Source organism: Pseudomonas nitroreducens NBRC 12694 (genome assembly GCF_002091755.1).
GTDB classification, from domain to species: domain Bacteria; phylum Pseudomonadota; class Gammaproteobacteria; order Pseudomonadales; family Pseudomonadaceae; genus Pseudomonas; species Pseudomonas nitroreducens.
This window is the reverse complement of sequence record NZ_BDAI01000005.1, coordinates 167,470-278,069: the sequence shown is the minus strand read 5'-3', so window position 1 is coordinate 278,069 and position 110,600 is coordinate 167,470. Positions and strand designations below refer to the sequence as shown.

The following is a 110,600-nucleotide window of genomic DNA, read 5'->3' as shown; positions in this document are numbered from 1 at the left end:
AGGCCGAGTTGGTCCATGTCGGTGAAGTGCCGGTAGAAGCCCGCCGGGACGATGCCCGCCGTCTTCGCCACTTCGCGCAGGCTCAGGGTGCCGAAGCCGCGGCCGCTGTCCATCAGGCTCCGCGCGGCATCCATCAGGGCCAGGCGGGTCTGTTGTTTCTGTTCGGCGCGGGGAGTGGACATACGGCGATCCATGACAAAGGCGCAGGCACTCTAGCAAAAGCCGCTCGGCGTTTGGGAAGTTCCTGATGGCAATAGTGAACAGGTGTTGACTGAAAACTCCTACCCATGAGATTTTAAGTGAACACCTGTTTACTGTTCGGTCACGCCCAATGTCGCTGCTGCCCTTTTCCACTCTGAGCCTGATCCAGCCGCTGCTCGCTCCGCTGTGTTCGCTGGTGCGCAACCAGTGGCTGCGCGAGGCGGATGTCGATGCGTGGCTGCGGGTGCTCAATCGCGGCTGGTCATTGCAACGCGTGTATGCACGGGTCGAGGCGCGGCAATGGGTGGCGGATGATATGCTGGAGCTGCGCCTGCGCCCCAACGCCCATTGGCGCGGTGCGCGCCCCGGGCAGCACCTGCAGTTGTTCGTCGAGCACGACGGCGTGCGCCACAGCCGCAGCTATAGCCTGACGCGCATCGCCGATGACGGCTGCCTGGAGATTGCCGTGAAGCGGCAGCCGGGCGGGCGGGTGTCTTCCCTGCTGGTGCAGCAGCTGTGCGTGGGCGATGTGCTGGAGCTGGGCCGACCGGACGGCGACCTGAGCTGGCCGCTCGATGACCAGGGCGTGCTGCTGCTGGCTGCCGGGAGCGGGCTGACGCCGCTGCTCGGTTTGCTGCGCGAGGCCTTGGCGCGCGGCTACAACGGGCCGGTGACGCTGCTGCATTACGTCCGCGAGCGCGGGCAGAAAGCCTTCGTGGCTGGCCTGGACGCCTTGGCGCGGCAGTATCCGAACCTGGAGTTGCGCTGGTCGCTGAGCGGCGATACGGCGCTGGCAGGCGAATTGTCCGGGCGCTTTCAGCCGGAGCACGTCTGCGGCCTGGACGGGCGCCACGTGCTGGCCTGCGGCCCCGGTGGTTTCGTCGAGAGCGTGCGCCTGGCGTTAGGTGCCAGCAGCCGCAGCCTGCAGGTGGAAAGCTTCAGCCCGCCGAGCTGGGATGAGCGCGCGCCGGCGCAGTCCGTAAGCCTGCGCTTTGCCCGTAGCGCGCTGGAGGTGGCGGGTGACAGCCGCCGCAGCCTGCTGGAACAGGCCGAAGCCAACGGTCTGCGCCCGGTACACGGTTGCCGCCAGGGCGTTTGCACGAGTTGCACCTGCACCCTGGTCAGCGGCTGCGTGCGCGATCTGCGTAGCGGCGAGCTGTTCAGCGAACCGGGTCAGCCCATCCGCATCTGTGTCAGCGCGCCCCAGGGCGACCTGACTGTCGATCTCTGAATATTCCGGAAGCCATCGCCATGCGTGAAGACCGCGATCTGACCGCCGCCGAGCTGGCGGCCTTCGGTGCCGAACTGGACGCCCTGCGCCAGCGCACCCTGCACGACCTGGGGGCAAAAGACGCCCGCTACATCCGCCGCATTCGCGCGGCGGTGCGCTTCTGCTGCTGGAGCGGCCGCGCGCTGCTGATGGCCGGCTGGTTCCCGCCGACCTGGCTGCTGGGCACTTTGCTGCTCGGGCTGGGCAAGATCCTGGAGAACATGGAGCTGGGCCATAACGTCATGCATGGCCAGTACGACTGGATGAACGACCCGGAGCTTTCCGGGCAGCGCTACGAGTGGGACATCGTCGGTCCTTCGGACTTCTGGCGGCACACGCACAACCATGTGCACCACACCTACACCAACGTGCTGGGCATGGATGACGACGTGGGCTACGGCGTGGTGCGGCTGTTCCCGGAGCAGAAGTGGAAGCCGTTCTACCGCTGGCAGCCGCTGTGGGTGACGCTCCAGGCGCTGCTGTTCCAGTACGCCGTGGCGGTTCAGCACCTGCGCCTGGACAAGTACGTGAAGGGGCGGATGGGGAAGGAAGAACTGCGCCCGCTGCTGCGCCAGTTCAACGCCAAGGTCGGGCGCCAGTGGGTCAAGGACTACATCGTGTTCCCGCTGCTCGGCCTGATCACCGGCGCCTTCGGCGCGGTGCTGCTGGGCAACGTCATCGCCAACCTGATGCGCAACCTGTGGACCTTCACGGTGATCTTCTGCGGCCACTTCACCGAGAAGGCCGCGGTGTTCCCGCCCGAGGTACTGCAGGACGAGACGCGCGGCCACTGGTATCTGCGCCAGCTGCGCGGGTCGAGCAACCTGGAAGGCGGGCCGATCTTCCACATCATGACCGGCAACCTCAGCCACCAGATCGAGCACCACCTCTATCCGGACCTGCCCGCGCGGCGTTATGCGGCACTATCGCGGGAGGTTCGAGAGATCGCTGCGCGCTACGGCCAGACCTACAACAGCGGCCGCTTGTCGGCGCAGTTCGCCACGGTGCTCAAGCGCATCTGGGTCCATCGTCGACCCACCGTTCCGGCCCGCGCCTGATCCGGATCAGGCGCGGCGGGAATGCGGCGAGGCGACTTCTTCACGCAGGGCGCGCAACTCGGCGGCGTCCTGATTGAGATGGTGGATGGCCTTGAGCAGTCTCTGCCGGAGCAGGTCGTCCTGGACCTGTTCGGCCGCCCGCATGACCTCCAGGGCCGTGGCCTCGTTGTTGCTGGCGACGGCGTCGAGGGTCTTTCGCAGGCTGCGGGTTGCGTGGTTCACGTTGGTGTTCTCCTGAAAACTGCACGCACCCTACGACCTGATTATTTCCAATAAATTTCAACAAGTTGCTTTCTGATCGGCGGTCATGATGTCGCAGCGGTGGCGCATCGATTCAGAAAGCATGCACAGCGCCGGCAGGGGCACCAGGTTGAACAGCAGGCGGCCGATCCCCCGCCGTAATGAATGGCACCCAAGTCCTCCAGCGGCCGGTCGGATAAGCGTGTGTGCAGGCGGTAGACAACGCCGCGGGCGAGGCCGAAGGCGAAGAGCCATATCAGCAGGATGGCGGGGCATTAGAGCAGGAAAGACTTGAGATCCCGGAGCAGCGTGGCGATTCTCCAGGTACATGCTGCTTAGGATCGATCCTGCGACGGTATGGTTTCATGCAACTGAAGGCACGAGGTCTGATAGCCGGCGGGGTGTTGCAGCACCATAATGCGCGGCTTCGTAAAACCTGTGATCTTTGTCGCGCCAGCACTGTCCGATATCGGGACGGTTTTTTCGTCGCCGCACTCTTTCATCCCATTTGCCTGCCGGACTCGCCATGTTCAGCCCGCTCGTCACCTTTCCCGCGCTCTACACAGCCACGCTGCTGATGCTCGCCGGCTCCGGCCTGTTCACCACCTATATGGGCCTGCGCCTGACCCAGGAGGGTGTCAGCGACCTGTGGGTCGGCGGCCTGATGGCGGCCTACTATTTCGGCCTGGTCTGCGGCGGCAAGTTCGGCCACAAGCTGATCGCAGGCTTCGGTCACATCCGTTCCTACGTGGCCTGCGCGGGCATGGCGACGGTGATCGTGCTGATCCACGCGCTGGTCTCGCAGCTGGAGGTGTGGATCGTGCTGCGCTTCGTGATGGGCGCCGTGATGATGAACCAGTACATGGTGATCGAGAGCTGGCTCAACGAGCAGGCTGAAGGACATCAGCGCGGCAAGGTGTTCGCCGGCTACATGGTGGCGGTGGACGCTGGCCTGGTGGTCGGCCAGGGCCTGCTGGCGCTGAGCCCGGCGCTGGATTACAAGCCGCTGCTGCTGGTCGCGATCTGCTTCTCCTCGTGCCTGATCCCGCTGGCGCTGACCCGCCGCGTCCACCCGGCCAAGCTGGTGGCGGCGCCGCTGGAGATCGGTTTCTTCTGGAAGCGCGTGCCGCAATCGCTGGGCACCATCTTCGTCGCCGGTCTGATGGTCGGCGCCTTCTACGGCCTGGCGCCGGTGTATGCGGCGCGCAACGGTCTGGACACCTCGCAGGCGAGCCTCTTCGTCGGCATGTGCATCGTCGCCGGCTTCTGTGCGCAGTGGCCGCTGGGCTGGTTGTCCGATAGGGTCAACCGCAGCTGGCTGATCCGCGCCAACGCCTTGCTGCTGTGCCTGGCGGCGGTGCCGATGTGGGGCCTGATCGAACTACCCTACGCGCTGCTGCTGGCCAATGGTTTCGTCACCGGCATGTTGCTGTTCACCCTCTATCCGCTGGCGGTGGCATTGGGCAACGACCATGTCGAACAGTCTCGCCGGGTGGCACTCTCGGCCATGCTGCTGACCACCTACGGCGTCGGCGCCTGTATCGGCCCGCTGTTCGCCGGCGCGATGATGCGCCACTTCGGCCCGGGCATGTTCTACATGCTGGTGTCGGCCTATGCGCTGATCCTGATCTTCTGGGTGCAACCCAAGCGCGTCACCGGTGTGCACCGTGTCGATGAGGCGCCATTGCATCACGTGGCCATGCCCGACACCGTCAGCCCGATGGCTGCAGCGCTGGACCCGCGCGTTGAGGAAGTGCCGGAGGAGCTGGTGGTGGAGGCACCGGCCAGTATCGGCCGCTCCGATGGCGAGCCGGATGGCGCCGAGAACAAGAGTTGACCGCGCTAGACAAACCGCAGAAATGAGAAAGCCCGGCAGATGCCGGGCTTTTCTTTCGCCTGTTCGGCGTATTTCGCGCCGATCAGGAAACACGCTTCAGGTGGGCATCGAATACGGTGTCACCACCGGACTCGGCGACCATGTTGCTGTGCAGCTTGTCGATGGTGTGCTCGGAGCCGTTCTCGGCAACGCGGACGTCTTCCATTTGCTTGTGCAGGCGGTCGATGGTGCGTTCGGAACCGTTGTCGGCGACGCGGGCATCGTCCATTTGCTTGTGCAGACGGTCGATGGTGCGTTCAGAGCCGTTGTCGGCGACGCGGGCACCGTCCATCTGCTTGTGCAGGCGGTCGATGGTGCGTTCGGAGCCATTATCCGCAACGCGGGGCTGGGCGCTCTGCTGCTGGAGTTGGTGCGTGCTGCGCGGGCCATTGTTGAGGATGGCCGGGGCGGCGAAGACGGCGCTGGCGGTCATCAGGGAGGTGAGTGCAAGGCTGAGGGCGATCTTGGTTTTCATGTTGGGTGGCTCCGAAAGGGGGCGGTTTGTTTTGGCTACGGGGTTATTTTCCCTTCGGATAAATCGATTTAAAAACGATGCTGGGTGATACAGAGCATCAGTGATGTCGATTATTTAGCCGGCTAATTTCAACTATCGCCGCCAATGATGGAACGACGAAAACCGCTCTAGGGCGGTGTCTTAAGGCGTTTCAAAGGAGATTTCAGGCAAGACGCCGTTACAAATCACGGGTGGCCTGGTATCGATGGCGTGCCGTTGCGGCTCTGGGGCGATAAGAAAGCCCGGCGGGGCCGGGCTTTTCTCTCACCTTGCGGTGTACTGCCTGGAGACTTATGCCTTCAGATGGGCGTTGAAGACGGTGTCGCCACCCGACTCGGCAACCATGTTGCTGTGCAACTGGTCGACGGTGTGCTCGGAGCCGTTCTCGGCCACGTTCATTTCGCTGTGCAGACGCTCGATGGTTTTGCTCGAACCGTTTTCAGCGACGCCCAGTTGCTTGTGCAGGCGATCGACGGTCTGGCTGGAGCCGTTCTCGGCGACGTTCATTTGCTGGTGCAGGCGGTCAACCGACTGGCTCGAACCGTTTTCTGCAACGCTCATCTCGCTGTGCAGACGGTCGATGGTTTTGCTCGAACCGTTTTCAGCGACGCCCAGTTGCTTGTGCAAGCGGTCGACGGTCTGGCTGGAGCCGTTCTCGGCGACGTTCATTTTCTGGATCAGGCGATCGACCGACTGGCTGGAGCCGTTTTCGGCGATACGTGCCTTGGCGGCGTCCAGTTGTTTCTGTTGTTGATCCAGGGTGCGCTCTGCGCCGTCCTGGACCAGAACCTGAGTCTGGCTGGCGTTGATGACCGGGGATTCCTGCTGGGAGCCGGCGAAAGCGGCATTGGCAGCAAGTACGGAGAGGGCAAAGCCAAGTACGAGGGTGCGTTTCATGATGCGGCTCCAGAAAGAGTGGGGGAGTTCGTTGGACACGGACTCAGTATCTGTTCTGGATTATCGATTGGAAAACGATGCTGGAAGATAGTCGCTATCGATGCCGATGATTGTTGGATAAATTGTTTAAAATCATAGAGTTGATTTTGAAAATTGACTTCTATCAATGCCTTCGATTGGCGGTATTGGTGGGATTGTTAGTATCTGATTAATCGATATATTGAGGAAAAAATCTGTGGGCAAGGCTCTGGAATGGGGCTTTGCGCTCAGCGGGACGGGCGCGCCCACGATGCCCGGCCGGAGCCGGGTATCGATGACAGCGGTGGGGGGGTTATTTCAGGTCCTGGAGCAGGTCCGCCATGTCGTCGGCGTGTTCTTCTTCCTGGGCGAGGATCTCCTCGAACAGGCGGCGCGTGGTCGGGTCGTCATCGCCCAGGTAGACCACGATCTCGCGGTAGCTGTCGACGGCGATGCGCTCGGCGACCAGGTTCTCGGTGATCATCTCGCGCAGATTCTTGCCGGCCACATACTCGGCGTGGGAGCGCTCGGTCAGGCCGGCCGGGTTGAAGTCCGGTTCGCCGCCCAGTTGCATGATGCGCTCTGCCAGCAGGTCGGCATGTTGCAGTTCCTGGGTGGCATGCTCGAGGAATTCCGCCGCGGCGACGCTCGCCTTCAGGCCCGTGGCCATGAAGTAGTGGCGTTTGTAGCGCAGGTAGCAGACCAGCTCGGTGGCCAGCGACTCGTTGAGCAGACGCAGCACGGTCTTGCGATCGGCATGGTAGCCCTCGGTCACCGCGCCGTCCTCGATGTTCTGGCGCGCCCGCTGGCGCAGGGTCTGGACGTCGGTCAGTTGTGCCTGGTTCATCAGTCATCTCCTTGTGGCAAACCGGCGCTGCGGTGGCGCACGGCTCAAATCGGGTCACAAGGGTGTGAGTCGCCGGAGGCGGCGAAAGTTTAAGTTTTCTCGCCATGGCGTCTGCATCGGACTTTCTGCGTGCAAATCGGTGGATACAACGCACCGCTATGCTGGTCCAAGTGAACAGGCCAAGGGAGAATGCCGGCCCGGCATGCTCAGGCGGCCGATGATTACCGGCAGCGGCGTGGGGACGTCGCTGCTTCCACCGACGCGGCCAGCAGGGAGTTCAGGTATGACGCGCGGGAAACGAATCTGCCTCTGGAGCTTCACCGGTTTCATCGCGGTGATAGCCGCGCTGGTGGTGTTCATCGCCACCTTCGACTGGAACCGGGTGAAGCCGACCATCAACGAGAAGGTCTCGGCGGAGCTGGGGCGCCCCTTCGCCATCAATGGCGACCTGCAGGTGTTCTGGCGCACGGAACCTGCGGAGGGCGGCTGGCGCGCCTACGTGCCGTGGCCGCACATCAGCGCGCAGGACATTACCCTGGGCAATCCGGACTGGGCGGCGGGCAAGACGCGCGCGCCGAACTTCGCGAGCCTCGAAAAAGTCGAGTTCCGCCTCGCCCCGCTGCCGCTGTTGTGGCAGACGGTGCGCATCCCGCAGATCGTCCTCACCCGCCCCAGCGCCGACCTGCTGCGCCTGGCCGACGGCCGCGCCACCTGGACCTTCGAGCTGCCGAAGCAGGAAGAAGACCCCAACGCCATGCCCGAGCAAGCCTCCTGGAAGCTGGACATCGGCGAGATCGGCTTCGACAAGGGCAGCGTCACCCTCGATGACCAGAGCCTGAAGACTCGCCTCGAGCTGCTGGTGGATCCGCTCGGCAAGCCGGTGCCCTTCGGCCAGTTGGCGGGCAAGGCGCTGGCCGGTGGCGACAAGGCGGCCACCCAGGACTACGTGTTCGGCTGGAAGCTCAAGGGCCAGTACAAGGGCCTGCCGCTCGCGGGCGCGGGCAAGGTCGGTGGCGTGCTGGCGTTGCAGGATGCGGCCAAGCCGTTCCCGGTGCAGGCCGACGTATCCGCCGGGAGCACCCGCGCGAGCATCGTCGGCACCCTGACCGATCCGCTGAACCTTGGCGCGCTGGATTTGCGCCTGCAACTGGCCGGCACCAGCATGGCCAACCTCTTCCCGCTCACCGGCGTGACCCTGCCCGATACGCCGGCCTACGAGACCGACGGCCGCCTCAAGGCCGAGCTGCACGACTCGGGCGGCGCGCAGTTCCACTACGAGAACTTCAACGGCAAGGTTGGCGACAGCGACCTGCATGGCGACCTCGTGTTCGTCAATCGCCGGCCGCGGCCCAAGCTGTCCGGCAAGCTGCGCTCGGACCAGTTGCGCATGGCCGACCTCGGCCCGCTGATCGGCGCCGACTCGAACCAGGAGAAGCAGGCGCGTGGCCAGAGCACCCGCCAGCCGGCCGACAAGGTATTGCCGGTGGAAGAGTTCCGCACCGACCGCTGGCGCGCCATGGACGCCGACGTGGAGTTCACCGGCAAGCGCATCGTGCACAGTGACAAGCTGCCGATCAGCGACCTCTATACCCACCTGGTGCTCAACGATGGCCTGCTGACCCTGGAGCCGCTGCGCTTCGGCGTGGCCGGCGGAACGCTGGATTCGCATATCCGCCTGGACGGCGGCAAGACGCCGCTGCAGAGCAAGGTCCAGTTGCAGGCGCGCAGCTTCAAGCTCAAGGAGTTGTTCCCCAGCTTCGCGCCGATGCAGTCGAGCTTCGGCGAGCTCAACGGCGACGCGACCATTGCCGGTACCGGCAATTCGGTGGCGACTATCCTGGCCGGCGCCAATGGCGAGATGAAGCTGCTGATCAATGACGGCCGCATCAGCCGCAGCCTGATGGAGATCGCCGGGCTCAACGTGGGCAACTACGTGGTGAACAAGCTGTTCGGCGATGACGAGGTGAAGATCAACTGCGCCGCCGCCGACGTGGGCATTACCAATGGCCTGGCCAAGCCGCGGGTATTCGCCTTCGATACCGAGAACGCCATCATCACGGTGGATGGCACGGCCAACTTCGCCACCGAACAGCTCGACCTGGACATCACGCCGCAGAGCAAGGGCGTGCGCATTTTCTCTCTGCGATCGCCGCTCTATGTGCAGGGCACCTTCAAGAATCCGAAAGCGGGCGTGCATGTGCTGCCGCTGGCGGCGCGTGGCGCAGGGATGGTCGCTCTCGGCGTGGCGGTGGCTCCGGCGGCGGCGCTGCTGGCGCTGATCGCCCCGAGCAAGCAGGACGACAACCAGTGCGCGGCGCTGCTGCAGCAGATGAAGCAGCCGGCGAAGGCACCGACCACACGCAAGTGATCAGGAGGCGCCTGTAGGAGCGAGGGGGACGCCTAGTCCTTGCTCGCGAACCGCCTCGCAGCGGGGCTTGTTCGCGAGCAAGCTCGCTCCTACAAGAAGCAAAATGCGAGCGCGGTGCGTCTCAGTAGATCGGCACGTACAGGTCGGTTTCCGAGGCCGGATCTTCCGGTCCCAGGAAGCGCTCGGTGTAGCGCTCCAGGTCCACGCCCTTCTTCGGCTCCAGGCCGTGACGGGCCAGCAGGCTGGAATAGATGGCCTGGAAGCTGTCGGCGATGGCGGTGACCGGGCCGATGTGGGTGAACACCGCGTACTTCTGCGCGGGAACCTCGTAGCGGGTCATGCCCGCGGGCACGTTCGCGCCGGGCTCCACCGGCAGCCCGGCAATGTAGTGGAACTCGCCGCCCGGCAACTGGCTGCAGACGCCATAGGCGGCTTTATCCTGCGCGCTGGCGCTGACCTCCTTTTCGCGTGGCAGGAAGCGCTGCCACAGCTGGCCAATGCTGTCGCCCGGCGCGCTGCCACGATAATCCATGCCCACCACGTCGAAGGCGGGCAGTTCGATGATGCGGTATTTCATGGTCGGCTCCTCAGGTGGCTGCTGGGATGATAGACGGCCACCGCGTGGCGGGAATATCCCCGCCTGCAGGACTGTGGCGATGTGCCGAACGAAAAAGCCCCCGCCGGCCGGCGGGGGCATGTCGTCATGCCCGGGCGGGCATCACGGCTGGGCGTCGCGCTCGTGTCGGTCGAGCTCGGAGCAGGTCATGAAGCCCGATCCATCGACTCGGCCACTGCCGTCGAAGCTCACGTAGAAGGGCTGTTGCTGCCCGTCCTTGCTGAGGATGTAGCTGTTGCAGCTGCCCGGTTTCATCAGGCGTTTCTGCGTCGACGACGGTGTGCCGCCGATCTTCAGGACTTCTTCCTGGCTCATTCCCTTCTCGACGTTGCGCACCAGCGGCTGGTCGCGGAAGGTGATGTAGTTGACCGGGTTCTGCACCTTGGTGGAAGCGCAGCCCGCCACCGAAGCCAGTACCAACAGCGCCAGCAGTGATCGCTTGTACATGGTGTTCTCCTTGGTTGAGCAATTCACTCGCTCAACTTGGAGCCTAGGCCAGGATCGGGCGTTCAAGAAATCTGCAGGGCAGGCTTTTATTCGGCTTCCTTCAGGGCTTCGTCCAGGCGCTGCTGGTTCTGTACGTTGGCGGCGTCGATCTGCTGTTTGAGCTGCTCGATCTGCTGCTGGGCCTGTTGCGCCTGTTGGGCTTGCAGCTTGGCGGTGGTGGCCGTGGTCGCGGCGGTTTCGCCGAGGCCGCAGGCCGAAAGGGCGGCGCAAAGCATCAGGAGGCTGCTCAGGTGGAAGAGGCGCATGGCGGGCTCCGGCGCGGGGAGGAATGACCGCCACACTAGCGCATGGCGGTCCCGGCGTCAGTGCGCGACCGCTCAGCCGTAGCGCTTCATCGCTTCGATGGCCAGGCCGTTGCCGATCCCGCCGAAGCGATCGCCGTCGACGTGCCGGGCGTTGGGCAGCATGGCCGCCACGCTCTGGCGCAACGCCGGTACGCCGGAGGAACCGCCGGTGAAGAACACCGTGTCCACGCGCGCCGGGTCCACGTCGGCCGAATTGAGCAGGTTGGTGATGCTACCGCGCACGCGCTCCAGCAGCGGGGCGATGGCGCCTTCGAACAGTTCGCGGCTCAGCTCGGCGACCAGCCCCGGCTCGATACGCACCAGGTCGATGTCGCGGCGCTCGGTGTCGGACAGCTCGATCTTGCTGGCTTCCACCTGCATCGCCAGCCAGTGGCCGGCGCGCTGCTCGATCAGCTTGAACAGGCGGTCGATGCCGGTGGCGTCGACGATGTCGTAGCGCATGTTCTGCAGCGCCAGCTGGGACTTCTGCGCGTATACCGCGTTGATGGTGTGCCAGGTAGCCAGGTTGAGGTGGTAGCTGGTCGGCATGAAGGCGTCGCTCTTCATCCTGCTGCCGTAGCCGAACAGCGGCATCACGCCCTGGATGCTCAGTTGCTTGTCGAAATCGGTACCGCCGATATGCACACCGCCGGTGGCGAGGATGTCGCTCTGGCGGTCGGCCACTTCGCGACGCTCGGGCGACAGGCGCACCAGCGAGAAGTCCGAGGTACCGCCGCCGATATCGACGATCAGCACCAGCTCCTCGCGCTCGATGCTGCGCTCGTAGTCGAAGGCCGCGGCGAGAGGTTCGTACTGGAAGGAGACGTCCTTGAAGCCGAGCTTCTGCGCCACGGCGACCAGGGTGTCCTGGGCTTCCTGGTCAGCCTTGGGGTCGTCGTCGACGAAGAACACCGGACGGCCCAGCACGACGGACTCGAACTCGCGCCCGGCGACCGCTTCGGCGCGCTTCTTCAGCTCGCCGATGAACAGCCCCAGCAGGTCCTTGAACGGCATGGCGCTGCCCAGCACGGTGGTCTCGCTTTTCAGCAGTGAGGAACCCAGCAGGCTTTTCAGCGAGCGCATCAGGCGGCCTTCGTAGCCTTCCAGGTATTCGTGCAGGGCCAGGCGGCCGTACACCGGGCGGCGTTCCTCGACGTTGAAGAAGATCACCGAGGGCAGGGTGATCTTGTCGTCTTCCAGGGCGATCAGCGGTTCGGTGTCCGGGCGCCACCAGCCGACGGTGGAGTTGGAGGTGCCGAAGTCGATGCCCAGGGCGCGGGCCGCAGTAGTCGGGAACATGGTGCGCGAGTGTCCGGAGAAAAAACGGCCGCGCAGTGTACGCGAGCGCGGAGGGAAAACCAGGGTATCCGTCGGAAGGCTATGGTGGCAAAGAGGGCTTGGGGAGTAGCTTGTAGTTTTGCTACATTGTATTCCTGTAGTTTTCCTACAAGAGTTTTCGACTATCTGATTTCCGTTCTCCCACCCCGTACAAGCAGTTGGATCCCACCATGCACAGAGCCTCCTTCCACGAATTGCGCAAGGATTTCCGCGCCTTACTGAGTTCTTCAGCCTGCTATCACACCGCATCGGTGTTCGATCCCATGTCGGCGCGCATCGCCGCGGATCTGGGGTTCGAGGTGGGCATCCTGGGCGGTTCTGTAGCTTCACTACAAGTTCTGGCTGCGCCTGACTTCGCGCTGATCACCCTTAGCGAATTCACCGAGCAGGCCACCCGCATCGGTCGCGTCGCCCGTCTGCCGGTGATCGCCGACGCCGACCACGGCTACGGCAACGCGCTGAACACCATGCGCACCATCGTCGAGCTGGAGCGCGCCGGCGTGGCCGCGCTGACCATCGAGGATACGCTGCTGCCGGCGCAATTCGGCCGCAAGTCCACCGACCTGATCCCGGTCGAGGAAGGCGTCGGCAAGATCCGCGCCGCGCTGGAAGCGCGCATCGATTCGGAAATGGCGATCATCGCCCGCACCAACGCCGAGGTGCTGGAAGTGGACGATGTGATCCGCCGCACCCTGGCCTACCAGGCCGCCGGCGCCGACGGCATCTGCATGGTCGGCATCCGCGACTTCGACCACCTGGAAGCCATCTCCCGCCACCTGTCCGTGCCGCTGATGCTGGTGTCCTACGGCAACCCCGAGCTGCGCGACGATGCACGACTGGCCGAGCTGGGCGTGCGCATCGTGGTCGACGGCCACGCCGCCTACTTCGCCGCGATCAAGGCCACCTACGACTGCCTGCGCGAGCAGCGCGGCGTGCATGCCTCCGACCTGACCGCTTCGGAACTGGCGAAGAAGTACACGCTGCCCGAGGAGTACCAGATCTGGGCGCGCGAATACATGGAAGTCAAAGAGTAGGACCGCCTATCCCGCGTCGCTCAACTTCGCGGCAGATGCGCCAGCAGGTATTCGACCTGGGCGTTGAAGGGATAGAGCAGAGTGCCTTCGGGTTTCTCCGCCTTGCGCAGGTAGCTCCAGCGCGAGAGCAGGGAGTCCCGGCTGGCACCGGCGGGTAGTGCCGCCAGGCGTTCGCCGATCAGCTCCTGCAGTTCCCCGATGCGTGTCGCATCGCCCTCGCTTTCCTTCCCCAGCAAACGCCCGTTGGCCCGCCGCGCCTCCAGCAGCGCCAGCTCGCGCAGCTCGTCTTGCAGTCCGTCTGGTGCCGGCTCCCGCGCCAGGATGAAGGTGTCGAACAGCCCGGCCACTTCCCGTGTCTGCAGCAATGCTTGTTGCAGGTCAACGTCCTTCTGCAAGTAAGCCGCACGCACCTTTTCCAGCGTCTGTCGATAGAGTTGCCAGAGGTCCTGCAGGTTGGCGGCATTCTTCTGCTGTGACAGCTGTTGCTCGAAGCTTGGCCCCAGGCTCTCCAGGCGCGTCAGAAAACGTTCGTCGCCGGTCGCGCTGTACAGCAGCAGGTAGCGTTCCATGTCACGCAGGCTGGCATCGACGGCGTCGGCATTGGCGGCGCGCGGCAGAAGGCCGGCGAGAAGAAGGCTGGCGAGTAAGGCGGAGGCGTAGCGCATGGCGGGGTTCCGGCAGACAGAGATCTGCCGATTCTCGGCAGGCTTGCCCGTGCGGAACATCAGACGTATCTGGATTCCCGGCGACGCGCTCGTCGCTTCCTGCGCCATCACCCTTGCAATCCCTTGCAGTGCCCTGCATATCTTCAGTACAGCGAAGATTCCACGGGAGGTCGCCATGGCCAGCGGCTGGGCAAACGACGGAGCGGTTCAGGAGCAGATCGACAGCACCATCGAGGATGCCATTGCACGGGCGCGCAGCCAGTTGCCCAAGGGCGAGAGCCTGACCCATTGCGAGGAGTGCGATGCGCTGATTCCCGAGGCGCGGCGCAAGGCCATTCCCGGCGTGCGGCTGTGCGTCAGCTGCCAGGCCGCGCATGACAAGGAGCAGTCCGCCCACAGCGGCTACAACCGTCGCGGCAGCAAGGACAGCCAGCTGCGCTGAGGCTTTTTCCTCCAATGAGAGCGGCGCCCCGAGGCGCCGTTCTGCATTGTAGGAGCGAGCATTCCGGTATCAGGGGGTTGGCATGAGCGGCACCAGTACGCTGAAGCTGATGATGCCGTCGGCCTGTTCCACTTCGATGCGGCCGCCATGGGCGTTGACGATGGCCTGGGAAATGTACAGGCCGATGCCCAGCCCGCTCTTGTTGCGGCCACGACCGCCGGCATCCTGCTTGAACGGCTCGAAGAGGTTGCCCAGACGCGCCTCGTCCAGTGCTTCGGCCTCGTTGAGGATACTCAGCCGCGCCAGCTCGCCCTGGCGGCGCAGCTCCACCAGCACCGGGCGGCCGGGGCGGCCGTGGTGGCGGGCATTGCTCAACAGGTTGGCGACCACCTGCAGATAACGGTCCGGGTCGACCTGCGCCTGCACGTCTTCCTCGATGGCGGTCTCGATGGACAGGCCCGGATAGGCCACGTCGGTTTCCTGGACGATATCGCGTACCAGCCGCGAGAGCTCGGCGGCTACCGGCTTCACCGTCATTCCCGCACCGCTTTGCAGACGGCTCATCTCGAGAATCTGGCTGATCAGGCGTTCCATGCGGCTGCTGGAGTAGGTGATGTGCTGGCGCAGCTCGGCATTGCGCACGTCGCTGGAGGAAAGCATCGCGGCCGCCATGGAGATGGATTGCAGCGGGTTGCGCAGGTCATGGCCGAGCACGGCGATCAGGCGCTGGCGCATGCGGTCGATCTCCCCGGCGCGGTTCAGGCACAGCTCCACCAGTTCGGTGCGCAGCTTGTCGGCGACGCTCAGATCGATACCGGTCCAGGGCATCGAGCGCCCACGCACCACTTCCTCCCAGGCCTCGAACGAGCCACGCGGGGTCAGGCGCGCGCCGGAGGGGCCGGTCTTGACGATCTTCTCCGGCTTGCCACCCCAGCGGATGCGGTGCACCTGCTCCAGGCGCAGCCAGACGATCCAGCCCGACTCCTGGCGATGGAAACGAATCGCCATGACGCCGCAGTAGCGCGGGTCATGCAGGCCCTCGGGCAGATCCAGGCGGCGGTCGCTGTGGAACAGGTCCAGCTCGTCGTCCTGTTGCAGCTGGGCGACGATGGAAACGGCCAGGTCCTCGAAGTCGCCGCCGATGCTGCTGGCGCGCCCGCCGAGCATCACCACCGCGCCATCGCAGGGCAGCAGGTCGGCGACGTTGGCATCGGGGCGGGCCAGGGCGCTGAGCAGGTCGTCGGAGTCGCGGGTGCGGCGCAGCAGTGCCTGCTGCCGCTCGGAAGCCTGGCGCAGGAGTTCGCTGGTGCGGCTCTGTTCCAGGCGCTCGACCATGGCGCTGCAGACCTGGGAGAACACCTGGAAGGACATGCGGATCGGGTAGGGCACCACCTTCGGGCTCATGTGGTGGCAGGAGAACAGCCCCCACAGGCGCCCGCCGACTACGATGGAAATGCTCATCGAGGCGCGCACGCCCATGTTCGCCAAGTACTCGCAGTGGATCGGCGAGACGCTGCGCAGGGTGCTGAAACTCAGGTCGAACGGCTTGCCGCTGCCGGGGTTCAGCGTGGGGTGCACGGCCACCGGCTGGTAGGCGGCATCGCCGATCAGCCGCACCGGATTCTGCAGGTACAGGCGGCGCGCCTGGGCGGGGATGTCCGATGCCGGGTAGCGCTGGCCGAGATAGCTTTCCAGGTCTTCGCGACGGGATTCGGCGACCACCTCGCCGGACTCGTCTTCGTTGAAGCGGTAGGCCATGACGCGGTCGTAGCCGGTCATCCGCCGCACTTCCTCGGTGACGCTGATCAGCAGGCTCTCGACGTCATTGCGTAGCTGCAGCTGGCTGACCAGGCGCTGGGCGTTGAGGGCGAAGGTGGTGAAGGAGGCGGTCCCGGCAGCGCGCCGTTCGAACTCCAGGTAGCGCACGCCGTCATGGCTGTGGCCGATCACGTCGAAGAAGCGCCGGTTGATCCGTGCCTCCACGCTGTTGACCCAGGGGCCCTGCTCGGCCAGCCCGTCCGCGAGCATCGCCAGCACGCCGGGCCCGACGCAGGCTTCCGCCAGCGGTTCGCCCAGCGGCGGGGCGATACCCAGCAGGGTGCCGAGGTTGTCGCTGAAGCCGAGTACTCGACCCTGCTCGTCGAGTGCGATCAGCGCACCGTGGGGCTGGATCGCGCCGGGCACATGGATGGGTTCGTCCTCGCAGTTGGCGAGGGTGACGTGCTGATCGCTCATGCCTGGCCCGCCCGGTCGGGTGTGGCGTCGATCACCCAGTCGCGGAACGACGTGAAGGCCTGTACGGCCGCCTGTTGCGCAAGGGCGATGTCTTCGGCGGTGCTGACGTGTTCGGCCAGCAGGCGCTGGAAGCTGCCCCAGCGCTCGCCCGTGTGCTCGCCGTAGCCTTGCAGCCAGCGCAGCGGCAGGGGATCGAGGGAGGTCTTGAGGCGCTTGTAGAGTACGCGTCCGCCAAGGGTCGCGCCTTCGGCGACATAGGCGATGCCGAAGGCTTCGGCCAGGCAGCTCGGCTTGGGTACCCAGGGGCAGTCGGCCATGGGCTCTTCGGCGTGGGCGCCGGCCCGCAGGTCGTCTTCCAGCCACCGGCTCTTGCCCCGGCGCAGGGCTGCATCGTCGGCGTCCGGCCAGAGCGGCCAGAGTGCCTGCTCCAGCGGGCGCATCCAGCCGAGAACGCGGGCGGCATGATCGAGGTAGTCGGCGCGGGTCAGCGCGGCAGTCAGCGGCGAGCGACTGTCGAGGTCGGCATGCAGGGCATGGGTGGCTGCGCGCAACGCGGCCAGAGCGGGCGAAATACCCGTGCGGTCGTTTGTCTGCGGAGTCATCGCCGTCATCGCTGGTCCACCTGATTCTTCGAGCAGCAGAGCATAGCAGCCCAGCTGTACGACAGGGCCGACGGATGAAAGCTGATCGAAATGTCAGGTGTTTCCAGGAGGAGGCGAAGTGCAAAAAAAAGGCCGCCACACTCTCGTGCGACGGCCCCCGTTCAGCGTGGGATCAGAAGTTGACCTTCAGCCCCAGCGTCACCGCCTGGTCGCGGTAACCGTTGTCGCCGAACTGCTTGCCCACTTCACCCCAGACGTTGACCCGGCTGTTCACCTTGCTGGTGGCGCCGAGCTTCACTTCGAAGATGTCGCTGGCGCCGTCCATCTCGAACTTGCTGCTGCCCATCTTCGCACCGAAGTCCTTGGAGTTGTGGATCCAGTTGGTCTCCAGGTACGGCTCCACGCCATAGGTGTTGGCGAAGCCGCCTTCCTGGTTGCTGCGCACGGCGGCGCGGGCGCCCAGGCGGGTCATGACATTGCCGTCGCCCTTGCCGGTGACCTTGGTGCCGTTGGCCTCGCGGTGGCTGTCAGCCTTCACGCCCATGTACACCACCTGCGCCTGGGGCTGCACGTAGTAGCTGGCGCTCTCGGTCTTCGCCACTTCGAAGGTCTTGCCGGCCTCGATGGAAGCAGTGATGCCCTTGAGGTCGTAGCTCTCCTTGGCCAACTGGTCGCCTTTCACGTCGGCATCGAATTCGTTGTAGAGAATCCAGCTGTCGACGTACGCACCGTTCTCATCGTCCTTGTTCTCGTACCAGGTGCCATAGACGCCCAGGCTGTAGCCGTCGATCTCGCCGCGCGAGCGGTAGCCGGTGACGCGGGACTTGGTCGTCGAGTTGCCGTTGGCGTAGCCGGCCATCACACCCAGTACCCAGTCGCCGTTGTCGGTCTGCTTGCGGTACAGGTCGCTGCCGATCTGCAGCACGTAGCGGTTGGCTTCGGTCTTGAGCTGGCCGGTGCTGTCTTCCCAGCGGGTCGAGCCATCGACGTTGCGCATCCAGAGCATGGAAGTGACTTCCTTGCCGGTATCCGGATCGACGTAGGTCAGGTTGCCGGTGCGGTCATGCAGACGGTGCAGGAACATGGTGTTGGCCGCCGCGATGTTGGCGGTGTAGCTGCCGCCTTCGGGCTGGCGCACGCGATCCTTGTCGCTGGGCTTCGGCGCTGGGTCCACGGGCCCTGGTTGCTCCGGCGCGGGATCGACCGGATCGGGGTCTTCCGGGGTCGGGTCGACCGGGCCCGGCGGGTCGACTGGCGGCGGATCAACTGGCGGCGGATCAACCGGTGGAGGATCAACCGGCGGCGGGTCAACGGGTGGCGGATCCTCCGGATCGGGATCGTTCGGCTTGTACGAGGTCAGGAACCAGTCGCTGTCCGCACCGGTGGAGCCGACGAAGCTGCCGCCGCGGCGCAGCACGTACTCATAGCCCCCAGCGGTGACGCGGTCGGACTTGAACTCGCCCGCGGAGGTGCCGCCGACGGTGATCATCTCGATCCCCTGTTCGGTTTCGTCGCCCAGCCCGGTGGTGTTGTTGACCGTGACGCGGGTCTCGCCCGAGGTACTGCCGGTGATGGCCAGTTTGTCGGTTTCCGAGGTGTCGTCGCCCAGGTAGGTGTTCATGACCAGATGGCCGCCACCGCTGAAATCGCCATCCACGGTCAGGGTCTTGTAGGTGTATGCGCCGTGTTCGTCGTGGCGGTCATAGACCAGTTGCGCGCCGTTGGTGAGCGTCAGGTTGGTGAGGTTGGAGTTGCCGGTCATGAACCACTGGCTGGTAGCCCCGTCCATGGCGAGGTCGATCACGCCGTCGGTGGCGGTGCTGGTGGTGCCGTTGAGGTAGGAGCCGGCGGCCATTTTCAGGTCGATGACGCCGGTCTTGTCGGCATACAGGGCAACGCCCTTGCGGTTCTGCACGTCACTGGCCGCGCTGCTGTCCAGGCGGTACACCGAGGCTGCCTCGGCGCGAATCAGCGAGTCGGCGCCGGAGGCGTAGAGCGCACGGTTGCCATCGGTGACGGTGACGCTGGTGTCGCCGCCCAGGTAGACCTGGCCGCCACGGTCGCCGTTCTTGTCTGCCGCCGTTTGCGCGTAGATGCCGTATGCGTTGGTTTTCTCGGTGGTAATACTGGTATCGCCGAGGCGGATAACGCCGCCGCGGTTGGCATAGACGGCATGGGCAGAGCTGCCCTTGCTGACGATGGTGCTGCCGTCGCCGAGAATTACTTCGGCGTCGCCCCAGTAGGTATTGGCGGACAGTGAGCGATTGCCTGCATAGACAGCGTAACCCGTTCCGTCGATCGAATTCGCGCCACTTCCGTTGGTGGTGATCTGCGCGCCGGCGCCCAGTTCGATGAGGTTTTTGCCTCCGTTCTTCGAGGTGTTGGCGCGCACACCCATACCCGATCCTTCGGCGGTGATGATGGCGCCGTCGCCGACACGCACTTCGGAGTTGAGCGCGTTCTCGGTCACGTTGATGCCGTCCGCCGAGCTGCCCTTGGTGACAATGTGCAGCTTGTCGATGGAGATCTTGCTCCCACCGTTGTTGGCCTGAATGGCGTCCGACTTGCTGGAGGCCGTGGTGATCGACACATCCTTGAGGGTGTACTTCGAGCTGTTGCCGTAGATGCCGAAACCGGTGGGCGTGAAGGACTGATTCTCGCCAGTGGTATCGATCACGATCTTTTCGTAGGTCGACGTATCGCCAGGGGCCCAGTAGATGCTGGTCGTGCAGTTCAGCGTCGAGCCGTCCACCGAGCAGGAGCCGGCGGCGGCGCCTCCGCTATGGGCAAGCATGCCGGCGGCCAGGGCGACGTGGATGGCCAGCAGAGTTTTCTTGAAGCGCATTGCATTCCTCCTTGCGCCCGCTCACTCGGTGAGCGAATGCGTATTCCGGCGCAAGGAGCCGTTCACTGGCTGAAGAGCGGAAGCTTGGGCTTCCAAGAGCGGATCCTTCCTGCACCGGGAGATGGCGCCTGATCGCGTCAGGCAAGGGGAGGGCAGCACTCCGGACTTCAGAGCCCTGCCCGTCCAGCTGCGTAGGGCGCGCTGGATCAGTGGGCTCATTGTTCAGCTGCGGTTCAGCTGGCCGAATAAGACGAATCTCAATCGGCCATGGGCGGGCGGCGGGATCGGAAAAAGCTTGATTTATCGCAATGAGGAGAACCGGACCGGGCGTTGCGCGCCGGTCCGGTGAAGCGGCTCAGAACAGAAAATAGCGCTGTGCCATCGGCAGCACGTCCGCCGGCTCGCACCACAGCAACTGCCCGTCCGCGCGCACCTGATAGTTCTGCGCATCGACCTCGATGTTCGGCAGGTACGCGTTGTGGATCAGGTCGGTCTTCTGCACGCTGCGGCAGCCGTTCACCACACCGATGGCTTTGCGCAGGCCCAGCTCGTGGTGCACGCCAAGGTCGAACGCCGCCTGGCTGATGAAGGTCAGGCTGGTGGCGTGGCGGCTGCCGGCGTAGCTGGCGAACATCGGCCGGTAGTGCACCGGCTGCGGCGTCGGGATCGAGGCGTTGGCGTCGCCCATCAGGCTTGCGGCGATGGCGCCGCCCTTGAGGATCAGGCTCGGCTTCACGCCGAAGAAAGCCGGGCGCCAGAGCACCAGGTCGGCCAGCTTGCCCACTTCGATGCTGCCCACTTCATGGGCCACGCCGTGGGTGATCGCCGGGTTGATGGTGTACTTGGCGATGTAGCGCTTGGCGCGGAAGTTGTCGTTGCGCGCACCGTCGCCGTCCAGGGCGCCGCGCTGTTTCTTCATCTTGTCGGCGGTCTGCCAGGTACGGGTGATCACTTCGCCGACGCGGCCCATGGCCTGGCTGTCGGAGCTGATCATGCTGAAGGCGCCGAGGTCGTGGAGGATGTCCTCGGCGGCGATGGTCTCGCGGCGGATGCGCGACTCGGCGAAGGCCACGTCCTCGGCGATGCTCGGGTCCAGGTGATGGCAGACCATGAGCATGTCCAGGTGCTCGTCGATGGTATTGCGGGTGAAGGGGCGCGTCGGGTTGGTCGAGCTGGGCAGCACGTTGGCGAAGCCGCAGGCCTTGATGATGTCCGGCGCGTGGCCGCCACCGGCGCCCTCGGTGTGGTAGGTGTGGATGGTGCGGCCCTTGAAGGCCGCCAGGGTGGTTTCGACGAAGCCGGATTCGTTGAGGGTGTCGGTGTGGATCGCCACCTGCACGTCGAGACGGTCGGCCACCGACAGGCAGTTGTCGATGGCCGCCGGGGTGGTGCCCCAGTCCTCGTGCAGCTTCAGGCCGATGGCGCCGGCGCGCACCTGCTCCTCCAGCGGCAGCGGCAGGCTGGCGTTGCCCTTGCCGGTGAAGCCGATGTTCATCGGGAAGGCGTCGGCGGCCTGGAGCATGCGCGCCATGTGCCACGGGCCGGAGGTGCAGGTGGTGGCGTTGGTGCCGGTAGCCGGCCCGGTGCCGCCACCGATCATGGTGGTGACGCCGCTCATCAGTGCCTCTTCGATCTGCTGCGGGCAGATGAAGTGGATGTGCGTGTCGATGCCGCCGGCGGTGAGGATCATGCCCTCGCCGGCGATCACTTCGGTGCTGGCGCCCAGGGCGATGGTCACCCCGGGCTGGATGTCCGGGTTGCCGGCCTTGCCGATGGCGGCGATGCGGCCGTGCTTGAGGCCGACGTCGGCCTTGACGATGCCCCAGTGGTCGATGATCAGCGCGTTGGTGATCACTGTGTCGACGACCTCGGCAGCGCAGCGCTGGCCCTGGCCCATGCCGTCGCGGATGACCTTGCCACCGCCGAACTTCACTTCCTCGCCGTAGACGGTGAAGTCCTTTTCCACTTCGACCCACAGGTCCGTGTCGGCCAGGCGCACGCGGTCGCCGACGGTAGGGCCGAACATGTCGGCGTAGGCTTGCCTGCTGATTTTCATCGGGGCTCCTTGGTCAGTCCCTGCGTTGACTTGGCCCTCATCCCAACCTTCTCCCGGAGGGAGAGGAGGCTGATCGGCGCGCTGCTTTTCGCCCTCTCCCCTGGGAGAGGGCCGGGGTGAGGGGCTGTCAGAGCGCGCCCATCACCCGCCCGGCAAAGCCGTAAACCTTTCTCTCGCCCGCCAGTTCCACCAGTTCCACCTCGCGGCTCTGCCCCGGCTCGAAGCGCACGGCGGTGCCGGCGGGAATGTTCAGGCGCATGCCGCGTGCCGCGTCGCGATCGAATTGCAGCGCGTCGTTGGTCTCGAAGAAGTGGTAGTGCGAGCCGACCTGGATCGGCCGGTCGCCGCTATTGGCCACCGTGAGGGCGAGCGTGCGGCGGCCGGCGTTGAGTTCGATCTCGCCGCTCTGGATATCGTATTCGCCAGGGATCATGGGGCGCTCCTTGGGTCGAGGATCAATTGCATGAAAGTCAGGTCCAGCCAGCGGCCGAACTTCTGTCCCACCTGCGGCATCTGCCCGCTGGTGACGAAGCCCAGCCGCTGGTGCAGGCGGATCGACGCCGTGTTGCCGCTTTCAATGGCGGCGACCATCACGTGCAGGCCCTGGGCGCGGGCGCGCTCGATCAGCGCCCGCATCAGGATCGGGCCGAGGCCCTTGCCGCGCTGGTCGGCGCGCACGTAAACCGAGTGCTCGACCGTCTCGCGGAAGCCGTCGAAGGCTCGCCATGGGCCGTAGCTGGCATAGCCCACCACCTCGCCGCCATCTTCGGCCACCAGCACCGGGAAGCCTTGCTGCGCACGCAGTTCCAGCCAGGCGCGACGGCTCTCCAGGTCGATGGCGACCTCGTTCCAGATGGCGGTGGTGTTGAGCACGGCGTCGTTGTAGATGTCGCGCAGACTGCCGAGGTCGGCTTGGCTGGCGTCGCGGATGAGCATGGTGGTTCCTCTATACGTAGGGCGAATGAAGCGGAACGCTTCATCCGCCATTGTCGCCGCACCCTCGTTCGAGGGCGCGCGATCAGGCGATGGGCTGATGCACGGTGACCAGCTTGGTGCCGTCCGGGAAGGTGGCTTCCACCTGGATCTCCGGGATCATTTCCGGCACGCCTTCCATCACCTGTTCACGGCTGAGCAGCGTGGTGCCGTAGTGCATCAGGTCGGCGACCGTCTGGCCATCCCGCGCGCCTTCGAGCAGCGCGGCGGAGATCAGCGCCACGGCTTCCGGGTAGTTGAGTTTCACCCCGCGGGCGAGGCGACGCTCGGCGACCAGGCCGGCGGTGAAGATCAGCAGCTTGTCCTTCTCGCGAGGGGTCAAATCCATTTCAGGTGCTCCAGATTCGGGGAGGAACGGCCTCGCGGCCGAGCAGAGCCGGCCGCAGCCGACGCCAGAGTTCGATGAGCCAGGCGCGGGCGTGCAGTGCCTCATGGGCGAGGCAGCGGGCGACCACCAGGCCGGGCAGTTGGGTGAGGTTGCCGCGCCCCTGGCAGGGCACGGCGCGGCAGGCTTCGAGCAGCGCCGCATCGATCTGCCCACTGGCGATCAGCGTCGCCATCACCGGGTGGCCGGCGAGGCCGATTGGCGAGTCGAGCAGGCGGTCGTTGCCCGTCACGCGCTGGCGCTCGTGCCACAGGCGCTGGCCGTCGCGGTGGATGTCCAGTGCGGCAGCGAAGTGACCGCTGTCGAAGCGCTCGCCACTGGCGGGGCGGCCGAGGGCGACGACATCCCAGTAGAACAGCCGGGCGTTGGCTTCGAGATCGATACGGGTCGTCAGCTCGGCCTGGGCGCCGGCGTAGGCGATGGTTTCCTGTGGCAGCCATTCCAGCGTGGCACCGGGGGCTACGCGGATACTCAGTTGTTGTTTTGCCACGCAGTTGGCGCGGTACCACTTGGCCGCGCCGGGGCTGGTGAGTTGCGCCCAGCTGTCGTTGCCGGCGCGAATGTCGAGGTTCAGGGTGTCGCCACCGGCGATGCCGCCGGGCGGGTGCACGATGATGTGCTGGCACACCTCCGGGCCTTCGGCATACAGGTGCTTCTGCACCCGCAAAGGGCCAAGATGCCGCCGCCTGACCGGGCGCGTGCAGTCACCGATGCGGGCATAAGCCAGCTCGAGCTCGGCGTGCCAGGCGGGGTGGAAAAGGGTGACCGGTGCGTTCATGGGCTGTTGCTGAAAGAAGGATGCTCAAGACAGAGCAATCAGCGTGCCGGCTGCGCCAGGATAGTGCGTGGCCGCGGCCTCCCCTTGTGCCGCTCGGGTATGGCGCGGGATCGACGGTGGTGCTGCAGACTGTCCACTTGGTCAGGTTCCGGCGCGGTTGCGGTGCGTTGGCGGCAATTGCGCACCATGCTGGTGCGCCAGTGGCGAGGCTGCCCGCCAACAAGGCTCGGGCGAACTTCGGGCGTCCCGGGGGGCGCGATGGTTACCGAGCAAGCTCGTTCCTACACGGAGAGCTGCTTGCGCATGTACACGCGGCGAAAACCGTTCTCGACCTTGCGCGCGTATTCCTGATAGCCGTTCTTCGCGTAAAGTTCGATGTTCTCGGTCATCCGCTCGTTGGTATAGAGGTACAACGACGCGTAGCCCAATTGCGCGGCGGTGACCTCGGCATGGATCAGCAGGGTGCGGCCGATGCCCTGGCCGGCACACTCGGGCAGCACGGCGATGTTGTCGAGCAGGAAGCCTTCGTCGGTCTCGCGCATCACCAGCAGGCCGACGGGGGCGCCGTCCTGCTCGGCAATCAGAACGCGGTCTTCGGCGATGATGGCGTGGTAGTCATCCAGCATCGGCCCCGGCTTGCGGCCGAGCGTGGGTATCCACTGGGCGTAGGCGGCGGCCACGCAGACTGCGGCGAAACCGGCGTCGTCGTTGACGGCGGGGCGCAGGACGAGGGGCATGACAAACTCCGGAAAAACCAGTACGGGGCTCGGCAGCTTGCCATTGGCCGACGCCATTCGCCAGTGACCGGTCGCCTCAGATGGTCACCAACCCGCGCACTCCGTCGCGTTCCATGTCCACTCCGCGCCCCTGCTGGACGATCTCGCCGCGCGACATCACCAGGTACTGGTCGGCCAGTTCGGCGGCGAAGTCGTAGAACTGCTCCACCAGCAGGATGGCCATGTCGCCGCGTTGGGCGAGCTTCTTGATCACTGCGCCAATCTCCTTGATCACCGAGGGTTGGATGCCTTCGGTGGGTTCGTCGAGGATCAACAGGCGCGGCTGGCTGGCCAGCGCGCGGCCGATGGCCAACTGTTGCTGCTGGCCGCCGGAGAGGTCGCCGCCACGGCGCTGCTTCATTTCCCGCAGCACCGGGAACAGCTCGTAGATGGGCTCGGGCACCGATTTGGCTTCGCTGGCGCTGAAGCGCGACAGGCCCATCAGCAGGTTTTCCTCCACCGTCAGGCGCGGGAAGATTTCCCGGCCTTGCGGCACGTAGGCGATGCCGGCATGCACGCGCTGGTGCGGCTTGAAACCGGTGATCGGCTTGCCTTCCCAACTGACCTTGCCTTCCTTGGCGGGCACCAGGCCCATTAGGCAGCGCAGCAGGGTGGTCTTGCCTACGCCGTTGCGCCCGAGCAGGCAGGTGACTTCACCGATCTTCGCGTCGAACGACAGGCCACGCAGGATGTGGCTGCCGCCGTAGTACTGGTGCAGTTTGTCGACTTGCAGCATGGGTGTTTCCTTTGCATTGGGCTGCGGCGCATAACGCTGCGCGTTATGCGCCCTACGGATGGCTTAGGCGTAGGGCGAATGAAGCGGGACGCTTCATCCGCCGTCGTTCTAACGCCCCAGATAAACCTCGATCACCTGCTCGTTCGCCTGCACTTCCTCCAGCGAACCCTCGGCCAGCACATGCCCCTGGTGCAGCACGCTGACGTGGTCGGCGATGCTGCCGACGAAGCCCATGTCGTGCTCCACCACCATCAGCGAATGCTGGCCGGCGAGGGACTTGAACAGCTCGGCGGTGAACTCGGTCTCGGCGTCGGTCATGCCCGCTACCGGCTCGTCGAGCAGCAGCAATTGCGGCTCCTGCACCAGCAGCATGCCGATCTCCAGGAACTGCTTCTGCCCGTGGGAGAGCAGCCCGGCGGGGCGGTTGCGCGATTCGCGCAGGCGGATGGTGGTGAGCACTTCCTCGATGCGGTCCTTCTGCTCGCCGGACAGCTTCGCCTTGAGGCTGGCCCACACCGACTTGTCGGTCTTCTGCGCGAGCTCCAGGTTCTCGAACACCGAGAGCGCCTCGAACACCGTGGGCTTCTGGAACTTGCGGCCGATACCGGCCTGGGCGATTTCCACCTCGCTCCTGCGGGTGAGGTCGAGGGTTTCGCCGAAGTACGCCTTGCCGTTGTCCGGGCGGGTCTTGCCGGTGATCACGTCCATCAGCGTGGTCTTGCCCGCGCCGTTGGGGCCGATGATGCAACGCAGTTCGCCGACACCGATGTACAGCGTGAGATCGCGCAGGGCGCGGAAGCCATCGAAGCTGACGTTGATGTCTTCCAGGGTCAGGATGGTGCCGTGGCGCACGTCCAGCTGGCCGCTGGCGCTCGAACCGAGGCCGATGGCATCGCGGCTGGCGCCGGGGTCGCGGTTGGGATCGTAGGCTGGCTCCAGCATCAGGTGGGGGACCGCTCTCATTGCTCTTTCTCCCGCTTGATCAGGCCGAGGATGCCGCGCGGCAGGTACAGGGTGACGACGATGAACAGCGCGCCGAGGAAGAACAGCCAATACTCGGGGAAGGCCACGGTGAACCAGCTCTTCGCGCCGTTGACCACGCCGGCGCCCAGCAGCGGGCCGATCAGTGTGCCGCGGCCGCCGAGGGCGACCCACACGGCGGCTTCGATGGAGTTGGTCGGCGACATTTCGCTGGGGTTGATGATGCCCACCAGCGGCACGAACAGTGCGCCGGCCAGGCCGCAGATCACCGCGGAGAGGGTCCAGACGAACAGCTTGTAGCCGCGCGGGTCATAGCCGCAGAACATCAGGCGGTTCTCCGCGTCGCGCAGGGCGGTGAGTACCCGGCCGAACTTGCTGCGCGCCAGGGCGAATCCCACGGCGAGGCTCGCCGCCAGCAGCACGACGATGGCGATGAACAGCGCCACCCGCGTACCCGGCGCGGTGATGGAAAAGCCGAGGATGCTGCGGAAATTGGTGAAGCCGTTGTTGCCGCCAAAGCCGGTCTCGTTGCGGAAGAACAGCAGCATGCCGGCGAAGGTCAGCGCCTGGGTCATGATCGAGAAGTACACGCCCTTGATCCGCGAGCGGAAGGCGAAGAAGCCGAACACCAGGGCCAGCAGGCCGGGCGCCAGCACCACCAGGCACAGTGCCCAGAGGAAGTGCTGGGTGCCGGCCCAGTACCAGGGCAGCTCTGTCCAGGAGAGGAAGGTCATGAATGCCGGCAACTGGTCGCCGGCCGCCTCGCGCATCAGGTACATGCCCATGGCGTAGCCGCCCAGGGCGAAGAACAGCCCGTGGCCCAGCGACAGCAGGCCGGCGTAGCCCCAGACCAGGTCCAGCGCCAGCGCGACGATGGCGTAGCAGAGGATCTTGCCGGTCAGCGTCAGCCCATAGGCGGACAGGTACAGTGCGCTGCTTTCCGGCAGCAGGTGCAGCAGCGGCAGGATCAGCAGTGCGATGAGGACGGTGCCGACCAGGCTGGCAGTGAGTTTCGGGCCGGCCTTTTGCGCGGCCGTCACGGTGAGTGGCTGGTTCAATCGATGACCCTCCCTTTCAGAGCGAAGAGCCCTTGCGGACGTTTCTGGATGAACAGGATGATCAGCGCAAGGATCAGGATCTTGCCCAGCACCGCGCCGATCTGCGGTTCGAGGATCTTGTTCGCCACGCCCAGGCCGAAGGCGGCGAACACGCTGCCGGCGAGCTGGCCGACACCGCCGAGTACCACCACCAGGAAGGAGTCGATGATGTAGCTCTGGCCCAGGTCCGGGCCGACGTTGCCGACCTGCGACAGCGCCACGCCGCCCAAGCCGGCGATGCCCGAGCCCAGGCCGAAGGCGAGCATGTCCACGCGGCCGGTGGGCACGCCGCAGCAGGCGGCCATGTTGCGGTTCTGGGTGACGGCGCGAACGTTCAGGCCCAGCCGTGTGCGGTTGAGCAGCAGCCAGGTGAGCGCCAGCACGAACAGCGCGAAGCCGATGATGACGATACGGTTCCACGGCAGCACGAGGTTGGGCAGCACCTGAATGCCGCCGGATAGCCACGCTGGGTTGGCCACCTCGACGTTCTGCGCGCCGAACAGCACGCGCACCAGTTGGATCAGCACCAGGCTGATACCCCAGGTGGCGAGCAGGGTTTCCAGCGGGCGGCCGTAGAGATGGCGGATCACCGTGCGCTCCAGGGCCATGCCGATGCAGGCGGTGACCAGGAAGGCCACCGGCAGGGCCAGCAGCGGATACAGCTCCAGCAGGCCGGGAGCGAAGCGCTGGCAGAGCAACTGCACCACGTAAGTGGAGTAGGCGCCGAGCATCAGCATTTCACCGTGGGCCATGTTGATCACCCCGAGCAGGCCATAGGTAATCGCCAGGCCCAGGGCGGCGAGCAGCAGGATCGAGCCCAGCGACAGGCCGCTGAAGGCTTGGCCGAACAGATCGCCCATCAGCAACCGGCGCTTGACCTGGCCGAGGCTGGTGGCGGCGGCGGTGCGCACCGACTCGTCGGGTTCGACCGCGGGGTCGAGGAGGTTTTCCAGGCGGGTGCGCGCCTGCGGATCGCCGGATTCGCCGAGCAGGCGTACGGCGGACAGGCGTACCGCTGGCGCTGGGTCGGCCAGCTGCAGGTTGGCCAGGGCCAGTTGCAGCGCGGCCTTGACGCCGTCGTCGGACTCTTCGTTGAGGCGGTATTCGAGGAGCGTGCGTTGCGCGGGACGGGCGCTTTTCTGCAACTGCCGTGCGGCTTCCAGGCGCACCTCGGCGTTGTCGGCCACCAGTTGGTGGCTGGCCATCGCGGTGTTCACCAGGCCACGCAGACGGTTGTTCAAGCGCAGTTTGTCGGGCTCGCCCACCGGTCCCGCGCCACCCTCGGCGGCGTGGTACTGCTGGTCGTCGCCCAGGAGGAAGGCGCGGCTCTGCGTGTCGAGGGCCAGTCGACCGGACTGGATGGCTTCCAACAGGGGCAGGCGATCGGCGTCGGGCGCGGCGGCCCATTGCTCGAGCAGTTTGGCGCGGGCGTCGTTGTCGGCGCTGGCAAAATCCTGCGCGGGACCGGCGAAGGCGAGCTGCGGTAGCAGCGCGGCCAGCGCCAGGGCGCAGAGGCGGAGCAGGTGGAGAAGGGCAGTGGGCATCTTCATATCCCGGCACACAGGAGTCTGGGATTCCCTCACCCCGGCCCTCTCCCGGGGGGAGAGGGGGAAGAGCGGAGCCGGAGTGCGGGCTGACAATCCGCGCCGTCCGGTCCCCTCTCCCTCCGGAGCGGGGCGCGCAGCTAGGGTTAGGGTGAGGGGCTCTCGCTCCCCGGAGGATCAGTTACTACGCACCGCGTAATCCGGCTTCTTGTCGTTGCCCGGAATGAACGGGCTCCACGGCTGTGCGCGGATCGGCTCGGGGGTTTTCCAGACCACGTTGAACTGCCCGTTGTCCTCGATCTCGCCGATCATCACCGGCTTGTGCAGGTGGTGGTTGGTCTTGTCCATGGTCAGGGTGAAGCCCGACGGCGCCTTGAAGGTCTGGCCGCCCATGGCTTCGCGGACCTTGTCCACGTCGGTGCTGCCGGCCTTCTGCACGGCTTGCGCCCACATGTGGATGCCGACATAGGTGGCCTCCATCGGGTCGTTGGTCACGGCGGTGCTGTAGTTGGGCAGGTTCTTGGCCTTGGCGTAGGCCTTCCAGTCGGCGACGAACTTGGTGTTTTCCGGGTTCTTCACCGACTCGAAGTAGTTCCACGCGGCGAGGTTGCCCACCAGCGGCTTGGTGTCGATGCCGCGCAGTTCTTCCTCGCCCACGGAGAAGGCCACCACCGGTACTTCGGTGGCTTCCAGACCCTGGTTGGCCAGTTCCTTGTAGAAGGGCACGTTGGAGTCGCCGTTGACGGTGGAGATCACCGCGGTTTTGCCGCCGGCGGAGAACTTCTTGATGTCGGCGACGATGGTCTGGTAATCGCTGTGGCCGAACGGCGTGTAGACCTCCTGGATGTCCTTGTCGGCTACGCCCTTGCTGTGCAGGAAGGCGCGCAGGATCTTGTTGGTGGTGCGCGGATAGACGTAGTCGGTGCCCAGCAGGAAGAAGCGCTTGGCGCTGCCGCCGTCCTCGCTCATCAGGTACTCCACCGCCGGGATGGCCTGCTGGTTCGGCGCGGCACCGGTGTAGAAGACGTTGGGCGACATTTCCTCACCCTCGTACTGCACCGGGTAGAACAGCAGGCCGTTGAGTTCCTCGAACACCGGCAGCACGGACTTGCGCGACACGCTGGTCCAGCAGCCGAAGACCACCGCGACCTTGTCCTGGGTCAGCAGCTGGCGCGCCTTTTCGGCGAACAGCGGCCAGTTGGAGGCCGGGTCGACCACCACCGCTTCGAGCTGCTTGCCGTTCACCCCGCCCTTGGCGTTGATCTCGTCGATGGTCATCAGCGCCATGTCCTTGAGCGAGGTCTCGGAGATCGCCATGGTGCCGGACAGCGAGTGCAGGATGCCGACCTTGATGGTCTCGGCAGCCTGGGTGCTGAACGGGAACAGACCGGTGAGCAGCAGGGCGCTCATGGCCAGCGTACTTTGCAACAGCGGACGACGTTTCATCGCGGCAGCCTCCTTGGCTATCCAGGGGCGGGGAGTTGCCGCCGGCGGCAGCTTCCCCGGAAATGGGGCGATCCTTGAGTGGGATCGAAGCTGCCATCGCAGCATCCGTGCCAAACAGGCAAAAGCCTCGGCGCAGATGGGGCGAGCGCGATTTTCTGTCGTATTGGTGAGGTTTTTCAGTGCGCAGCTTTGGTGCGCCAAGCGCCAAATGGTGCGCGGCGCTCCCCAAAGGGGCGCGTCATTGCGGGATGAAGTAGCCGCGCACGCCGGTCATGATGATCTGCGCGGCGAGGGCGCAGACGAACAGCCCCATCAGGCGGCTGACGATCATCAGGCCCTGCTCGCCCAGGACCTTTTCGATCTTGTCGGAGAGGTAGAGCGTGACGCCCACGGTCAGGCAGGCCAGGAAGATTGCCGCCAGGGCCAGCAGTTTGTGCTCCCAGTCCTGGTTCACGCCCATCACCAGCAGCGCACCGATGGTGCCGGGGCCGACGGTGATGGGGATGGTCAGCGGGACGATGGTCACATCCTGCTGCACATTGTCCGCCTGCACCGCCGAGCGCCCTTGCGCCATGCCCAGGGCGGAGATGAACAGCACGGAACCGGCGCCGATGCGGAAGGCGTCGGCGGTGATGCCGAAGAGCGTGAAGATGTAGCGGCCGAACAGGTACAGCAGCACGCTGGCGATCAGCGCCGCCAGGGCCACGCGCCAGGCCATGCGCTTGCGGTCGCGCGGGGCGAAGCCGCGGTTCAGGCTGATGAAGCAGGAGAGCACGAAGAAGGGGCTATAGAGCACCAGCATCTTCAGGTACACGCTGAACATCACTTGCATGGGAACGACTCGTCCGGATTGAGAGGGCGCGGCTGGGCAAAGCATAGCGGGTGGGACGATGCGCGGCATTGCGGCGGGGCAATTGAAACCGGCCGCCGTAGGCCGGCGAGATCAGGACGGCAGTGCGTCGCTCTGCTGCTGGCGCAGGCGACGGTCACGTTCGCCGACCCAGTAGGCCACCAGTTCGCGCAGTTGCGACAGCTCCACCGGCTTGGCCATGTGGCCGTCCATGCCCACCAGTCGCGCGCGCTCCTTGTGCTCGCTGAGGATGTGCGCGGTGAGCGCCACCACCGGGGTGTGCGGGCGGTGTTCGCTGGCTTCCCAGGCGCGCAGGCGCTCGGTGGCGGAGAAGCCGTCGAGTACCGGCATCTCGCAGTCCATCAGCACCAGGTCGTACTGGGTGGACTGCATCGCGGCCAGGGCTTCCTCGCCGTTGTTGGCGGTGTCCGGCTGCAGGTTGAGCTTGCTGAGCATGCCGCGGATGACCTTGGTAGAGATGCTGTTGTCCTCGGCGACGAGGATGCGGAAGTCGCTCGGCGGCACGTTGGACACAGGCTCGCTGGCCGGCGAGAGGTAGTTGCTCACGCCGCTCGGGCCTCGCTGCGACAGCTCCTCGGCGAGCGTCGCCTTGAGCGTGTAGCCGGCCACCGGCTTTGCCAGGATGCGCTTGATCCCGGCGTTGCGGGCGATGATCTTGCTCGGCGCGTTGCTGATGCCGGTGAGCATGATCAGCAGGATGTCGTGATTGAGGTTCGGGTCTTCCTGGATCTTGGTGGCCAGCTGCATGCCGGTCATGCCGGGCATGTCCTGGTCCAGCAGGACCACGTCGAAGTACTCGCGCAGGTGCGCCTTGGTGCGCAACTGGGCCAGCGCTTCCTTGCCCGAGGATACCGCGCTGACGTTCATGCCCCAGGCGCTGCACTGCTGCACCACCACCTTGCGACAGGTCTGGTTGTCGTCCACCACCAGCAGGCGTGCGCCCTGCAGCGGGCTGTCGAGGTCGGCGCCGGCCTGGTCGATCTGCTGCGGGTCCAGCGGCAGGCTGAGCCATAGCAGGTTGCCCGCGCCTTCGGCGCTGTTGCCGCTCTCGATGCCGCTCTCTATTCCAAAGTCGCCCGACATCAGGCGGATCAGCTGGCGGGCGATGATCAGGCCGAGGCGGCTGCTCATGCGGGTGGCGGAGAGGAAGTCGCGGCTGTGCAATTCGGCGGTGAGCAGCGCCTGGCGGTCGGCGCTGTCCAGGGGCCTGCCGCTGTCCTGCACGGCGATGCGCAGGCGCGGGCGCTCGGCCGGGCCGTCGAGGGCGACGACGAGAAGGATCTCGCCCTCGTCGGTCTGCTTGAAGGCATTGTCCAGCAGGCTCAGCACGGCCTGGCGCAGGCGCGTCGGGTCGCCACTGATGATGCGTGGCACTTGCGGCTGGGTGAAGCTGATCAGCTCGACCTTCTGTTGTTCGGCCTTGGCACGGAAGATCGCCAGGCAGTCCTCGATCAGCGCGCCGAGGTCGAACTGCACCTCGTCCAGTTCGATCTGACCGGATTCCAGCTTGGAGATGTCGAGGATCTCGTTGATCAGCGAGAGCAACTCGTTGCCCGCACTGTGGATGGTCTGTACGTAGTCGCGCTGCTTGGCCGAGAGCGGGGTGCCGAGCAGCAGCTCGGTCATGCCCAGCACGCCGTTCATGGGGGTGCGGATCTCGTGGCTGATCTTCGCCAGAAAGTCGCCCTTGGCCTTGAGTTCGGCGACGTTGGCGGCACGCACGCGGCTGGCGGCGAAATGGTCGTTCTGGATCTTCCGCTGGCGTTCGGCCAGGGCCAGGCTGAGCAGGAAGCCGACCACCGCCGAAAGCCCCAGCAGGCCGCTACCGAGCCATTCGGTACGGGTCGCCGCGTAGCCCAGCAGCGACGGCAGGCACAGGCACCAGATCACGACGAAGAGGCCCATGCCGATAGCGAACAGGCGCGCCGGCCGGTAGGCGTGGATCCAGTAGTAGACCGCGACGCCGAGCATGCCCAGGGTCACCAGGGTGATCAGCCCGTACACCAGGCTGCTGACGGACAGGGAGAACAACAGGTTGAGCGCGATGCCGAGCACCACGAGTGCGGCGGTGCCGCCCAGCAGCAGACGTCTGAGCGGCAGGCGCGGGCTGAGGTCTGAGAAGAAGCTGGCGGTATAGCCCAGCGCGCAGAACAGCGTCACCACCAGGCAGGCCAGGGCGGCCATCGGTTGCAGCGACTGGCTGTTGCCGTACCAGGGGCTGAGCAGGCCGAACAGGTTGAGGCAGGCCAGCAGCAGGCTGGCGTGTACGCCGGCCAGCCACAGTCCGCTGGCAACGCGGGTGTAGGCGAAGCGCACGAGGTTGTAGGCCAGCAGCATGGCCAGGCAGCCGATCAGCACGCCGAAGTGCAGCGGGCGCTGGTCGTTGCTCGGCTGGCCGGCGGCCTCGATGCTGATGTTCGGCCGCAGTGGCATCGTCGAGGCGAGGCGCAGGTAGAGGTCCAGCGGCTCGGCGGCGGCGCGCAGGGGGATCACCAGGTCACTGTTGAGCAGCGGGCGCTGCACTGGGGAGAGGTTGCCGGCGCTCTTCTGCTCGAGCACCTTCTGCCCGTCGAGAATGAACATCTCGAAGCTGTCCAGGCTCGGCGCGAACAGGCGCAGTTGCTGGGGCTCGTCGCTGGCGGGAAGACGGAAGTGCAGCCAGGTCGCGCCGGGGCCGGCGGGGGCGTGCAGGTCGTTGATGTCGAGGGGGCTGAAAAGGGTGCGGTAGCGCGGGGAGATCACGTCCTGCAGTTGCAGGCGGGCGTCACTGTCGTGAAGCTGGGACCAGCCGGGATCCTGGCTTGCCGCGTAGGTCGGAAGACAGACCAGAGCGGCCAGCAGCAAGCTGACGAGGAGTCCTGTGGCAGTCCAGAGCCGACGCACGGCGAAGTCCCTTCGGTAGTGAGTGGGCGGATTATAGCCAAGTGTGCTGAAGGCCGTAATCCACCCGTGCACGCGGGGACCGGTGCAGCGGAGGCGTCCGACGAGGGACGCCTCCGGCCGTCGGATCAGCCTTCGCCGCGCTCGCGGGCGATGGCGCGATAACCGATGTCGGTGCGGTAGAAACTGCCGTTCCAGCGAATCTTCTCGGCCAGGCGGTAAGCCTGTTGCTGCGCGGAGGAAACGGTCGGGCCGATGGCCGTGGCGCACAGCACGCGGCCGCCGGCGCTGACGATCTGGCCGTCCTTGAGCGCGGTGCCGGCGTGGAACACCTTGCCGTCGAGCTTGGCGGCTTCGTCCAGGCCTTCGATGACGTCACCCTTGGCGTAGTCGCCCGGGTAGCCGCCCGCGGCGATCACCACGCCCACGGTGGGACGCGGGTCCCAGGTGGCTTCGACCTTGTCCAGCGCCTTGGCCAGTGCGGCTTCGACCAGCAGGACCAGGGAAGACTCCAGGCGGACCATGATCGGCTGGGTTTCCGGGTCGCCGAAGCGGCAGTTGAACTCGATGACCTTCGGCGCGCCGCTCTTGTCGATCATCAGGCCGGCATACAGGAAGCCGGTGTAGACGTTGCCTTCCTCGGCCATGCCGCGCACGGTCGGGTAGATCACTTCGTCCATCACGCGCTGGTGCACGTCGGCGGTGACCACCGGAGCGGGGGAGTACGCGCCCATGCCGCCGGTGTTCGGGCCGCTGTCGCCATCGCCGACGCGCTTGTGGTCCTGGCTGGTGGCCATGGGCAGCACGTTCTGGCCATCGACCATGACGATGAAGCTGGCTTCCTCGCCGTCGAGGAACTCTTCGATCACCACGCGCGAACCGGCGTCACCGAAGGCGTTGCCGGCGAGCATGTCGCGCACGGCTTCCTCGGCTTCGGCCAGGGTCATGGCGACGATCACGCCCTTGCCCGCGGCGAGGCCGTCGGCCTTGATCACGATGGGCGCGCCTTTCTCTTTCAGGTAGGCCAGCGCCGGCTCGACTTCGGTGAAGTTCTGGTAGTCGGCGGTGGGGATCTGGTGGCGTGCGAGGAAGTCCTTGGTGAAGGCCTTGGAACCTTCCAGCTGCGCAGCGCCGGCGGTGGGGCCGAAGATATCCAGGCCACGGGCGCGGAACAGGTCGACCACGCCTTTGACCAGCGGCGCCTCGGGGCCGACGATGGTCAGTTGCACGTTCTTCGCGGCGAAATCGGCCAGCTCCTCCAGGGCCAGTACGTCGATGGCGACGTTCTCGCACTTGGCTTCGGTGGCGGTACCGGCGTTGCCCGGCGCGACGAAGACCTTCTGCACGCGCGAATCCTGCGCGACCTTCCAGGCCAGCGCGTGCTCGCGACCGCCGCTACCGATGATGAGTACGTTCATTGGAGTTCTCCTGAACAGTTCCGGCAGTGCCGGATCGTTGGGTATCGCTTCGCTCGCGGAGCGCCGCCCGACCCAACCTACGAATTCTTTATGACCGGTCCGCTCTTCACGAACCAATCTCAAGGGGCGCAATCGGGCCTGCAGATGCAAGGCGCCCGGTCCTTCACCCAGCGGAGTTGCCTTCTGGCAATGAGCAGGGGGGAAGGGCCGGGCAACGCCGCAGATGCGGGTCCGAGTGCGTCCTAACCGCTTAGTGGCGGAAGTGGCGCATGCCGGTGAAGACCATGGCAATGCCGGCTTCGTCGGCAGCGGCGATCACTTCGTTGTCACGCATCGAACCACCCGGCTGGATCACCGCGGTGATGCCGGCCTTGGCTGCGTTGTCGATGCCGTCGCGGAACGGGAAGAAGGCGTCGGAAGCCATGACTGCACCCTTCACTTCCAGGCCAGCGTGCTCGGCCTTGATGGCGGCGATGCGGGCGGAGTTCACGCGGCTCATCTGGCCGGCGCCGACGCCCACGGTCTGACGCGCCTTGGCGTAGACGATGGCGTTGGACTTGACGAACTTGGCGACTTTCCAGGCGAAGATCAGGTCGTGGATTTCCTGCTCGCTCGGCGCGCGCTGGGTGACGATCTTCAGGTCATCGGCGGTGATCATGCCGATGTCGCGGCTCTGTACCAGCAGGCCACCGTTGACGCGCTTGAAGTCCCAGCCCGGCGCACGCTCGGCCGGCCATTCGCCGCATTCCAGCAGGCGCACGTTGGCCTTGGCGGCGACCACTGCGCGGGCGGCTGCGGAGATTTTAGGGGCGATGATCACTTCGACGAACTGACGCTCGACGATGGCCTGGGCGGTGTCGCCGTCCAGCTCGCGGTTGAAGGCGATGATGCCGCCGAAGGCCGACTCGGTGTCAGTGGCGTAGGCCAGGTCATAGGCCTTGCGGATGCCGCCCTCGTTCTCCGGAACCACGGCCACGCCGCACGGGTTGGCGTGCTTGACGATGACGCAGGCCGGCTTGACGAAGCTCTTCACGCACTCCAGCGCGGCGTCGGTGTCGGCCACGTTGTTGAACGACAGTTCCTTGCCCTGCAGCTGGATGGCGGTGGAGACGCTGGCCTCGCCCTTCTTCGCCTCGACGTAGAACGCCGCGCTCTGGTGCGGGTTCTCGCCGTAGCGCATTTCCTGCGCCTTGATGAACTGGCTGTTGAAGGTGCGCGGGAAAGCGCCGCGGTCGGCGGTGGACAGGGTGTCGCGCGCCTGGTCGATGGTGCCCAGGTAGTTGGCGATCATGCCGTCGTAGGCCGAGGTGTGCTCGAAGGCCTTCAGGGCCAGGTCGAAGCGCTGGGCGTAGGTCAGGCCGCCGGCCTTCAGGGCTTCGACGATGCCGGCGTAGTCACCGGCATTGACCACGATGGCGACGTCCTTGTGGTTCTTCGCTGCGGAACGAACCATGGTCGGGCCGCCGATGTCGATGTTCTCGATGGCGGTCGGCAGGTCACAGTCGGCCTTGGCCACGGTCGCTTCGAACGGGTAGAGGTTGACCGCCACCAGGTCGATCGGCTTGATGCCGTGCTGCTCCATCACCGCGCCATCGAGGTCACGACGGCCGAGGATGCCGCCGTGGATCTTCGGGTGCAGGGTCTTCACGCGGCCGTCCATCATCTCCGGGAAGCCGGTGTAGTCGGCCACTTCCACGGCGGCGATGCCATGGTCCTTGAGCAGCTTGTAGGTGCCGCCGGTGGAGAGGATCTCCACGCCGAGGGCTGCCAGCTCACGGGCGAAATCGACGACGCCGGTCTTGTCGGAAACGCTGATCAGCGCACGGCGGACGGGCAGGCGGGTGGTTTGGTCGGTCATAACGGCTTCCACAAAGGCTTCGGGCTTTTCGCGTGTCAGGCGTGGGCCCGGCTGACCTTGCGGTCGCGGGCCCGCGCCTGCCACCTGTCAGAGAAGATCGTACTGCTTGAGTTTCTTGCGCAGGGTGCCGCGGTTCAGCCCCAGCAGTTCGGAGGCTTTGGTCTGGTTACCCTTCACGTGGTTCATGACGGTTTCCAGCAGCGGCGCTTCGACTTCGCAAAGCACCATGTTGTACACGTCCGTGACCGGCTGCCCTTCGAGATGGGCGAAATAGTTATGCAGTGCCTTTTCCACGCTGTCGCGGAGGGTCTGGCCCTCCTGCGTCGGAGTGGTCAGGTGCTGTTTAAGGTTGGCATTGTCGCTCACGGGTGTCATTCCACTCACTAATGTCTCGGTCATCGTTGTCATGCGGCCACCCCTTCTCCGTTATTGTGGCGCTCGGCGAAGAACTGCCTGACGCTGGCGCTCTGTGCATCCGTGTCCTGCAAACGATTGAACTGGGCGCGGAACTCCGCCGCGCCCGGTTGGGTTGCGAGGTACCAGCCCACATGCTTGCGGGCAATGCGCACACCCATTTCCTCCCCATAAAACGCATGCAATGCAGCGAGGTGTTCGAGCAGGATGCTCTGCACCTCGTGCAGACTCGGCGCCGGCAATAGCTCGCCGGTGCTCAGGTAATGATCGATCTCGCGGAAGATCCAGGGATTGCCCTGGGCGGCGCGGCCGATCAGCAGGGCATCCACGCCCGTCTGTTCGAATACCTGCCGTGCCTTGCGCGGTGAGTCGATATCACCGTTGGCGAAGACCGGAATCGAAACCGCCTGCTTGATCGCCGCGATGGTTTCGTACTCCGCTTCGCCGGTGTAGAGGTCGGCACGGGTCCTGCCGTGTACCGCCAGCGCCTGGATGCCCGACTGCTCGGCGATCCGCGCCACCGTCACACCGTTCTTGTTCGACCGGTCCCAACCGGTGCGAATCTTCAGGGTGACGGGAACCTCTACCGCCGCGACCACCGCCTCGAGGATATCGGCCACCAGCCGTTCATCCTTCATCAGCGCGGAACCCGCGGCCTTGTTACACACCTTCTTTGCCGGACAGCCCATGTTGATGTCGATGATCTGCGCGCCGAGCTCCACATTGCGCTGGGCAGCTTCCGCGAGCATCTGCGGGTCGCCGCCGGCGATCTGCACCGAACGCGGCTGATCTTCGTTGTCGTGCTGCAGGCGCAGGCGCGACTTGCGGCTGTTCCACAGGCGGACGTCGCTGGTGACCATCTCCGATACCACCATGCCGGCGCCAAGGCGGCGGCACAGCTGGCGGAACGGACGATCGGTGACGCCGGCCATCGGGGCCAGGATCAGTCTGTTGGGCAGTGTGTAGGAGCCGATGCGTACCACCGACTGGATTTCCATGGTCAATGGGGCGGGAACACCGAGGCGCCGCGCGTTGTACCACTCGCGGATGCGTTTCGGAGCCTGCCACCGGTGCTAGCAAAAAAGGGAGGGCATGATACCCGCTCTCGATGACCGGATAAAGGCGATTTTGGATAAATTCTGAACAGCTTCGGGCTTAGCACCCAAGGTAGGAAGACGAGCGGAACTGGCGCGCTCAGGCGCTTTGAGCTACCCGCCGGGTCATTCCGGCGAGTGGAAGCTCAGGCTGTAGTTCACCGCTTTCGGGCCCGGATCGAGGATGTCCAGGGAGATGTGGATCGGCGTCTGCGGCGGCATCTCGCTCTGCCCGGCCAGTTCGCCGGAGAGATATTCGCTGGGCTTGAAACGGCGGCTGGCGATCAGTTGGCCGTTGAGGTCGGCGAAGCGCATTTCCAGCAGCGGGAAGGGCTGGGAGAAGTTGGCGCGGTTGTAGATGATCGCGTCCACGACCAGCGCGCCGCTGAAGTCAGGGTGGCTGCGCACCACCAGGTTACTGCTGCGGATCTGCTCCACGTCGACCTTGGACGGCAGGGTGCAGCCCAGCTCCGGGCAGGCCTGGGCGAACCAGGGACGGTACTGGTCCTGGCGGGCCAGTTCGTCGAAGTGATAAGCGATGTACTGGCCGGCGAGGCCGGCCAGGGCCAGGAGGACCAGCAGCAGCCAGAACAGGCGGAGGCCCCAGCGGCTCTTGGGTTTCTGCCAGTCCAGTTGCAGCGGTTCGTCGCTCAGGTCGTGCAGGCCGGCGCTGCCCAACCCCGGTTCGGCGCGGCGGCTGTCGGCCAGCGGCGGCTCTTCGTCCCCGGCGTCGACGGCGTTGGGCTCGTCCTCATCGCGGCGGGCGCTGAAAGCGGGGAGCTTCTCGTCGTCGGTCTCGGCTCGCAGGGGAGCGGGGTCGATGCGCGGTTCGTGCGCCGGTTCGTCCTCCGGCTCTTCCGACTCGGGTTCCTGGTCGGCTACGGCTACCAGGCGTGCGCTGGCGGGCGGCTCCTCCAGTTCGTCGGCAGGCAGTTGGCCGAGGCTGGGTTCCTGGCGGGACACACGGCTGGCGCCTTTCTGTTCCTCTTCGATCAAGGCCTCGGCCCAGCGTTCGTCGTGCGGGTCGCGCTTCTCTTCCTGGCGAGTCTGCAGGGCTTCGCTGGGGCGCGGCGCGCGTTCGATACTGAGAAACTCCTGGGACAGCTCGAACTCGTCGAGCTTGGCCAGTTCCTCGTCGAGATTGAGGCTGTCCAGGTCGAGATCGTCGTGGATCCACAGCGTCTCGTCTTTCTTTGCCGTCACGGGAGAGGGTTTGGCTGGCTCGCTGATCACGGTTGCCGCCGGGGCGATCACCGTGGTCGCGGCAATGGCCGGGGTGGGCTCGGGAGCCGGTGTCGGTTTTGCTTCCACCTTCGCTTCAGCGATGGCGGGTTTTTCCGCCACATCGCTGGAGTGCCGCGCGGCATGGGGTGCCAGCGGCCAGCCAAGGGTGGCGGTGCCGGGGGGGCTCGCTACGGCTGGCTTCTCGGGGGTGAAGGTGCTGAAGGCCGGCGTGGGAATCGGCGCCGCGGCGACCGGCTCCGGAGCTTTCGGCGGAGTCGCTGGTATGACCGGCTCCGGGGTGGTTGCCGGTTCGGCGGCTTCAATGGGGCGCGCCGCGTTGGCTGCCGCTGCCGGCGCCTGGGTCGGCTCGCCCACCAGGTTCTGTGGCGCGCTGAACACCTTCAGGCAGGTTCCGCAGCGCACAGCACCGCTGGCCGCGCCCAGTTGCGCCGCGTTGACGCGGAATCGGGTCTGGCAATGGGGGCACTGGGTGATGAAGCTGTCGCTCATGCGGCGGTCCGGCGGAAAAAATCTGGCGGTTAGTCTAACTCAAGCCCCGTACGGCGGGCACTCAGCGGCGGCGGCCGCTGATGCGGATCCAGCCATCGCGCTCGGCGGTCGGGTCGAGGTCGAAGGCCCCGGCATAGGCCGCGCGCACTTCATCGGCCTGCTCGGCGAGGATGCCTGAGAGGGCCAGCAGGCCGCCGGATTTCACCAGCCCGGTGAGCTGCTCTGCCAATGTGACCAGCGGGCCGGCCAGAATGTTCGCCACCAGGACGTCCGCTGGTTCCTTCGGCAGATCAGCGGGCAGGTAGACGGGGAACTTCTCCGGCTCGATGCCGTTGCGCGAGGCGTTGTCGCGCGAGGCTTCCAGCGCCTGCGGGTCGATATCGGTGCCAGTTGCCTGCGCGGCGCCCAGCAGCAGCGCGGCGATGGCGAGGATGCCCGAGCCGCAGCCGAAATCCAGTACCTGCTGGCCGGCCAGCTCCTGGCCGTCTAGCCATTCCAGGCACAGCGCGGTGGTCGGGTGGGTGCCGGTGCCGAAGGCCAGGCCCGGATCGAGCAGCAGGTTCACCGCTTCCGGCTCCGGGGCGTCGTGCCAGCTGGGGACGATCCACAGGCGGCGGCCGAAGCGCATCGGCTTGAAGTTGTCCATCCAGCTGCGTTCCCAGTCCTGGTCGGCGATGTGCTCGATCTGGTGCTGGGGCAGTTCGCCGCCGGTCAGCAGGGTCAGATGGGCGATCAACGAGGTTTCGTCGGTGTCTGCCTCGAACAGCGCGAGCAGGTGGGTGTGACTCCACAGCGGCGTGGTGCCCAGGTCCGGCTCGAAGATCGGCTGGTCTTCGGCGTCCATGAAGGTCACCGATACGGCGCCGACTTCCAGCAGTGCATCTTCATAGGTTTCCGCCTGATCCGGGGTGATGGCGAGTCGGACTTGGAGCCAGGGCATGGGCGGAACCTCGATCGTGCTGGGATGGTGCTGGAAAGACAGCGGGCCGCCTGGGCGGCCCGCAGATAAAGGCGGCAAGCTTACTGCACGGCACCTTGCCATGCCAGCGGGCTGGGTCCGCAAAGCACAAGGGCCGCCCGGAGGCAGCCCTTGTGGTGGAGGCGAAGCAGCTTTCGACAGGCGCTTAGTGCTTGTCCATGCCCAGCTTCTTCTCCAGGTAGTGGATGTTCACGCCACCTTTGCAGAACTCTTTGTCGCGGACCAGCTCCTTGTGCAGCTCGGTGTTGGTCTTGATGCCATCGACGATCAGCTCGTCCAGCGCGTTGCGCATGCGCGCCATGGCTTCATCGCGGTCCTTGCCGTAGGTGATGATCTTGCCCACCAGCGAGTCGTAGTTCGGCGGTACGGCGTAGCCGCTGTACAGGTGCGAATCCACGCGCACGCCATTGCCGCCCGGTGCGTGGAAGTGCTTCACCTTGCCGGGGCTGGGCATGAAGGTCTTCGGGTCTTCGGCGTTGATCCGGCATTCCAGCGCATGGCCACGGATGACCACGTCTTCCTGCTTGATCGACAGCTTGTTGCCCGAGGCGATGCTGAGCATCTCCTTGACGATGTCGATGCCCGTGACCATCTCCGACACCGGATGCTCCACCTGCACGCGGGTGTTCATCTCGATGAAGTAGAAGCGGCCGTTCTCGTAGAGGAACTCGAAGGTGCCGGCACCACGGTAGCCGATTTCCACGCAGGCCTGGACGCAGCGGGCCAGCACTTCGGCGCGGGCCTTCTCGTCGATGCCCGGGGCTGGGGCTTCTTCCAGCACCTTCTGGTGACGACGCTGCAGAGAGCAGTCGCGGTCGCCCAGGTGGATGGCGTTGCCCTGGCCGTCGGAGAGCACCTGGACTTCCACGTGGCGCGGGTTGGTCAGGAACTTCTCCAGGTAGACCATCGAGTTGCCGAACGCCGCTCCCGCTTCGGTGCGGGTCAGCTTGGCGGACTTGATCAGGTCTTCCTCGTGGTGCACCACGCGCATGCCGCGACCACCACCGCCACCGGCGGCCTTGATGATCACCGGGTAGCCCACCTCGCGGGCAATCGCCAGCGCGGTTTCTTCGTCTTCGGGCAGCGGGCCGTCGGAGCCCGGTACGGTCGGCACGCCGGCTTTCTTCATGGCGTCCTTGGCGGACACCTTGTCACCCATCAGGCGGATGACGTCGGCGCTCGGGCCGATGAAGGTGAAGCCGGAGCGCTCGACCTGCTCGGCGAAATCGGCGTTTTCGGCGAGGAAGCCGTAGCCGGGGTGGATACCCACGGCGCCGGTGACCTCGGCCGCGGCGATGATTGCCGGGATGTGCAGGTAGGACTGCGCAGCCGGGGCCGGACCGATGCAGACCGCTTCGTCGGCCAGCGACAGGTGCATCAGCTCACGGTCGGCGGTCGAGTGCACGGCCACTGTCTTGATGCCCAGCTCCTTGCAAGCGCGCAGGATGCGCAGCGCAATTTCGCCGCGGTTGGCGATCAGTACTTTTTCCAACATCGCAGGCTCCCCGCGCTTTAAACGATGGTGAACAGGGGCTGGTCGAACTCGACCGGCTGACCGTTCTCCACGAGGATCTGACCGATCACGCCGCTGGTCTCGGCCTCGATGTGGTTCATCATCTTCATGGCTTCGACGATGCAGAGGATGTCGCCTTTCTTCACGCTCTGGCCGACTTCGACGAAGTTGGCGGAAGTCGGCGACGCAGCGCGGTAGAAGGTGCCGACCATCGGCGAGCGCACGGCGCCGGCGAGGTTCTGCGCAGCCGGAGCGGCTTCGGCGGCCGGCGCGGCAGCGGCGGGAGCTGCAGCCGGGGCGGCGACAGGGGCCGGAGCGTAGGCCGGGGCGGCGGCGTAGACCGGCTGGGCGGCGGTCTTGCTGTGACGGCTGATGCGTACGGACTCTTCGCCCTCTTTGATCTCCAGTTCGTCGATGCCGGATTCTTCGAGCAGTTCGATCAGTTTCTTGACTTTACGGATGTCCATCAGTGTTCGCTCTCCCAGGTGAGGTCACGGGCGTTCAAGTTGTTCGAGGGCGGATTCCAGGGCCAGGCGGTAGCCTGTGGCGCCCAGGCCGCAGATCACTCCTACCGCCACGTCGGAGAAGTAGGAGTGATGCCGGAAAGGTTCACGTTTGTGCACGTTGGAGAGGTGCACTTCGATGAATGGGATGCTCACTGCGAGCAATGCGTCACGTAGAGCGACACTTGTATGCGTAAACGCGGCCGGATTGATCAGGATGAAGTCCACGCCTTCGTTGCGCGCGGCGTGTATCCGGTCGATCAGTTCGTACTCGGCGTTGCTCTGCAGGTGCATCAGGTGGTGGCCGGCCTCGCGGGCGCGGCGCTCCAGGTCCTGGTTGATCTGCTCAAGGGTGACGGAGCCGTACTTGTCGGGCTCGCGGGTGCCCAGCAGGTTGAGGTTCGGCCCGTGCAGTACCAGTAAGGTCGCCATCTGGATGCGGTAGTCCTTGTTATTGGCGGGAAAAGATAGGGCGGGACTATGCCGGAAAGCCGGCGTGACTGTCCAGTCATGCGGGTTTTGCCGTAGATGTCAGCATGTTGCCAGCCGATTACGGCAGAACCGTTGCAGTCAAACTGTGATCAGAACCTGCTTGCAACCTGCTGCGAGTCGGCATGGCCGCGTTAAAAACGGGGGGCGGAAGCCGCTTGCGGCTAACGCACTTCAGTGCGGCCCCGAAGGGGCGAGCGCAGCGAGTCATGCTCATTTACTACTCGTAAACTCCGCTTCCTCCCCCGTTTTTGCCTTGCCCTGCCCTAGCTCGCGAGATTGCAAACAGGTTCTTAGGAGCGCGTTCCCGCCTGTTTGAGGCGGTCGGCGAGGGTGGCGGCGTCGGTCTCGCCGATGATGCGCAGATCGCTCCATTCGTCGCCTTTTGGCGAGAAGAACAGCAGTGCCGGCGGGCCGAACAGGTTGTAGCGGTCGAGCAGGGCGCGCTGTTCCTCGGTACTGGCGGTCATGTCGAAACGCAGCAGGACGAAGCCGGGCAGCTGTGACTGGACCTCCGGCGCTGGCAGCACCTGGCGCTCGATGATCTTGCAGCTGATGCACCAGTCGGCGTACCAGTCCAGCAGTACCGGGCGGCCGGCGGACCGGGCACTGGCCAGGGCGGCATCGAGTTGCGCGGGGCTGGTGATGTTCTGCCAGTCGCCAGGCGTGGAACTGGGTGGGCCGGCATGGATGCGCTGACCGCTGCGCCCCAGCGGGTGCAGCGGGTCGGATTCACCGCGCAGGGCGCCGGTCCAGGCGGCCACGGCGTAGACCAGCAGCATCAGGCCAAACAGTTGCCCAAGGCGCTGCAGCGGCTTCTTTGGCCCCAGCTCGAGGGTGCCGATGGCCAGGGCGACGCCGCCGGCGAGGGTGCCCCAGAGCGTCAGCGCTACCGGGCCGGAGACCAGTCGTTCGAGCATCCAGATGGCCACGGCCAGCAGCATCACGCCGAAGACGTTGCGCACGCCGTTCATCCAGGCGCCGCTCTTGGGCAGCAGTGCCCCACCGCCGACGGCGAAGATCACCAGCGGCGTGCCCATGCCCAGGCCGAGGGAGAACAGCAGCAGGCCGCCGCCCATTGCATCACCGGTGCTGCTGATATAGAGCAGCAGGCCGGCCAGCGGAGCGGTGACGCAGGGTGACACCAGCAGGCTGGAGAGCACACCGAGGGTCGCCGCGCCGGCGATGGAGCCGCCCCGGGTGTTGTTGGCCATGTTGTCCAGGCGTTCGCGCAGGAAGCCCGGCAGGCGCATCTCGAACACGCCGAACATGGCCACGGCGAAGACCACGAAGAACGCCGCGAAGGGAATCAGCACCCAGGGCGACTGCAGCATCGCCTGCAGGTTGAGCTTGGCGCCGAACAGGCCCATCAGGGTGCCGAGCACCGCGTAGCAGGCGGCCATCGGCAGCACGTAGGCCAGCGACAGCGCCAGGCCGCGCATGCCGCCCGGACGGCCGCGCAGGACCACGCCGGAGAGGATCGGCAGCATCGGCAGCACGCAGGGGGTGAAGGTCAGCGCCAGGCCCAGCAGGAAGAAGATCACCAGAGCGCGGCCGAGCTTCTTGATCTTGCCCGGTTCGTGGTCGCCCAGCAGGCTGGCCAGCGGGTTGCCGGAAGCGGCGGCGGACTTTGCGGCAGAGGCGGGCGCGGGGCCTGTCACCACGCTGGCGGCTTGGCCGTCGGCGATCTGCAGGCGGGTGGTTTCCGGCGCGTAGCAAAGGCCCTTGTCGGCGCAGCCCTGGTAGCTGACGACGAGAGTGAAGGGCTTGTGCTGCGGGTTGACCAGCGGGATGTCGATGTCGGTGATGGCGTAGTAGACGACGGTGTCGCCGAAATAATCGTCGTGGTGCTGCTTGCCCGGCGGCAGCTTCACTTCGCCGACGCTCACGCCGCTGTCGGCGGGTTCGACCTTGAAGCTGAACCGGTGCTGGTACAGGTAGTAGCCGTCGGCATTGATGAAGCGCAGTTTCACCTGCTGGCTGTCGCTGTCCTCGACGCTGACGCGGAAGGCCTCGGCCACCGGCAGGAAGTCGCCCTTGGCCGGTTGCGCGACGGCGAAGCCGCCCTTGTCGGCGGGTTTGTCGAACAGGCCGGCGGAGGCGGGCAGGGCGACGAGGAGCAGGAGCAGGGTAAGCAGGCGGCGCATGGACATCTCGCGGACTACAGGGGTGGCGGGCATGATAGCGGAAAGCTTCCGGCGCAGCCCGAGGCGATGCCCGACGAGCTGTCACAAGAAGTGATCGGCCGCTTGGGACTGCGCCAGAGCGGTCGGGTTCCCCTGCTGCTCCTGCGTCAATCCGTCGCGTGCTGGCCGAAGGCTGCCAGCAGGTCGCTGACGAAAGCCTGTTCGGCGTCGCCGGGATGGCGACCGCGATGTCGCGTCAGGCTGAAGGCTACGTCGAAATCCAACTCGCCGGGCAGCAGCTCGCGCAATTGGCCGCATTCGATCCAGGGCTGGGCGACGTGCCGGGGCAGATAGCCGATGTGCGCGCCGGAGAGGATGAAGGCCAGGCTGCCGTCCACCTGCTCGCAGCGTGCGCTGCTGCGACTGGTCTGCAACGGTTCGTCGGCGGCGATGAAGCGGTAGGGGTGCAGCACCTGGTCGGCGTCCGCGAGGGAATCACGGGTCGGCTTCCTTTCCTTGAAGGCCGGGTGGCCGGTGCCGCAGTACAGTCCCTGCGGTTCGATGAACAAGGTGCGGTGCTGCAACGCGGCCTGGGTGCCGGCGAAGTAGCCGACCGCCAGGTGCAGCCGGTCCTGCAGGAGCAGGCGCTCCAGTTCGGCCGGCGTGGCGGTGAGCAGGTCGAGGGTGACCGCCTCGTTGCGCTGGCGGAAGCGCCGGATGGCGTCGGACAGCCGCGCCAGCACGCTCTCTTCGAGGCTTTCCGACAGGCCGATGCGCACCTCGCCGAGCAGTTTGTCGGCCACCCCGCGCGCCTCGTCGCGGAAGTCCTCGATGCACAGGAGCAGCCGCCGCGTCGCCTGCAACAGATGCTCACCCTTGGGCGTCAGGCGGAAGCCGCCCTTGCCGCGTTCGCACAGGCGGTAGCCCAGGCGCGTCTCCAGCTTGGCCATCTGGATGCTGATGCTTGGCTGGCTCAGCCCCAGCTCGCCCTGGGCGGCGCTGAAGCCGCCGCATTCGACCACGGTGACGAACAAGCGCAGCAGTTGCAGGTCGAGATCGCGCAATTGGCTGAGCATGGTCGTCCCCAAACATTGTTATGAAGAAATGCCAAAGTAATTAACTTTGTATTTTTGCAAAGTAAAGCCCAGCCCATGCTCGCCCCATAACCACAACAACTCCGAGGCGATGATCATGCGTGTGTTCTTCCGGGCGACTCTCGCGGCGCTGACCGTGGCGCTGGCCGTGCCCCTGCAGGCGCAGGAGCGGGTGCTCAACCTGTACAACTGGGCGGATTATGTCGGCGCGGATGCGCTGCAACGCTTCCAGAAGGAAACCGGCATCCGCGTCAAATACGACACCTTCGACAGCGCCGAGGTGCTCGACAGCAAGCTGATGACCGGCCGCAGCGGCTATGACGTCGTCTTCCCGGCCAGCAGCGGGCTGGCCCGCGCCATCCAGGCCAAGGCCGTGCAGCCGGTGGACGATGGGCAGCTGAAGAACGTCGCCAACCTCGATCCGGAACTGCTGGCGAAACTCGCAACCATCGATCCGGGCAACCGCTTCGGCGTGCCCTACACCTGGGGCACCGTGGGCCTGGCGATCAACAAGGACGCGGTGCTCAAGCGCATTCCCGATGCGCCGCTGGACAGCCTCGACCTGCTGTTCAAGCCCGAGTACGCCGGCCGCCTGGCCGACTGCGGCATCTCGCTGATCGATTCGCCCCAGGAAGTCATCAGCGTGGCGCTGAACTACCTGGGCAAGTCGCCCTACAGCACCGAGCCGGCCGACCTTGCCCAGGTGCGCGAGTTGCTGGCCAAGCTGCAACCCAACGTTCGCTACATCGCCAGCGGCAAGCACATCAATGACCTGGCCAACGGTTCGCTGTGTGTCGCGCTGACCTACACCGGCGACGCGCTGATGGGCGCCGCGCAAGCGAAGCAGGCGAACAAGCCGTTCGAGGTGATCTACCGGATACCCAAGGAGGGCACGCTGATCTGGTTCGACACCATGGCCATCCCGGTGGACGCCCCCCACCCGCAGGAAGCCCGCGCCTTCATCGACTTCATGCTGCGCCCGGAGTCCATCGCCGAGCTGACCAATACCCTGTATTTCGCCAACGCCAACCAGAAGGCCACGCCGCTGCTCAATGCTGACGTGGCAGGCGACCCGGACATCTACCCGCCGGCGGCGATGCGCCAGAAGTTGTTCGGCGAGCAGTTGCTGACGCTCAAGCAACAGCGCGACCGGACGCGGCTGTGGTCAGCGTTCCGCACCCGTAGCTGACCTGGAACCTTTTGTAGGGTGCATAACGCGCCAGCGTTATCCGTCGAGCTGAACCAGGGCCGGCGGATAACCTGTTCCAGGTTATGCGCCCTACGCAGCGGACGTTCACCCGAAGCACCGTGACCCACCGATAACCAAGATGAGGAAGCCATGGATCTCGCAAACGACAACGACCAGGCCATCACCCGCGACAGCCTCTACGGCACCGCTGCCGAATCCACGTACGCCGGCATCACCAGCTTCATGCGCCGCCGTTACAGCCGCGACCTGCGCGGCGTCGACCTGGTGGTCAGCGGCGTGCCGTTCGACACCGCCACCACCAACCGCCCCGGCAGCCGCTTCGGGCCGCGGGCGATCCGTGCCGCCTCGGTGCAGATGGCCTGGGCCCGGCATTTCCCCTGGGAGTTCGACCCCTTCGACCACCTGGCGGTGATCGACTACGGCGACTGCTCCTTCGACCACGGCGTGCCGCAGGAAACCCCGGACGTCATCGAAGCCCACGCTGCGCGCATCCTCGATGCCGGCTGCGCGCTGCTGACCCTGGGCGGCGACCACTTCATCAGCTACCCGCTGCTCAAGGCCCACGCGAAGAAGCACGGCCCGCTGTCGCTGATCCACTTCGACGCGCACAGCGACACCTGGCCCGACGAGGACTGCCAGCGCATCGACCACGGCACCATGTTCTACCACGCGGCCCGCGAGGGACTGGTCGACCCGTCGCGCTCCGTGCAGGTCGGCCTGCGCACCACCAACGACGACGTGATGGGCTTCCAGGTGCTGGACGCCCGTGAAGTCCATCGCAACTCGCCGCAAGCCATCGCCGAGCGCATCCGCACGCGGGTGGGCGACCATCCGGTGTACCTGACCTTCGACATCGACTGCCTCGACCCTGCCTTCGCTCCGGGCACCGGCACGCCGGTCTGCGGCGGGCTGAGTTCGCACCAGGCACTGGAAATCCTCCGCGCACTGCGTGGCATCAACCTGGTGGGGATGGACGTGGTGGAAGTCGCGCCGCCCTACGACAACGCCGAGATCACTGCCCTGGCCGGCGCGACCCTGGCGATGGAGATGGTTTGCCTGTACGCGGCACGGCACAAGCTGGGCGAGTGTTGATCGCCCACCTCCCCAATCACGGGGAAACTCGTACGTAGGATGGCGTGGAGCGCAACGATACCCATCCTACGAAGAGTCTGGGCGAAATCAGACGCGGAACGCCCGCACCGCCGTATGCAATGCCCCGCCCAGTTCCTGCAGCTGCTCGCCCTGGCTGCGTCCCTGGCCGATCAGGCGCAAGTTCTGGCTGCCCAACTCGTGGATGCGCTCGCTATGCGAGCGGATCTCGCTGACCGCGCCGCTCTGCTGCGCGGAGCTTTCGGCGATGCGTTCGGCCATGCTGGCGATGGTGCGGATGGCGCCGACCACTTCGTCCAGCGCGCCCTCGGCGGCGCCGGCCTGGTTGGCGGTGATTTCCGCATGCTCGACCTGGCTACGCATCGCTTCCACCGATTGCCGCGCGGCCTGTTGCAGGCGTTTGGTGAGCTGCTGGATTTCCTCGGTGGCGCCGGCGGTGCGCAAGGCCAGAGAGCGCACTTCCTCGGCCACCACGGCGAACCCGCGGCCTTGTTCACCGGCGCGCGCGGCCTCGATGGCGGCGTTGAGCGCCAGCAGGTTGGTCTGCTCGGCGATGGAGCGGATCACCCCCAGCACGTTACCGATGGTGGCCGATTCCTCCGCCAGGTTCTCGATGGCCTGGGCGTTGCTCTGCACTTCGTCCACCAGCGCGCGCATGCCATTGAGGCTGTTGCCGATGACCTGCTGCCCCTGTTCGACGGCCGTGCCGGCGGCATGGCTGGCCGAGGCCGCCTGGCTGGCGTCGCCGGCCACCTGCTGGATCGCCGCTTCCATATCGCCCAGCGCGTCGCGGATTTCCCCGGTGTCGCTGGCCTGGCGCTCGGCGCCGGCGTGCAGTCCGCCGCTGAGTTCGGCCAGGGCGCGGCTGCTGCCGGCCACTTCCTCGGCGCGCTGGTGGATAGTGCCGACCAGCGTGCCGAGGAAGTCGCGCAGGCGATTCAGCGATTCCTGCAGTTCCACCAGGTCGCGGGTACGGGTGTTCAGCGCGATGGGGGTGGCGAAGTCCCCGCGCGCCCAGGTCGAGAGCGCCGGGACCAGTTGACCGAGCACGCGCGCCAGGCGACGTTGCAGGGTGTCGATGAGCAGCGCGGTGGCGAGGATCAGGGCGATCAGCGCGCCCTGGATGATGCGTACCTGCGTCTGGATCTTCGAGCGCTCCTCGCGCACCTGCGGCTCCAGCGTCGCCAGGGCCTGCTGCACGGCGCCCAGGCGCTGGGCGGTGGCGCTGGCCAGCTGCTGGCGCTGGGCGATCAGTTGGCGGGTGCGGTTGAGTTCGTCGGGGTAGCGGCGCAATACGCTGGCGAGGTCGCGCTTGAGGGTGACGCCGCGATCCTCGCTCTGCGCCTCGGCGGCCGGCCGGGATTCCAGGCCCATCATCGCGGCGAAGTCGTCGGAGGCAGAGGCCTGCTGTTCCAGCACGCCGAGCAGCGGCAGGGCGTCGATGCGCTCGGCCAGCTGGCGCAGGGTCTCCAGCTCGCGCTGGATATCCTCGGCCAGCGCCGGGTTGCCGCTTTCCACCAGCTTGGCGCGCGCGTGGGCCAGGCGTGTCAGGTGCAGGCCGGCCTGCAGTAGCGGGGTACGGTACTCGGCGGCGGTAGGGTTCTGGCTGGCGTCGGCATAGGTGCCGAGCTGGTCCAGCGCGGCCAGCAGGTCTCGCTCGGCCTGCAGCAGCAGACCCTGCGGATCACCCGCCAGCTTGCCGGCGGCGAGCAACTGGTTGCCGCTGAACTGGTGCAGTTCGTCGAGGCTCTGGCCGAGCAATTGGCTGAGGCTGTCCGGCAGTTGCGGCAGCTCCGCGGCCAGTTCGTCCAATGCCTGCTGCGCGGCTTTCTGCTTGAGCGCGTCGCCTCTGACGAGGTACGCCTGGATGTTCTGCGCCACCTTGCGCTCGAAGCCCTGGGAGAGTTCCAGGTAGCGGTCCATCAGCGTGAAGGGGCGCTCCAGCGCGCGTTGCGACCACCACAGGGTGGCGCCCAGCGCGAGACACACGAGCAGGAGCAGGACGGTGTTGAGGTTGGTGAGCAGCTTGAGGCGCATGGCAGGTCTCGACCGACAGCGAAAAAACGGCGAGCCCTGAACCTATTGCAGTTTGGTTACTGGCCGATGACACGGTGCCAGCATTTGGTCGGAATGTGTCGCGGCAGAGCGCCGCGCTGCCACTGCTGGGTGTTACTTGAAGACCTCGACGCGATTGCGGCCACCGTGCTTGGCGGTGTACAGCGCCTCGTCGGCCTGCTTGGCGAGGGTCTTGATGTCCATCTCCTCGCCGAGTTCGGCGATGCCGCAGCTGAAGGTGCAGGAGAGGTCATGGGGCTGCGCCGGATAGTGGATTTCGGCGAAGCGCTGGCGGATTTCCTCCAGTACCTTGCGCGCCGACTCGGCGTCGGTGTCCGGCAGCACCACGGCGAATTCCTCGCCGCCGTAGCGGCCGATGTGATCGGTCTTGCGCAGGCGCTGCTTGAGGAACAGCGCCAGGCTCTTGATCACCCGGTCGCCCATGGGGTGGCCGTAGGTGTCGTTGACCCGCTTGAAGTGGTCGATATCGAGCATCGCGAAGGTCAGCGGGCGCTCGTCGCGGCGGGCGCGGAAGCGAGCGTCATCCAGCAGCTGCAGGGTATGGGTGTGGTTGTACAGGCCGGTCAGGCTGTCGCGCACCATCCGCGCTTTGAGGCTGCGGGCGCGGGCGGCGCGGTTGCGCACGGTGGCGATCAGGTGGCGCGGCTTGATCGGCTTGGTGAGGAAGTCGTCGCCGCCTTCGCTCATGGCGTCCAGCTGCTTGTCCAGGTCGTCCTCGGCGGACAGGTAGATGATCGGCACGCTGACATGGCGCTCGTGCTGGCGTATCACCTTGGCCAGCTCGGTGCCCAGGCACTCGGGCATGTACATGTCGAGGATGATCAGGTCCGGCTGGAACTCGGCCAGCTCGGCCATCACCGACAGCGGCGCGGTAAGGGCTCGGGTGACGATGCCGGCGCTGTTGAGGACCATCTCGGTGTGCGCGGCCTGGGCGCGGGAGTCGTCGACGATCAGCACGCGGAACGGCTCGTAGTGCGCCACGCGGGTCAGCGTCTCGATCTTCTCCAGCAGGCCGGAAGCGTCCAGGGCGCCGCTGAAGAAGTCCTGGCCACCGGCGCGGGCGGCCGCCAGGCGGGTCGGGGTGTCGGTTTCCTCATGGCTGAAGAACAGCACCGGCAGCTTCTGCTTGAGGCCGGCCTGGGCTTCGTCGGCCAGGGCCAGGCCCTGGCCGTTGGCAAAGTCGATTTCCATGACGATGGCTGCCGGATGGCGGTCGGCCATGGCGGCACGGAAGGCGTTGGCATGCTCGCAGGGCTGCGCGGCCATGCCGAAGAATTCCAGCTGCTGGGCCAGGCGCTCAGCGCGCTCAAGGTCCTGCAGGGCCAGGTAGACCGGCTTGCGCAGCGGCGGCAGGTGGGTATGTTCGAACTGGTCGCCATGGCGCAGGCCGGTGCGCGACAGGCGCTGCATCAGCCGGTTCAGCTCGGTGATCAGCTCGCTGGAGAGGCGCCCGCGGTTGTCCTGCACGGCGCGCAGGCATTGGTCGATGGCCTTGGCGAGGTCGGCGTGCTCGGCCTGCTCGAAGCGTTCGGCATAGCGCTGCAGGCGCAGGCAGGCCTCGGCCAGCTCGGCCATGCCGGCGCTGTTCCACTCCGAGCGCGACAGGCGCTGCCAGACCTCCAGCAGGTGGCGGGCCTGGTGTATCACCCGCTGGGCGAAGTGATGCTTGAGGCGGTCGAGGGATGGATCGTCGAGCTCGGTCATCGCGCGCTTCTTTATAGGGCCGTACCGGCGGCCTGCGGGGCGAATATGTTTCCGCCGTGATACACACTGATGGCCCTATGCTACCAATCCTTGATGGCAATAACAGTGCCTTCGGTCAAACATCTCAAGCTTTGTAATTCGCACCATTACCTAGCACCATGCGCAGGGTAGGCTGCGCTGGCCTGCCCGGGTGCGGCATGCTTGCGCAGCGAGGCCTAAAATCGCGGCACCCTGGGGCCGGTTGTGGGTCCAAGCTATCTTCGAACTCGGGACATCAAGGAACTTGCCATGTGGAACTGGAAGAAACGCGGCTCCGTGCGTGATCGCGTGGATGACACGGTAGACAATGCACGCGCCTACTTCGGCGGCCCCTGGCTGGGTCGCGTGCTGGGCGGCCTGCTGGGTGCCTACCTGGTGGTCTGCGGGGTGATCGGCTGGTACTGGAGCCAGGAACCGGATCTGTTCCCCGTGCAGCAGAACGCCCAGGCCGCCGCCGAGCGCGCCGGCCGGCAGATGGTGGTGGGCTACACCACGGTGGAAACCCTCAAGGAAGTGGTCGCCACCATCCTCAACAAGCCGGGCGGCTACCTGTCCAACGACATCTTCCCGCCGGGCGTCTGGCTGGACAACATGCCCAGCTGGGAATATGGCGCCCTGGTCCAGGTGCGCGACCTGTCCCGCGCGCTGCGCAAGGACTTCGCCCGCTCCCAGTCGCAGTCCACCGAGGACGCCGACCTGGCGCGCGCCGAGCCGCGCTTCAACTTCGACAACAAGAGCTGGGCGCTGCCGTCCTCGGAGTCCGAGTACGCCGAAGGCATCAAGTCCCTGGACCGCTACCTCGGCCGCCTGTCCGCCGATCCGGCCGGCGCGCAGTTCTACGCCCGCGCCGACAGCCTGAACAACTGGCTGGGTGACGTCTCCACCCGCCTGGGCTCGCTGTCCCAGCGCCTCTCGGCCAGCGTTGGCCGGGTCAAGCTGAACACCAACATCACGCCGATGCAGCCGGTCGCGCCCGGCCAGGCGCCGCAGGTCGAGGAAGTGGTCCAGGAAACCCCCTGGATGCAGATCGACAACGTGTTCTACGAAGCCCGTGGCCAGGCCTGGGCGCTGTCGCACATCCTGCGTGCCATCGAGGTGGACTTCGCCGACGTGCTGGCGAAGAAGAACGCTACCGTCAGCGTGCGCCAGATCATCCGTGAACTGGAGGCCGCCGAGGCGCCGCTGTGGAGCCCGATGGTCCTCAACGGCAGCGGCTTTGGCGTGCTGGCCAACCACTCGCTGGTGATGGCCAACTACATCTCCCGCGCCAACGCCGCGATCATCGACCTGCGCCAGCTGCTGGCCCAGGGCTGATCGATGGAGGGCATCAGCCGCAAGGAGGCCGCCCACCGGGCGGCCTCGGACGCCGAGAAGATCGCCTGGGTCGACGATGACGACCAGTTGCTGGGCAGCCTGCCGCGCGCCGAACTGCGCGCGCGCGGGCTGATCGGCCGGGGCACCTTCATCCTGCTGTTCAACTCTGCCGGCGAGCTGTGCGTGCACCGCCGTACCCTGAGCAAGGCGGTCTACCCCGGCTACTGGGACCCGGCAGCCGGCGGCATGGTCCAGGCCGAGGAAAGCTACGCCGAGTCCGCCGCCCGCGAGCTGGAGGAAGAGCTGGGCATCGCCGGCGTCGAGTTGCGTCCCCACGGCACGTTCTTCTTCGACCAGCCGGACAACCGCCTCTGGTGCGCGGTGTTCTCCGCCGTTTCCGATGCGCCTCTGACATTGCAGCCCGAGGAAGTGCTGGAAGCGAAATTCATCGACCCGCACCAGGCGCTGGCCGAGGCCAAGGCGGGCACACCTTATTGCCCGGATTCGCTGGCGGCGTTGCGCAAGTACCTGGTCAGTTTCTGACGTCGGGTTGCTTTTCGTAAGAGCGAGCCTGCTCGCGAACTGAGCCCCGCTGCGGGGTTTGTTCGCGAGCAGGCTCGCTCCTACAGGCACCCCAAGACTCCGGCCGGGTTGGCCATGTCGCCAAACCACCGATCAATGACGCATTTTCGCTCTTAGCATTTGCCTCCAATGCTGCTAAATTGCGCGACCTTTCCGGCAGGGTCCTCCGCCGGGAATTGCGCAGCCCCTGCCTGAGTGGGGCGTCGCGGTCGGTACCCGCCGGCCATTCGTTGACCTGGCCCGAAGAGGCCAATCCTGGGGAAACGCCCGGTGGTCAAGAAAGCATCCTCCCTGTCCGCCCTCGGCGGGCTCGTCTACTCCACTGATTCCGGCCGGCATTGCCCGGACTGCAATCAGCCCGTTGGCGCGTGCATCTGCAAGCAGGCCGAAATTCCGGCCGGCGATGGCATCGCTCGCGTGCGTCGTGAAACCAAGGGCCGCGGTGGCAAGACCGTGACCACGGTGACCGGCGTGCCGCTGGCGGCCGATGCGCTGAAAGACCTGGCGACCGCGCTGAAGAAGCGCTGCGGCACGGGTGGCGCGCTGAAGGACGGCATCATCGAAATCCAGGGCGACCACGTCGACCTGCTGCTCGAAGAGCTGACCAAACGCGGCCTCAAGGCGAAGAAATCCGGCGGCTGAGCCGTCTCTCCCGAACGATTCTCCTCTGCAGAGAAGGGGTTCCAGGCGATGTGCGTTGCGTGCATTGCCGGCAAGCCCTTTCCCTAGATGGGAGATTTATCGGCGCGCCCTGGGCGTGTCGTCGGATTTTCCTAAACTTACCGCCAACCCCGGCGGTCAACACGGCAACGTCACGAGGCCCGGCTAGGTTTACACCACCAGGCTTTGACGACTCACCCGCACGCCGGGCGGGCGCCTGCACACATTCGCGCAATTCATTCGTGCTACTTGAGGAGACCACCCCGCATGGCCGCTAGACGGACCCGCAAAGACGACGGCAGCAACTGGACCGTGGCAGACAGCCGCAGCATCTACGGAATTCGCCACTGGGGCGCTGGCTACTACGCCATCAACGACGCCGGTAACGTGGAAGTTCGCCCGCAGGGCGCCGATGCCCAGCCGATCGATCTGCACGGGCTGGTCGAGCAGCTGCGCGAGGCCGGCCTGTCGCTGCCGCTGCTGGTGCGTTTCCCGGACATCCTGCAGGACCGCGTGCGCAAGCTCACCGGCGCCTTCGATGCCAATATCGCGCGTCTGGAATACACCAGCCGCTACACCGCGCTGTACCCGATCAAGGTGAACCAGCAGGAAGCGGTGGTGGAAAGCATCATCGCCACGCAGAACGTCTCCATCGGCCTGGAGGCCGGCTCCAAGCCAGAGCTGATGGCCGTGTTGGCGCTGGCGCCCAAGGGCGGCACCATCGTCTGCAATGGCTACAAGGACCGCGAGTTCATCAAACTGGCGCTGATGGGGCAGAAGCTCGGCCACAACGTGTTCATCGTGATCGAGAAGGAATCCGAGGTGCAACTGGTGATCGAGGAAGCCGCCGTTATTGGCGTGCTGCCCCAGGTCGGCCTGCGTGTGCGCCTGTCCTCGCTGGCGTCCTCCAAGTGGGCCGATACCGGCGGCGAGAAGGCCAAGTTCGGCCTGTCCGCCGCGCAGCTGCTGTCGGTGGTCGAGCGCTTCCGCGCGGCTGGCCTGGACCAGGGCGTGCGCCTGCTGCACTTCCACATGGGCTCGCAGATCGCCAACCTGGCCGACTACCAGCACGGCTTCAAGGAAGCGATCCGCTACTACGGCGAACTGCGTGCCCTCGGCCTGCCGGTGGACCACGTGGACGTGGGCGGCGGCCTGGGCGTGGACTACGACGGCACCCACTCGCGCAACGCCAGCTCGATCAACTACGACATCGACGACTACGCCGGTGTGGTGGTGGGCATGCTCAAGGAATTCTGCGACGCGCAAGGCCTGCCACACCCGCACATCTTTTCCGAGAGCGGCCGCGCGCTGACCGCGCACCACGCGGTGCTGATCACCCAGGTCACCGACGTCGAGCGCCATAACGACGAAGTGCCGAAGATCACCGACCTCGCCGAGCAGCCGGAGATCGTCCAGTGGCTGGCCGACCTGCTCGGCCCGACCGATGCCGAGATGGTCACCGAGACCTACTGGCGCGCCACCCACTACATGAGCGACGCCGCTGCGCAGTACGCCGAGGGCAAGATCAGCCTGGCGCAGAAGGCCCTGGCCGAGCAGTGCTACTTCGCCATCTGCCGCCGCCTGCACAACCAGCTCAAGGCACATCAGCGTTCGCACCGCCAGGTGCTCGACGAGCTCAACGACAAGCTTGCCGACAAGTACATCTGCAACTTCTCGGTGTTCCAGAGCCTGCCCGACACCTGGGCCATCGGCCAAGTGCTGCCGATCCTGCCGATCCACCGCCTGGGCGAGGAGCCGACCCGCCGCGCGGTGCTGCAGGACCTGACCTGCGACTCCGACGGCAAGATCACTCAATACGTCGACGAGCAGAGCATCGAGACCAGCATGCCGGTGCACGATGTGAAGGAAGGCGAGGACTACCTGATCGGCACCTTCCTGGTCGGCGCCTACCAGGAAATCCTCGGCGACATGCACAACCTGTTCGGCGACACCGACTCGGTGAACGTCTACCAGAACGCCGACGGAAGCTACTACCACGCCGGCATCGAGACCCACGACACCATCGAGGACATGCTGCGCTACGTGCACCTGTCGCCCGAGGAGCTGATGACCCACTACCGCGACAAGGTGGCCGGGGCCAAGCTCACCGTGCGCGAGCGCACGCAATTCCTCGACGCCCTGCGTCTGGGGTTGACCCGGTCGGCTTACCTGTCGTCCTGATGACTTGGCGGTCCGCGTAAGCGACAGCCCCGCTTCGGCGGGGCTTTTCTTTGCCTGCGAATTACTAACGCCGCGGGTCCGTTGTAGGAGCGAGCTTGCTCGCGAACCGACGTCCGCAGCAGGGGGGCGTTCGCGAGCAAGCACTGGGCGTCCCCCTCGTTCCTACAGAAGATTCTGTGCCGCTGCGGGATATTGGCGTTCGGGGTTGCCCTCACCCTCACCCTCAGCGGGAGAGGGCTGGGGTGAGGGGGAAGTGCTCGCCCGGAGCTCCCGGAAGTTGGCCGTGGTTCCTAGCTGTCCTGGCGCAACTCGAAGTGCGGGAAAAGCGCTTCCAAATCTCGCCAGAAATCCTCGGCACCGTGGGGCGCAGGACTAGCGAGCAACTGTGGATCGAGCTGCCGCCCGTTGCGGGCCAGTTGCACCACGAAGTTTTCCACACCCATTCCGCGCAGGCGCAGGGCCAGGCGCCGGAGTTTATCCAGATCGAACAACTGCCAATGCACTGTCGTCCTGCACTCGTGCTCCACACCGCTCGCCAGCAACAGTTCCAGGCTGCGCCAGTTGGCCAGCCCACTGCGTTTCACGCCGGTCGTGGCGTCCACGTCCTCGGCCAATCCCTTCACGTCGAAGCCGACCCAGTCGGCATGGGGCAGCGCGCGGGCGAAAGCCTCCGGGCGGATGCCGGCGCTGTGCAGCCCGGCGCGAAAACCCATCGCGCGCACGCTGGCCATGGCATCGGGCAAGGCGTTCTGCAAGGTCGCTTCGCCACCGCTGAAAACCACGCCTTGCAACAGCCCCTGGCGACGACGGAGGAAGGCGAGGATGTCGTCCCAGTGGATTTCGTGCTCGCCCCTCGGCGCAATCAGCTCCGGGTTGTGGCAGTAGCGGCAGCGCCACGCGCAGCCCTGGCAGAACAACACGCAGGCGAGCAATCCGGGATAGTCGAGGGTGGTCAGGGGCACCAGGCCCCCGACCCTGAGCGTGGCGCTCATCGCGTCTCGCGGAAGTGGCGGCGCTCGCGGTGCTCGGATTGCTTGCCGGCGTTGAAGGCCGACACCGGGCGGTGATAACCCATTACGCGGGTCCACACCTCGCACCGCTGGCGCTGGCTTTCGGGCAATTGGTTCGCGGTCATCGGTAGTGCTCCTTTTTGCGGGGATGAAAGTGAACGGAGGATCAGCCGCCACAGCAGCTCTTGGGCGCGGCCTTCTGCAGCGCGGCTTCGTCGCACTTCGGGCAGAACTCGTGTTCGCCGGCGAGGTAGCCGTGTACGGGGCAGATGGAGAAGGTCGGCGTCACCGTCAGGTAGGGCAGGCGGAAGCGCCCGAGGGCGGTGCGCACCAGCGTCTTGCAGGCCTCGGCGCTGGAGATGCGTTCGGCCATGTACAGGTGCAGCACGGTGCCGCCGGTGTACTTGCACTGCAGCGCGTCCTGCAGCTCCAGCGCCTCGAACGGATCGTCGGTGAGGCCCACCGGCAACTGCGAGGAGTTGGTGTAGTAGGGCGCATCCGGCGTGCCGGCCTGGAGGATGCCGGCGTGGCGCTTGCGGTCCTCGCGGGCGAAGCGGTAGGTGGTGCCTTCGGCCGGGGTGGCTTCGAGGTTGTAGAGGTGGCCGCTGTCTTCCTGGAAGCGCACCAGTCGCGCCCGTACATGGTCCAGCAGCTCCAGTGCGATCTGCCGGCCGGATTCGGTGTGCAGGCCTTCGCGGTCACCGGTGAAGTTGCGCACCATCTCGTGCAGGCCGTTCACACCGATGGTGGAGAAGTGATTGCGCAGGGTGCCGAGGTAACGTTTGGTGTACGGGTAGAGCCCGGCATCCATGTGCTGCTGGATGACCTTGCGCTTGACCTCTAGGCTGTCGAAGGCCAGCTCCAGCAGGTGGTCGAGCTGGGCGTAGAGGGCGGCAGCGTCGCCGCGATGGCGGTAGCCCAGGCGCGCGCAGTTGAGGGTCACCACGCCCAGCGAACCGGTCTGCTCCGCCGAGCCGAACAGCCCGTTGCCGCGCTTGAGCAGCTCGCGCACATCCAGTTGCAGGCGACAGCACATGGAGCGCACCTGGTTGGGCTGCATGTCCGAATTGAGGAAGTTCTGGAAGTACGGCAGGCCGTAGCGCGCGGTCATCTCGAAGAGGCGCGTGGCGTTGTCGCTGTCCCAGGGGAAATCGTGGGTGATGTTGTAGGTCGGGATCGGGAAGGTGAACACCCGGCCGTGGGCGTCGCCGGCCTGCATCACTTCGATGTAGGCGCGGTTGATCAGGTCCATCTCGGCCTGCAGGTCGCCGTAGGCGAACGGCATCTCCACGCCGCCGACGTAGGGAACCTGCTCGCGCAGGTCTTCCGGGCAGACCCAGTCGAAGGTCAGGTTGGTGAAGGGCGTCTGGGTGCCCCAGCGCGACGGCACGTTGAGGTTGTAGATGAACTCCTGCAGCGCCTGGCGCACCTGTTGATAACTCAGGCCGTCCTTGCGCACATAGGGCGCGAGGTAGGTGTCGAAGGAGCTGAAGGCCTGTGCGCCGGCCCACTCGTTCTGCAGTGTGCCGAGGAAGTTGACCATCTGCCCCAGTGCGCTGGACAGGTGCTTCGGCGGCCCTGCCTCGACCCGCCCCGGTACACCGTTCAGGCCTTCGCTGAGCAGGGTGCGCAGCGACCAGCCGGCGCAGTAGCCGGCGAGCATGTCGAGGTCGTGGATGTGCAGGTCCGCCTCGCGGTGGGCGACGGCGATGCCCTCGCTGTACACCTCGTCCAGCCAGTAGTTGGCGGTGACCTTGCCCGACACGTTGAGGATCAGCCCGCCCAGGGAGTAACCCTGGTTGGCGTTGGCGCGCACCCGCCAGTCTTCGCGCGACAGGTATTCGTTCATCGAAGCGGCGACATCCACCAGCGTCTTGCGCTCGCGCCGCAGGCGTCCGTGGCGTTCGCGGTAGACGATGTAGGCGCGCGCGGTGGGGTAGTGGCCGGCTTCCATCAGGGCGCGCTCGACCACGTCCTGCACCTGTTCCACGTCGAGATCATTCTGCGCCGGCAGGCGCGCCAGCACGCGGCGGGTCAGCTCCTGGGCGTGGGGCGCGGAGAGCTCGCCGCTGGCTTCGCCGGCGGCGGCAATGGCGCGTTCGATCTTGCTCGAGTCGAAGACTACGGCGTTGCCATTGCGCTTGCGCAGGCTGGCGGGAAGGGGGGCGGTCCGTGTCAGAGGCATTGGCTGGATTCCACAACATGATGTGTCTCGATTTATTCGAGACAACAAGATGTTGTGGAAATCTAACGACTTCGTCTGAAGGAAAATTGACCTCGGTCAACGTCACCTGTCAGCCAGGTTTCGCCATCGGAGGTATTGACCGCTGCTCGGCGTGAATCAGTCCAGCAACGGCGCCAACCGCTCTGCCAGGCGTCCTGCGAGCTTCTCGTCGCTGACGTTGGTGAAACTCATGAGCAGTGCCGGCTCGCGCCTGGCCTCCACGCACCAGGCGTTCAGCGCTTGCAGACCGAGACCGTCCGCGTGGGCGCGGCGGGCGACGGCGAGGTCATCCTGTTCCAGTGCGCCGACCAGGTGCAGGCCCCCGGGCGTGTCGGCGAAGCGCAGGCGCTCGCCGAGGCGATCTTCCAGCGCGCTGCGCAACCACTGGCGGCGCAGTGCGTAAAGCGTGCGGGTGCGCTTGAGGTGACGGGCGAAATGGCCTTCCTGCATGAAGTCGCAGAGGGTCGCCTGGAGCAGCTCGGCGCAGCCTGAGGTGAATACCTGCTGGGTGCGCACGAAGTCTTCCACCAGTTCCGCCGGTACCACGAGATAGCCCAGGCGCAGCGCCGGGTAGAGCACCTTGCTGAAGGTGCCGGTGTAGAGCACGCGGCCTGCGCGGTCGAGGCTTTTCAGCGCCGGCAGGGGGAAGCCGGCATAGCGGTACTCGCTGTCGTAGTCGTCCTCGACGATCCAGGCGCCGCTGCTCGCCGCCCAGTCCAGCAGGGCCAGGCGCCGCGGCAGGCTGAGGGCGACGCCGGTGGGGCTTTGCTGCGACGGCGTGATCAGGGCGAAGCGCGCATCCGGCGCGCGGGCAATGCCGTCCTCCACACGGAGGCCGTCTGCATCCACCGCGACCGGCACCGGCACGCCGCCGGCGCGGCGCAGCAGTTCGCGGCCGCGCGGGTAGCCGGGGTCCTCGTGCCAGAAGCGCTGGCCGGGCTCCAGCAAAGTGCGGCTGATCAGGTCCAGCGCACCCTGGTAACCCGCGCAGATGAATACCTGTGCCGGGTCGCAGGCGATGCCGCGGGAGATGCCCAGGTAGCCCGCCACCGCCTCGCGCAGCGGGCCGTAGCCGCAGGGTTCCGGGTATGCCAGCATCGAGGCGCCCTGCTGGCGCAGGCGGCGTGCGCACAGGCGTGACCAGAGCGCGCGGGGGAAGGCGTCCAGTGCCGGCACGCCGAGCTGGAACGGCCGCAGGGCTGGGCCGTGGGCGATCAGGCCGGGCAGACTGCGCTCTACGGTCGCAGGGGGGGCGACGACGGGCAGGGCAGCCTCCGTGCGGCCGGCGAGTTGCGGGGAGACCACGGTGCCGGCCGGCCCGCGCGCTAGCAGGTAGCCTTCGCTGGTCAGCAACTGGTAGGCCAGTTCGACGGTGCCGCGCGCCACGCCCAGCTCGCCGGCCAGCCCTCGTACTGGGGGCACCCGCTCGCCCGGCCGCAGTGCGCCACGGGTGATGGCGTCGCGGATGCGCCCATAGAGCTGCCGATAGATCGGCAGCTCATGGCTGGGGTCCAGCGGCTGGCGGAACGAGTCGGTGGGTGTGCTCATGGCCTGGAAGGTTCGTGGGTAGGTGGGGGAAATGACTATGCCATGACCGGTATCAAGTCGTCCCGGCAGACCCGATGCAGGATCAGCGTCTAGGCTTGCAGGCAGTGTTGAAAAGCGGGCGCGACGCCTCCATCTGGTAGGTCAGAACCCGCTTTTCCACCTGTTCGCCTCGCAGTGCGCGCAGCGGCTTCGGCTGCCCGCGCGAATCCCCCGTGTCCCAGGCGCCGACAGGTCCAACGCATGTGAGGAGTGACCGCTACCGATGGAATTCAAGGATTACTACGCGGCGCTCGGGGTCGAACCCGACGCCGATGAGAAGGCGATTAAGACCGCCTACCGCAAGCTCGCGCGCAAGTACCATCCGGACGTCAGCAAGGAGCCGGACGCCGAGACGCACTTCAAGGAGGTCTCCGAGGCCTACGAAGTGCTGAAGAGCCCGGAAAAGCGCGCCGAGTACGACGAACTGCGTCGTTACGGTCCGCAGGGGCCGCAGTTCGAGGCGCCCCCTGGCTGGCAACCGCGCGGAGGCTTCGACGGCCCGCCGCCAGGGCACGAGCAGGACTTCAGCGACTTCTTCGAGCAGATTTTCGGCGGCCGCGCAGGTCCCCAAGGCGGCTTCGGTGGCGCTCGCCAACCGCGCCAGCACCGTGGCCAGGACATCGAGATGAAGGTGCCGCTGTTCCTTGAGGAGACCTTGTCCGGCGAGAGCCGGCCGATCAGCTTCAGCCTGCCCAGCTACGACGAGTACGGTCGCAAGCTGCCGCCGCAGAACAAGTCGCTGAACGTGAAGATCCCCGTGGGCACCGCCGACGGCGAACGCATCCGCCTCAAGGGGCAGGGCGCGGCGGGTATCAACGGCGGGCCGGCGGGCGACCTGTACCTGGTGATTCGCCTGGTACCGCACCCGGTGTTCGACGTTGATGGCCGCGACCTCATCGTCACCGTACCGGTGGCGCCCTGGGAAGCGGCGCTCGGTGCCAAGGTGGAGGTGCCCACCCTCGGTGGCCGAATCAACCTCGGCATCCCGGCCAACAGCCAGGCCGGCCAGCGCCTGCGCATCAAGGGCAAGGGCCTGCCGAACAAGGGCGATGCCACCGCCGGCGATCTCTACGCCGTGCTCAAGGTGGTGATGCCGAAGACGGCGGACGAGGCGACCCGCAAACTCTGGGAAGAACTGGCTGCCAAGGCGGCCTTCGACCCCCGTGCCGAATGGGGTAAACGCGCATGACGACGACAGTGATGGTGGTGGACCTCGACGAGCTCTGCCAGTCGGTGAACCTCCCCCGCGACGTGCTCGTCGAGATCGTCGAGGTGGGCATCGTGGAGCCCCGTGAGCAAGGCGCAGGGCACTGGGTTTTCGATTACCAGGCGGTCAGCGTGGTGCGCCGTGCCGTGCGCCTGCGCCGCGAGTTCGAACTGGACTGGCCGGGCATCGCGCTGGCGCTCCGGCTGCTGGACGAAGTCGACGAACTGCGCGCGGAGAACCGTTACCTGCGCCAGCGCCTGGCGCGCCTGCTGGAAGACTAGGCCGCTACTGCGATGCCGCCGCCGTGGCGGCATCCAGCGGGATGAACTGCACCAGACCGATGATCGGCGCGGCGAGGATGCCTTGCACATAGTTGATGCCGCTGCGGCGCAGGCTTTCGTCGCTGGTTTGGGCGAGCAGCTCCAGACGCCCGATCATGCGGCCGAACTCGCGCTCGAAGGACAGGTTGCGCCCGGCGGCGCTGATCTCGTTGGAGAGCAGCAAGGGTTGGCCACTGGTATCGGTCCGGCTGGCCAGCAGCCAGGCGGCGACCTCGATGTTCCAGGCCGCGTTGGCGGTCTTCTGCGAATTCAGCCCGCTGAGCAGGTGCTGGGTGGTGGTGCCGCCATAAAGCTCCATCAGCATGCTGCCGATCCCATAGATCAGGGCGCCGGCGCGATCGCCCTGGAACTCCATTTCGAAGGCCACCGGCAGGGCGGCGACGGAACGCTTGTCGCCCAAGCCGATCAGCGGGCGCTGCTCGACGATGGCCTCCATCACGTTCTGGTGCGCCTCTTCCCGCGACCGGGCGCCGGTTTTCCTCCACTCCCTCGGGTTGCGCTTGTAGAGCTTGTCCAGCAGCCGTGAGAGGCTTTCCAGGTTATCGCCCATCGCCAGGTTGGCGGCGCGGTTGGCATCGTTCTGTAGCAGCTGCCCGGCCTTGAAGCTTTCACCATCGATATCCTTCTTCACCGGCGGCGATGTGCAGCCAGCGAGCAGGGCAAGGGCGAGGGTGCAGAACGAGACGTGGCGGGGGAACATGGATGGTCCGGGCGGGAAAGGCGAGCCTGAACCATGGCGCGCGCGAGGCTGTGCAGCCAGTTGGATCAACGGTGAAGGGCAATCTGAGCAGAGGCCTGCGACCGGCTGCTCAGATTGGTGAGGCGGGAAGGCGCCGGCGAGTGTCGGTGCCTGCGGTGTTCAACGTGGCTGGTTCTGTTCGATCCAGCCGGCGAAGGCGTCGATGATGCTCTGCAGGAAGGGCTGGGTCTTTTCCGACAGCTTGCCGGCTTCGTCGAAGAAGCCGCCGGCACCGCCCAGGTAGGCCTCGGGTTGCTGCAGCACCGGCATGTTGAGGAATACCAGGGACTGGCGCAGGTGGTGGTTGGCGCCGAAGCCGCCGATGGCGCCTGGCGATGCGCTGACCACGGCGCAAGGCTTGGCGTTCCAGGCGCTCTTGCCGTACGGCCGGGAGCCGACGTCGATGGCGTTCTTCAGCACGCCCGGCACCGAGCGGTTGTACTCGGGCGTGACGAAAAGCACCGCGTCGGCTCGGCCGATGCGCTCGCGAAAGGCAGCGTAGCTGGCGGGCGGGGTGCCTGCGTCGAGCTCTTCGTTGTACAGCGGCAGGTCGCCGATCTCGACGATTTCAAGCTTCAGGTTGGTCGGCGCCAGTGCGGCGAATGCCTTGGCGATCTTGCGATTCAGGGATTCCTTGCGCAGGCTGCCGACGACCACGGCAACATCGAAGACTTGGCTCATGACGACTCCTCGGGAAAGCGGTAGTTGAGTCGTTTGTTATAGACGATGCCGGCGGTCCTGGCCGGACCTGGATCAAGAAGGCCGGTCGCATGTCCCAGTCATTCGGCGCGATCTTGGCTCTGTGTGGTAGGGCATCACGCTCCTAGAGTGAGGCCATGTCCTGAATTGCCCGAGTCGAGGTCCACCATGTGCATGAAAGTGTTTTTCGCCGGCGCCAGCGGTGCCATTGGCCAGCGCCTGCTGCCCTTGTTGCTGGAGCGTGGCTATGAGGTGCTGGCGATGAGCCGCTCGCCCGAGCGCGCCGCTCGCATCGAGGCTGCCGGCGCTCGGGCGCTGGTGCTGGATGTCTTCGATGGCGACGGTCTGCGGGACGCCGTACAGGCGTTCGGACCGCGCTGGGTGATCCATCAGCTGACCGATCTGCCCGCTGGTCTCGATCCGGCGCAGATGCCCGCCGCCCAGCCGCGCAATGCCCGCGTGCGCCGCGAAGGCACTGCCAACCTGGTGGCGGCTGCGCGTGCCGCCGGCGTCGAGCGCATGGTCGCGCAGAGCATCGCCTGGGCCTACCGGGCCGGCGAGCAGCCATTGCACGAGGAGCAACCGCTGGACCTTGGCGCCGAAGGCCCGCGCGCCATCAGTGTCGGCGGCGTAGCAGCGCTGGAAAATGCCGTGCTCGGCGCCCAACCTATGGAAGGCATCGTGCTGCGCTACGGCCGGCTCTATGGCCCCGGAACAGGAGCTGAAACGGCTGATCCGCGGCTATCCGTGCATGTCGATGACGCGGCTCGTGCCGCGCTGCTGGCGCTGGAGTGGGGCGCCCACGGCGTCTACAACATCGCCGAGCAGGACGTCGAGGTCAGCTCTGCCAAGGCCCGCCACCGGCTTGGCTGGCAGCCGGGCTTTCGCCTGGCGGGGACACCGGCATGAATCCGGCCGCGGGCCGCGAGTGGCGCATCGGGTTGGCGCTGGCGGCAGCCGTTGCGGCGGGTGCATTGCTCTGGCATCCCGCATCGCGCCCCGTGACGCTTCTTGCCGAAAGCCATGGCGGGCACTCCGCCGACGTGCGGCCGGCTACGCAGGTGAAGCGCCTATCCTGCGAGCCGCTGGCGGATATGCCCGGCAAGGTCGTCACCACGTTGCAGGTGGATTTCCCGCCCGGGGGCTTCACGCCCGCTCACCGCCATCCCGGCGCGGTGACTGCCATCGTGCTCAGCGGCCAGGTCCGCTCGCAGATGCAGGGCCTGCCGGCGCAGATTTACGGACCGGGGGAAACCTGGTTCGAGCCCAGCCGCGAGCTGCACCTGTTCGCCGAGAACCCCAGCGCCAGCGAACCCGCGCGGCTGCTGGCGGTGATCGTCAGCGAGGAGAATTGCGGGCCGCTGGTGATTCCCGAACCCACTGCCCGGAGCACGCCTTGATGCTTCGCGAAAGGAGACTCGCATGACCCCGCTCACCCCCTTCGACACCGCCCAGCTCGATGCCACCCTGGCGCGCCTTGGCCTGTCGTCGGAGCGCCCCGCCCCGACCCTGGAGAACCTCGACCGGCTGATCGTTGCGGCATTGCACCGGTTGCCCTTCGAGAACCTCGACGTCCTGCTGGACAAGCCGGTGTTGATCGAGCCGGACGCGGTGTTCGAGAAGGTGGTCGAGCGTCATCGCGGCGGCTACTGCTTCGAGCTCAACAGCCTGTTCGCGCGCCTGCTGAACAGCCTGGATTACCGGGTGACGCTGCTGGTGGCGAGGGTGCGATGGGGGCTTGCGGCGGCTGCGCCGCTGACGCCGCAGACCCACCTGCTGCTGCGGGTCGACCTGGAGGAAGGTGCGCACCTGGTGGATATCGGTTTCGGCGGTCCGGCCTCGCCGCGTGCCCTGCCGTTGCGCATGGATGTGGAGCTGCCCGGCGGGTGGCGCATCAGCCAGAGGGGAGATGGGGAACTGGAGATGGCGACGCGCTCTGCCTCCGGCTGGCAGACGCTTTACCGCTTCACCCTGGAGGCCCAGCACTGGGCCGATTACACCATGCGCAACTGGTACACCTCGACCTACCCGCAGAGCGTGTTCCGCAATTCCCTGCGCGTGGCGCTGAGCGAAGAGGGCGCACGGTTGTCGCTGCTCAACGGGCAGTTCAGCCGGCGGACGACGGAAGGTGATGTCGAGCAGTCCAACATCGCTGATGTGGATGAGCTGCTGGCAGTCCTGCGCCAGCGCTTCCACCTGCAGCCCGTGTCGGCAGAGATCGAGCCCCTGCGCATGCGGCTGGCGCAACTGTTGCCGCCGAACAGCTGAGAGGGGTTATTGACCGGAAGCGGTGACGGTGGCGGGTACGTCGGGTGCCGCACCGATGGCCAGGCGCACGGTCCGGCCCGCCAGGTCACTGCGTCGCAGCGTACCGCCCGGCGTGGCATCGAACCAGCGGCCTTGCAGGTCTGATGCACTGCATTGCAGTCGCCGCTCGATGGTGCTGCCCGCTTCGGCCGGCGGCAACAGCCAGCGGCATTGGCCATCGAAGATGATCGCTCCTTGGCGCGGTGGTTCCCAGGCGGTGGCAGGCAGGTGATCGCGGAATGACAGGATGGCGAAGGCCTGGTCCGGTTGGACCACATCGTTGGGGTGAGAGGCGGACTCACCGTCGAGCTGGATCTGGATGCGGCTGAGCTGGCGCGTGCAGCCGTCAGCGCGAGCGATCAGTGGCACCTGGAAACTGACGCGCTGGGGTCGCGCAGCATGCCCCGGCGTATTGAACAGGTGATGACTGACGCTCTGCTTCGTCGCTCCGGAGCAGGTACCGCCTGGGGACGGAAGATATTGGGCGTCGCCGCGGAGTTGGAAGTCTCCCGGCAGGTCTGCTTCCAGTGTGAATTCATCGCTGGCGCAGCCGCCCAGGACGGCGACGGCCAGGAGGATACTGAAGCGGAAGGGGAAGTGGGGCATGTATGAAGCCTGCGGCAGTCGTAGCTGCGCAGAAGCATCCACTCCTCGCGGAAGCGCCTGAAGCGGATCAGTCCTTTTCAAATGTAGGAAAGTGGCAAACCGCACGAGTCATGTGACTCGGCTCAACCGATCATCCCGAAACCGCGCGCCATCAGGCTCGCCAGCAGCGGCAGGATCAGCAGCGCGAGCAGTTCGACGCGGATGATCATGATCACCCGCTTCGCCTGGCGCTCGCTGGGCGCCGGCACGCGCCCGGCCTTGAGCTCGTTGCGCCAGTTGAGGAAGGTCATGGTTGGCAGGATCGACAGCAGCGCCACCAGGACGAACAGGCCGATCTTGGCGTGGAAGATACTGTTGTGCAGGTAATACTCGGTGCCCTTGGCGAACCACACCACGCGTGCCGCGCCGGTCAACAGGACCAGGCCGGCGCAGGCGCCGTAGGCGAGGTCGACGATGACCAGGCTGCGCGCCCGCGACAGGTCCAGGGGCAGGCGGAACAACTGGTGCTCCAGCACCAGCAGGGCGAACAGGATGAAGATCGACAGGTAGTGCAGGTACGCGGCAATGGCTTGGGCCATGGAGGCTTCCTCGGATGGGGCCTTCTTATTGGGGATTCAGGCTTGGGCCGATGACGCGTGGAAAACCACCCGGTTGCGTCCGGCCTGCTTGGCACTGTAAAGCGCGGCGTCGGCGCGTTCCAGTGCCTGGTCCACGGCTTCCTCGCCGACCAGCAGGGTGCAGCCGATGCTCAGGCTCACCGGCAGTGGCCCGCTGGCCAACGGCACCGGCTCGTTGCCGATCAACTGGCGCACGCGTTCGGCGACCCGCTGCAATTCCTCGCCGTCCTTCACCTTGAGCAGCGCGACGAATTCCTCTCCGCCCTGGCGCACCAGCAGGTCGTCGGGGCGTAGCGCGGCGCGCAGGCGCCGGGCACATTCGCACAGCACCTGGTCACCGGCGGCATGGCCATGCTGGTCGTTGATCGACTTGAAGAAGTCGAGGTCGGCATACAGCACGCCCAGCTGCGCATGGCTTTCCCGCGCCATCCGGCATTCGCGCTCCTGGAAGGTCAGCAGGCCGCCCCGGTTCCACAGCTGGGTCAGCGGGTCGAGCAGGGCCTTGCGCTGTTCGCGGTCCATCTCCACGCGCAGGTCGCGGTTGTTCTGGATCAGTGTGCGCAGTTGCAGGTAGCCCTCGGCTAGGGTGGCGAGGTCGCGGAAATTTGCCTGTTGCGCCTGGGTCATGCTGCGCGGGCGCGGGTCGACCATGCACAGGGTGCCGATGGCCTGCCCATTGCCGGCGCGCAGCGGGCGCCCGGCGTAGAAGCGGATGTAGGGCGGGCCGAGCACCAGCGGGTTGTCGGCGAAACGTGCGTCGAGGGTGGCGTCGGGTACCAGCAGGGTGTCCTCGCCAAGAATCGCGTAGCCGCAGAAGGACACGTCGCGCGTCGTCTCGTTGGCGTCGAGGCCGACGCGGGCCTTGAACCACTGGCGGTCCTGGTCGATCAGGCTGATCAGAACCGTGTCGACCTTCACCAGGTCCTGGGTCAGCTGGACCAGCGTGTCCAGGTAGTGCTCGGCCGGGGTGTCGAGCAGGTTCATCTCATCCAGGGTCTGCTGACGCAGGGTTTCGTCAACGGGAATGGGACAAGCCGGCATGGCGTCTCCTCAACTGGTCAGGGGCTGGCAGGCACCTGCCAGGCATCTTGGCGCGTGAGCCTCCAGGCGTAGAGGGCGAGGATCACGCCGCGCAGCAACATGAAGCATAGGAAGGTTAGCCATAAACCGTGATTTCCCCAGCCCTGCAGCGCGATGCCCAGCGGCAGGCTGGCGGCACAGGCGAGCAGCATGGCGTTGCGCATCTCGCGGGCGCGGGTGGCGCCTATGAACAGGCCGTCGAGCAGATAGCTCCACATGCCGATCAGCGGCAGGCAGGCGAGGTAGGGCAGGTACTGGTCGGCGGTGGCGCGTACTTCGGGGATGTCGCTCTGCAGGGCGATGAACAGGTGCCCGGCGAAGGTGAAAAGGGCAACGAACAGCAGGCTGGCGATCAGTGACCAGCCGCAGGCGACCACCAGCGAACGACGCAGCGCGGTGCGGTCGCGGCTGCCGATGGCGTGCCCGCACAGGGCCTCCACCGCATGGGCGAGTCCGTCGAGGGCGTAGGAGGTGACCATCAGCCCGTTCAGCAGCAAGGCATTGGCGGCCACCGTGGCGTCGCCCAGGCGGGTGCCCTGCACCGTCAGCAGGAAGAACACGCCCTGCAGCGCCAGGCTGCGGATGAATATATCGCGGTTGACCATCAGCAGTGGGCGCCAACTGGCCCAGGCGCGCAGGCGAGTCCAGTCCGGCTGGCCGGAGTAGCGCGCCAGGGTCCCGCGGGTCAGCGCCAGGCCGAGCAGGGCGCCACTCCATTCGGCGAGCACGGAGGCCTTCGCCGCACCGGCGACGCCCCAGCCCAGGCCGATCACGAACCAGAGGCTGAGAACGATGTTGATGACGTTGGTGGTCAGCAGGATCGCCAGTGGCGCGCGGGCGTTCTGCGTCCCGAGGAACCAGCCGACCAGCGCGTAGGTGGCCAGCGCTGCCGGCAGGCCGAACAGGCGGATGTGGAAGAACTCGCGAGCCAGGGAGTCCAGCTCTGCGGAGGGGCGCATCAGCGCGAGCACGGGGCCGGTCAGCGGGATCGCCAGCAAGCCGAGCAGCAGCGCCAGACCCAGGGCCAGCAGGAGACTCTGGCCGAGTATCCGCCGCAGCGCGCCGCCGTCGTCACGCCCGGTCGCCTGCGCGGCAAAACCGGTGGTGCCCATGCGCAGGAAGCCCAGTACGCCCACCAGCAGGGTATAGAGCCCGCCGCCGACGGCCACCGCGCCGAGTTGGTGCGCGTGCGGCAGGTGACCGATCACCGCGCTGTCGACCAGGGTAACCAGCGGCACGGAGACGTTGGAAAGGATCATCGGCGCGGCGAGCGCCCAGACACGGCGGTGGGTTGGCGAATGCCGCCAGGCTTCGAGCAGGGAATTCATTCGGGGCTCCTGAGCAGGCCCGCAGTATAGCGAGCCGGGAGCCACCGATTTCAGCGGACGAAGGTCAGCCGGTTCTCTTGCGATAGGCGCAGTAGCCAGGGCGCGGGCCGACCTGCGGGTGGTTGCGACAGGTGTCCGGGCGCTTGGCGTAGACACTGCAGAGGCGGGTCTTGCGGTCGAGTAAGTAGCAGTCGCCGTTGCTGGTGCGGGTCAGGGTGAAGATGCCGCTCTTCTGGTTGAAGCGCTCGACGATGCCTTCCTTCAGCAAGCGTTTGGCGATGTTCTTTGCCGGCTCGTCGCGCTCGAATTCGTCGACGACGCCGATCCGGATCAGGTCGTTGACGTTGACTTCCGCCGGCATGGTGCAGCAGGTGGCGTTGCAGTCCTTGCACAGGCCCGAGGTGTACTTGGCCCAGGTTTCCAGGCGGTCCAGTTCAGCGTTGGCGATCAGCGGTGGTTTTCTCATGGGGGGCATTCGGCGGGGCGTTGCAAAGGTGCGCATCATAGTGGCGAGGCAGGGCAATTGCGCGCTCTTTCGACGAAGGGCCTCAGAGTGCCGTCAGCCCGCCGTGCTCCCGAAGGTGGGCGTTGAGCGCTGGATAGCAGAGGCGGAACCAGGGGGTGAAGCGGTCTGGGGCGGCGGCCATTTCCACTTCCAGGTCGGCCAGGGTGATGTAACGAAAATCGTCGGCCTCCTCCGGATCGGGGTGGGGTGGCTGATCGTCCACGGCGGCGAAGATATGCCCGTACTCGTTTTCGATGAGGCCGCCGGGCAGCTCCAGGCAGTAGCTGAACTCGAACAACTTGTGCAGGTGTACATGGACACCCATCTCCTCGCCCAGCCGGCGTTCGGCGGCGTCGAGGGCGGTTTCGTCGGGGTAGGGGTGACCGCAGCAACTGTTGCTCCACAGTCCGCCGCAGTGGTATTTGGCTTGCGCGCGGCGTTGCAGCAGCAGTTCCCCTGCCGGATTGAACAGATAGACCGAGATTGCCCGATGCCGCAGGCCCTGTCGGTGCGCCTCGAGTTTTTCCAGTGTGCCGACGGGGTTGTCGTGTTCGTCGACCAGAATCACCTGGATATCCGTCATGCAAGATCTCCCTCGGGGAATCCGAAACGCAGCCGGCCCAGGCGCATCAGGCCCAGTAGCAGGCAACTGAGGTGGCCGTTGTCGAGCAGCGAGCCGTCCAGCAGGCGCGTCTGCACCTCCGCCAGCGGCAGCGTCAGCACGACGATGTGCTCGTCGTCGTCCGGCTGCGGTTCGCGTACGCGTTGCCCCCCTGTGGCGAGGAAGGCATGCAGCAGGTTGTCATGGGTGCCGGGGTTGGGTGAGAGCGACAGCAACGGCTCGACCTGGTCGAACACATAGCCGGTCTCTTCCAGCAGCTCGCGCCGAATGGCATGTTCGCGGTCGGCGGCGTCCGGCTGGACCCAGCCGCCGGGCAGCTCCACTACCCAGTCTCGAACGCCGTGGCGGTACTGGCGCACGAGGAGCAACTCGCCATCGCGGGTCAGCGCCGTGGCATTGACCCAGTCCGGGTACTCGAGAACGTGGGCGGTTTCCGGCTCGTCGCGGCCGGGCCAGCGCAGGCGGTCGCGACGCAGGTTGAAGGTGCGGGAGCCGAATAGCCATTCGGACGGCTCGTCGCTGTGCGGGAGTGTATCCATGACGTGACTCGGCACGGTCCGGGTCCCAGCAGCATAGCCAGTGTGGCTTGGTTGTCGGGCCCGCCCGTCGGTCCGCTCAGCCCCTGCGGATCATCCAGATACCGATGGCGATGGCGACCATGCCGGCGACCTTCATAGCGCTGACCGGCGCTTCCTTGAAGCCGGCCCAGCCGAAGTGGTCCAGGGCCAGCGCCATGCCCAGTTGCCCGGCGAGCACCAGCACCATGAACATCAGCGCACCGACGCGCGGCGCGGCGAAGGCGGCGATGAAGATGAAGAACATCCCCAGGAAACCGCCGCACCACTGCCACCAGGGCATCCCGCGCATCGCTGCGAGGCTGGGGAATTCACGGTTGGCCAGGGTCAGCGCGAGCAGGCCGAGCATGCCGACAAAGAAGGAAATCAGCGCGGCGGCCAGTACGCTGGACACTTGCTTGGCCAGTTGACCGTTGATGCCCGCCTGCAACGGCAGGCAGGCGCCGGCGATCAGCGGCAGGACGAACATCCACCAGGGCGGCGTAGGCATGGGAAACTCCGGAAACGGCTCGCGGGCAGGGCGGCGAAGGGCCGTCCTGCGATCGAACGATGAAATGTAGCCGCGTAGTATGCACCAGACCGGAGCATTGCTCCCGTCCCGATGGAGGTCCCGATCATGGCCACCCGCGCTTCCCGCGTCCTCAGCGTCCGCATCGAGCGGACTCGCGATGCGGCCTACGACTTCCTCGCCGACCCGAATAACTTTCCTTACTGGGCTTCCGGGCTGTGCAGCGCCATCGCGCCGCTTGAAGGCGACCTGTGGCTGGCGCAGACACCCCAGGGGCCCCTGCGCGTGCGCTTTTCGCCGCGCAACGGGTTCGGCGTGCTGGACCACGACGTGCTACCCGAGCAGGCACCGGCCATTCATATCCCGCTGCGGCTGATCCCCAATGGCGATGGCTGCGAGTTGCAGTTGACCCTGCTGCGCCAGCCGCAGATGGACGACGCCACCTTCGAGCGCGATGCGCAGTGGGTGGAGCGCGACCTACAGGCGATCAAGGTGTTGCTGGAGGGCTGAGCCTGCCGCTGGGCGACGCGTAACGCGGCGCTTCATGCGCCCTGCATGATCCCAGGCGCAGACCATGCAACCGATCGTGCTTGTGCGCCGTTACAACCTTGCCGCCAGCTCCGCGCCCTCGCGGATGGCCCGCTTGGCATCCAGCTCCCGCGCCATGCTGGCGCCGCCGATGACGTGGTAGCGCAGGTTCTCCGCAGCCAGCGTCGGTTGCAGTTCCAGCAGAGGCTCCTGGCCGGCGCAGATCACCACATTGTCCGCGGCCAGGCATTGCTCTTCGCCATCGATGCGGATGTGCAGGCCGTCATCGTCGATGCGCAGGTACTCGACGCCGCCAAGCATTCGTACACCGTGATGCCTGAGGTGCGCGCGGTGCACCCAGCCGCTGGTCTTGCCCAGCCCGGCCCCCGGTTGCCCGGCCTTGCGCTGCAGCAGCCAGAGCTGCCGGCGGGGAGCGGCGGCGACCGGCGGGATCAGCCCGCCACCCGTGGCATTGTCCAGATCGATGCCCCACTGGCCGAGCCAATCGCCCAGCGGTTGCGGCCCATCGCGGTCGGTCAGCAGGAAGCTGGCGACGTCGAAGCCGATGCCGCCGGCGCCGATCAGTGCGACCTTCGCGCCCACCGGTGCGCCGCGCAGCACGTCGAGGTAGCTCAGCACCTTGGCGTGGGCGATGCCCGGGATCGACGGCGTGCGCGGCTGGATGCCGGTGGCGACTATCACCTCGTCGTACTCGCCGCTCAGTTCGCCGCGCTGGATACGCCGGCCCAGTTGCACCTGGACGCCCAGCTCGCCCAGTCGCACGGCGAAGTAGCGCAATGTCTCGTGGAATTCCTCCTTGCCTGGCACACGCTTGGCAAGGTTGAACTGCCCGCCAATCTCCCCGGCAGCCTCGAACAGCGTCACGCGATGGCCGCGCTCGGCGGCGACGCAGGCGGCGGACAACCCGGCCGGTCCCGCGCCGATCACCGCGATGCGTTTGTGGACGCTCGCCTTGCGGTAACGCAGTTCGGTCTCGAAGGCTGCACGCGGGTTGACCAGGCAACTGGCGCGGCGATTGGCAAAGGCGTGGTCCAGGCAGGCCTGGTTGCAGGCGATGCAGGTATTGATCGATTCCGCGCGGCCGGCGGCAGCTTTCTCCACGAACTGCGGATCGGCCAGCAGCGGACGGGCCATGGAGACCAGATCGGCGTGGCCCTCCGCGAGCAGGCGTTCGGCGACTTCCGGCGTGTTGATGCGGTTGCTGGCGATCACCGGCACGCGCAACTCACGGCGCAGGCGTGCGGTGACGTCGGCGAAGGCGGCGCGCGGCACCGAGGTGACGATGGTCGGCACCCGCGATTCGTGCCAGCCGACGCCGGTGTTGAGCAGGTCGATCCCCGCGCCTTCGAGGGCTCGTGCAACGGTGCGGACTTCGTCCCAGTTGTTGCCGCCTTCCACCAGGTCGAGCAGTGACAGGCGGTAGCTGATGACGAAGCGTTCGCCCAGCGCGCGACGCGTGCGGCGCACGATCTCCAGCGGCAGGCGCATGCGGTTGCCCAGGTCGCCACCCCAGCGGTCCTGGCGCTGGTTGGTGCGTGGGCAGAGAAACTGGTTCAGCAGGTAGCCCTCGCTGCCCATGATCTCCACGCCGTCGTAGCCGGCGGCGTGGGCGAGCTTCGCGCAGCGCACGAAGGCGGCGATGGTGCGCAGGATGCCGCGCTCGGAGAGCTCGCGCGGGGCGAACCAGCTGATCGGCGATTTCAGCGGCGAGGCCGAGACCACCAGCGGGTGATAACCGTAGCGCCCGGCATGGAGGATCTGCAGGAGGATGCGCCCGCCCTCGCGGTGCACCGCCTGAGTCAGGCGGCGGTGCGCCGGCACCTGCAGGCCGCTGGTCAGGCTGCTGCCCAGCGGCAGCAGCCAGCCTTCGCGGTTGGGGGCGAAGCCGCCAGTGATGATCAGACCGACGCCGCCGCGCGCGCGCTCTCGATAGTAGGCGGCGAGCTTGCCGAAGTCCCAGAGGCGATCTTCCAGCCCGGTATGCATCGAGCCCATCACCACGCGGTTGCGTAGCTGGAGGGCGCCCAGGTCGAGCGGGGCGAGCAGGTGAGGAAAAGGCGAGGCGGCGGACGGCATGGAAGCACTCATGGGCAATCAGGTCCTGCCACCCTAATGGGCCGGCGGTGGGTCGGTTAACGGCCCGGCTGCCGTTCCGTTCGGGCATTTCGGTCAAGCGTTTCGATTTGACAGACTGGCCACAGGTTCCAGACTTGTCCCATGGCAGGGCTTCGTGCCCCGAACGCTGGCTGAAGTGACGGAGGTCGTCATGAAAGCGATAAGAACAAGACATGCGCGCCATTACCTGCTCGCTGCCCTCATCGGTGTGGCCCTGCTCGGACTGCACGAAACCCTCCAGCCGGATCGCGCGCAGTCCGCCTGTCGTTTCGATGGGGCCTCTATCTCCTGCGCCTACCCGCCCGTTGCCCATTTAGGGGTACTCGCCAGTCCGTTCTGAGTGACGCACTGACGCGCGTCAATGCGCCGCAAAGTCTCCGCGTGCATGGTCTGCCCCGCTCAAAGCTGGCGCATTGCGTCCGCTTGGCTATCTTTTAAGCAGCAAGGGTCCGGCCATGCACCGGACGTACGCTGCCTGATCAGGAGACGCACGATGGATATGAACCGTCGGCAATTTTTCAAGGTCTGCGCCGTGGGCCTTGGAGGATCGAGCCTGGCGGCACTCGGGATGGCACCCCCGGATGCATTCGCCGACCAGATCCGCCATTTCAAGCTTGCGCGCACCGTCGAGACCCGCAACACCTGCCCGTACTGCTCGGTAGGCTGCGGCATCCTCATGTATAGCCAGGGTGATGCGGCGAAGAACGTCTCGCAGAACATCATCCACATCGAGGGTGATTCCGATCACCCGGTCAACCGCGGCACGCTTTGCCCAAAGGGCGCCGGCCTGCTCGATTTCGTCCACAGCCCCAATCGCCTGAAGTACCCGCAGATTCGCGAAGCGGGTTCGAGCGAGTGGAAGCGCATCGGCTGGGACGAGGCGCTGGACCGCATCGCCAAACTGGTGAAGGAAGATCGTGACGCCAACTTCATCGAGAAGAACGCCCAGGGCCAGACGGTGAACCGCTGGCTGACCACCGGCTTCCTGGCCGCGTCGGCGTCTTCCAACGAAGCGGGCTACATCACCCACAAGGTGATGCGTTCCCTGGGACTGCTGGCGTTCGACAACCAAGCGCGTGTCTGACACGGCCCGACGGTGGCAAGTCTTGCCCCGACGTTTGGCCGTGGCGCCATGACCAACCATTGGACCGACATCAAGAATGCCGATCTGATTCTGATCATGGGCGGCAACGCCGCTGAAGCGCATCCGTGCGGCTTCAAGTGGGTGACCGAAGCCAAGGCGCACAACAAGGCGCGCCTGCTGGTGGTCGACCCAAGATTCACCCGTTCCGCTTCGGTGGCCGACTACTACGCGCCGATCCGTACCGGCACGGACATCGCCTTCCTCGGTGGCCTGATCAATTTCCTGCTGGAAAACGACAGGTACCAGAAGGAGTACGTGCACAACTACACCGACGTCTCCTTCATCGTGAAGGAAGGCTTCGGCTTCGACGACGGTCTGTTCAACGGCTATGACGCCGAGAAGCGCACCTACCCGGACAAGTCCTCCTGGCAGTACGAGCTGGGTGAGGACGGCTTCGCCAAGGTCGACCCGACCCTGACGCATCCGCGCTGCGTGTTCAACCTGATGAAGCAGCACTACAGCCGCTATACGCCGGATGTGGTGAGCAACATCTGTGGCACGCCCAAGGACATGATGCTCAAGGTGTGGGAGGAGATTTCCACCACCGCCGCACCGGGCAAGGTGATGACCATCATGTACGCCCTGGGCTGGACCCAGCACTCGGTGGGCGCGCAGATGATCCGTACCGGCGCGATGGTCCAACTGCTGCTGGGCAACATCGGCATGCCCGGCGGCGGGATGAACGCCCTGCGCGGTCACTCCAACATCCAGGGCCTGACCGACCTGGGGCTGCTGTCCAACTCGCTGCCCGGCTACCTGACCCTGGCTGGCGACGCTGAGCAGGATTTCAACGCCTACCTCGCCAAACGCACCAGCAAACCCCTGCGTCCGGGGCAGTTGTCCTACTGGCAGAACTATCCCAAGTTCCACGTCAGCCTGATGAAATCCTGGTTCGGCAAATCCGCCACCGCCGAGAACAACTGGTGCTACGACTGGCTGCCCAAGCTGGACATGCCGGGCGCCGGCTACGACGTGCTGCGCTACTTCGACATGATGTACCAGGGCAAGGTCAACGGTTACTTCTGCCAGGGCTTCAATCCCATCGCCTCGTTCCCCAACAAGGCCAAAGTCAGCGCTGCGCTGGCCAAGCTGAAGTGGATGGTGGTGATGGACCCGCTGGCCACCGAAACTTCCGAGTTCTGGCGCAATGCCGGCGAGCACAACGACGTCGACACCAAGGCCATCCAGACCACGGTGTTCCGCCTGCCCACCAGTTGTTTCGCCGAGGAGGACGGCTCCATCGTCAACTCCGGCCGCTGGCTGCAATGGCACTGGAAGGGCGCCGAGCCGCCGGGTGAAGCGCGCACCGACATCGCCATCATGAGCGGCCTGCTGCATCGCCTGCGCGAAGCCTATCGCAAGGACGGCGGCAAGTTCCCCGACCCGATCCTGGGCCTGGACTGGCCGTACCTGACGCCCGACGAACCGACTCCGGAGGAGATCGCCAAGGAGTACAACGGCAAGGCACTGGCCGACCTCGTCGACCCCGCCAATGGCATGGTACTGGCGAAGGCGGGCGAGCAGTTGCCCGGCTTTGCGCTGCTGCGTGACGACGGCAGTACTGCCAGTGGCTGCTGGATCTTCGCCGGCTCCTGGACGCAGCAGGGCAACCAGATGGGCCGCCGCGACAACAGCGATCCCTACGCCATGGGCCAGACCCTGGGCTGGGCCTGGGCGTGGCCGGCCAACCGGCGCATCCTCTACAACCGCGCCTCGGCCGACGTCAGCGGCAAGCCGTGGGACCCGCTGAAGAAGCGCCTGGTGTGGTGGAACGGCAAGGCCTGGGGCGGCACCGACATCCCGGACTTCAAGCCCGACTCGGCGCCGGAAGCGGGGATGAACCCGTTCATCATGAACCCCGAAGGCGTGGCGCGCTTCTTCGCCGTCGACAAGATGGCCGAGGGCCCGTTCCCCGAGCACTACGAGCCGTTCGAGACGCCGATCGGCGTCAACCCGCTGCACAAGAACCCGCAGGCGATCAGCAGCCCGGCGGCGCGGGTGTTCAAGAACGACATGGAGCTGTTCGGCACGGCGAAGGAATTTCCGTACGCCGCGACCACCTACCGGCTCACCGAGCACTTCCACTTCTGGACCAAGCATTGCCGCCTGAATGCCATCGTCCAGCCGGAGCAGTTCGTCGAGATCGGCGAGGCGTTGGCCAAGGAAATCGGCATCAAGGCCGGCGACCGCGTGAAGGTGTCCTCCAACCGCGGCTTCATCAAGGCGGTGGCGGTGGTGACCAAGCGCATCCGTCCGCTGCAGGTCAACGGCCAGACCGTGCACCATGTGGGCATTCCCCTGCACTGGGGCTTCTCCGGCGTGGCGCGCAACGGCTACCTGACCAACACCCTGACCCCCTTCGTGGGTGACGGGAACACGCAGACGCCGGAGTTCAAGTCCTTCCTCGTCAACGTGGAAAAGGCGTGAGGTGACCCATGAGTAGCCAAGACATCTACGCCCGCTCCGCCACCACCTTGCCGTCGCCCTCGGTGCGGCACGAGGAGGAAGTGGCCAAGCTGATCGACGTGTCCAAGTGCATCGGTTGCAAGGCCTGCCAGGTCGCCTGCTCGGAATGGAACGAGCTGCGCGACGAGGTGGGCCACAACCACGGCACCTACGACAACCCGATCGACCTGACGGACCAGTCCTGGACGGTCATGCGCTTCACCGAGCACGAGAACCCCAACGGCAACCTCGAGTGGCTGATCCGCAAGGACGGCTGCATGCATTGCGAGGAGCCGGGTTGCCTGAAGGCCTGCCCGAGCCCCGGGGCGATCGTGAAGTACGCCAACGGCATCGTCGACTTCAACCAGGACCACTGCATCGGCTGCGGCTACTGCATCACCGGCTGCCCGTTCAACATCCCGCGGATCTCGCAGAAGGACCACAAGGCGTACAAGTGCACCCTGTGTTCCGACCGCGTGGCCGTGGGCATGGAGCCGGCCTGCGTGAAGACCTGTCCGACCGGCGCCATCGTCTTCGGTACCAAGGAGGACATGAAGGAACACGCTGCCGAGCGCATCGTCGACCTGAAGTCCCGTGGCTTCGAGCACGCGGGTCTGTATGACCCCGAAGGCGTCGGCGGCACGCACGTGATGTACGTGCTGCACCATGCCGACCAGCCGTCGCTGTATGCCGGGTTGCCCGACAAACCGGCGATCAGCCCGCTGGTAAGCCTGTGGAAAGGCCTGACCAAGCCGCTGGGCCTGCTGGCCATGGCCGGCGTGGTGCTGGCCGGGTTCTTCCACTACACCCGCATCGGCCCCAACCGGGTCGAGGAGGACGAGGAAGACGGCCCCGACCCGCAGGCGCCGGTGCACAAGGTCGACCCATCGGTGCATGACTATGATCCGCGCGATCCCCGCTGACTGACGTCCGCCCTCCTCGCGGGGTGGGCGGAAAAGGGCAGCAAGGAGCCCGACGACATGAAAAAAGATATCCAGCGTTACAACGCCAACGAACGGAGCAACCACTGGATGGTGGCCATTCTGTTCTTCCTCGCCGGCCTCTCGGGGTTGGCGCTGTTCCATCCGGCCATGTTCTGGTTGACCAACCTGTTCGGCGGCGGGCCGTGGACGCGCATTCTCCATCCCTTCCTCGGGGTGGCGATGTTCCTGTTCTTCCTCGGCCTGGTGATCCGCTTTGCCCACCACAACCTGGTGGAAAAGCGCGATGTACAGTGGCTGAAACAATGGCGCGACGTGGTGACCAACCGCGAGGAGAACCTCCCCGAGGTCGGGCGCTACAACGCCGGGCAGAAGCTGCTGTTCTGGACCCTGCTGCTGTGCATGCTGGTGCTGCTGGTGACCGGCTTCGTGATGTGGCGGGCGTACTTCAGCCACTTCTTCGGCATCGACATCATCCGCATCGCCTCGCTGCTGCATGCCTTCGCCGCCTTCGTACTCATCTGCAGCATCCTGGTGCACATCTACGCCGGCCTCTGGGTGAAGGGTTCGATGGGCGCCATGCTCTACGGCTGGGTCAGCCGCGGCTGGGCGCGCAAGCACCACGCTGCCTGGCTCAAGGACGTGGACAAGGGCAAGGGCCACTGACCCTCGACGTAATCGCCGGCTGAGGCCAGTGCACTCGCCGGCACGAACCATCCCCTCTCTCTTCCGGGAGAGGGCTAGGGAGAGGGGCTATTCAGGCCCCGCTCCGAACCCAACAAGGAGTCCTGCGTGTCAGGCCGAATTCTTGAACCCGGGCAGATCGAAGCTGCCGCAAACATCCCGCCGCTGTTCAATCTCCCTCTCCAAGACCTGTTCTCCCGCCGCGCCGCACGCCTGCGCGAACTGGCACCGGATAATCCGCTGCAGGGCTACCTGGAGCTGATTGCCGGGGTCTGCGACGCTCAGCAGGTGCTGCTGGACCGCAAGCTGTTCCTGCCCACGCCGGATGCCGCCGCGCTGGCCCGCAGCCAGGAACACCGCATGCCGCCGCTGGCCTACGAAGTCCTGGTGCGCGAAGGTGCCTGGCTGCCGCTGCTGGATGCTTTCCTCGATGCCTATGAGCTCACCGCCAACCCGGCCGTGGTCGAGGCGCTGAAGACACTGCGCAACGCCGACTCCGGCCAGCGCAAGGCCTGGGCACTGGGCCTGCTCAACGGCCAGTTCGACCTGCTGCCGCCAGCCCTGGTGCCCTTCCTCGGCGCCGTACTGCAGGTCGCCTTCAGCCAGTGGCTGCTGCAACTGCCGGAAGACACCCTGGTGGAATCCGACAGCCAGGCCCTCTGCCCGGCCTGCGGCGCGCCGCCGGTGGCCGGGATGATCCGCCACCAGGGCAAGCACGCCGGGCTGCGTTATCTGGCCTGCTCGCTGTGCTCCTGCGAATGGCACTACGTGCGCGTGAAGTGCAGCCACTGCGCCGAGAGCAAGGGGCTGGCCTACTACTCATTGCAGCGCGAAGGCGTGGCCAGCGACCAGGCGCCGCTCAAGGCCGAAACCTGCCCTGGCTGCCAGTCCTACCTCAAGCAGTTCTACCTGCAGCACGACAAGCACGCGGAACCCCAGGCGGACGACCTGGCCAGCCTCGCCCTGGACATTCGCCTCGCCGAGGACGGCTATTTGCGCAGCGCGCCAAACCTGCTGCTGGCGCCGGGTGGCGGTGGCTGAATCTGCTCTTCGTAGGGCGCATAACGCGGCACGCGTTATCCGCCCTACACTGACTCCAGCCATCGACTCCGCATTAAGGTTCGTCCATGACCTCGGTACGCCTGCCTTCCATCGACCGCCTGCTGCGCAGCCCGGCCTGCCAGCCGCTGCAGCAACGCTATGGCCGTGAGGCCCTGCTCAAGACCCTGCGCGACCTGCTAGACGAGCTGCGTGACCCCGCGCGCCATGGCCAACTGGCAGCAGTCGAGCTGGAAGAGTCCGTGCTCGCTGGCCGCGCCGGCGAACGCCTCGCCGCGCACCACGCCAGCCGCGTGCGCCGGGTGTTCAACCTCACCGGTACCGTGCTGCACACCAACCTCGGCCGCGCGCTGTTGCCGGCGGAGGCCATCGAAGCCATCACGATGGCGGCGCGCTACCCGCTCAACCTCGAATTCGACCTCGCCACCGGCAAGCGTGGCGACCGCGACGACCTCATCACCGGGCTGATCCGCGAGCTCACCGGCGCCGAGGCCGTCACCGTGGTCAACAACAACGCCGCCGCCGTGCTGCTGGCGCTCAACAGCCTGGGCGCGCGCAAGGAGGGGATCATTTCCCGTGGCGAGCTGATCGAGATCGGGGGCGCCTTCCGCATCCCCGACATCATGTCCCGCGCCGGGGTGAAGCTGGTCGAGGTCGGCACCACCAACCGCACCCACGCCAAGGATTACGAAGCCGTCATCGGCCCGCGCTCCGGGCTGCTGATGCGCGTGCACACCAGCAACTACAGCGTGCAGGGCTTCACTGCCAGCGTGCCGACGCCGCAACTGGCACAGATCGCCCACGCCCATGGCTTGCCGCTGCTGGAGGATCTGGGCAGCGGCACCCTGGTCGACCTCACCCGCTGGGGGCTGCCAAAGGAGCCAACCGTGCAGGAAGCCCTGCGCGACGGCGCCGACATCGTCACCTTCAGTGGCGACAAACTGCTCGGCGGTCCACAGGCCGGGCTGATACTCGGCAGCAAGGAACTGATCGGACGGATCAAGAAGAACCCGCTCAAGCGTGCCTTGCGCGTGGACAAGCTGACCCTCGCCGCGCTGGAGGCCGTGCTCAATCTCTACCGCGACCCCGACCGCCTCGCCGAGCGCCTTACCAGCCTGCGCTTGCTCAGCCGGCCGCAGGCCGATATCCGCACCCAGGCGCAACGACTTGCGCCGGCCTTCGCTGCGCTGCTTGGCGATCGCTGGAGCGTCAGCGCCGTGGATGCCCTGGGCATGATCGGCAGCGGCGCGCAGCCGGTTGCGCGGCTGCCCAGCGCTGCATTGTGCCTGCGACCGAACCAGCCCAAGCGTCAGCGTGGCCGCGCATTGCTCGACCTCGAAGAGCGCCTGCGCTGCCTGCCCATCCCGGTGCTCGGCCGCATCGACGACGACGCGCTATGGCTCGACCTGCGTCAGCTCGACGACGAGCCCGGTTTCGTCGCGCAACTGCCGATGCTGGCCGAGGGCGAGGCGTGATCGTCGGCACCGCCGGGCACATCGACCACGGCAAGACGTCCCTACTGCGCGCCCTCACCGGCGTCGAAGGCGACCGCCGCCCGGCCGAGCGCGAGCGCGGCATCACCATCGACCTGGGCTATGTCTACGCAGAGCTCGGCGACGGTGCGTTGACCGGCTTTATCGATGTGCCGGGGCACGAGCGCTTCGTCCACAACATGCTCGCCGGCGCCAGCGGCATCGACCTGGTGTTGCTGGTGGTCGCCGCCGACGACGGCGTGATGCCGCAGACCCGCGAGCACCTGGCCATTGTCGAACTGCTCGGGATACGCCGCGCCATCGTTGCGCTGACCAAGGCCGACCGCGTGCTGTCCGAGCGGGTAGAGCAGGTCACGGACGATCTGCACGAACTGCTGGCCGCCGGGCCCTTTGCCGGTGCACCGGTCATTGCGGTTTCCAGCGTCAATGGCGAGGGCATCGACATCCTGCGCGACGCTCTTCGCGAGGCGGCCCGCGAGACTCGCGAGCTGACGGCGAACGGTGGATTCCGCCTAGCGGTGGATCGCGCGTTCAGCGTCAGTGGAGCGGGCATCGTCGTCACCGGAACGGCCTTCGCCGGCAGCGTTCAGGTCGGCGATGAGCTGTTGCTGGGCACTGCCGGCCGCCGCGTTCGCGTGCGTGGCCTGCATGCACAGAACCGCGAAGCGCAGCAGGCCCACGCCGGCCAGCGGGTGGCGGTGAATATCGCCGGCGAGCGGCTGAGCCTCGACAAGATCCACCGCGGCGACTGGCTGATCGCCCCGGAGCTTCACGCACCCACTACGCGCATCGATATTGACCTGCAGTTGCTGCCCAGCGAGAGCCGTGCCTTTGCACACTGGACGCCAGTGCATGTCCACCTTGGTGCGCAGGACGTCACCGGCCGTGTCGCACTACTGGAAGGCGAGCGGCTGCAGCCTGGCGAACGTGCCTTCGCGCAACTGGTGCTGAATGCGCCCAGCCATGCCGTGCACGGCGACCACCTGGTGCTGCGTGACCAGTCCGCGCAACGCACCCTTGGCGGCGGCCGCGTGCTCGACCCGTTTGCCCCGGCGCGCAACCGGCGCAGCCCGGAGCGCCTGGAACAGTTGCGCGCGCTGCAAGGCGACAGCCTCGAAGGTGCCTTGCCGACCCTGCTGGCGCACGCCGGCAATGGCCTCGATCCGGCGCTCTTGGCGCGCCAGTTCAATCGCCCGCGCGAGGGCTGGCAACTGCCCTCCGCACTGGCCGAGATCAACACGCGGCTTGGCGCTCGGCTGTTCGCCGCCGAGCGCTGGTCCGCGCTGCAGCAGCAACTGCTCGATGCCCTGCAACGCTTTCACGCCGAAGCCCCCGACGAACTCGGCCCCGACCGTGATCGCTTGCGCCGCTACGCTTTCTCTTCGCTGGAACGGCCGGTCTTCATCGCCCTGCTGGAAAGCCTGCTGGCGACCGGGCAGGTTGCCAGCAGCGGTCCCTGGCTGCACTTGCCGGATCACCGGGTACAACTGGTCGAGGCGGACGAGAAGCTGCGTGAACGCCTCTGGCCCTTGTTGCTGGCGGGCTCCTTCGACCCGCCCTGGGTACGCGACCTGGCGCGGGAACTGGGGGAAGAGGAGGCCGACGTGCGCCTGCTATTGCGCAAGCTCGCCCGCCTGGGCCAGCTGCACCAGGTGGTGAAGGACCTGTTCTACCCCGAACAGGCCCTGCGCCAACTCGCTGGCCACGCCCTGCAACTGCGCGACGAAGCCGGCATCATCCGCGCCGCCGCCTTCCGCGACCGCATCGGCATCGGCCGCAAGCGCTGTATCCAGTTGCTGGAGTACTTCGACCGCATCGGCTTCACCCGGCGCTTCGGCAATGAGCGACGGATCAGGGAGGATTCGGCGCTGGCGCAGGGCACGTCCGACGACAATTCCTGACTATTGGTCGGAAGCGGATTCCGCTGAACAGGGGGGATCGCCTACAGTGAGGTGGGTATATACGAGGTATATACTTTTTCATCACCAGGTAATTCCCCCATGAGCAAAGAAGCCGTATTCACCATGAAGCTCGAACCCGAGTTGCGCGCCGAGTTCATGGCCGCCGCCGAGGCGGCTCATCGCCCTGCGTCTCAGGTCATGCGCGAACTGATGCGGGATTTCATACGCCAGCAGCGCCAGGCTCAAGACTACGAGGAGTATCTGCAGGCCAAGGTCGAGGCGGGGCGTGCTTCGATGGCTGTGGGAGACGGGCGTTCGGACGAAGAAGTCGAGGCGGTATTTGCGGCGCTTCGATCAAGGGCAACCCAGCGTAAATGAAGGTCTTCTGGACGCGGGATGCCCAGCAGGATCGTCTCGATATCTGGGAATACCTTGCCTCCGAGAACCCAGGCGCTGCCGCGCAGTTGGACATCCTTTTCAGCACTACCGCCGCCAGGCTCAGGAGCTTCCCGATGATGGGCAAGCCCGGCCGAATTCCCGGCACGCGTGAGCTGATTCCCCATGAGAGCTACCGGCTCGTCTATCAGATCGAGGCCGACGCTCTGTGGGTTCTCGCACTGGTGCACACATCCAGGATGTGGCCTCCATTGAGCGAGGATCGACGCCATCAACAGTGAGCCGCGCGGTTAGCGCCAATGCTTGTTTGGTACCGCCGAAGAGGCCTTCTGAACACTCTATCCCCGCGTCCTTCGATAGCCTTGTTCTCTTGCGGGAAGTGGGCCCAATGCGTTCCTGGCTGATTCGGCGGTTTATCACCGACAGCTGACCGCCGCCTTGCCGGGCATGGGCGGGCGTTAGCGTGATGGCAAAACCTGATCCACCCGTTGCACGAGGTAGTCATAGAACGGGTTGGACGTCACGCGCTGGAACAGGTCCAGTCCGACGATCAGTACGCCCCGCTCACCGCGGGGCGTGAGGGTGCCCAGGTGGATGCCGAAGTCTTCCGATGGGTCCGGGTGCTGGCCATACAGCGCATCGTTGGGCGGGAAGGGCAGCGCCACGTGGGACAGGGAGAACAGGTCCGATGGGTAGCTCGCCGCCAGCGGCTGGCTCTCCTGTCGCTGGCTGTGGGCAGGCGTATGCAGAGCTGCAACCTGGCTGCCCAGCGGGCTGTTGGAGATTACCGTCAGGTCGTAGTTGCGCTGGCGCTCCGGCAGCAGGCGGTCGCCCAGTGTGGCCATTTCCGGGCGCAGCAGTGGGCCGTAGTTCAGCGAGCGGTTGAGGTCGAACAGCACCAGTTCGCTACCGTTGTCCGGCAGCCGGTCGTACAGGTTGCTGATCACCGCTGGAGTGCTGACGGTGCTATCGGCCAGGGACTGGAACGTGAGGATCGATGGCAGGCGAGCGAGGCTGCCGCGGCGATTGGCGCTCTCCAGACTGCGCTGGACAGCGTCGGTCAACTCCACCGTCTGGCGTGCTGCGGCGATGGGGAAGGAGTTGTATTTGAAGGGGTTGAACTCCGGGAGTACGTTGAGCCACGCCGCCTTGGCGAAGGCCGGCAATAGCGCTGGCAAACCGGCGAACCCGGCGAACTGGGCGTAACGGGTGACGCCGATCATCGGCGAGATCAGCACCAGTTGCTTCGGCATGACCAGGCTCGCGTCGTCCAGTGCATCCAGGCTGTACTTCATCGCCAGTGCGCCACCGTTGGAGAAGCCCACCATCAGCAGCGGTGCGCCCTTGGGCAATCGCGCTGATGCCTCGCGCACAGCCAGCCGGGTGGCGGCCATCCAGTCTTCCCAGTCCGCATCGGTCAGCCCGGCGGGTACCGTGCCGTGGCCCGGCATGCGGATCGCGATGACCACGAAACCCTGTTGCCGCAGGTGCTCGCCCAGGTGGCGCAGGCTATAGGGTGAATCGGTCAGCCCATGCAACAGCACTGCCGCGCCGCGCACTTCGCCGGCTGGATGCATCTCGTAGGAACGGTTCCAGTCGGTGGCGAAGTGGCCGGGGTAGACCTCGCTCTTATCGAAATAGCGGTTGTAGGCCACCCGCTCGAAGGGCTGCAGGCTGGCCGCCATTTCCTTGCGCATGGCCTGCATGAGCCTGTCTTCGGCGGCCAGGTAACCGGTCCAGTCCAGGTGGTCGATTTCGTTGCTGCGCAGGTCGTTCGGTACCCAGGTATGCCAGGGCTCCAGCGGCGGGATGTTGCGCAGCGCGGCGACCCGCAGCCCCAGTGCCAGTACGACGATGGCGAGGATGACGATGACTACCCAGAGCAGTGCCCTGGTGAGTTTGGCGTTCAGCATGGAGTTCCCTTGTCAGCGTGCGGGACAAGCATAGAGCCCCAGGCGCCACAAAGTCCGCCAGTGGCTCAAATGGCCGCGATCGCTTCGGCATAAGCGGAGTTGCCGATGCCCACCTGGGCCCAGACGGGGCGCGTCTCGTTGCCCTGGCGGTCGTATTGTTCGTCCGCATCCCACAACGTGATGATCTGGCCGGGGAACAGGTATTCACTGTCGGTGAATTCGTGGGCGCCGGAGTCATCCGTCGAGGCGATCAACGAGAACAGATCGCCGGCTGACAGCGAAAACACGTCCACACCCTGGTAGCGAGCGAGGTATCGCTCGTTCTGGGAGATACCGATGAACCAGACCAGCCCTTGCTCATCGCATTCGGCCTGGATCGCCGCCTGGCAGAAGTAGTCCGTTGGCCCGTTGGACGATTCCAGCGGGAAACCGGCGGCAGCCAGCGCGTCGCGCGCCATGGCTCGCGTGTCGCCCAGACAGACCGGGCCGATGCCCTGATGTGGGCAAATCTCGAGGATAGGTAGAGTGGGCTTCATGCCGTTATAGCTCCCTGGGTTACTGCTAGCGAGGTTAGAGCACGGGCAGCCAGATTGCCGTCTTTTTCTGGCCATTAAATAGCAATTTGATTGTACTTGGCCATATTTGTATGACGGACTGCGGGGAATGGCGTCACGTTCCAGCCAGCGCTGCGGCATCACTGCGCTGGCATCCAGCGTGGCAACAATGGCAACATCCGGGCTCCCGCTTTCGCCGCTGCATTTGCGCAGCCGGCTTCTGACCAGGGAAGGCAATCACGCCCGGTGGCGTGGCCGGGCTTCAAACCCGGTGGGGGACGGCAGCCGTTCCTGGGTGAGTTCGACTCTCACTGCCTTCCGCCAATTCCCCAGTTTCGACTTCTTCCGCCCTCGGCACAGGCTGAGCAGGCATGAGCTATTGTCTGCCTGGGATCATCAAGGCTGCGCCGTCAGGAGGGCTCTGGCCATGGTCAGGCTGGACCAGTTCACCGAAGAGCACCTGGAGTTGGGCGATCTTTGGCGGTTGCAGGATGGGCGACGGGAAGAATGTTTTCTGATCCCGCTGATGGCGACTCAGGCCGGGCAATTGGGCCCCTTGCTTGTTCGCGCATTGTTTCGATTACCGTCCGGTGCTCAGCTACAGGGCTTGATGGCTTATGACGCAGAGCGCGATGACGTCTACGCGCTGCAGGTGCTGATTGGCGGAGAAAGTTTCTCCTTCAACAAGTACCTGCCGGAAGTGTCCTTCGAAGAAGTACTGGCGCTGGCTGATCGTCTGGGCGTCGGAGCGGGTGGGGTCCTGCCCGTGCGTTACAGCGTTGTACGGGGCGCCATGCCCATTCGCGACGGCCGCTTTACTCTGTGGATCGGTTGTTAACGAGTGGTCGCGCAGCCCCTGCGCCGCCGCCACTCATCGACCACCGCGCCCATGTCCGCTGGCGCGCCGCTGCGTATCCAGGTCATGAAGGCGCGGTCGAAATGGAAGTCGTCGCCGCAGTGCTGGGTCATGAAGCGGCGGACGTTCTGGGTGTTGCGGTAGTGGCTATCCAGCGGGGTCTGCCGGGTGATCGGGGCGCTGTGCCAGTCGAAGGCCATGGCGTCGATTCCTGTGCCTTGGGGAGTTGCCGTTATAGCGCACTCGGCAGCCGCTGGCGCGGTCTGCCGAGGTGTTGCGACGTCACTGGCCCCACATCATCCGCTGTTGCTGCGCCGAATAATCGTCGCTTTGCAGGCGCACGCGGGTGGGCTGGCGTTCGAGGTTGTCTTCGCCGAAGGATTCGCGCACGGGCGATTCGATGGCACCGAAGTGGTTGTAGTGCGGGGCGTCGGCGCAGCCGACCAGGGTGAAGCAGGCGAAGGTGACCACGGAGAGCTTGAGCATGGGACTTCCTCCTGAGGGGAGCCCCGAGCTTCGGCCGGCTGGATTAACGGCGGATTAACGCCGGCTGTCCGGTCCCTGGATTTCGCCGCCGTGGGCTGCGTCGCCGTCGCGGTGGTGCTCCGGCGGGTTGAGCGCGCGCCCCAGTATCTGCGCGACGACCTCGTCCTTGCCTTCGGTGTAGGCGTCGCGGTCGGTGGGGAAGCGCTGTGCCAGGTCGTGTTTCACCTGCGCGTAGAGTCGGGCGTCGTCGGGGTGGGTGCGCAGCCAGTCGCGGAACAGCAGTCGCCGCGAGGCTTCGTTCAGCTCCATGACGTGGACATGATGGGTGCGCCCGCTGCCCAGCGGCGGCATGCCTTTGACGAAGAACAGTCGCGAGGTGTCGGGATTCTCCGCCCAGTACTGATAACCCAGCACTTGCAGCGGTTCGATGAGCCGGTGCGGGTCGCTGCCCGGCGGCGGCAGCAGGAGGATGTCGATGATCGGCTTGGCATCCATCCCCGGTACGGCGGTGCTGCCGATGTGCTCGATACCCAGACCGGGGAGCTCGACCTGTTGGGCGATGGCGGCGGCTTCCTCGGCGAATCGTTGTGGCCAATGGGGATCGGCTGCAACGACTTCGATGCGGTCGTCTTCGGCGTTGCTCCAGCGCTGGCCGTCGAATTCGGGGGCTTGCGGGCTCATGTGGAAACTCCGGCGATAGCGGTGGGAGGGCGAGGATTGGAGGCTGATCGGGCCGACGGAGTTCCGAGTCAATCCTGCAGGAGCGCCCCGTGGTCGCGATCGCGGCATCACCCTCTCCTGCAGCTCAAACCAATCAATCCAGCACGTTATGCAGCACTTCGTAGATGACGCCGGTGGCGATGGTCACCAGCAGCAGGTCGGTGCCTGCCTGCTGCCACTCGTAGCCGTCGTAGTGGGGCAGACGGCCGATCAGGCGACCGTCGAGCTTCTTCGCGATGCCTGGTGGCAGAGGCTTGCCGCGCGCGAGGTTCTTCTGGATGCCCGGCGGTAGCGTGGCGCCCGGATTCCAGTAGTTGCGGTTGTCGTTGAGGATGACCTGCACGCCGCTGACGTCGATGCTCGGGCCGTCGCCCTGCCAGTTGTTGCCGCCCTGGCCGGCGTTGCCCCGATTGCCGTGCTGAGCGTTGTTGCCGTGCCCCTTGTTCTTGCCCGGGTCGGCCAATAGCAGTGGGCTGCTACCCAGCAGCGTGAAGCCGATGACGGCAGCCAAGAGGGTGTTGAGTCTGGACATATCCGTGTTGCTTCCATGTTTAAGTTCCTGTGAGGTACAGCGTAGCCGTTATGACGCTACCGCGGCAGCGATGGAGTTGGCACCGGCGTGCTGGCATTTCGTCGGCAGGCCCCGAACTGCGGGGGCTGCAGCAAGTCATACAGGTATCTCAACCCCCCGCCCCTGGAGGCGATAACAAGATGAAAATGTCCCTGGTTGTTGCGGTAGCCTGTGCATTCGCACTCGGCACGACAGCCTTGCTGCCCGCCGACCTCTCGCCGATCGGTTCGGTCTATGCCAAAGGCGGTGGCGGTGGCGGTGGTGGAAACGGTGGTGGTAATGGCGGCGGTCACGGCGGTGGCAATGCCGGCGGCAACGGTGGTGGCCATGGCGGCGGCAAGGGCGGCCCCGGCGGTAACCACGGCAGCAACAGCAATGGCGCGAACGATGGCGGCGAGCATGCCGGCAAGGCCACCCGCGACCATGGCCTGAGCGGTAATCACTACGGCAGCACCAAGAACGACAGCAAGGGCCACGGCCAGACGACTTCCTCGGTGGCGCATTCCAAGGACACCCGTGGCCTGTCCAAGGCGACGGCGATTTCCGCGACGACGCCGGGCACCCACAACACCAAGGGACTGGACGGCGCTGGCGACAACTCCAGCAAGCACGACGACGATTGATTTCCCGCGGCCAGGGAAGGCCGCTATCGCTTACTGCACCGGGAAATCGAAGTAGGTCTTCGGGTAGGGCTCGGCCTTCAGGGTGTAGTGCCACCACTCGGCGCCATAAGGCTCGAAGCCGTGGCGCAGCATGGCCTGGCGCAGGGTTTCTCGGTTGCGCGTCTGCTGCACGCTGACCAGCGCGGTGCCGTGATGGGAGATGGGCCCGAAGAAGTCGAACGGGCTGCCCATGTCCAGTTCTTCCCCGGAGCTGGAGTCCACCAGCGTGAGGTCGACGGTGCTGCCGCGGGAGTGGCCGGAATGCTTAGCGATATAGCCGTCGCGGAACAGTGCAGGCTTGTCCAGCGCGGGGTAATAGCGGGCCTTCTGGCGAATGTCCTGCGGGTCGGCGGCCCAGCGGCGGAACTCATCCACGGCGCGCTGCGGGCGATAGCCATCGAAGATCTTCAGTGCCAGGCCGCTCAGGGCGACGTCCTTCTCCACCGCCGCCAATGCGCTGGCTGCTTCGCGGGTCAGGATGATCCGCGCTTTCTGGTAACCGTCGATGGGCTCGCCGACGAAGTTGTCGGCGCCGGCGTAGCGCACCTCATAGCGCGCGGATTTCAGTACCTGGTCGAGATAGACGAAGCCGTCCTGCGTGGGCTGGTCTGCATACAGTGCCGGGCTGGCCAGCAGGCAGAGCAGTAGCGCGAGGCATCTGCCTTCCCGGCTCATGGGCGCAGCGCCTGGACCCCGTCGTCATCCGGGTCGAAATTGTCCAGGTGCATGCGCTGCTCGAAGGCTTTCAGCGCGGCCTCGCCGTACAGGAAACGGCCACGGGCGCTGGCCCAGTCGTCGGGCTTCAGGCGCACCATCCAGCCCTCGCCGTAGCAGTCCTGGTTGATCAGGCCGGGGCGACGCACCACGGCTTCGTTGCTGGCGAGAACGGTACCGTCCAGCGGGCTGCGCGCCGAGGAAGCAGCCTTGGCGAACTCCACCACGCCGAAGCTGCGGTCGCAATCGATGTGCCAGCCATCGCGCTTGGGGGTGAAGGCGAATATCTGCCCGTAGATCGCACAGCCGTATGAGGTGAGGCCGAGTGTGACGGCGCCGCTTTCTTCCTCGCGCAGCCAGAGGTTGTACTCGGGGGCGTAGAGCAGCTGATCCGGGAATTCGAGGCCGTGCAGTTTCACAGGGTCAGTACCCGGTCATACTCGAGGATCATGCGCGCCATCTCGCCGCCGCTGGCGATCTCGTCGACCTCTTCGATCAGTCGGCTCTCATCGATGCTGATACCCGGTGCGCGGCACATCAGCAGGCGCGCGCCGGCTTCCTTGGCCTGCTGGATGAAATGGCTGATGGGCTCGCCACCCTCCGCGGCATAAAGGTGATCGGCGATGTCCTGAAAGGCCAGGCGCGTGCCTTCGCCACTGAGGAACAGGGTGACCTGTGCGTCCATGCAGGCCAGCAGCGTGGCGGTGTAGAAAGGCGCGGCGCAGCGCGCCGGGGTGCTCGGGCCGCTGCTGACGATGATCAGCACCCGCTGGACTTCAGGCGTGGACAAGGGATTTCTCCAGTTGGACCAGGGCGACGCGCCGGCCTTGCGGGTCGGCGCGCTCGACGATGCCCTGCGGCCGATAGCCCAGGCGTGCGTAAAGCAGCAGGCCGGCGGCGTTGGCGTTGAAGCAGGACACTTTCATGACCTGTGCCTTGTACTGGTCGCGGGCGAGATGCTCCATGACCTCGATCAGGTACTGCGCCACGCCGCTGCGCCGTGCCCACGGCGCGACCATCATGTTACCCAGCGCGCAGGACTCATTGGCTTGCCACTGGTAGAAGTTGGCGAAGCCTGCGACCCGGCCATCGAGCAGCGCCACGGTGCTTGCGCGCCGTTCGGCCATGGCGGCGGCGAGCTGGCCGATGGTCAACGGCCAGCTCGCCTTGGGGTAGCAGTAGAAGAGTTCGTCGGCGTCCCGGGGAAAGCCGACCACCTCGCCGAGGTCGTCGGCGAGGGCGGGGCGGTGTTGCAGGGCGGGTTGCTTCACGTGCTCACCAGACTCAGTGCGGCGGGTACTGGGCGATGATCTTCTGCACCGTCTCGCGGATTGCCGCTTCGCGCTCGGCGGGCGTCGGTGGGCTGCTGCGCATGATCTGCTCGCCGCTGCCGCGCCAGACCAGCTTGCCGTCCTTGCCGTCGAGCATGTCGACCTGGATGGTGGCGACCTTGTAGGTCACGCTGCGGGTCTCGGCCATGGGCGGCGGGCCCCAGTAGCCACCCCAGTAACCGCCCCAGTAGCCGCCGGTGTAGGTGGTCACCTGGTCCTGGCGCTGGTCGACGATCAGGTAGGCGCGGATCTTCACATCGCCCGGGTTGCCGTCCTGGGCCTTGCGCAGGCCGCGCTGGTCGAACTGGTCGGCAACCGCATCGCTGATGCGTTGCTCGGTGAGGTCGCTCTTGATGCGTGGGTCATCCGGGCGGTATTCGAACGCTGGCTGAGCCCAGCTCCAGGTCTGGTAGCGCGAGAAGTCGCGGGTGGTGTCGTAGTCGCGGCTGACACTGGTGGTTTCGCAGGCGGCGAGGCCGAGCAGCAGGCCTAAGAGCAGCAAACGGCGGATCATGGTTGGATTACTCCTGACAGAGCTTTCATCCAAGCGCAGAGTCCGCGCAAAGGCAAGCGGCAGAGGGGTCGCGGCGCGAAGGATGAATTCTGGCAAGGTTTCCGGCCAGCCGGCGATCAGCCCGGCGGGTAACCGTCCATGGCCTTGCGCGCGGCTTCGCGCAGCGCGCGGGCCTGGTCGGCCTGGCTGCTGCCGTCTTCGTACTCGGCGCTGCCGCTCCATACCTGCTGGCGGTTCTGCGCATCGAAGAGCGCGATGTGCACCACGCTGACGGTGACCACGTAGGTGCGGGTGACCGGGTAGGAGGCGCCGTAGCCGCCATACCACGGGTCGTTCCAGCGGCCGTAGCCGCCGTAGTAACCGCCGTTGTAGTAGTCGGTGGTCTGGCGGGTGCGCTGCTCGCTGGATAGATGGGCGCTGACGGTCAGGTCCGCCGGCGTATTCGGGCGAGCCGGGCGCAGGCCGCGCTGATCCAGTGCCTCACTGACGGCATCCTGCAGCGGGCCACCGAAGCCGGTGCCGTCCATCCAGCTCCACGAGCGGAAGCGCCCGTAGTCCAGCGGCGGCGCGGGATAGCTGCCCGGATCGAGACCGGGATTGGCCGCCTGCGCGGGGGCCGGAGGCATCGGCAGCGAGGTGGCGGTGTAGGGGTTCTGGCCCTGGCAGGCGGCGAGGGCGGCGAACAGTGGCAGGACCAGCAGATGACGCAGCATGACGGACTCCCGCACGCTCACTTCGATTGGCGTGCGCAGTGGCAACTATGCACCTAATCCTGTGGCCGGCACAGCCAGTGCAGGTAGCGGCCGAGGCCGGCGAAGGCAGGATGTCGACGGTATTGCAGTTCCATCTCCACCAGGTCCAGCGGCTCGGCCTTGTGCTGGAACTCCACCGGCATGTAGTCGTGGAACACCCGCACGCCGCTGCGCGCCTCGATGCTCCAGTGACCGGCCATGGCGGCCTCCAGTACGCGCGGATCGAGCGGTTCCTGCGGGGTCAGGCTTTGGCCCTCGCCGGCGAAGCGGTTCTTGCGCAGCTTGCGGAAATGCCCCTTGAGCAGGTTGCGGTAGATCAGTGCATCACGGTTGTAGAAGGCCAGGGACAGCCAGCCATCGGCGCGGGTCAGTTGGTGCAGCACGGGGAGGATAGCCAGCGGCTCGGCCAGCCACTCCAGCACCGCGTGGCAGACCACCAGGTCGTAGGCCTCGTTGAGCTGGCCGAGCAGGTCCTGCCAGGGAGCCTCGATGAAGGTGGCGTTCAGACCCGCTTCCTCGAAACGCTGGCGCGCGGCCACGAGCATCGGTGCGGCCGGTTCGGCGAGGGTGACTTCATGGCCGCGCCCGGCCAACCACAGCGACATGTGGCCCAGGCCCGCGCCGATGTCGAGTACCCGCAGCGGGCGATCGGGCAAGGCTTCGGCCAGGTCGGCCTGGAGCACGGCGAGGCGGATGGCGCCCTTGGCGCCGCCGTAGATCTTCTCGGCAAAGCGGGTGGCCAGTTCGTCGAAGTGACGGTCGCCGGTCTTCGGGGATTCGCTCACTTGGCGCCTCCTTCGATGAAGCGCCGTTCGCTGTCGGCCAGCTTGGCGAGTACCGCCTGGTTCATGTCGATGCCCAGTTCTGCGCACATCAGCAGCAGGTAGAGCACGATATCGCCGACCTCCTGGCCGGCGTGGGCGAGTTTCTCCGGTGGCAACTGGCGCGATTCGTCCTCGCGCAGCCACTGGAAGATTTCCACCAGTTCGGCCATTTCCACGCTGGCCGCCATGGCCAGGTTCTTCGGGCTGTGGAAGCGACTCCAGTCGTTGTGGTCGCGGATGGCGTGCAGGCGTGCGGTGATGGCTTCGAGGTTCATTGCAGATGGGGCTCCAGCGTCAGCCCCATAGCTTCAAGCCTGGCGCTTCAAACGTCCAGCGGGCCCCAGCTGCCGGCCATATGCGGCAGGTCGTCCCTGCCGCGCAGGCTGAATTGCCCGACAGGCGCGGGCTCGCTGGCCAGCAGGGTGACGGAGGAGGGCAGCAGGACGGGCTTCTGGAAGCGCACATCGACCCGATAACCGGCGGCCGGCAGGCGCTCGCCCAGGGCGGCCAGGCTGCGCGCCTTGTTCCACAGGCCGTGGGCGATGGCGCGAGGGAAGCCGAACAGTTTTGCGCTGGCAGCCGACAGGTGGATCGGGTTGTAGTCGCCGGCGACGCGGGCGTAACGCCGGCCGATGTCCGCCGGGCAGTTCCACGCGTCGATCTGCTGCAACGGCAACTCGGCCTCTTCGTGGCGCGCCGCTGGCGAGCCGTCCAGGCGCATGCCGCGGAACAGGATGCGGCTGTCGCCTTCCCAGAGCAGGCCGAGCTGGTCGTGCAGCTGGGTGATGATGCTGAAGGTCACGCCTTTCTCGTGGGGCTGCAGGTCCACCACCCGCACGCTGACGTTGAAGGGGCCCAGCCCGCCCAGCGGCCGCAACACGCTGATACGGTTTTCCAGGTGTACCAGGCCCAGCAGCGGGAACGGGAAGCTCGCGTCGGTGAGCAGTCCCATCTGCAGGCCAAAGGCGAGGATGTGCGGATAGGTAGGCGGCAACAGGTGGTTATCGGTGAAACCGCAGACCTTGCGGTAGCGCTCCAGCTGCTTCGGGTCGACCGTGACCGGGCAGCGCACGCCGCGGGTTGGCAGGCTGCGGCCACGCACGCCACGGCGCAGCGCCGCGCGAACGAACAGGCCGGTGAGGGCGGGTGGGGCGGACAGGTCGAGCCAATCGCGGGGCATCGGGTATCTCCTGAGGGGCATTCATTCAGCTTAGCCAGTGCTCGGCCCCAGGCATTGGCCGTGGCAACGCGGCGCGCGGCAGGCAAGTCAATCTGACCCGCCATTGCCTGGATATTTCCCTCAACCTGCTTCCTGATTCTCTTGAGGGGCGATAAGAAAGCTGCCTAAGATGGGCCCGCCCCATGGATAACTAGAAAAAACACCATGCGTGATCTGACCGACGATGTGGCGCTGATGCGCCCGGTGATCGACGCCCTGCGCGCCAGCGGTACCGACCCCGACCGCGTGCTGGCCCGCGTCGGCCTGCCCGCTGGCAGCCTGCCTGCCGGACGATTCCCCCACAGCGCTCAGAACCTGTTCTGGAAAGCCGCCGCCGAAGAGTGCGGCGAAGAGCATGTCGGCCTCTACCTGGCCGGACACCTGCCCGCATTCCATGGCTTGCTGCTGGAATACCTGTTCCTGTCCAGCGCCACGTTCGGCGAAGGGTTGCGCCATGCCCTGCGTTACGTGCGCCTGCTCTCCGACACCCTCAACGCTCGCCTGGAAGTCGAGGGCGAGAAGGCCGTGCTACTGCTCGGCCACAGCGCCGGGACCAACCGGCACTTTCCCGAAATGCTGGCCGGTGCGGTCGTGCGCCTGTTCCACGCCCTCACCGAAGGTGACTTCAAGCCCCACGAAGTGCAGCTGATGCATGCGGAAGGCGCGCCGGCCGGGCGTTACCGTGAAGTCTACGGCTGCCCCGCCGTGCTGGGGGCCGAGCGTTATGCGTTGGTCTTCGACGCCGCCGTGCTGGACAAGGCCTCGCGCCATGCCGCCCCCGAGTTGCTGCGCATGCACGAGTCGCTGGCGCGCCGGCAACTGGCGGAAGTGGAACGCTTGGACCTGGTGCGCAAGGTACGCGAGCTGATCGGCGTGCTGCTGGTGGATGGCGGCGCAACGCTGGAACAGGTCGCCGCGCGGCTGGACATGCCGGCCCGCCGCCTGCGCGAACGCCTGGCCATGGCGGGAGTGCGTTTCAATGACCTGGTGACCGACTACCGCTGTCGCCTGGCCAAGGAGCTGCTGCTCAAGACCGACGAGCGCATCGAGGTGATCGTCGAGCGGACCGGCTTTTCCGAGCCCAGCACCTTCTACCGTGCCTTCAAGCGCTGGGTCGGCGAGACCCCCGTGGAGTTCCGCCGCCGCGGTCGCCCGCAACAGCCGGCGGAGTGATCGAACCCTTTCGAGCCCGCCTGTGGATAGGCTTTGCCGGTCAGTCCCACCTTGGAATCACCGATGCAAAGCCGAATCCGCCACGCCTTCCTGCTGTCCGCCGCTCTGTTGTCCGCGCCCTGCGCCTTTGCGGGAGAAATGGGCGAAACGGCATTCTCCCGCCTGGATGCCAACGGCGACGGTTACATCGAGGCCAGCGACATGGCGCCGATGCGCGTGCGCATGTTCCACCGGCTGGACCGTAATCAGGACGGCTTGCTGACCCGCGAGGAAGTGACGCCGCCAAATCCCAGCGTGCAGGTCTCGCCCAATGCCATCGCCTGGCCGGACCATGACGGTGACGGCAAGGTCAGCCAGGCGGAGTTCATGACCCAGGAGCCGGCGTTGATCGTGCGCGCGGACCGCGATGGCGACCACCGGGTGAGCGCGGAGGAGTTTCGCGAGTTGATCGCGGCGCGACATTGACCGGCCGGCGCGACAGATGACCGGTTTGATGGCTGGATCGAGAGCATGGCGGGGCAGGGGAGAGCGGCTTTATGGAGGGCGAATAACGCGCCAGCGTTATCCGCCCTACGGCCTGTGGCGTGGTTCGTAGGATGGGTGGAGCCCAAGCGATACCCATGCTGTTGCAGGGATTGGTGGGTATCGCTTCGCTCCACGCCATCCTGCAGATGGAGTCAATTGGAGCGGATCAGGCGCCCAGCAGACTCTGCCCACACACCCGCAGCACCTGGCCGCTCACCGCGCCGGAGCCCGGCTGGGCGAACCAGGCCACCGCTTCGGCGACGTCCTGCGGCAGGCCGCCCTGGCCCATGGAGTTCATCCGTCGGCCGGCCTCGCGAATGGTCAACGGGATGGCGGCGGTCATCTGGGTTTCGATGAAGCCCGGTGCCACCGCGTTGATGCTGATGCCCTTCTTGCCCAGCGCCGGCGCCCAGGCCTGCGCCAGGCCGATCAGGCCGGCCTTGCTCACCGCGTAGTTGGTCTGGCCCATGTTGCCGGCGATGCCGCTGATGGAGGCGAGCAGCACCACGCGGCCATCGTCATGCAGCTTGTTCGCGTCCAGCAGGGCCTGGGTCAGCACCTGCGGCGCCTTGAGGTTCACCTCGATCACCGAATTCCAGAACGCTTCGCTCATCTTGGCGACGGTCTTGTCGCGGGTGATGCCGGCGTTGTGCACCACGATATCGACGCCATCGGGCAGCGCCGCCACCAGTTGCTCTCCAGCATCAGCGGCGCAGATATCCAGCGCCACGCCACGGCCACCCAGGCGCGCGGCGAGGGCGTCGAGCGCGTCCTTGGCCGGTGGCACATCCAGCAGCACCACCTCGGCGCCGTCACGGGCCAGGGTCTCGGCAATGGCCGCACCGATACCGCGAGCGGCGCCGGTCACCAGTGCGCGCTTGCCCACCAGCGGGCGGCTCCAGTCCTGCACCTGCTTGTCGTAGGCAGACAGGCGCACGACCTGCCCGGAGACATACGCGCTCTTTGGCGAAAGGAAGAAGCGCAATGCACCTTCGAGCTGGTCCTCGGCTCCCTTGCCGACATACACCAGTTGCACGTTGCCGCCGCGGCGGATTTCCTTGCCGAGCGAGCGGCTGAAGCCTTCGAGGCTGCGCTGCACGCTGGCGGCGATGGGGTCTTTGATCGATTCCGGCGCGCGGCCGAGGATCACCACGTGCGGGCATTTATCCAGGCCCTTGAGGGCGCCCTGGAAGAAGGTGCGCAGTTCGATCGTCTGCTCGAAACGGGTCAGGCCGCTGGCATCGAAGACGATGGCCTTGAGCTTGGGGCCGTGCTCGGCGGTCCAGCGCGGCAGGCCGTACTGGCCGTCGCTGAAGGCGAAGATCGAATCGGTCAGGCGCTCGGCGAAGGGCAGCACGGCCTCGTTCAGGTTGCCCTCGCCACCGAGCAGCAGCGCCCCATCCACCGGCCGCGTGCGCCCGGCGCTCCAGCGCTCCAGGCGAACCGGCGCAGGCAGGCCGAGGGCGCCGACCAGGCGGCGGCCGACGTTGGAGTTGGCGAAGGCAATGTAGCGATCGGTCATGGAACGGGCTCCTGAACGGATTCTCTAAAGTGCTGACCACTCTACGCAGGCAGGGGTTCGACGCAATTGACCGCGCTGACCTGCGCAACGGCGGGGCGGCCAATGCGACACAAGCGGCTAAGGTTAGCCTTGACCGCACTTTAACGCTCATCCATCCAGGAGCTCTGCATGACCCAATTGCGCCGGGTCGCCATCGTCGGCGGCAACCGTATTCCCTTCGCCCGCTCCAACACCCTGTACTCCACGGCGAGCAACCAGGAGATGCTGACCTCCGCGCTGGACGGCCTGATCGAGCGCTACAAGCTGCACGGCGAGCGCCTGGGCGAGGTGGTCGCCGGCGCAGTGCTCAAGCATTCGCGCGACTTCAACCTGACCCGCGAGTGCGTGCTGGGCACGCGCCTGGCGCCGGAAACTCCGGCCTATGACATCCAGCAGGCCTGCGGTACCGGCCTGGAAGCGGCGATTCTCGTGGCCAACAAGATCGCCCTCGGGCAGATCGACTGCGGCATCGCCGGCGGCGTGGACACCACCTCCGATGCGCCCATCGGCGTCAACGAAGGGCTGCGCAAGATCCTGCTGGAAGCCAACCGCGGCAAGTCCAACGCCGAGAAGATCAAAAGCCTGCTGAAGATCCGCCCGCGCCACCTGATGCCGCACATCCCGAAGAACGGCGAGCCGCGCACCGGGCTGTCGATGGGCGAGCACTGCGAGCTGATGGCGCAGACCTGGGCCATCCCCCGCGACGAGCAGGACAAGCTGGCCTACGAGAGCCACCACAAGCTGGCCGCCGCCTACGACGAGGGCTGGCAGAACGACCTGATGACGCCGTTTCGCGGCCTGGTGCGCGACCAGAACCTGCGCCCGGATATCAACCTGGAAAAGATCGGCACCCTCAAGCCGGTGTTCGAGAAGGGCCCGCGCGGTACCCTGACGGCGGCCAACTCCACGCCGCTGACCGATGGCGCTTCCGTGGTGCTGCTGGCCAGCGAGGAGTGGGCGAAGGCGCGGGGCCTGCCGATCCTGGCGTACTTCAAGGATGGCGAAGCAGCGGCGGTGGACTTCGTCGGCGGCCACGAAGGCCTGTTGATGGCGCCGGTTTACGCAGTGCCGCGCCTGCTGGCGCGCAACGGCCTGACCCTGCAGGACTTCGACTTCTATGAAATCCATGAAGCCTTCGCCGCCCAGGTGCTGTGCACCCTCAAGGCCTGGGAAGACGCGGACTACTGCAGGGAGCGCCTGGGGTTGGACGCGCCGCTGGGTTCCATCGACCGCAGCAAGCTCAACGTGAAGGGCAGTTCGCTGGCAGCCGGCCACCCGTTTGCCGCCACTGGCGGGCGCATCGTCGCCAACCTGGCCAAGCTGCTGGATGCCGCCGGCAAGGGGCGCGGGCTGATCTCGATCTGCGCCGCGGGCGGCCAGGGTGTGACCGCGATCATCGAACGGTAATCCAATACAACGGGGCGGCCCTCTTCGCCGCCCCGCGATGTAGCAACTCCGTGACTTCAGGCGGCACCGCGCGAGCGGCGCCGCCTTTTTTTATCCTACGAAGAGCAGAGCGTAGGGCGCATAACCTGGAACAGGTTATCCGCCGATAGGGGAGTGGCGGATAACGCTGGCGCGTTATGCGCCCTACGAAACTGCGAGAGAGCTGTAGGAGCGAGCTTGCTCGCGAATACCGGTTACGCCGAAGTTCGGGCTGCTCGCGAGCAAGCTCGCTCCTACAGAAAGGCGGCGAGCGGGGCCTCGCCAGGTCGCTTCCGTAGGAGAGAGTCTTCCCCCTGCAATTGCCTTCTAGAAAGGTCCTCAGCCACCCTGCAACATCGCCGGATGGATTCGCCGGGAGAAGGGCGTGGAGAGCACCAGTGAAGTCTTGCTGGTGCCGAACTGGGCGAGGCGGTCGATCAGCTCTTCCAGTTCCTGGGTGCAGCTCACCGCCACCTTGAGCATCACGCAGGCTTCGCCGGTGATGCGGTAGCAGTCGATGATCTGCGGGATTTCCAGCAATGGGTCGAGCATGGTCTTGCTGCGATGGTCGTTCAGGCGCAGTTCGATCAAGCACTGGATCGAACGGCCCATCTTCGACAGGTCTACGCTGGCGTGGTAGCCGGTGATCACGCCTTCGGCCTCCAGGCGCGCCACGCGGTCGGCCACGGCGGGAGGCGAGAGGTTGATGCGTCGGGCCAGTTCGGCGAAGGACAGGCGGCCGTCTTCCAGCAGGGCGGCGAGCAGGGCGCGGTCGTATTTGTCCATCAGTCTTGCCTCGGCATTCGGGTTAAAACAGATTCAACGGAAAATGACCGGAAAATCCATCGATTGAAAAGTGTTACGCCGCTATTGGCGTTGTCTGTGCCTTATCCGTGGGTGGATGCCTGCATAAAATGAATCGCCCCACCCGCCTTGTCGAGCCCCTTTCATGACCACCCTGCCCATGCCCAGAGCCCGCGTCTCCCTGACCCTGATCGCCGCGTTTTTCGCCCTCTATTTCATCTGGGGCTCGACCTACCTGGTCATCCGTATCGGCGTGGAATCCTGGCCGCCGATGCTGATGGCCGGCTGCCGATTCATCATCGCCGGGGCGATCCTGTTCGCCTGGATGCTCTGGCGCGGCGCGCCGCTGCCGAGCCTCAAGCAGTGCTTGTCGGCGGGCGCCATTGGCATCCTCCTGCTCAGCTGCGGCAATGGCGGGGTGACGGTGGCCGAGCACTGGGGCGTGGCTTCGGGTGTGGCGGCGTTGGCCGTGGCAACCGTGCCGCTGTTCACCCTGGTGTTCGGGCGCTTCTTCGGCAACAGGACCAACGCGCTGGAGTGGGCCGGCATCGCCCTGGGCCTGCTCGGCATCGTGCTGCTCAACCTCGGCTCGAACCTGCAGGGCAGCCCGGCGGGCGCGGCGCTGATCATCTTTGCGGCGGCCACCTGGGCGTTCGGCTCGGTGTGGAGCCGGCGCCTGGACCTGCCCGCCGGCGCCATGGCCAGCGCGGTGGAGATGCTGGTGGGTGGCGGCGTGCTGCTGCTGGGCAGCCTGCTCAGCGGCGAGCGCCTGGAGCAGATGCCCACCGCCGCCGGCTGGGGCGCGCTGGCCTACCTGGTGGTCTTCGGCTCGATCATCGCCTTCAGCGCCTACATGTACCTGCTGGCCAATGTGCGCCCGGCGGCGGCGACCAGTTACGCCTACGTCAACCCGGCGGTGGCGGTCATGCTCGGCGTGGTATTCGCCGGCGAGCACATCGGCCTGGCGGAATCCCTGGCGATGGCGGTGATCATCAGCGCGGTGGTCTTGATCGGCCTGCCGCAGTGGCGACGCGGCCCCGCGAACTGATCCCGGAACGCAAAGCGCCCGCCCACAGGAGACTGTGGGCGGGCGCTGTGTTTTCCGGCGCGGGTCAGATCACGAAGAAGCCGTGGGTGCCGTCGCGGCCCAGTTGTTCGACCAGGCCGAACTCCCAGTCCAGATAGCCCTGCATGGCTTCTCGGGGGTTGTCGGTGCCTTCGTACGGACGGCGGTAGCGGTCGATGCGCGGCGCCGCCAGATGACTTTCGCCTTCCTCGGTGGGCAGGCCGGCGGCGACCCAGGCACCCGTGCCGCCATCGAGCAGGAACACCGGCTTGTTGCTCAGGGCTTCCACTTCCGCCACGGCGAAGCGCGCCAGCAGGCTGCTGCCGCAGGTGAGCACATAACGCTCGGCATTGCCCAGTTGCGCCACTGCCTGCTTCAGTTGGCTGCGCAGGGCCCAGGCGGCGCCGGGGATGTGGCGCTTCACGTAGTTGGCGCTGGCGGTGAAGTCGAGCACGGCGGTGCCCGGTTCGCGCAGCCAGTCGGCCAGGGTCTGCGGGCTGATGGTCTCGGCCTGCGGCTTGGGCGGCAGCGGTGCACTCCACGCGCCCTGTTCGCTGAAGTCGGCGGCAGACAGCCCGTCCAGCACTGCCACCTGCCAGCCCATCTGGGCCAGCCAGGAGGCGCTCATGTTGGCGCGTACGCCGTCGTTGTCCACCAGCACCAGACGCGCACCGCGCACGCTGGCGACGTGGTCGGTTTCCTGCACCAGCTGGCCGCCGGGAGTCGAGCGCGAACCCGGCAGGTGGCCGGCTTCGTATTCTTCCGGCGTGCGCACGTCGAACAGGTAGGTGGTGCGCTCGGTTTCGCCCTGCCATTGGCGCAGGCCGGCCAGGTCGATACGCGCGACGTTCGCGCGGTCGGCCACGGCGCGGGCGCGCTGGGCGGCGGATTCGCGGGTACTGGCGGAAACCTCGGCGAAGCGCCGTGCCTGCCCGTGTTCCAGCTGCTGGCCGGCCAGGGTCCAGCCGATGGTGCCGTTGCGCAGCGCCGACACCGGGTTGGGAATGCCGGCGTTCACCAGCGACTGGGTGCCGATGATGCTGCGGGTGCGCCCGGCGCAGTTGACGATGACGCGGGTGGCCGGGTTCGGCGCCAGTTCGGCGACGCGCAGCACCAGTTCGGCGCCCGGCACGCTGACGCCGCTGGGGATGCTCATGGTCTGGTATTCGTCGAAGCGGCGGGCGTCGAGCACCAACACGTCGGCCTGGGCGTCGAGCAGCGCCTTCACTTCCTCGGCGGCCAGCGACGGGGTGTGGCGCTCGGCCTCCACCAGTTCGCCGAACGACTTGCTCGGCACGTTCACGTCCTTGAACAACTCGCCACCGGCCTCGCGCCAGCCGGCGAGCCCGCCGTCGAGAATGGCCACGTCGCTATAGCCCAGCGCCAGCAGGCGCTGCGCGGCGATCTGCGCCAGGCCTTCGCCGTCGTCATAGAGGGTGACCGGCGTCTCGCGGCGCGGCACGCGGGCGTAGATCTCCAGCTCCAGCTTGGACAACGGCACGTTGGCGGCGAACAGCGGGTGTTCCTGGGCGAATGGGTCTTCCTCGCGCACATCCAGCAATGCCAACTCCTGGCGGGCGAGGAGGGCGGCGCGGATATCGTGGAAGGAACGACGGATGATCTGGCTCATGCAGGGTTCTCTTTCGACAGGTCCCAGATATTGGGCAACTGGCTATTGGAATAGCCGGAGATGAAGGGTTTCTCTTCACCTTCGGCACTGAAGACAGCACGCCGAACCGCGCCGATGTTGGCACCGTAGACGTGGATGCTGATGGACGGCCGGTCGGCGAAGGCGTTGCTGACCTGGTGGATGTCGCCGATGCGGGGTGACACCGCTTCCACTTCGCCGGGCTCCAGGCGATGCGGCTCGCCCTCGGGCTGCAGGCGGCCATCGGCGGCGAAGGCGAACGGCTGCGAATACTCGGCGCCGCGCAGCATGCCGATCAGGCCCCAGACGCGGTGGTCGTGCACCGGCGTGCGCTGACCCGGGCCCCAGACGAAGCTGACCACCGAAAAGCGCTGCCGCGAATCGGCGTGCAGCAGGTACTGCTGGTAGCGCTGCGGGTCGGGGCGGGCGTAGTCCTCGGGTAGCCAGTCGTCATGGCGCACCAGTTCGGCGAGCAACGGGCGGGCTTCGGCGAGCAGCGCGGCTTCGTCGGGAGCGGTGTCGATCACGGCTGCCAGATCGCCGATGAACTGGCGCAGGCGGTCGAGGCGAAGGGAGGCTGACATGCGGGGGATTCACTCCGGAAGGTTCTGGCGCTACGGTAGCAAACGCATTTTTATTCCTGAAATGCATTTTGAATCTAAGCTAATATGCGAGAAATGCAATTGGTGCCAGCCCCATGAAGATCGACGACATCGATGCCTTCGTCGCGGTGATCCGCAACGCCTCCCTCAGCCAGGCCGCCGAGAGCCTTGGCCTGACCCAGTCAGCCATCACCCGGCGGGTGCAGAGCCTGGAGGAGTCCCTCGGGGTGGAGCTGCTGGACCGCAACACCAAGCCGCTCAAACCCACTGCCGCCGGGCGCCGCGTGTTCGAGCAGTGCTTGCGGGTGATGCGCGAGGTGGACGGCCTGCGTGAGCTGGTGGCCGGCGACAGCGCGCCCAGCGGCGTGTTGCGCCTGGGCGTGCCGCAGAGCATCGGCGAGGTGGTGTTGCTGGAGGCCCTGCGGCGGCTGGCCGGTGAATACCCGGAGCTGCGCGCGCAGGTCAGCAGCGGGTGGGGCAGCCATCTGCTGGCTCGGCTGGAGAATGCCGAGCTGGACGCGGCCGTGGTGCTGTTCCCGCCGAGCAAGGTGTTCCCCGATGACCTCGGCGCCACCGCGCTGGGCCGCATGGAGTTGTGCGTGGTGGCCGCGCGCGACAGTGAGGTGAAGGCCCGCCGCCTGCTCGACTGCTACCAGCACGGCTGGGTGCTCAACCCCGACGGCTGTGGTTTCCGCGCCGGCCTGCAACGCGCGCTGGCCGATCAGGGGCTGGGCTTGCAACTGAACCTGGAAACCTTCGGCAGCGAGCTGCAGCTGGGCCTTGTGGCCGAAGGGCGCGGGCTGGGGCTCGTGCCGGCGCCAGCCCTGGCGCGCAGTCGCTACCGCGACCAGTTGCGCGTGCTGCAACTGGAGGACTTCCAGCCGCTGATCCAGCTCTGGCTGGTGCGCCCGCGCCTGCTGGGCAATCTCGAATCGCCGGCGCGGCTGTTCGGTGATGCCGTGGCTGAAGGTCTCGACATCGCGGCGGTCTGATTCGCCGCACCTGCTGCCCTTGTAGCAACGCGAAAATCCCGCTCTGCAACTTGGTCGTGCCTGAATATGCGCATTTAGCATATTAGGATATGACAAAAATGAATTTCCATCATGAAGAACTTGCCTATAGCTTCTAAGAACAACGTCTAAACCGACGTTTTCCTTATAACGAAAGCCGCCGACCTTATGCAGCGGCCCAGGCGAGGGCAACACAGTGAGCGTGGAAATTCTCGGCATGATCACCGCCACCCCGAGTTCCGAGGTGGACCAGCCGCTGGGGGAGGCGGTGGATGCCGGATTCGTCCGGCGCTTTGCCCAGGCCCATGAGGACGCTGGTTTCGACCGCGTGCTGGTGGGGTATTTCAGCAATGCCGCCGAAGGAGCGGTGGTCAGTTCCTTCGTCGCTGCCGCTACCCGGCGCCTGGGCATCCTGCTGGCCTATCGACCCGGTGTGATCGCGCCGCCCCTGGCTGCCCGGCAACTTGCCACCCTCGATCAGTTCAGCGATGGCCGCCTGGCCCTCAACGTGGTCAGCGGCGGCAACGACGAAGACCTCGCCCGCGACGGCGACTACCTCGAACACGACCGCCGCTACGCCCGCACCGATGAATACCTGCAAGCGCTGCGCGACATCTGGAGCGCTGAAGGCCCGGTGGACTTCGATGGCGAGTTCTATCGCTTCCAGGGCGCCTCGCCCGCCGTGCGCCCGCAGCAGAAACCGCACATCCCGATCTACTTCAGCGGCTCCTCGGATGCCGCCATCGACGTTGCGGCGAAGCACGCGGACACCTACATGCTCTGGGGCGAGCCGCTGGCCGCCGTCGACGGTCACATCCGCCGCGTGCGGGCTGCCGCGCATGCCCAGGGGCGTGATCCACGCTTCTCGGTGTCCTTCCGTCCCATCGTCGCCGATACCGAGGAAGCTGCCTGGAAGCGCGCCGCCGAAGTGCTCGAACAGGTGCGGGAGAACCGCACCCGCCTGGGCCTGCCGCTCAATGACCACCAGCCGGAAAACGTTGGCTCCCAGCGCCTGCTGGCCGCGGCGCAGCAGGGCGAGGTGCTCGATACACGCCTGTGGACCGGCGTGGCCCGGCTTACCGGTGCGCGCTGGAACTCCACCGCGCTGGTCGGCACGCCCGAGCAGGTCGCCGCCGCGCTGGGCGAGTACTACCGCCTGGGCGTTTCCACCTTCCTGATCCGTGGCTTCGACCCGCTCGGCGATGCCGTGCGCTACGGCCAGGGCCTGATTCCCGCCATCCACGACCATATCGCCCGTCTGCCGCAACTGCGGCGCGCCGGCTGAGGAGCTTTTCGATGAACCTGAAGCAACGCCTGCGCGCCACCTTCGCCGCGCTCGTCCTGGGCGCGCCGTTGGCCCAGGCCGCCGACCTGCCGACCTTGCGGGTGGGCGACCAGAACTACTACAACGTGCGCGCATCGATGGAAGCGTCCGGGGTGCTTGAAGGCGCGCCTTACACCGTCGACTGGAAGCACTTCCAGTCCGCCGCGCCGGTGGCCGAAGGCCTGCAGGCCGGTGCGCTGGACCTGGGCTTCCTCGGCGACTCGGGCTTCATCTTCCTCGCCGCCAAGGGCGCGCCGGTGAAGCTGATCGGCATCTCCCGGCAGAACCCGGACACCATTGCCCTGCTGGTGCCCAAGGATTCGCCGGTGAAGACCATCGCCGACCTCAAGGGCAAGAAGGTCGCTTACTGGCCGGGCGCCTGGAGCCAGCAATTGACCCTGCGTGCGCTGGAGAAGGCCGGCTTGCCCAGCGATTACGTGGAGTTCGTCAAGCTGATGCCCATCGACGCCGCCGCCGCATTGCCACGCGGCAGCATCGATGCATTCCCGGTGTGGGAGCCCTACATCTCGCAGCAGATCGTGTTCTCCGGCGCGCGCCCGATCCTCACTGCCCGCGACCTGATGCCGGGGCTGTCGAGCATCGCTGCTAACGCCAATTCCATCGATCCCAAGCGCGAGCAGATCGCCGATTTCCTTGGCCGCCTGCAGAAGGCCCGCGCCTGGGTCGAGGCGCACAAGGAGCAGTACGCCGACATCTGGGCGAAAAAGGCCAACCTCGACCAGTCCGTGTCGCGCCACTGGATCGGCCAGGCCGCCATGAGCGTCGGCCCGGTGGATAAACAGGCCGCCGCCGATTACCAGGGCACCGCCGACTTCCTCCTGCAGACCGGCGCGCTGCCCAAGGCTTTCGATACCTCCAGCGTGATCGATACCTCCTTCGCCACCTCATTCCACTGAATGGCGGGTTCTCAGCTAAGGCAAAAAGGTTATTTAACCTTGTGGCGGTGCTTGGATATGGTTCTAAGTGCCGCCCTGGCCGCCGGCTCTGCCCGGCGGCGTAACGGGGTTGTTCCAGGCTCAGTTTCCGCTTCAGTCCACCCGCGCGCCCAACGCCCAGGCCACTGATCCTCGCGTCTTTTCAGAGGTGTCCATGAGCGTTGTTCCATTCCGGCTGGCTGCGACCCGGCCGGTCGCACCGCCTGTTCC

108 protein-coding genes, 1 tRNA gene and 1 pseudogene (2 of these 110 only partly in view) are annotated in these 110,600 nt (G+C 66.2%); 37 read left to right on the top strand and 73 right to left on the bottom strand.

What is annotated here, in order from left to right:
- Positions 1–182, bottom strand: partial view of a TetR family transcriptional regulator gene (locus PNI01S_RS16160; RefSeq protein ID WP_024765982.1) — the 5' portion only. Its footprint begins 454 nt before the window's first position; 182 of the gene's 636 nt are visible here — the first part of the coding sequence; its start codon is at positions 180–182; the stop codon falls past the left edge of the window.
- Positions 183–331: 149 nt separating this feature from the next.
- Here PNI01S_RS16160 and PNI01S_RS16155 point away from each other — a divergent pair, with 149 nt between their 5' ends.
- Together PNI01S_RS16155 and PNI01S_RS16150 are read left to right on the top strand one after the other, a co-directional pair.
- Positions 332–1,432: a ferredoxin reductase gene (locus PNI01S_RS16155; RefSeq protein WP_084358605.1), complete on the top strand. Its 1,101-nt coding sequence runs from the start codon at positions 332–334 to the stop codon at positions 1,430–1,432.
- A 20-nt stretch (positions 1,433–1,452) separates the two neighbouring features.
- Positions 1,453–2,529, top strand: coding sequence for a fatty acid desaturase family protein (locus tag PNI01S_RS16150; RefSeq protein WP_024765980.1), 1,077 nt, complete (start codon positions 1,453–1,455; stop codon positions 2,527–2,529).
- Between the two features lie 6 nt (positions 2,530–2,535).
- Here PNI01S_RS16150 and PNI01S_RS16145 read toward each other — a convergent pair whose 3' ends face one another.
- Positions 2,536–2,751: a hypothetical protein gene (locus PNI01S_RS16145; protein ID WP_084358604.1), complete on the bottom strand. Its 216-nt coding sequence runs from the start codon at positions 2,749–2,751 to the stop codon at positions 2,536–2,538.
- A gap of 544 nt (positions 2,752–3,295) precedes the next feature.
- On the opposite strand from PNI01S_RS16145, the gene PNI01S_RS16140 reads away from it, so the two are divergent.
- Entirely contained in the window at positions 3,296–4,606 is a 1,311-nt protein-coding gene (locus PNI01S_RS16140; protein ID WP_024765978.1) for an MFS transporter, read from the top strand.
- Between the two features lie 82 nt (positions 4,607–4,688).
- Here the strand turns inward: PNI01S_RS16140 and PNI01S_RS16135 are convergent, their stop codons facing one another.
- The 3 genes from PNI01S_RS16135 to PNI01S_RS16125 form a co-directional block, all read right to left on the bottom strand.
- Entirely contained in the window at positions 4,689–5,120 is a 432-nt protein-coding gene (locus PNI01S_RS16135) for a phage infection protein (protein ID WP_084358603.1), read from the bottom strand.
- 330 nt (positions 5,121–5,450) lie between these two features.
- Positions 5,451–6,056 (bottom strand): hypothetical protein, encoded by a 606-nt coding sequence (locus PNI01S_RS16130; protein ID WP_084358602.1) that lies wholly within the window; start codon positions 6,054–6,056, stop codon positions 5,451–5,453.
- 331 nt (positions 6,057–6,387) lie between these two features.
- Positions 6,388–6,921 carry a ferritin-like domain-containing protein gene (locus PNI01S_RS16125; protein WP_024766344.1) on the bottom strand — a complete coding sequence of 178 codons (534 nt, stop codon included), beginning with the start codon at positions 6,919–6,921 and terminating at the stop codon, positions 6,388–6,390.
- 283 nt (positions 6,922–7,204) lie between these two features.
- Between PNI01S_RS16125 and PNI01S_RS16120 the strand changes: the two genes are divergently transcribed.
- Positions 7,205–9,289 (top strand): AsmA family protein, encoded by a 2,085-nt coding sequence (locus PNI01S_RS16120; RefSeq protein WP_084358601.1) that lies wholly within the window; start codon positions 7,205–7,207, stop codon positions 9,287–9,289.
- A gap of 121 nt (positions 9,290–9,410) precedes the next feature.
- Here the strand turns inward: PNI01S_RS16120 and PNI01S_RS16115 are convergent, their stop codons facing one another.
- From PNI01S_RS16115 to PNI01S_RS16100, 4 genes are all read right to left on the bottom strand, one after another.
- Positions 9,411–9,866, bottom strand: coding sequence for a GyrI-like domain-containing protein (locus tag PNI01S_RS16115; protein ID WP_084358600.1), 456 nt, complete (start codon positions 9,864–9,866; stop codon positions 9,411–9,413).
- Between the two features lie 141 nt (positions 9,867–10,007).
- Positions 10,008–10,352, bottom strand: a complete 345-nt coding sequence (osmE, locus tag PNI01S_RS16110) for an osmotically-inducible lipoprotein OsmE (protein WP_017518219.1) — start codon at positions 10,350–10,352, stop codon at positions 10,008–10,010.
- 86 nt (positions 10,353–10,438) lie between these two features.
- Positions 10,439–10,657, bottom strand: coding sequence for a hypothetical protein (locus tag PNI01S_RS16105; protein ID WP_024766346.1), 219 nt, complete (start codon positions 10,655–10,657; stop codon positions 10,439–10,441).
- Between the two features lie 72 nt (positions 10,658–10,729).
- Positions 10,730–11,995 (bottom strand): Hsp70 family protein, encoded by a 1,266-nt coding sequence (locus tag PNI01S_RS16100; protein ID WP_084358599.1) that lies wholly within the window; start codon positions 11,993–11,995, stop codon positions 10,730–10,732.
- Between the two features lie 209 nt (positions 11,996–12,204).
- On the opposite strand from PNI01S_RS16100, the gene PNI01S_RS16095 reads away from it, so the two are divergent.
- Positions 12,205–13,068: an isocitrate lyase/PEP mutase family protein gene (locus PNI01S_RS16095; protein ID WP_037011984.1), complete on the top strand. Its 864-nt coding sequence runs from the start codon at positions 12,205–12,207 to the stop codon at positions 13,066–13,068.
- Between the two features lie 20 nt (positions 13,069–13,088).
- Here PNI01S_RS16095 and PNI01S_RS16090 read toward each other — a convergent pair whose 3' ends face one another.
- The gene (locus PNI01S_RS16090) at positions 13,089–13,733 is read right to left on the bottom strand and encodes a hypothetical protein (protein ID WP_024766348.1); all 645 of its coding nucleotides are present in this window, start codon (positions 13,731–13,733) and stop codon (positions 13,089–13,091) included.
- 175 nt (positions 13,734–13,908) lie between these two features.
- On the opposite strand from PNI01S_RS16090, the gene PNI01S_RS16085 reads away from it, so the two are divergent.
- A complete protein-coding gene (locus tag PNI01S_RS16085; protein ID WP_024766349.1) occupies positions 13,909–14,175 on the top strand; it encodes a DksA/TraR family C4-type zinc finger protein in 267 nt (88 codons plus the stop codon).
- Positions 14,176–14,244: 69 nt separating this feature from the next.
- On the opposite strand, the gene PNI01S_RS16080 is transcribed toward PNI01S_RS16085, so the two are convergent.
- From PNI01S_RS16080 to PNI01S_RS15950, 27 genes are all read right to left on the bottom strand, one after another.
- On the bottom strand, positions 14,245–16,410 hold the full coding sequence (locus tag PNI01S_RS16080) for a GAF domain-containing protein (RefSeq protein ID WP_024766350.1): 2,166 nt from the start codon (positions 16,408–16,410) through the stop codon (positions 14,245–14,247).
- Positions 16,407–17,012, bottom strand: coding sequence for a biliverdin-producing heme oxygenase (locus PNI01S_RS16075; protein ID WP_038803382.1), 606 nt, complete (start codon positions 17,010–17,012; stop codon positions 16,407–16,409). Before PNI01S_RS16075 ends, PNI01S_RS16080 begins: the two co-directional genes overlap by 4 nt.
- 172 nt (positions 17,013–17,184) lie before the next feature.
- Positions 17,185–19,857, bottom strand: coding sequence for an autotransporter outer membrane beta-barrel domain-containing protein (locus tag PNI01S_RS16070; protein WP_084358598.1), 2,673 nt, complete (start codon positions 19,855–19,857; stop codon positions 17,185–17,187).
- Positions 19,858–20,212: 355 nt separating this feature from the next.
- The gene (ureC, locus tag PNI01S_RS16065; RefSeq protein ID WP_084358597.1) at positions 20,213–21,913 is read right to left on the bottom strand and encodes an urease subunit alpha; all 1,701 of its coding nucleotides are present in this window, start codon (positions 21,911–21,913) and stop codon (positions 20,213–20,215) included.
- A gap of 127 nt (positions 21,914–22,040) precedes the next feature.
- Positions 22,041–22,346 carry an urease subunit beta gene (locus PNI01S_RS16060; RefSeq protein WP_024766353.1) on the bottom strand — a complete coding sequence of 102 codons (306 nt, stop codon included), beginning with the start codon at positions 22,344–22,346 and terminating at the stop codon, positions 22,041–22,043.
- A complete protein-coding gene (locus PNI01S_RS16055) occupies positions 22,343–22,849 on the bottom strand; it encodes a GNAT family N-acetyltransferase (protein ID WP_084358596.1) in 507 nt (168 codons plus the stop codon). Before PNI01S_RS16055 ends, PNI01S_RS16060 begins: the two co-directional genes overlap by 4 nt.
- 82 nt (positions 22,850–22,931) lie before the next feature.
- Complete coding sequence (locus tag PNI01S_RS16050) at positions 22,932–23,234, bottom strand: urease subunit gamma (protein WP_017518207.1); 303 nt, start codon at positions 23,232–23,234, stop codon at positions 22,932–22,934.
- 1 nt (position 23,235) lies between these two features.
- Entirely contained in the window at positions 23,236–24,069 is an 834-nt protein-coding gene (locus PNI01S_RS16045) for an urease accessory protein UreD (RefSeq protein WP_024766355.1), read from the bottom strand.
- A gap of 281 nt (positions 24,070–24,350) precedes the next feature.
- Positions 24,351–24,806, bottom strand: coding sequence for a GNAT family N-acetyltransferase (locus PNI01S_RS16040; protein ID WP_024766356.1), 456 nt, complete (start codon positions 24,804–24,806; stop codon positions 24,351–24,353).
- Positions 24,807–24,882: 76 nt separating this feature from the next.
- Positions 24,883–25,581, bottom strand: coding sequence for an urea ABC transporter ATP-binding subunit UrtE (urtE, locus tag PNI01S_RS16035; RefSeq protein WP_024766357.1), 699 nt, complete (start codon positions 25,579–25,581; stop codon positions 24,883–24,885).
- A 108-nt stretch (positions 25,582–25,689) separates the two neighbouring features.
- The gene (gene urtD, locus PNI01S_RS16030) at positions 25,690–26,544 is read right to left on the bottom strand and encodes an urea ABC transporter ATP-binding protein UrtD (RefSeq protein ID WP_089285837.1); all 855 of its coding nucleotides are present in this window, start codon (positions 26,542–26,544) and stop codon (positions 25,690–25,692) included.
- The gene (gene urtC / locus PNI01S_RS16025) at positions 26,541–27,620 is read right to left on the bottom strand and encodes an urea ABC transporter permease subunit UrtC (protein ID WP_024766359.1); all 1,080 of its coding nucleotides are present in this window, start codon (positions 27,618–27,620) and stop codon (positions 26,541–26,543) included. Before urtC ends, urtD begins: the two co-directional genes overlap by 4 nt.
- Complete coding sequence (urtB, locus tag PNI01S_RS16020) at positions 27,617–29,203, bottom strand: urea ABC transporter permease subunit UrtB (RefSeq protein WP_084358675.1); 1,587 nt, start codon at positions 29,201–29,203, stop codon at positions 27,617–27,619. The genes urtC and urtB overlap by 4 nt, the downstream gene beginning before the upstream one ends.
- Before the next feature lie 177 nt (positions 29,204–29,380).
- Positions 29,381–30,649, bottom strand: a complete 1,269-nt coding sequence (gene urtA / locus PNI01S_RS16015) for an urea ABC transporter substrate-binding protein (protein ID WP_038803356.1) — start codon at positions 30,647–30,649, stop codon at positions 29,381–29,383.
- A gap of 238 nt (positions 30,650–30,887) precedes the next feature.
- Positions 30,888–31,481 (bottom strand): MarC family protein, encoded by a 594-nt coding sequence (tspR, locus tag PNI01S_RS16010; RefSeq protein ID WP_024766361.1) that lies wholly within the window; start codon positions 31,479–31,481, stop codon positions 30,888–30,890.
- Between the two features lie 111 nt (positions 31,482–31,592).
- Complete coding sequence (locus PNI01S_RS16005) at positions 31,593–34,403, bottom strand: hybrid sensor histidine kinase/response regulator (protein ID WP_084358594.1); 2,811 nt, start codon at positions 34,401–34,403, stop codon at positions 31,593–31,595.
- Between the two features lie 125 nt (positions 34,404–34,528).
- Entirely contained in the window at positions 34,529–35,818 is a 1,290-nt protein-coding gene (gene purD / locus PNI01S_RS16000) for a phosphoribosylamine--glycine ligase (RefSeq protein ID WP_084358593.1), read from the bottom strand.
- Positions 35,819–36,068: 250 nt separating this feature from the next.
- The gene (gene purH, locus PNI01S_RS15995) at positions 36,069–37,676 is read right to left on the bottom strand and encodes a bifunctional phosphoribosylaminoimidazolecarboxamide formyltransferase/IMP cyclohydrolase (RefSeq protein ID WP_084358592.1); all 1,608 of its coding nucleotides are present in this window, start codon (positions 37,674–37,676) and stop codon (positions 36,069–36,071) included.
- 87 nt (positions 37,677–37,763) lie between these two features.
- Positions 37,764–38,084: a DNA-binding transcriptional regulator Fis gene (gene fis, locus PNI01S_RS15990; RefSeq protein ID WP_024766365.1), complete on the bottom strand. Its 321-nt coding sequence runs from the start codon at positions 38,082–38,084 to the stop codon at positions 37,764–37,766.
- On the bottom strand, positions 38,081–39,088 hold the full coding sequence (dusB, locus tag PNI01S_RS15985) for a tRNA dihydrouridine synthase DusB (RefSeq protein ID WP_037007535.1): 1,008 nt from the start codon (positions 39,086–39,088) through the stop codon (positions 38,081–38,083). The genes fis and dusB overlap by 4 nt, the downstream gene beginning before the upstream one ends.
- A gap of 222 nt (positions 39,089–39,310) precedes the next feature.
- Positions 39,311–40,918 (bottom strand): DUF3426 domain-containing protein, encoded by a 1,608-nt coding sequence (locus PNI01S_RS15980; protein ID WP_084358591.1) that lies wholly within the window; start codon positions 40,916–40,918, stop codon positions 39,311–39,313.
- A 61-nt stretch (positions 40,919–40,979) separates the two neighbouring features.
- Entirely contained in the window at positions 40,980–41,858 is an 879-nt protein-coding gene (gene prmA, locus PNI01S_RS15975; RefSeq protein ID WP_084358590.1) for a 50S ribosomal protein L11 methyltransferase, read from the bottom strand.
- A gap of 184 nt (positions 41,859–42,042) precedes the next feature.
- Positions 42,043–43,392, bottom strand: a complete 1,350-nt coding sequence (gene accC, locus PNI01S_RS15970) for an acetyl-CoA carboxylase biotin carboxylase subunit (protein WP_024766369.1) — start codon at positions 43,390–43,392, stop codon at positions 42,043–42,045.
- Between the two features lie 17 nt (positions 43,393–43,409).
- Positions 43,410–43,877, bottom strand: coding sequence for an acetyl-CoA carboxylase biotin carboxyl carrier protein (accB, locus tag PNI01S_RS15965; RefSeq protein ID WP_038803357.1), 468 nt, complete (start codon positions 43,875–43,877; stop codon positions 43,410–43,412).
- 24 nt (positions 43,878–43,901) lie between these two features.
- Positions 43,902–44,345, bottom strand: a complete 444-nt coding sequence (gene aroQ, locus PNI01S_RS15960; RefSeq protein WP_015479055.1) for a type II 3-dehydroquinate dehydratase — start codon at positions 44,343–44,345, stop codon at positions 43,902–43,904.
- A gap of 350 nt (positions 44,346–44,695) precedes the next feature.
- Entirely contained in the window at positions 44,696–46,549 is a 1,854-nt protein-coding gene (locus tag PNI01S_RS15955) for a protein-disulfide reductase DsbD (protein WP_084358589.1), read from the bottom strand.
- A gap of 146 nt (positions 46,550–46,695) precedes the next feature.
- A complete protein-coding gene (locus tag PNI01S_RS15950; protein WP_024766971.1) occupies positions 46,696–47,604 on the bottom strand; it encodes a LysR family transcriptional regulator in 909 nt (302 codons plus the stop codon).
- A gap of 115 nt (positions 47,605–47,719) precedes the next feature.
- On the opposite strand from PNI01S_RS15950, the gene PNI01S_RS15945 reads away from it, so the two are divergent.
- Both PNI01S_RS15945 and speB read left to right on the top strand, forming a co-directional pair.
- Positions 47,720–48,811, top strand: coding sequence for a polyamine ABC transporter substrate-binding protein (locus PNI01S_RS15945; protein WP_038803358.1), 1,092 nt, complete (start codon positions 47,720–47,722; stop codon positions 48,809–48,811).
- Positions 48,812–48,961: 150 nt separating this feature from the next.
- Positions 48,962–49,924, top strand: coding sequence for an agmatinase (speB, locus tag PNI01S_RS15940; protein ID WP_084358588.1), 963 nt, complete (start codon positions 48,962–48,964; stop codon positions 49,922–49,924).
- 87 nt (positions 49,925–50,011) lie between these two features.
- Here the strand turns inward: speB and PNI01S_RS28860 are convergent, their stop codons facing one another.
- Positions 50,012–50,599 carry a methyl-accepting chemotaxis protein gene (locus PNI01S_RS28860; RefSeq protein ID WP_401040278.1) on the bottom strand — a complete coding sequence of 196 codons (588 nt, stop codon included), beginning with the start codon at positions 50,597–50,599 and terminating at the stop codon, positions 50,012–50,014.
- Positions 50,600–52,111: 1,512 nt separating this feature from the next.
- Entirely contained in the window at positions 52,112–53,722 is a 1,611-nt protein-coding gene (locus PNI01S_RS15930; RefSeq protein WP_084358586.1) for a GGDEF domain-containing response regulator, read from the bottom strand.
- 288 nt (positions 53,723–54,010) lie between these two features.
- Between PNI01S_RS15930 and PNI01S_RS15925 the strand changes: the two genes are divergently transcribed.
- From PNI01S_RS15925 to speA, 4 genes are all read left to right on the top strand, one after another.
- Positions 54,011–55,075: a DUF2333 family protein gene (locus PNI01S_RS15925; protein ID WP_024766968.1), complete on the top strand. Its 1,065-nt coding sequence runs from the start codon at positions 54,011–54,013 to the stop codon at positions 55,073–55,075.
- A gap of 3 nt (positions 55,076–55,078) precedes the next feature.
- Entirely contained in the window at positions 55,079–55,618 is a 540-nt protein-coding gene (locus tag PNI01S_RS15920) for an NUDIX hydrolase (protein WP_065085527.1), read from the top strand.
- A 309-nt stretch (positions 55,619–55,927) separates the two neighbouring features.
- Entirely contained in the window at positions 55,928–56,299 is a 372-nt protein-coding gene (locus PNI01S_RS15915; RefSeq protein ID WP_024766966.1) for a translation initiation factor Sui1, read from the top strand.
- A 285-nt stretch (positions 56,300–56,584) separates the two neighbouring features.
- On the top strand, positions 56,585–58,498 hold the full coding sequence (gene speA, locus PNI01S_RS15910; RefSeq protein ID WP_037013811.1) for an arginine decarboxylase: 1,914 nt from the start codon (positions 56,585–56,587) through the stop codon (positions 58,496–58,498).
- Positions 58,499–58,788: 290 nt separating this feature from the next.
- Here speA and PNI01S_RS15905 read toward each other — a convergent pair whose 3' ends face one another.
- From PNI01S_RS15905 to pdxR, 4 genes are all read right to left on the bottom strand, one after another.
- A complete protein-coding gene (locus tag PNI01S_RS15905; protein WP_084358585.1) occupies positions 58,789–59,490 on the bottom strand; it encodes an anaerobic ribonucleoside-triphosphate reductase activating protein in 702 nt (233 codons plus the stop codon).
- Positions 59,487–59,633 (bottom strand): anaerobic ribonucleoside-triphosphate reductase, encoded by a 147-nt coding sequence (gene nrdD / locus PNI01S_RS15900; protein WP_024766965.1) that lies wholly within the window; start codon positions 59,631–59,633, stop codon positions 59,487–59,489. Before nrdD ends, PNI01S_RS15905 begins: the two co-directional genes overlap by 4 nt.
- A 41-nt stretch (positions 59,634–59,674) precedes the next feature.
- A complete protein-coding gene (locus tag PNI01S_RS15895) occupies positions 59,675–61,693 on the bottom strand; it encodes a ribonucleoside triphosphate reductase (RefSeq protein WP_084358584.1) in 2,019 nt (672 codons plus the stop codon).
- A 156-nt stretch (positions 61,694–61,849) separates the two neighbouring features.
- Positions 61,850–63,280: a MocR-like pyridoxine biosynthesis transcription factor PdxR gene (gene pdxR, locus PNI01S_RS15890; RefSeq protein WP_084358583.1), complete on the bottom strand. Its 1,431-nt coding sequence runs from the start codon at positions 63,278–63,280 to the stop codon at positions 61,850–61,852.
- Positions 63,281–63,542: 262 nt separating this feature from the next.
- On the opposite strand from pdxR, the gene cbpA reads away from it, so the two are divergent.
- Positions 63,543–64,508 (top strand): curved DNA-binding protein, encoded by a 966-nt coding sequence (cbpA, locus tag PNI01S_RS15885; protein ID WP_084358582.1) that lies wholly within the window; start codon positions 63,543–63,545, stop codon positions 64,506–64,508.
- Positions 64,505–64,807, top strand: coding sequence for a chaperone modulator CbpM (locus PNI01S_RS15880; RefSeq protein ID WP_024766161.1), 303 nt, complete (start codon positions 64,505–64,507; stop codon positions 64,805–64,807). Before cbpA ends, PNI01S_RS15880 begins: the two co-directional genes overlap by 4 nt.
- Before the next feature lie 4 nt (positions 64,808–64,811).
- Here the strand turns inward: PNI01S_RS15880 and PNI01S_RS15875 are convergent, their stop codons facing one another.
- Together PNI01S_RS15875 and PNI01S_RS15870 are read right to left on the bottom strand one after the other, a co-directional pair.
- Positions 64,812–65,567, bottom strand: coding sequence for a hypothetical protein (locus PNI01S_RS15875; protein ID WP_065085521.1), 756 nt, complete (start codon positions 65,565–65,567; stop codon positions 64,812–64,814).
- 330 nt (positions 65,568–65,897) lie between these two features.
- Positions 65,898–66,287: pseudogene (locus PNI01S_RS15870) on the bottom strand (NADPH-dependent FMN reductase); the annotation flags it as partial.
- 186 nt (positions 66,288–66,473) lie between these two features.
- Here PNI01S_RS15870 and PNI01S_RS15865 point away from each other — a divergent pair.
- The 3 genes from PNI01S_RS15865 to PNI01S_RS15855 are packed head-to-tail and all read left to right on the top strand — an operon-like array spanning position 66,474 to position 68,573.
- Complete coding sequence (locus tag PNI01S_RS15865) at positions 66,474–67,214, top strand: NAD-dependent epimerase/dehydratase family protein (protein ID WP_037011683.1); 741 nt, start codon at positions 66,474–66,476, stop codon at positions 67,212–67,214.
- On the top strand, positions 67,211–67,705 hold the full coding sequence (locus PNI01S_RS15860; RefSeq protein ID WP_084358581.1) for a cupin domain-containing protein: 495 nt from the start codon (positions 67,211–67,213) through the stop codon (positions 67,703–67,705). The genes PNI01S_RS15865 and PNI01S_RS15860 overlap by 4 nt, the downstream gene beginning before the upstream one ends.
- A 22-nt stretch (positions 67,706–67,727) precedes the next feature.
- Complete coding sequence (locus PNI01S_RS15855) at positions 67,728–68,573, top strand: arylamine N-acetyltransferase family protein (protein ID WP_084358580.1); 846 nt, start codon at positions 67,728–67,730, stop codon at positions 68,571–68,573.
- A gap of 6 nt (positions 68,574–68,579) precedes the next feature.
- On the opposite strand, the gene PNI01S_RS15850 is transcribed toward PNI01S_RS15855, so the two are convergent.
- From PNI01S_RS15850 to PNI01S_RS15815, 8 genes are all read right to left on the bottom strand, one after another.
- Positions 68,580–69,218 (bottom strand): hypothetical protein, encoded by a 639-nt coding sequence (locus PNI01S_RS15850; protein WP_084358579.1) that lies wholly within the window; start codon positions 69,216–69,218, stop codon positions 68,580–68,582.
- 122 nt (positions 69,219–69,340) lie between these two features.
- The gene (locus PNI01S_RS15845; protein WP_084358578.1) at positions 69,341–69,796 is read right to left on the bottom strand and encodes a DUF2214 family protein; all 456 of its coding nucleotides are present in this window, start codon (positions 69,794–69,796) and stop codon (positions 69,341–69,343) included.
- Between the two features lie 36 nt (positions 69,797–69,832).
- Positions 69,833–70,876 carry a sensor domain-containing diguanylate cyclase gene (locus PNI01S_RS15840; RefSeq protein WP_024766169.1) on the bottom strand — a complete coding sequence of 348 codons (1,044 nt, stop codon included), beginning with the start codon at positions 70,874–70,876 and terminating at the stop codon, positions 69,833–69,835.
- 17 nt (positions 70,877–70,893) lie between these two features.
- Complete coding sequence (locus tag PNI01S_RS15835; protein WP_038803363.1) at positions 70,894–72,243, bottom strand: MATE family efflux transporter; 1,350 nt, start codon at positions 72,241–72,243, stop codon at positions 70,894–70,896.
- A gap of 64 nt (positions 72,244–72,307) precedes the next feature.
- Positions 72,308–72,709: a YkgJ family cysteine cluster protein gene (locus PNI01S_RS15830; RefSeq protein WP_084358577.1), complete on the bottom strand. Its 402-nt coding sequence runs from the start codon at positions 72,707–72,709 to the stop codon at positions 72,308–72,310.
- An 82-nt stretch (positions 72,710–72,791) separates the two neighbouring features.
- The gene (gene idi / locus PNI01S_RS15825; protein WP_084358576.1) at positions 72,792–73,331 is read right to left on the bottom strand and encodes an isopentenyl-diphosphate Delta-isomerase; all 540 of its coding nucleotides are present in this window, start codon (positions 73,329–73,331) and stop codon (positions 72,792–72,794) included.
- Complete coding sequence (locus PNI01S_RS15820) at positions 73,328–73,909, bottom strand: NUDIX hydrolase (protein ID WP_084358575.1); 582 nt, start codon at positions 73,907–73,909, stop codon at positions 73,328–73,330. The genes idi and PNI01S_RS15820 overlap by 4 nt, the downstream gene beginning before the upstream one ends.
- Positions 73,910–73,985: 76 nt before the next feature.
- Entirely contained in the window at positions 73,986–74,435 is a 450-nt protein-coding gene (locus tag PNI01S_RS15815; protein WP_024766173.1) for a DMT family transporter, read from the bottom strand.
- A 126-nt stretch (positions 74,436–74,561) separates the two neighbouring features.
- On the opposite strand from PNI01S_RS15815, the gene PNI01S_RS15810 reads away from it, so the two are divergent.
- Positions 74,562–74,963 (top strand): SRPBCC family protein, encoded by a 402-nt coding sequence (locus tag PNI01S_RS15810; protein WP_084358674.1) that lies wholly within the window; start codon positions 74,562–74,564, stop codon positions 74,961–74,963.
- 90 nt (positions 74,964–75,053) lie between these two features.
- Here PNI01S_RS15810 and PNI01S_RS15805 read toward each other — a convergent pair whose 3' ends face one another.
- Positions 75,054–77,090, bottom strand: a complete 2,037-nt coding sequence (locus PNI01S_RS15805; protein WP_089285835.1) for an FAD-dependent oxidoreductase — start codon at positions 77,088–77,090, stop codon at positions 75,054–75,056.
- 520 nt (positions 77,091–77,610) lie between these two features.
- Between PNI01S_RS15805 and fdnG the strand changes: the two genes are divergently transcribed.
- From fdnG to PNI01S_RS15760, 8 genes are all read left to right on the top strand, one after another.
- Positions 77,611–80,688, top strand: a complete 3,078-nt coding sequence (gene fdnG / locus PNI01S_RS15795) for a formate dehydrogenase-N subunit alpha (protein WP_089285834.1) — start codon at positions 77,611–77,613, stop codon at positions 80,686–80,688.
- A gap of 8 nt (positions 80,689–80,696) precedes the next feature.
- Positions 80,697–81,629: a formate dehydrogenase subunit beta gene (gene fdxH / locus PNI01S_RS15790; RefSeq protein WP_084358572.1), complete on the top strand. Its 933-nt coding sequence runs from the start codon at positions 80,697–80,699 to the stop codon at positions 81,627–81,629.
- 57 nt (positions 81,630–81,686) lie between these two features.
- Complete coding sequence (locus tag PNI01S_RS15785) at positions 81,687–82,313, top strand: formate dehydrogenase subunit gamma (protein WP_024766181.1); 627 nt, start codon at positions 81,687–81,689, stop codon at positions 82,311–82,313.
- A 126-nt stretch (positions 82,314–82,439) separates the two neighbouring features.
- Positions 82,440–83,372 (top strand): formate dehydrogenase accessory protein FdhE, encoded by a 933-nt coding sequence (gene fdhE / locus PNI01S_RS15780; RefSeq protein ID WP_084358571.1) that lies wholly within the window; start codon positions 82,440–82,442, stop codon positions 83,370–83,372.
- A gap of 86 nt (positions 83,373–83,458) precedes the next feature.
- Positions 83,459–84,865, top strand: coding sequence for an L-seryl-tRNA(Sec) selenium transferase (selA, locus tag PNI01S_RS15775; RefSeq protein ID WP_084358570.1), 1,407 nt, complete (start codon positions 83,459–83,461; stop codon positions 84,863–84,865).
- Positions 84,862–86,784 (top strand): selenocysteine-specific translation elongation factor, encoded by a 1,923-nt coding sequence (gene selB / locus PNI01S_RS15770; RefSeq protein WP_084358569.1) that lies wholly within the window; start codon positions 84,862–84,864, stop codon positions 86,782–86,784. Before selA ends, selB begins: the two co-directional genes overlap by 4 nt.
- A 99-nt stretch (positions 86,785–86,883) precedes the next feature.
- The gene (locus PNI01S_RS15765) at positions 86,884–87,162 is read left to right on the top strand and encodes an antitoxin of toxin-antitoxin stability system (protein WP_084358568.1); all 279 of its coding nucleotides are present in this window, start codon (positions 86,884–86,886) and stop codon (positions 87,160–87,162) included.
- Positions 87,159–87,461 (top strand): type II toxin-antitoxin system RelE/ParE family toxin, encoded by a 303-nt coding sequence (locus tag PNI01S_RS15760; RefSeq protein ID WP_084358567.1) that lies wholly within the window; start codon positions 87,159–87,161, stop codon positions 87,459–87,461. The genes PNI01S_RS15765 and PNI01S_RS15760 overlap by 4 nt, the downstream gene beginning before the upstream one ends.
- A gap of 177 nt (positions 87,462–87,638) precedes the next feature.
- Here the strand turns inward: PNI01S_RS15760 and PNI01S_RS15755 are convergent, their stop codons facing one another.
- Together PNI01S_RS15755 and PNI01S_RS15750 are read right to left on the bottom strand one after the other, a co-directional pair.
- Positions 87,639–89,093 (bottom strand): alpha/beta hydrolase, encoded by a 1,455-nt coding sequence (locus PNI01S_RS15755; RefSeq protein WP_084358566.1) that lies wholly within the window; start codon positions 89,091–89,093, stop codon positions 87,639–87,641.
- 65 nt (positions 89,094–89,158) lie between these two features.
- The gene (locus tag PNI01S_RS15750) at positions 89,159–89,629 is read right to left on the bottom strand and encodes a hypothetical protein (RefSeq protein WP_084358565.1); all 471 of its coding nucleotides are present in this window, start codon (positions 89,627–89,629) and stop codon (positions 89,159–89,161) included.
- 246 nt (positions 89,630–89,875) lie between these two features.
- Between PNI01S_RS15750 and PNI01S_RS15745 the strand changes: the two genes are divergently transcribed.
- Both PNI01S_RS15745 and PNI01S_RS15740 read left to right on the top strand, forming a co-directional pair.
- Positions 89,876–89,971 (top strand) — tRNA-Sec (locus PNI01S_RS15745).
- Positions 89,972–90,074: 103 nt separating this feature from the next.
- Complete coding sequence (locus PNI01S_RS15740; RefSeq protein ID WP_024766189.1) at positions 90,075–90,485, top strand: hypothetical protein; 411 nt, start codon at positions 90,075–90,077, stop codon at positions 90,483–90,485.
- On the opposite strand, the gene PNI01S_RS15735 is transcribed toward PNI01S_RS15740, so the two are convergent.
- From PNI01S_RS15735 to PNI01S_RS15720, 4 genes are all read right to left on the bottom strand, one after another.
- Entirely contained in the window at positions 90,482–90,703 is a 222-nt protein-coding gene (locus tag PNI01S_RS15735; RefSeq protein ID WP_024766190.1) for a DUF6434 domain-containing protein, read from the bottom strand. The two genes, PNI01S_RS15740 and PNI01S_RS15735, sit on opposite strands and share 4 nt — an antisense overlap.
- Before the next feature lie 82 nt (positions 90,704–90,785).
- Positions 90,786–90,989 carry a hypothetical protein gene (locus PNI01S_RS15730; protein WP_024766191.1) on the bottom strand — a complete coding sequence of 68 codons (204 nt, stop codon included), beginning with the start codon at positions 90,987–90,989 and terminating at the stop codon, positions 90,786–90,788.
- 54 nt (positions 90,990–91,043) lie between these two features.
- On the bottom strand, positions 91,044–91,670 hold the full coding sequence (locus tag PNI01S_RS15725) for a GrpB family protein (RefSeq protein ID WP_024766192.1): 627 nt from the start codon (positions 91,668–91,670) through the stop codon (positions 91,044–91,046).
- Between the two features lie 133 nt (positions 91,671–91,803).
- Positions 91,804–92,241, bottom strand: coding sequence for an anti-virulence regulator CigR family protein (locus tag PNI01S_RS15720; RefSeq protein WP_024766193.1), 438 nt, complete (start codon positions 92,239–92,241; stop codon positions 91,804–91,806).
- Between the two features lie 179 nt (positions 92,242–92,420).
- Between PNI01S_RS15720 and PNI01S_RS28455 the strand changes: the two genes are divergently transcribed.
- On the top strand, positions 92,421–92,903 hold the full coding sequence (locus PNI01S_RS28455) for a hypothetical protein (protein WP_084358564.1): 483 nt from the start codon (positions 92,421–92,423) through the stop codon (positions 92,901–92,903).
- Positions 92,904–92,933: 30 nt separating this feature from the next.
- Here PNI01S_RS28455 and PNI01S_RS15710 read toward each other — a convergent pair whose 3' ends face one another.
- The 9 genes from PNI01S_RS15710 to PNI01S_RS15670 all read right to left on the bottom strand — a co-directional run bounded on the left by PNI01S_RS15710 (position 92,934) and on the right by PNI01S_RS15670 (position 98,257).
- Positions 92,934–93,617: a M15 family metallopeptidase gene (locus tag PNI01S_RS15710; protein ID WP_083196177.1), complete on the bottom strand. Its 684-nt coding sequence runs from the start codon at positions 93,615–93,617 to the stop codon at positions 92,934–92,936.
- A complete protein-coding gene (locus PNI01S_RS15705) occupies positions 93,614–94,075 on the bottom strand; it encodes a glycine cleavage system protein H (protein WP_084358563.1) in 462 nt (153 codons plus the stop codon). Before PNI01S_RS15705 ends, PNI01S_RS15710 begins: the two co-directional genes overlap by 4 nt.
- Positions 94,072–94,446 (bottom strand): DsrE family protein, encoded by a 375-nt coding sequence (locus PNI01S_RS15700; protein ID WP_024766197.1) that lies wholly within the window; start codon positions 94,444–94,446, stop codon positions 94,072–94,074. Before PNI01S_RS15700 ends, PNI01S_RS15705 begins: the two co-directional genes overlap by 4 nt.
- The gene (locus PNI01S_RS15695; protein WP_037017383.1) at positions 94,433–94,927 is read right to left on the bottom strand and encodes a GNAT family N-acetyltransferase; all 495 of its coding nucleotides are present in this window, start codon (positions 94,925–94,927) and stop codon (positions 94,433–94,435) included. The genes PNI01S_RS15700 and PNI01S_RS15695 overlap by 14 nt, the downstream gene beginning before the upstream one ends.
- A gap of 13 nt (positions 94,928–94,940) precedes the next feature.
- Positions 94,941–95,501 (bottom strand): DUF4136 domain-containing protein, encoded by a 561-nt coding sequence (locus PNI01S_RS15690; RefSeq protein WP_037017378.1) that lies wholly within the window; start codon positions 95,499–95,501, stop codon positions 94,941–94,943.
- Positions 95,502–95,617: 116 nt separating this feature from the next.
- Complete coding sequence (locus PNI01S_RS15685) at positions 95,618–96,214, bottom strand: DUF4136 domain-containing protein (RefSeq protein WP_084358562.1); 597 nt, start codon at positions 96,212–96,214, stop codon at positions 95,618–95,620.
- Positions 96,215–96,267: 53 nt separating this feature from the next.
- The gene (locus PNI01S_RS15680) at positions 96,268–97,038 is read right to left on the bottom strand and encodes a methyltransferase (protein ID WP_084358561.1); all 771 of its coding nucleotides are present in this window, start codon (positions 97,036–97,038) and stop codon (positions 96,268–96,270) included.
- Positions 97,035–97,352: a nucleotide pyrophosphohydrolase gene (locus PNI01S_RS15675; RefSeq protein WP_024766201.1), complete on the bottom strand. Its 318-nt coding sequence runs from the start codon at positions 97,350–97,352 to the stop codon at positions 97,035–97,037. Before PNI01S_RS15675 ends, PNI01S_RS15680 begins: the two co-directional genes overlap by 4 nt.
- 47 nt (positions 97,353–97,399) lie before the next feature.
- Positions 97,400–98,257: a MaoC family dehydratase gene (locus tag PNI01S_RS15670; RefSeq protein ID WP_084358560.1), complete on the bottom strand. Its 858-nt coding sequence runs from the start codon at positions 98,255–98,257 to the stop codon at positions 97,400–97,402.
- Positions 98,258–98,461: 204 nt separating this feature from the next.
- Here PNI01S_RS15670 and PNI01S_RS15665 point away from each other — a divergent pair, with 204 nt between their 5' ends.
- Both PNI01S_RS15665 and PNI01S_RS15660 read left to right on the top strand, forming a co-directional pair.
- A complete protein-coding gene (locus tag PNI01S_RS15665; RefSeq protein WP_084358559.1) occupies positions 98,462–99,469 on the top strand; it encodes an AraC family transcriptional regulator in 1,008 nt (335 codons plus the stop codon).
- Positions 99,470–99,532: 63 nt separating this feature from the next.
- On the top strand, positions 99,533–99,934 hold the full coding sequence (locus PNI01S_RS15660) for an EF-hand domain-containing protein (protein WP_084358558.1): 402 nt from the start codon (positions 99,533–99,535) through the stop codon (positions 99,932–99,934).
- Positions 99,935–100,160: 226 nt separating this feature from the next.
- On the opposite strand, the gene PNI01S_RS15655 is transcribed toward PNI01S_RS15660, so the two are convergent.
- The gene (locus tag PNI01S_RS15655) at positions 100,161–101,516 is read right to left on the bottom strand and encodes a 3-oxoacyl-ACP reductase (protein ID WP_084358557.1); all 1,356 of its coding nucleotides are present in this window, start codon (positions 101,514–101,516) and stop codon (positions 100,161–100,163) included.
- 168 nt (positions 101,517–101,684) lie between these two features.
- Here PNI01S_RS15655 and PNI01S_RS15650 point away from each other — a divergent pair, with 168 nt between their 5' ends.
- The gene (locus tag PNI01S_RS15650; RefSeq protein ID WP_037017360.1) at positions 101,685–102,962 is read left to right on the top strand and encodes an acetyl-CoA C-acetyltransferase; all 1,278 of its coding nucleotides are present in this window, start codon (positions 101,685–101,687) and stop codon (positions 102,960–102,962) included.
- 357 nt (positions 102,963–103,319) lie between these two features.
- Here the strand turns inward: PNI01S_RS15650 and PNI01S_RS15645 are convergent, their stop codons facing one another.
- A complete protein-coding gene (locus PNI01S_RS15645; protein WP_065085495.1) occupies positions 103,320–103,766 on the bottom strand; it encodes an Lrp/AsnC family transcriptional regulator in 447 nt (148 codons plus the stop codon).
- A 178-nt stretch (positions 103,767–103,944) separates the two neighbouring features.
- Here PNI01S_RS15645 and yedA point away from each other — a divergent pair, with 178 nt between their 5' ends.
- Positions 103,945–104,832 (top strand): drug/metabolite exporter YedA, encoded by an 888-nt coding sequence (gene yedA, locus PNI01S_RS15640; RefSeq protein ID WP_024766206.1) that lies wholly within the window; start codon positions 103,945–103,947, stop codon positions 104,830–104,832.
- A gap of 64 nt (positions 104,833–104,896) precedes the next feature.
- Here yedA and PNI01S_RS15635 read toward each other — a convergent pair whose 3' ends face one another.
- Together PNI01S_RS15635 and PNI01S_RS15630 are read right to left on the bottom strand one after the other, a co-directional pair.
- Positions 104,897–106,480 (bottom strand): rhodanese-related sulfurtransferase, encoded by a 1,584-nt coding sequence (locus tag PNI01S_RS15635; RefSeq protein ID WP_084358556.1) that lies wholly within the window; start codon positions 106,478–106,480, stop codon positions 104,897–104,899.
- The gene (locus PNI01S_RS15630) at positions 106,477–107,082 is read right to left on the bottom strand and encodes a 3-mercaptopropionate dioxygenase (protein WP_037016387.1); all 606 of its coding nucleotides are present in this window, start codon (positions 107,080–107,082) and stop codon (positions 106,477–106,479) included. The genes PNI01S_RS15635 and PNI01S_RS15630 overlap by 4 nt, the downstream gene beginning before the upstream one ends.
- 113 nt (positions 107,083–107,195) lie before the next feature.
- Here PNI01S_RS15630 and PNI01S_RS15625 point away from each other — a divergent pair, with 113 nt between their 5' ends.
- The 4 genes from PNI01S_RS15625 to PNI01S_RS15610 all read left to right on the top strand — a co-directional run.
- The gene (locus PNI01S_RS15625) at positions 107,196–108,092 is read left to right on the top strand and encodes a LysR family transcriptional regulator (protein WP_024764754.1); all 897 of its coding nucleotides are present in this window, start codon (positions 107,196–107,198) and stop codon (positions 108,090–108,092) included.
- 214 nt (positions 108,093–108,306) lie between these two features.
- Positions 108,307–109,395 carry an LLM class flavin-dependent oxidoreductase gene (locus PNI01S_RS15620; RefSeq protein ID WP_024764755.1) on the top strand — a complete coding sequence of 363 codons (1,089 nt, stop codon included), beginning with the start codon at positions 108,307–108,309 and terminating at the stop codon, positions 109,393–109,395.
- 11 nt (positions 109,396–109,406) lie between these two features.
- Entirely contained in the window at positions 109,407–110,351 is a 945-nt protein-coding gene (locus tag PNI01S_RS15615) for an ABC transporter substrate-binding protein (RefSeq protein ID WP_024764756.1), read from the top strand.
- Positions 110,352–110,544: 193 nt separating this feature from the next.
- Positions 110,545–110,600: the start of an acyl-CoA dehydrogenase family protein gene (locus PNI01S_RS15610; protein WP_052239088.1), read on the top strand. The gene runs 841 nt beyond the window's last position; only the first 56 of its 897 coding nucleotides appear in the window; it begins with the start codon at positions 110,545–110,547; its stop codon lies beyond the right edge, outside the window.

Bases quoted from the DNA above. Each gene is read 5' to 3' on its own strand.
- PNI01S_RS15895 (WP_084358584.1), bottom strand. From the start codon at position 61,693: ATGCCTCTGACACGGACCGCCCCCCTTCCCGCCAGCCTGCGCAAGCGC.
- PNI01S_RS15820 (WP_084358575.1), bottom strand. From the start codon at position 73,909: ATGGATACACTCCCGCACAGCGACGAGCCGTCCGAATGGCTATTCGGC.
- PNI01S_RS16090 (WP_024766348.1), bottom strand. From the start codon at position 13,733: ATGCGCTACGCCTCCGCCTTACTCGCCAGCCTTCTTCTCGCCGGCCTT.
- aroQ (WP_015479055.1), bottom strand. From the start codon at position 44,345: ATGGCGACCTTACTGGTACTGCACGGGCCGAACCTCAACCTGCTGGGC.
- PNI01S_RS16055 (WP_084358596.1), bottom strand. From the start codon at position 22,849: ATGCTCATCCGCGACGCCAGCCAAGCCGACCTCGGCAGTCTGCGCGAC.
- PNI01S_RS15730 (WP_024766191.1), bottom strand. From the start codon at position 90,989: ATGCTCAAGCTCTCCGTGGTCACCTTCGCCTGCTTCACCCTGGTCGGC.
- PNI01S_RS15645 (WP_065085495.1), bottom strand. From the start codon at position 103,766: ATGGACAAATACGACCGCGCCCTGCTCGCCGCCCTGCTGGAAGACGGC.
- PNI01S_RS15810 (WP_084358674.1), top strand. From the start codon at position 74,562: ATGGCCACCCGCGCTTCCCGCGTCCTCAGCGTCCGCATCGAGCGGACT.
- prmA (WP_084358590.1), bottom strand. From the start codon at position 41,858: ATGCCCTGGCTCCAAGTCCGACTCGCCATCACCCCGGATCAGGCGGAA.
- ureC (WP_084358597.1), bottom strand. From the start codon at position 21,913: ATGAAAATCAGCAGGCAAGCCTACGCCGACATGTTCGGCCCTACCGTC.
- selA (WP_084358570.1), top strand. From the start codon at position 83,459: ATGACCTCGGTACGCCTGCCTTCCATCGACCGCCTGCTGCGCAGCCCG.
- PNI01S_RS15670 (WP_084358560.1), bottom strand. From the start codon at position 98,257: ATGCCCCGCGATTGGCTCGACCTGTCCGCCCCACCCGCCCTCACCGGC.
- PNI01S_RS16045 (WP_024766355.1), bottom strand. From the start codon at position 24,069: ATGAACGCACCGGTCACCCTTTTCCACCCCGCCTGGCACGCCGAGCTC.
- PNI01S_RS15830 (WP_084358577.1), bottom strand. From the start codon at position 72,709: ATGAGAAAACCACCGCTGATCGCCAACGCTGAACTGGACCGCCTGGAA.
- PNI01S_RS16135 (WP_084358603.1), bottom strand. From the start codon at position 5,120: ATGAAAACCAAGATCGCCCTCAGCCTTGCACTCACCTCCCTGATGACC.
- PNI01S_RS16130 (WP_084358602.1), bottom strand. From the start codon at position 6,056: ATGAAACGCACCCTCGTACTTGGCTTTGCCCTCTCCGTACTTGCTGCC.
- accB (WP_038803357.1), bottom strand. From the start codon at position 43,877: ATGGACATCCGTAAAGTCAAGAAACTGATCGAACTGCTCGAAGAATCC.
- PNI01S_RS16155 (WP_084358605.1), top strand. From the start codon at position 332: ATGTCGCTGCTGCCCTTTTCCACTCTGAGCCTGATCCAGCCGCTGCTC.
- PNI01S_RS15785 (WP_024766181.1), top strand. From the start codon at position 81,687: ATGAAAAAAGATATCCAGCGTTACAACGCCAACGAACGGAGCAACCAC.
- PNI01S_RS16085 (WP_024766349.1), top strand. From the start codon at position 13,909: ATGGCCAGCGGCTGGGCAAACGACGGAGCGGTTCAGGAGCAGATCGAC.
- PNI01S_RS16075 (WP_038803382.1), bottom strand. From the start codon at position 17,012: ATGACTCCGCAGACAAACGACCGCACGGGTATTTCGCCCGCTCTGGCC.
- PNI01S_RS15665 (WP_084358559.1), top strand. From the start codon at position 98,462: ATGCGTGATCTGACCGACGATGTGGCGCTGATGCGCCCGGTGATCGAC.
- PNI01S_RS16120 (WP_084358601.1), top strand. From the start codon at position 7,205: ATGACGCGCGGGAAACGAATCTGCCTCTGGAGCTTCACCGGTTTCATC.
- speB (WP_084358588.1), top strand. From the start codon at position 48,962: ATGGATCTCGCAAACGACAACGACCAGGCCATCACCCGCGACAGCCTC.
- accC (WP_024766369.1), bottom strand. From the start codon at position 43,392: ATGTTGGAAAAAGTACTGATCGCCAACCGCGGCGAAATTGCGCTGCGC.
- speA (WP_037013811.1), top strand. From the start codon at position 56,585: ATGGCCGCTAGACGGACCCGCAAAGACGACGGCAGCAACTGGACCGTG.
- PNI01S_RS16050 (WP_017518207.1), bottom strand. From the start codon at position 23,234: ATGGATTTGACCCCTCGCGAGAAGGACAAGCTGCTGATCTTCACCGCC.
- PNI01S_RS15735 (WP_024766190.1), bottom strand. From the start codon at position 90,703: ATGGCCTTCGACTGGCACAGCGCCCCGATCACCCGGCAGACCCCGCTG.
- PNI01S_RS15955 (WP_084358589.1), bottom strand. From the start codon at position 46,549: ATGCGCCGCCTGCTTACCCTGCTCCTGCTCCTCGTCGCCCTGCCCGCC.
- PNI01S_RS15925 (WP_024766968.1), top strand. From the start codon at position 54,011: ATGTGGAACTGGAAGAAACGCGGCTCCGTGCGTGATCGCGTGGATGAC.
- PNI01S_RS15655 (WP_084358557.1), bottom strand. From the start codon at position 101,516: ATGACCGATCGCTACATTGCCTTCGCCAACTCCAACGTCGGCCGCCGC.
- PNI01S_RS16080 (WP_024766350.1), bottom strand. From the start codon at position 16,410: ATGAGCGATCAGCACGTCACCCTCGCCAACTGCGAGGACGAACCCATC.
- fis (WP_024766365.1), bottom strand. From the start codon at position 38,084: ATGACAACGATGACCGAGACATTAGTGAGTGGAATGACACCCGTGAGC.
- PNI01S_RS15845 (WP_084358578.1), bottom strand. From the start codon at position 69,796: ATGGCCCAAGCCATTGCCGCGTACCTGCACTACCTGTCGATCTTCATC.
- PNI01S_RS15815 (WP_024766173.1), bottom strand. From the start codon at position 74,435: ATGCCTACGCCGCCCTGGTGGATGTTCGTCCTGCCGCTGATCGCCGGC.
- idi (WP_084358576.1), bottom strand. From the start codon at position 73,331: ATGACGGATATCCAGGTGATTCTGGTCGACGAACACGACAACCCCGTC.
- pdxR (WP_084358583.1), bottom strand. From the start codon at position 63,280: ATGAGCACACCCACCGACTCGTTCCGCCAGCCGCTGGACCCCAGCCAT.
- PNI01S_RS15950 (WP_024766971.1), bottom strand. From the start codon at position 47,604: ATGCTCAGCCAATTGCGCGATCTCGACCTGCAACTGCTGCGCTTGTTC.
- dusB (WP_037007535.1), bottom strand. From the start codon at position 39,088: ATGGAAATCCAGTCGGTGGTACGCATCGGCTCCTACACACTGCCCAAC.
- PNI01S_RS15615 (WP_024764756.1), top strand. From the start codon at position 109,407: ATGAACCTGAAGCAACGCCTGCGCGCCACCTTCGCCGCGCTCGTCCTG.
- purD (WP_084358593.1), bottom strand. From the start codon at position 35,818: ATGAACGTACTCATCATCGGTAGCGGCGGTCGCGAGCACGCGCTGGCC.
- PNI01S_RS15750 (WP_084358565.1), bottom strand. From the start codon at position 89,629: ATGAAGCCCACTCTACCTATCCTCGAGATTTGCCCACATCAGGGCATC.
- PNI01S_RS16125 (WP_024766344.1), bottom strand. From the start codon at position 6,921: ATGAACCAGGCACAACTGACCGACGTCCAGACCCTGCGCCAGCGGGCG.
- PNI01S_RS15905 (WP_084358585.1), bottom strand. From the start codon at position 59,490: ATGAGCGCCACGCTCAGGGTCGGGGGCCTGGTGCCCCTGACCACCCTC.
- PNI01S_RS16115 (WP_084358600.1), bottom strand. From the start codon at position 9,866: ATGAAATACCGCATCATCGAACTGCCCGCCTTCGACGTGGTGGGCATG.
- yedA (WP_024766206.1), top strand. From the start codon at position 103,945: ATGCCCAGAGCCCGCGTCTCCCTGACCCTGATCGCCGCGTTTTTCGCC.
- osmE (WP_017518219.1), bottom strand. From the start codon at position 10,352: ATGTACAAGCGATCACTGCTGGCGCTGTTGGTACTGGCTTCGGTGGCG.
- PNI01S_RS15850 (WP_084358579.1), bottom strand. From the start codon at position 69,218: ATGCCCCACTTCCCCTTCCGCTTCAGTATCCTCCTGGCCGTCGCCGTC.
- PNI01S_RS16060 (WP_024766353.1), bottom strand. From the start codon at position 22,346: ATGATCCCTGGCGAATACGATATCCAGAGCGGCGAGATCGAACTCAAC.
- PNI01S_RS15840 (WP_024766169.1), bottom strand. From the start codon at position 70,876: ATGCCGGCTTGTCCCATTCCCGTTGACGAAACCCTGCGTCAGCAGACC.
- PNI01S_RS15725 (WP_024766192.1), bottom strand. From the start codon at position 91,670: ATGAGCCCGCAAGCCCCCGAATTCGACGGCCAGCGCTGGAGCAACGCC.
- PNI01S_RS15875 (WP_065085521.1), bottom strand. From the start codon at position 65,567: ATGTTCCCCCGCCACGTCTCGTTCTGCACCCTCGCCCTTGCCCTGCTC.
- fdxH (WP_084358572.1), top strand. From the start codon at position 80,697: ATGAGTAGCCAAGACATCTACGCCCGCTCCGCCACCACCTTGCCGTCG.
- purH (WP_084358592.1), bottom strand. From the start codon at position 37,676: ATGACCGACCAAACCACCCGCCTGCCCGTCCGCCGTGCGCTGATCAGC.
- PNI01S_RS15625 (WP_024764754.1), top strand. From the start codon at position 107,196: ATGAAGATCGACGACATCGATGCCTTCGTCGCGGTGATCCGCAACGCC.
- PNI01S_RS15930 (WP_084358586.1), bottom strand. From the start codon at position 53,722: ATGACCGAGCTCGACGATCCATCCCTCGACCGCCTCAAGCATCACTTC.
- cbpA (WP_084358582.1), top strand. From the start codon at position 63,543: ATGGAATTCAAGGATTACTACGCGGCGCTCGGGGTCGAACCCGACGCC.
- tspR (WP_024766361.1), bottom strand. From the start codon at position 31,481: ATGCAAGTGATGTTCAGCGTGTACCTGAAGATGCTGGTGCTCTATAGC.
- PNI01S_RS15755 (WP_084358566.1), bottom strand. From the start codon at position 89,093: ATGCTGAACGCCAAACTCACCAGGGCACTGCTCTGGGTAGTCATCGTC.
- PNI01S_RS15740 (WP_024766189.1), top strand. From the start codon at position 90,075: ATGGTCAGGCTGGACCAGTTCACCGAAGAGCACCTGGAGTTGGGCGAT.
- PNI01S_RS15630 (WP_037016387.1), bottom strand. From the start codon at position 107,082: ATGTCAGCCTCCCTTCGCCTCGACCGCCTGCGCCAGTTCATCGGCGAT.
- PNI01S_RS28455 (WP_084358564.1), top strand. From the start codon at position 92,421: ATGAAAATGTCCCTGGTTGTTGCGGTAGCCTGTGCATTCGCACTCGGC.
- nrdD (WP_024766965.1), bottom strand. From the start codon at position 59,633: ATGACCGCGAACCAATTGCCCGAAAGCCAGCGCCAGCGGTGCGAGGTG.
- PNI01S_RS15920 (WP_065085527.1), top strand. From the start codon at position 55,079: ATGGAGGGCATCAGCCGCAAGGAGGCCGCCCACCGGGCGGCCTCGGAC.
- PNI01S_RS15685 (WP_084358562.1), bottom strand. From the start codon at position 96,214: ATGCTGCGTCATCTGCTGGTCCTGCCACTGTTCGCCGCCCTCGCCGCC.
- PNI01S_RS15945 (WP_038803358.1), top strand. From the start codon at position 47,720: ATGCGTGTGTTCTTCCGGGCGACTCTCGCGGCGCTGACCGTGGCGCTG.
- PNI01S_RS15860 (WP_084358581.1), top strand. From the start codon at position 67,211: ATGAATCCGGCCGCGGGCCGCGAGTGGCGCATCGGGTTGGCGCTGGCG.
- PNI01S_RS16070 (WP_084358598.1), bottom strand. From the start codon at position 19,857: ATGCGCTTCAAGAAAACTCTGCTGGCCATCCACGTCGCCCTGGCCGCC.
- PNI01S_RS15765 (WP_084358568.1), top strand. From the start codon at position 86,884: ATGAGCAAAGAAGCCGTATTCACCATGAAGCTCGAACCCGAGTTGCGC.
- PNI01S_RS15710 (WP_083196177.1), bottom strand. From the start codon at position 93,617: ATGAGCCGGGAAGGCAGATGCCTCGCGCTACTGCTCTGCCTGCTGGCC.
- PNI01S_RS15855 (WP_084358580.1), top strand. From the start codon at position 67,728: ATGACCCCGCTCACCCCCTTCGACACCGCCCAGCTCGATGCCACCCTG.
- PNI01S_RS16105 (WP_024766346.1), bottom strand. From the start codon at position 10,657: ATGCGCCTCTTCCACCTGAGCAGCCTCCTGATGCTTTGCGCCGCCCTT.
- PNI01S_RS16095 (WP_037011984.1), top strand. From the start codon at position 12,205: ATGCACAGAGCCTCCTTCCACGAATTGCGCAAGGATTTCCGCGCCTTA.
- PNI01S_RS15635 (WP_084358556.1), bottom strand. From the start codon at position 106,480: ATGAGCCAGATCATCCGTCGTTCCTTCCACGATATCCGCGCCGCCCTC.
- PNI01S_RS15865 (WP_037011683.1), top strand. From the start codon at position 66,474: ATGTGCATGAAAGTGTTTTTCGCCGGCGCCAGCGGTGCCATTGGCCAG.
- PNI01S_RS16140 (WP_024765978.1), top strand. From the start codon at position 3,296: ATGTTCAGCCCGCTCGTCACCTTTCCCGCGCTCTACACAGCCACGCTG.
- PNI01S_RS28860 (WP_401040278.1), bottom strand. From the start codon at position 50,599: ATGCGCGCGCTGGTGGACGAAGTGCAGAGCAACGCCCAGGCCATCGAG.
- PNI01S_RS16150 (WP_024765980.1), top strand. From the start codon at position 1,453: ATGCGTGAAGACCGCGATCTGACCGCCGCCGAGCTGGCGGCCTTCGGT.
- PNI01S_RS15880 (WP_024766161.1), top strand. From the start codon at position 64,505: ATGACGACGACAGTGATGGTGGTGGACCTCGACGAGCTCTGCCAGTCG.
- PNI01S_RS15675 (WP_024766201.1), bottom strand. From the start codon at position 97,352: ATGAACCTCGAAGCCATCACCGCACGCCTGCACGCCATCCGCGACCAC.
- PNI01S_RS15835 (WP_038803363.1), bottom strand. From the start codon at position 72,243: ATGAATTCCCTGCTCGAAGCCTGGCGGCATTCGCCAACCCACCGCCGT.
- PNI01S_RS15690 (WP_037017378.1), bottom strand. From the start codon at position 95,501: ATGATCCGCCGTTTGCTGCTCTTAGGCCTGCTGCTCGGCCTCGCCGCC.
- PNI01S_RS15805 (WP_089285835.1), bottom strand. From the start codon at position 77,090: ATGAGTGCTTCCATGCCGTCCGCCGCCTCGCCTTTTCCTCACCTGCTC.
- PNI01S_RS15720 (WP_024766193.1), bottom strand. From the start codon at position 92,241: ATGTCCAGACTCAACACCCTCTTGGCTGCCGTCATCGGCTTCACGCTG.
- PNI01S_RS15760 (WP_084358567.1), top strand. From the start codon at position 87,159: ATGAAGGTCTTCTGGACGCGGGATGCCCAGCAGGATCGTCTCGATATC.
- PNI01S_RS15650 (WP_037017360.1), top strand. From the start codon at position 101,685: ATGACCCAATTGCGCCGGGTCGCCATCGTCGGCGGCAACCGTATTCCC.
- urtD (WP_089285837.1), bottom strand. From the start codon at position 26,544: ATGAGAGCGGTCCCCCACCTGATGCTGGAGCCAGCCTACGATCCCAAC.
- urtB (WP_084358675.1), bottom strand. From the start codon at position 29,203: ATGCCCACTGCCCTTCTCCACCTGCTCCGCCTCTGCGCCCTGGCGCTG.
- PNI01S_RS15980 (WP_084358591.1), bottom strand. From the start codon at position 40,918: ATGAGCGACAGCTTCATCACCCAGTGCCCCCATTGCCAGACCCGATTC.
- PNI01S_RS16100 (WP_084358599.1), bottom strand. From the start codon at position 11,995: ATGTTCCCGACTACTGCGGCCCGCGCCCTGGGCATCGACTTCGGCACC.
- PNI01S_RS15660 (WP_084358558.1), top strand. From the start codon at position 99,533: ATGCAAAGCCGAATCCGCCACGCCTTCCTGCTGTCCGCCGCTCTGTTG.
- urtA (WP_038803356.1), bottom strand. From the start codon at position 30,649: ATGAAACGTCGTCCGCTGTTGCAAAGTACGCTGGCCATGAGCGCCCTG.
- urtE (WP_024766357.1), bottom strand. From the start codon at position 25,581: ATGCTGCAAGTCGACAAACTGCACCAGTACTACGGCGGCAGCCACATC.
- PNI01S_RS16040 (WP_024766356.1), bottom strand. From the start codon at position 24,806: ATGCCCCTCGTCCTGCGCCCCGCCGTCAACGACGACGCCGGTTTCGCC.